Here is a 94,219-nt window from a genome sequence, read left to right as displayed (position 1 = left end):
ACCAGTTCCGGCACGGCCGCGAACAGGTCTGCCTCCAGCCCGTAGTCCGCCACCGAGAAGATCGGCGCCTCCGGGTCCTTGTTGATCGCCACGATCACCTTGCTGTCCTTCATCCCCGCCAGGTGCTGGATCGCCCCCGAGATGCCGCACGCGATGTACAGCTGCGGCGCCACGATCTTGCCCGTCTGCCCCACCTGCAGGTCGTTCGGCGCGTAGCCCGCGTCCACCGCCGCCCGGCTCGCGCCAATGGCCGCGCCCAGCTTGTCGGCCAGCGGCGTGATCACTTCCTGGAACTTCTCCGCACTGCCCAGCGCACGCCCGCCCGAGACGATGATCTTGGCCGCCGTGAGTTCGGGGCGGTCGCTCTTGGTCACTTCGCGGCCCACGAAGCTGCTCTTGCCGCTGTCGGCCGCCGCAGCCACGGTCTCCACCGCGGCGCTGCCGCCCATGGCGGGCGCGGCGTCAAAGCCGGTGCCGCGCACGGTGATGACCTTGACGGTATCTGCGCTTTGCACGGTGGCGATGGCGTTGCCGGCGTAGATGGGGCGCTCGAAGGTGTCGGGGCTCACCACCTTGGTGATGTCGCTGATCTGCGCCACGTCCAGTTTGGCCGCCACGCGCGGCGCGACGTTCTTGCCGCTGGCGGTGGCCGGGAACAGGATGTGGCTGTAGTTGCCGGCGATGGCCAGCACCTGGGCGGCGAGGTTTTCCGCCAGGCCGTCCTTCAGGGCGGCGCCGTCGGCGTGGATGACTTTGGCGACGCCGGCGATCTGCGCGGCGGCCTGGGCGGCGGCGCCGGCGCCTTCGCCGGCCACCAGCACGTGCACGTCTGCGCCGCATGCGGCGGCCGCGGTGACGGTGTTGAGGGTGGCGGCCTTGAGGCTGGCGTTGTCGTGTTCTGCAATGACGAGTGCGGTCATGTTCTGTTCTCCTTCGTGCCGTGCCTTAGATGACCTTGGCTTCGTTCTTGAGCTTGTCCACCAGGGTGGCCACGTCGGGCACCTTCACGCCGGCGCCGCGCTTGGCCGGCTCAACCACGCTCAGCGTCTTCAGCCGCGGGGCCACGTCAACGCCCAGCTCTTCGGGCTTGACGGTGTCCAGCTGCTTTTTCTTGGCCTTCATGATGTTGGGCAGCGTGACGTAGCGCGGCTCGTTCAGGCGCAGGTCGGTCGTCACCACGGCCGGCAGGGCGAGCTGCACGGTTTCCAGGCCGCCGTCGACTTCGCGGGTGACGCTGGCCTTGCCGTCCGCCACTTCGACCTTGGAGGCGAAGGTGGCCTGGGGCAGGTCTGCCAGCGCGGCCAGCATCTGGCCGGTCTGGTTGGCGTCGTCGTCGATGGCTTGCTTGCCCAGGATGATGAGGCTGGGCTGTTCCTTGTCCACCAGCGCCTTGAGCAGCTTGGCCACGGCCAGGGGCTGCAGTTCGGCATCGGTCTCCACCAGGATGCCGCGGTCCGCGCCAATGGCCATCGCCGTGCGCAGCGTCTCCTGGCACTGCGCCACGCCGCAGCTGACGGCGATGACTTCGGTGGCAATGCCCTTTTCCTTCAGGCGTACGGCCTCTTCGACGGCAATCTCGTCAAAGGGGTTCATGCTCATCTTCACGTTCGCGATGTCTACGCCCGTGTTGTCCGATTTCACTCGGACCTTCACGTTGTAGTCCACCACGCGTTTGACGGGGACCAAGACCTTCATTGCTGCGGCTCCTTCAATTGTTGATTTGCTTGACGTGTACGTAAACCAGGTCATTCTATTCCGCACCGCAGCATGCGTCGCATTGGGCAGGTCGGTAATGCGGAGAATTCAAAAAAGAACGATCGTGCTTTTCTCGAATTATAGGCCAGGCCCGCGCTCGCACGCACCCGACCTGTCACCTTTGCGCAATCACGCCCGACGAGGCGGAGGCACCTGCGCACCCGGCGTTTCGGGCGCCTGGGGCCAGTGCAGCACGCGCTGCGGATAGGGAATGTCGATGCCATGCGCACGCAGCGAGCGCAGGATGGTCAGGTTGATCTGCGAGCGCAGGCCCAGCAGGCCGTTTTCGGGGTCGTTGATCCAGAAGCCCACGGTGAACTCCAGCCCGTCGGCGCCGAAGGCCGACAGCGCCACGCTGGGCGCGGGATCGCGCAGCACGCGCGGGCTCACCAGCGCGGCCTCGGCCAGCAGGCGCATGACCAGATCCACATCGCTGTCGTAGCCCACGCTGACCACGGTGGAATGCCAGACGCGCGGATCGGCCAGCGAGAGGTTCTCGACCCGGCTCGTGATGAGCATCTCGTTGGGCACGATGGACTCGCGCCCCACGCCCGAGCGGATCACGGTGTAGCGCCCCGTGATGTCGGTGATGCGCCCCTCGAAGTTGTCCACGCGCACGTTGTCGCCAATGCGCACGCTGCGCTCGGCCAGGATCACGAAGCCGCTCACATAGTTGGCGGCCAGCTTCTGCAGGCCGAAGCCAATGCCCACGCCCACGGCACCGCCCAGCACCGACAGCGCCGTGAGGTCGATGCCCACGGCCGACAGCGCGAAGATCAACCCCAGGAACAGCAGCAGCGCGCGCGTGGCGTTGGACAGCGCCTTGCGCACCGACAGACTGCTGCCCGTGGCCGAGCGCAGCAGCCGCGACTCGATGGCCGAGGAGATCCACAGCGCCACGATGAGCACCGCGGCCGCGGTCACGAAGCCCTCGATCACGGTCCGCACCGACAGCGTGGAGCCGCCCACCTTCCAGGTGATGTCCTCCAGGTCCTTCAGCAGCAGGGGCAGCAGCCCCGTCACCCACAGCACCATGGCGGCCCAGCCCACCCAGGAGATCGTGCGTTCCAGTGGCCGCACCCAGGCCGATTGCGGAAAGGCCGCCTGCAGCACCTTGGCGCCGATGCGTATCACCACCAGGGCGATCAGCGCGGGAATGGCCACCTTGAACACGACCACCGGCAGAAAGTTCACCAGCACGGCGCGGGCTACGTAGCCCAGGCCAAGCAGGGTGAGCGGAAATAGCACCCCGTCGATCACCTTGCGCCCGAACAGGATGGAGCGCCGCTCGCCCTCGTGCAGGCGCAGGCCGCGCCGCAGGCCAAACACCATGAGCCAGGCCAGCGCAGCACAGGCGGCAAGCGCGCCCAGTTCTATGAGCACGGAGATCTGCGAGAAAGCCTCGAGCCAGTGGCCGACGTCATCGAACATCGGCTTTTCCGAACCGTTTGCCATCACGCCTTCCAGGACGGTTGGCGCTTCTCCGCGAAGGCGCGGGCGCCCTCTTGCGCAGCCGCGTCCATCATGTTGGTGGCCATGGTCTGACCAGCGAGCTGGTAGGCGGCATCCATGCCCAGCTCACGCTGCTGGTACACCAGCGCCTTGCCCATGGCCACGGCCACGCGGGGCTTTTGCAGGATGGACTGCACGAGCGACTCCACCTCGGCGTCCAGCGCCTCCGGGGCCACGACGCGGTTGACCAAGCCCTGCGCCAGCGCGGTATGCGCGTCGATGAAGTCCCCCGTGAGCAGCATCTCCATCGCCCGCTTGGCCGGCACGTTGCGCACCAGGGGCACGCTGGGCGTGGCGCAGAACAGGCCGTAGTGGATGCCGCTGGTGGCAAAGCTCGCGGCATCGCTGGCCACGGCCAGGTCGCACTGGGCCACCAGCTGGCAGCCCGCCGCCGTGGCCATGCCGTGCACGCGCGCGATCACCGGCACCGGCAGCTTGTGGATGCTGAGCATCACGCGGCTGCACTGGGCGAACAGGCGCTGGTACCAGGCCAGTTCGGGGTTGGCCGCCATGTCCTTGAGGTTGTGGCCCGCGCAAAAGGCCTTGCCCGCTCCGGCCAGCACCACCACGCGCACGCTCTCGTCGCGGGCCAGCGCGTCCAGCGTCTGCTGCAGGGCGGACAGCATCTCGTGGCCCAGCGCGTTGAAGCGCGGCGCATCGTCCAGCGTGAGCGTGACCACGCCGCGGCCGTCGCGCTCCATGCGCAGCGGCCCGCCGCCCTGGTCCTGGGAAGTGGTGGAAGTCATTGGTGTGTATCTCCTGTCGGGTTCGGTGTGCCGCGCTGCGGGGCGGCACGGAAGGCGCAGCGGATCACAGGTCGGCCAGCACGCGCACATGGGCTTCCACGCTGCGCGCCAGCGGGCTCATCATGTAGCCGCCCTCCAGGCACGAGACGATGCGCTTGTTGGAAAAGCGGCGCGCCACGTCCTTGATGCGCATGGTGATCCAGGCATAGTCCTGCTCGTTCAGGCCCAGCTGGCCCATGTCGTCCTCGCGGTGCGCGTCGAAGCCCGCGCTCACGAAGATCATCTCGGGCTTGAAGGCCTCCAGCCGGGGCATCCAGACCATCTCGACGATCTCGCGCACGTCCATGCCCTTGGTGTAGGCGGGCACCGGCACATTGAGCATGTTGGGCGCGGGCTCCTGGTCGCCGCTGAAGGGGTAGAACGGGTGCTGGAAGATGCTCACCATGAGCGCGCGCGGGTCGCCGGCCAGGATGTCCTCCGTACCGTTTCCATGATGGACATCAAAGTCCACCACCGCCACGCGCTTGAGGTTGTAGCGCTGCAGCGCGTACTTGGCGGCGATGGCCACGTTGTTGAAGAAGCAAAAGCCCATGGCCTTGGTGCGCGTGGCATGGTGGCCCGGCGGGCGCACGCTGCAAAAGGCGTTCTCGATCTCGCCGGCCATCACCGCATCGGTGGCCGCCAGGGCGGCGCCCGCGGCGCGCAGCGCGGCGGTCCAGGTGTGGCGGTTCATGGAGGTGTCCGTGTCCACCTGCACGTAGGCCGGTCCGCCCGCCGCCTCTTCCTCGATGAGCCGGTCCGACAGGCCGCGCAGCGCCGCCACATGCATGCGATCGTGGGCCAGCTCGATGTCGGCCAGCGAGGCCAGCGGCACCTCGCGGTGATCCAGTGCATCGGCCACGCCGGTCACCAGCAGACGGTCCTCGATGGCGTCCAGCCGCGCCGGACATTCGGGGTGCCCCGGTCCCATCTCATGCTTCCAGCAGTCGCGATGGGTGAAATAGCCCGTCTTGCTCACAGTCATTCCCCGTGTCTCAATTGTTTTTCGGATAACGTCGTGTCATGCACTCACAGCACAAGATCAAATCGCTTTTGGATCAGCTTAACACGGTGATCGTGGGCAAAAACGCGCGTGTACAGGACTGCGTGGCGTGCCTGCTGGCGGGCGGGCACCTGCTGATCGAGGACGTGCCGGGCGTGGGCAAGACCACGCTGGCCCATGCGCTCGCGCGCACCTTCGGCCTGCAGTTCGCGCGCGTGCAGTTCACCGCCGACCTGATGCCCAGCGATCTCACGGGCGTGTCGGTATACGAGCGCGGCAAGGAGTCCTTCGTGTTCCACCCGGGCCCCGTCTTCACTCAGGTGCTGCTGGCCGACGAGATCAACCGCGCCAGCCCCAAGACGCAGAGCGCGCTGCTCGAAGCCATGGAGGAAAAGCAGGTGTCGGTGGAGGGCGAGACCCGCTCCCTGCCCCACCCGTTCTTCGTGATCGCCACGCAGAACCCGCACGACCAGTTGGGCACCTTCGCGCTGCCCGAGAGCCAGCTCGACCGCTTCCTCATGCGCATCTCGCTGGGCTATCCCGACCGCGGCTCCGAGCGCCTGCTGCTGGCCGGCAGCGACCGCCGCGACATGCTCGACGGCCTGCTGCCCTTGCTGTCGCAGGACGAGCTGGCCGCGCTGCAGCAGCAGGTGCTGGCCGTGCACACGGCGGAGCCGCTGCTCAACTATGTGCAGGACCTGATCGCCGCCACGCGCTCGGGCCGCTGGTTCCTGCAGGGGCTGTCGCCGCGCGCCGGCATCGCCCTCATGCGCGCGGCCAAGGCCCAGGCACTGATCGAGGGGCGCGACTACGTGGCGCCGGACGACGTGCAGGCCATCCTGCCGCAGACCATTGCCCACCGCCTGGTGCCCGTGGGCGACGCGGGCCGGGGCAGCGTGGAGCAGGTGCGCGCCATGGTCGAGTCCGTTCCCCTGCCCTGACCCATGCCCCCTGCACTTGAACAGGCCGCGCCGCCTGCGGCCGCTGCCCTGCGGCGCACGCCCTGGGCCGCGCTGGCCGGGCGCTGGCACCGCTGGTGGACGGCGCGCCTGCCGCGCACCGACACGCTGGCGCTGACCCAGCGCAACGTCTACATCCTGCCCACGGGCGCGGGCTGGATGCTGGCGCTCACGCTGCTGGTGCTGCTGGTGGCGTCGATCAACTTCCAGCTCAACCTGGGCTATCTGCTCACCTTCCTGCTGGCCGGCAGCGTGACGGCGGGCGTGTACCTGTGCCATGCCACGCTGCGCGGGCTCACGCTGCACCTGGCCCCGCCCGAGCCGCAGTTCCTCGGCTCCGGCACGCTGCTGCAGGTGCAGCTGCACAACGCGCGGCGCACCACGCGCTACGGCATTGCCGTGGCCGCGCGCAGCGGCGGCCCCGCCGATTGGGCCTGGACCGATGTGCCCGCCGAGGGCAGCGCAACCGTGCAGGTGGCCTTCCAGCCCACGCGGCGCGGCCTGCAGGGCGTGCCCACGCTCACGGTGGAAACGCGCTACCCGCTGGGCACCTTCCGCGTCTGGGCGCTGTGGCGGCCCGCTGCGCAGGTGCTGGTCTATCCCCGACCCGAGATGCCCGCGCCCCCCCTGCCGCCCGGCGAACCGCGCGCGGGCGGCGGCGGCCATGCACCCGCGCGCGGCATGGGCGAGTTCGACGGCGTGCGCGCCTACCGGCGCGGCGATCCGCTCAAGCTCGTGGTGTGGAAGAAGGCCGCCAAGTCGCTGGCCACCGGCACCGACGGCCTGGTGAGCCGCGACACCCAGCAGGCCCAGCACCACGAGCTGTGGCTGGATGCCGCCGCCACCGGACTGCAGGACCCGGAGGCGCGCCTGTCGCGCCTGACCGCCTGGGTGCTGCAGGCCGACCGCCTGGGCGTGGACTACGGCCTGCGCCTGCCCGGCCGGCAGATCGCGCCGGACAGCGGCGCCGCCCACCGCCGGCGCTGCCTGGAAGCCCTGGCGCTCGGCTGAACACCAAATTTTTTAACAAAATCGGCCTGTAGACCAATGGCATCAAGCGCAAATAGCTATTTATTTAATAGCAAAACCCAACCCTGCGCGCCCTGCGCAGCCACGCCATGAACCTGGCCAGCCGGCTCACCCACCTGCCGCGCGAGGCGCGCGACACGCTGTTCCTGCTGGCCGTCGTGGCCTGCTGCATCGGGCCGCTGGTGGCGCATATCCCGCTGTGGACCGGCGCCATGGCCGGCCTGCTGCTGGCCTGGCGCGGCTGGCTGGCCTTCGGCGGGCGGGCGCTACCGGGGCGCTGGGCCACGGGCGCGCTGCTGGCGCTGGTGGTGGTGCTCACGCTGCTGACCCACCGCACCATCGTCGGGCGGGACGCGGGCGTCACCCTCATCGTGATGCTGCTGGCGCTCAAGACGCTGGAGCTGCGCGCGCGGCGCGACGCCATGGTGATCTTCTTCCTCGGCTTCTTCACGCTGCTGGCTAACTTCTTCTTCTCGCAGTCCCTGCCCACGGCGGCGGCCATGCTGCTGGCGCTGCTGGGCCTGCTCACGGCCCTGGTCAACGCCCACATGCCCGTGGGCCGGCCGCCGCTGGGCGTGGCCATGCGCACGGCCGCCCGCATGGCGCTGCTGGGCACGCCCATCATGGTGCTGCTCTTCGTGCTGTTTCCGCGCATGGCGCCGCTGTGGGGCATGCCCAACGACACGCAGACGGGGCGCAGCGGCCTGTCGGGGCAGATGAGCATCGGCAGCATGGCCTCGCTGGTGCTCGACGACAGCGTGGCCATGCGCGTGCGCTTCGACACACCGGGCGGCCAGCCGCCGCCGCAAAGCAGCCTGTACTTTCGCGGGCCCGTGCTCACGGCCTTCAACGGGCGCGACTGGTTCGCGCTGTCGCAGCCCGAGGCGCGGGACATCACCTGGGCCACGCCCACGCCGGCCAACCTGCGGGTCGAGGGCGAGCCCCTGCGCTACGAGGTCACGCTGGAGCCCAGCCGCCGCCCCTGGCTGCTCACGCTCGACGCCGCCAAGGAACGCCCGCAGCTGCCGCAGGGCACCTGGGCCCTGATGTCGTCCGAGCTGCAATGGGCCGCCAGCCGCCCCGTCAGCGGCGTGCTGCGCTATAGCGCCGAGAGCCACCTGCAGTTCACCCACGGCCCGCGCCGCCGAAGCCCGGAGATGCAGGCCTACGTGGAGCTGCCCGAGGGCCTGAACCCGCGCACGCTGGCCCTGGCGCAACAGATGCGGGCCGACCCGCAGCTCTCCGCCCAGGTGGCCGCCAGCGGCGGCCAGGCCTTCATCAACGCGGCCCTGCTGCGTCTGGCGCGGGGCGGCTACACCTACACGCTGGAGCCCGGCCTGTACGGCGAGCACACGGCCGACGATTTCTGGTTCGACCGCAAGGAAGGTTTTTGCGAGCACATCGCCTCGGCCTTCGTGGTGCTGATGCGCGCGGCGGACATGCCCGCGCGCATCGTCACCGGCTACCAGGGCGGGCAGATGAACACCATCGACGGCTACTGGACCGTGCGCCAGAGCGACGCCCACGCCTGGGCCGAGGTCTGGCTGGAGGGCCGCGGCTGGGTGCGCGTGGACCCCACGGGCGCCGTGGCGCCCAGCCGGGTGGGCATGTTCCAGCGCCTGCAGGCGCCGCGCGGCGCGTTCGGCGCGGCCATGGACGCGGTCGTCAGCCCCACGCTGGTGCAGAACCTGCGCGCCGTCTGGGAGGCCGTGAACAACGGCTGGAACCAGTGGGTGCTGAACTACACGCAGGGGCGCCAGCTCGACCTGCTCAGGTCGCTGGGCATGGAATCGCCCAGCTGGCAGGACCTGGTGCGCCTGATGGGCCTGCTGGCCGCCGCCGCGGCGCTGGCCGGCGCAGGCTGGACGCTGTGGGAACGCAGCCGCCACGACCCCTGGCAGCGCCTGCTGCAGCAGGCCCGCGAGCGCCTGGCGCGCGCCGGCCTGGCCCTGCCGCCGCACCTGCCGCCGCGCGCCATGGCCGCCCAGGCGCGCTCACGCCTGGGCGCGCCCGCCGAGGCCGCCGCACAGTGGCTGCTGCGCGTGGAGCAGGCCCGCTACGCCCCGCACCCCGCCATCGCCCTGGCCGAGCTGCAGCGCGAACTGCGCCGCCTGCCCTGGCCCGCGGCGCAGCCCCCTTCCGCACGCACACCATGACAGTACGCACCGCAAAAGCTATATTTTTAATAGCTGCCAGCGCTTTATCCATAAGCGCTACAGCCCAAAACAATCACAAGAAAGCCGTCAGCAAGCCGGCGCCCGCCTACCACTACGCCCAGCGCGACCAGGCCATGCAGTTCGCCGACGACCTGGCCGAGCGCCGCGGCCTGGACCGCGAATGGGTGCGCCAGGCCATCGGCCAGGCGCGTCTGCTGCCCCAGGTGCCGCGCCTGGTGCTGCCGCCGCCCCAGGGCACGGCCAAGAACTGGGCCGCCTACCGCGCGCGCTTCGTGGAGCCCGTGCGCATCCGCGCGGGCGTGCGCTTCTGGCAGGACAACGCCGAGGCCCTGGCCCGCGCCGAATCGCAGTACGGCGTGCCGGCCGAAATCATCGTCGGCATCATCGGCGTGGAGACCATCTACGGCCGGCACATGGGCGGCTTTCCCGTGATCGACGCGCTGGCCACGCTGGCCTTCGACTTCCCCGACGCCCACCCGCGCGCACCCGAGCGGCGCGCCTTCTTCCAGCGCGAGCTGGAGCAGTTCCTGACCCTGATGGACCGCACGGGCATCGACCCCCACACCCCGCGCGGCAGCTACGCCGGCGCCATGGGGCTGGGCCAGTTCATGCCGTCGAGCTGGATGCGCTACGCCGTGGACTTCGACGGCGATGGCCGCATCGACCTGTGGCGCAGCCCGCAGGACGCGATCGGCTCGGTAGCCAACTATTTCGTGGGCCACGGCTGGCACACCGGCATGCCCACGCATTACGAGGTGGCGTTCGACGCGGCCACGCTGCAGCTCGACACCCTGCTGGCCCCCGACATCCTGCCCACCTTCAGCCCCGCCAGCATGGCCGACAAGGGCGCGCAGGTGCTGGACGGCGGCGCGCAGCACGCCGGCCCGCTGGCCCTGGTGGAACTGCAAAACGGCGCGGCCGCGCCGAGCTACGTGGCGGGCACCGAGAACTTCTACGCCATCACGCGCTACAACTGGTCCAGCTACTACGCCATGGCGGTGATCGAGCTGGGGCGCGCAGTGGCACAGGCCCGGGCCGCGCAACCGTAGCGGCCTTCAGCCTTCAGCCTTCAGCGAACCCTCAGAATGGCTCTTCAGAATCCAGGCCTTCACAACGCTCTTTGGAGGTCATGGCATGAAAGCCCTTTCCGCACTCATCGTCACAGCCGCACTGGCCGGCTCGGCCCTGGCCCAGGGTAGCGTCGGCCCGGCCGGCAGCACCGAGGCGCCGCGCGGCGGCTTCTCGGGCCCGGTGGCCGTGGTCACCGTGGAGCAAGCCAAGGCCCTGGCGGACGATGCGCCGGTCACGCTGCGCGGCACCATCGAACGCCACCTGGGCGGCGAGCGCTACCAGTTCAAGGATGCGAGCGGCACCATGGCGGTGGACATCGACCCACGCCGGTGGCAGGAGCAGTCCGTCTCCCCCACGGACATGGTGGAAATCCACGGCGAGGTCGAGAAGAAACGGCAGTCGACCGAGATCGAGGTGAAAAGCCTGCGCCGGCTCTGAGCCCTCCGGCTCGGAAGCGCTGCCTCAGAACCGCTGCATCTGGCAGCTCGTGGGCTGCGCCGCCTTGTCTGCCGCGATCTGCCGCACCACGCGAAAGCCGTAGCCCGAGCCTTCCACGTCGAAGGGCACGCCCGGCGCACCCAGCCGGTCCATCACGCCCACCACCAGCGACTGCTGGAACTGGTGGTCCTGCGCGCGCATGGCACCCGCCTGGCCGTGCAGGCGCACGCTGGCCTGCTCCAGCGCGCGGGCCACGGGCAGCGGTTCGGTGCTGCCGGCGCGCTCCAGGGCCTGGGCCAGCGACTCCACCATGAGCTGCATGCGCATGTGCACGTAGTCGTCCTGCGGCCTGGGAAAGCGCTCGCGGAAGGAGCGGTAGAAGGCCTCGCTGCCCTGCGTGGGCAGGTTGGGCAGCCAGTCGGCCACGGCCACCACCTTGCCCACGCCGGCCTCGCCCAGCGCCGCGGGCGCGCCCAGGGCGTTGCCGTAGAAGGTGTAGAACATGCCGTCGAAGCCCACCTCGCGCGCGGCCTTGACGAGCAGCGTGAGGTCGTTGCCCCAGTTGCCGGTGATGACGGCCTGCGCGCCGCTGGCCTTGATCTTCACGGCGTAGGGCGCGAAGTCCTTCACGCGGCCCACGGGGTGCAGCTCGTCGCCCACGATGGCAACGTCGGCCCGCTGCGCACCCAACTGGCGCCGCGCCTCGCGCAGCACGGCCTGGCCGAAGCTGTAGTCCTGGCCGATCAGGTACACGCTCTTGAGCGCCTGCTCCTCGCGGATCACGTCCATGAGCGCCGCCATGCGCATGTCGGCATGGGCGTCGAAGCGGAAATGCCAGAAGCTGCACTTCTCGTTGGTCAGGATGGGATCGACCGCCGAGTAGTTGAGGAAGACCACGCGCTTGGCGGGCTCGCGCTGGTTGTGCTTGTTGATGGCCTCGATGAGCACCGCTGCCGTGGCCGACGAATTGCCCTGCATGACGAAATGCGCGCCATCGTCGATGGCCGCGCGCAGCGCGGACAGCGCCTCCTCGTTCTGGCCCTTGCTGTCGTAGCGCATCAGCACCAGCGGCCGGGCGCCGCCGCCGGCCTGCGGCAGCCGCACCCCGCCGCGCGCGTTCACGCGCTCCATGGCCCAGACGATGTTGCGAAATACCGCCTCGCCGGTGTTGGCGAAGCTGCCTGACAGGCTTTCGATGAGCGCCACCTTGATGGGGGCGCCGGCGGGGGAAACGGCGGCGGGTGAGGCGGCTGGTGAGGCGGCGGCGGGCTGCGCCAGCGCGGAGCCGGCCCCGCCCGCTACGGCGCACAGAGCCGCAATCCAGGCGCGGGTGACCTGGCGGCGTGACAACTGGGACATGGGAATGGGGATGAGAAAAAGGGTTGCGGCCTGCAGGCGTACCGGGCGTGCCCGGCGTGCCTACTGGGCCATGAGTTGCTGGATGGTGGGCGGCACGCCCTCGCCCGGCGCATCCTCGCGCGCCGCCTCGGCGTGGGGCACCGCCTCGCGCTCCTGCAGGGGCAGCTGGGCGGCGGTGGCGGGCGGCGGCGCCTGCACACCCGCCGAAACCGGCGCCGGCGCCACGTCCACATAGCGGTCGAACAGCTGGAAGAAGCGCTCGTAGAACTGCGGGTCGGTGATGGTTTCGCTGCCCACCTTCACCAGGGTGTCATCGGTGGCCGAGACCGGCAGCGACACCGAGCCTATGCCCCCCACGCCCAGCGATGCCGAATTGTTGACCTTCTTGATCACATAGCGGTCCTGCAGCGCGCTGGCAAACGCCGAGGTGCGCGCATCGCCCTGCCCCTCGGCGGCGCAGACCACGCGCATCTCCACCTCGTAGTGGATGTCGGTGTGGGGCTGGTAGTACTTGCGCGCGGCCACCGTCTCGGCGGTGGCCGTGTGCACCAGGTAGCCCTGGCTCAGCAGCGCGCGGCGCGCGGCCTCGCAGGTGCGGGCCTGGGAAGCATCGATGTGCCGCGTGTGCATGCTGGCGCTGTCGAAGTCGTTCGGCGTGAACTGCAGGCCGCGCTCCAGCCCCGGCATGGCTTCGGGGATGCGCGCGCAGCCGGCCGCCAGCAGCGCGCAGGCCACCAGGCCGAGGCGGCGGCACCAGAAAACGGACAAGGGAAAGCGTGGAAATCGGGTCACGGGAGTCGGGCGGAAATAACCGGGCAGCACGCATTGTGAAGCCTCGGCGGTGCGCGGGCCGCGTAACCCATGCCCCCGCCATGCCCACAGGCCCGGCGCTTGACGGCTCTTGAAAAGCCTGCCGCCAGACGCATGTGCTGTCCATGCGGCCCGCAGACACCGGCCGCGCCCTTTCACACCTGGAGCCATGACCATGATTTTCGCCCCCGTGATCCGCCGCCATGCCTATGCCGCCCCGCGTGCCGCCGACATGGCGCTGCAGCGCTTCCTGCACAACGCGCTGGCCACGCCCGCAACGGCCGGCGTGCAGGTGCAACAGGACGACAAGGCCGTGACCCTGCAGCTCGACGTGCCCGGCCTGTCGCGCGAGCAGCTCGGCATCGCCATCGAGGGCAACCAGGTGCGCGTGACCAGCGCCGAGGGCGCGCCACGCCGCGTGCAGCGCGCGTGGGAGCTGGCGCAGGACATCGACGCGAGCGCCAGTTCGGCCCGGCTGGAGAACGGCGTGCTCACGCTGGTGCTCGCCAAGGCCGTCCCGGCCAGCCGCGCCACCACGCTGACGATCGACTGAGCCCACAGCCGCCTGCGGCGCAAGAAAGGGTGGCCACGCGGCCACCCTTTTTGCTATATAAAACATAGCTGCAAGCGCTTACCTATAAAGCGCCACAGGCATATTTGAATCAAAAACCCCGTCACTCGTGGCGCAGCGCCTCGATGGGGTCCATCCGCGCCGCGCGCCGTGCCGGGAAGAAGCCGAACAGCACGCCGATGCCGGCCGAGAACACGAAGGACAGCAGATTCACCCCGACGTGGAACACGTACGGAATCCCCATCACCTGCGCCAGCGCGATCGATGCGCCCGTGGCCAGCACGATGCCGATGAGCCCGCCCAGGGCGGCCAGCACCACGGCCTCGATGAGGAACTGCATCAGCACCTCGCGCTCCAGCGCGCCGATGGCCAGGCGCAGGCCGATCTCGCGCGTGCGCTCGGTCACGCTCACCAGCATGATGTTCATGATGCCGATGCCGCCCACCAGCAGGCTCACGGCCGCCACGGCGCCCAGCAGCGTGGTCATGACCCGCGTGGTGCCCGAAAACGTATCGGCCAGCTGCTTGGTGTCGAGCACGTTGAAGTTGTCGTCGTCGGTGTCGGCCAGCTTGCGCCGTTCGCGCAGCAGCTCGGTCAGAGCGGCCTTCACGCGCTCGGAGTCGCTGCCGTCCTTCATAGACACCAGCAGCGTGGGCACGCGCGTGGAGCCGGTCACGCGGCGCTGCAGCGTCTTGAGGGGCAGCAGCACCAGGTCGTCTTGGTCGTTGCCGAACGCGCCCTGCCCCTTGGAGGCCAGCACGCCCACCACCTCGCACGAGAACTGGCGCACGCGCACGCGCTCGCCCAGCACGTCGCCACCGCCGCCGAACAGCTCGCGGCGCACGGTCTGCCCGATCAGGCACACGGCGGCGCCCACGCGCTGCTCGTCGGTGGTGAACTCACGCCCGCTCGCCAGCGTCCAGTTGCCCGTCTGCAGCCAGGCATTGGTGCTGCCCATGACGCTGGTGGCCCAGTTGCGCCCGTTGGCCACCACGGTGGCGCCGGTGCGCGCCTCGGGCGCCACGGCCAGGATGCCGCCGATCTGCTGGGCGATGGCGTCGGCGTCCACGTCCTTGAACGAGGGCGCGCCGCCGCTGCCGCCCGGCCCCATGCGCTGGCCCGGCCGCACCTGCAGCAAATTGGTGCCCAGGCTGGAGATCTGGGCCTGCACGGCCATCGTGGCGCCGTTGCCCAGCGTGACCATGGTGATCACCGCGCTCACGCCGATCACGATGCCCAGCACGGTGAGGAACGAGCGCAGCATGTTGCGCCGGATGGAGCGCAGCGCCTGCAGCAAAGAGTTGAGCAGCATCATGGCGCCGCCTCCTGCGCAGTCTGTTGCGCGTTCTGCGGTGCGCCCTGCTGCGCCAGCGCGCGCGGATGCGGGTTGCGCTGGTCGCTCTCGATGCGGCCGTCCACGAAGCGCACGATGCGCCGCGCGTACTGCGCCATGTCGGGCTCGTGCGTGACCATGATCACGGTGATGCCCTGCTCCACGTTCAGGCGCCACAGCAGCTCCATGATCTCGTGGCTGCGCTGCGTGTCCAGGTTGCCCGTGGGCTCGTCGGCCAGCAGCACCGTGGGCTCGGTGACGATGGCCCGCGCAATCGCCACGCGCTGCTGCTGCCCGCCCGACAGCTCGGACGGCAGGTGGTGCTCCCACCCCTGCAGGCCCACGGCCGCCAGCGCCCGGGCTGCGGCCGCGCGGCGGTCGGCCGCGGGCTCGCCGCGGTAGAGCAGCGGCAACTCGACATTCTCCTGCGCCGAGGTGCGTGCCAGCAGGTTGAAGCCCTGGAACACGAAACCCAGGAAGCGCCGCCGCAGCCGCGCGCGGTCGTCGCGCGACAGCGACTGCACGGGCATGCCGCGAAACAGGTAGGTGCCCGCGGTCGGCCGGTCCAGGCAGCCCAGCATGTTCATGGCCGTGGACTTGCCCGAGCCGCTGGGGCCCATGATGGCCACGAAGTCGCCGCTGGCGATGTCCAGGTCCACGCCCTTGAGCGCCTGAAAGGCCAGCGCCCCCTCGCCATACGCCTTGGTGACGCCGCGCAGGCGGATCAGCGGCACCGGATCGGCCGCTGTGGTCATGGCCGCGCCCCCGCCGCCAATTGGTCGGTGATGACCTGCATGCCGGGCTGCAGCCCCTCACCCTCCACCTCGGTCACGCGGCCGTCGCTGATGCCCACCTGCACGCGCATGGCCTGGGGCACGCCCTCCTGCAGCACCCAGATCTGGCGCTGCGGGCCCGCCCCCTTGGCCTCGCCCGTGCCGCGGCGCTGGCCCGAGGAACGCGGCATGCGCGGCATGAGCTGGGACATGATGCCGCCGCCCCCCGATGCCGCCGCGCCCTGGCCCGCGCCGCGCCCGCCCGCCGCTGCCTCGCCCGGGGCGCCGGCCGGCGTGAAGCGCAGCGCCGTGTTGGGCACGGTGAGCACGTCGTTGCGTTCGGTGGAGGTGATGGAGGCCGCCGCCGTCATGCCAGGGCGCAGACTCAGGTCGGCGTTGTCCACCTCCAGGTAGGTGATGTAGGTCACCACGTTGTCGGTCTTGGTAGAGCCGAAGGCCACGCGCGTGGTGCGCGCCGGGTAGCGCCGCGAGGGGTAGGCGCTGACGGTGAAGGTGGCCTTCTGCCCCGGCTGGACGGAGCCCACGTCGGCCTCGTCCACGTTCACCTCCAGGCGCAGCCGGGTCAAATCTTCGGCCAGCGTGAGCAGCGTCACGGCCTGCAGCGACGCGGCCACGGCGTTGCCCGGCTCCACCGCGCGCGACAGCACCACGCCGTCGATCGGCGAGCGGATGGAGGCCTTGGTGACATTGGTTTCGTCGGTGGCCAGGGCGGCCTTGGCGTCCTCCACGCTGGCGCGGGCGGCGGCCTCGTCGGCCTGCGCCCGCTCGTAGGCGGCGCGGCCCGCGTCCAGCTCCGCCGCCGACGGCACCTTGCCGCCGGACAGGCGCGCCACCTCTTCGAGCCGGTCCAGGCCGGCGCGCGCCTCCTTGGTGGTGGCCACCGTCTGGGCCAGCCGTGCCTGGGCCGAGGCCACGGAGGCGCGCGAACGCAGCACCTGCGAATCGAGCTTGGTGGTGTCCAGCACCACCAGCACCTGCCCCTTCTTGACCACGTCGTTCACATCCACCAGCACACGGCGCACCGTGCCCGACAGCTCGCTGCCGATGTTCACCGAGCGCGTGGGCTGCAGCGTGCCGTTGGCCGACACGGTGAGCGTGACCTGGCCGCGCTGCACCTCCTGGGTGACGTAGCGCGGCGCTGCCTGAGCGCGCTTTTGCGCCTGCCAATACCACCCGCCGCCCGCCACGGCCAGCAGCAGCAAGGCGACCAGCCACAGCGTGATGCTCTGCCACCAGCGGCGGCCCAGGCCGTCGCCCAGCAGGGCCTGCAGGTCCTGCGGCGCCGGCGCGGCGGGCGACGCGGTGGGGGATGTCTTCGGTTCTTGGTCTGTCATGGTTCGGGTCCGTGAATGCGTAGCGCCGTGGGGCTGCGGGTGCGGGTGCGGATGCGGGGCCGCTCAGGGCGCCTGCCAGCCGCCGCCCAGCGCCTTGTACAGGCGCACATGGCCGGTGCTGACGCTGGCCGCCGTGCTGGCCACGCCGTCCTGCGCCGACAGCAGCGTGCGCTGCGTGTCCAGCACCGTCTGGAAGTCCACCAGGCCGCTGGCGTACTGGTTCTGCGCCAGCAGGGCCGCGTTGCCCGCGGCCTCCGCCGCGGCGGTCAGGCGCTGCAGGCGCTCGCGGTCGCCGCGCAGCGCGACGAGGGCGTCCTCGACATCTTGGAGGGCGGTCAGCACCGCCTCCTCGTAGCCCGCGCGGGCCTGCTCCAGCGCGGCCTGCTGGGCCCGGACCTGGGCGCGCAGCGCGCCGCCGTCGAACACCGGCAGCGATACGCTGGCCAGCAGCGACGCCGCCGTGGCCCCGCCGCCCGTGAGCGCGCCCAGCGTGAGCGCGCGCAGGCCCAGCGTGCCGCCGATGCGCAGGCTGGGCAGGCGCTGGGCCTCGGCCTGCGCCACGCGCTCCCAGGCAGCGCGCACGCGCTGCTCGGCCTGGCGCACGTCGGGGCGCTGGCGCAGCGTGTCGGCCGGAAAGGCCAGGGCCAGATCGGCCGGCGGCTGCGGCACGGGCCCGCTGGCGGCCAGGGCCGCGTCCAGCGCCGCGGGCGGCTGGCCCGTGAGCACGGCCAGTGCGTGGCGCGACTGGGCCATGCCCGACTGCAGCGTGGGCAGTTGGGCCGCCGTCTGCTCCACGGCGCTGCGCGCCTGCTCCGCCGCCACGGAGCTGGTCAGCCCCGCCTGCACGCGCCACTGCGCGATCTGCGCGGTCTCGCGCTGCGTGTCCAGGTTGCGCGCGGCGATCTCCAGGCGCTGTTGCTGGCTGCGCAGGTTGACGTAGTTCACGGCCACCTCGGCCGCCAGCGCCACCTGGGCCGCGGCCAGGCCAGCCTCGGCCGCGCGCAGGTCCGCATCGCCGGCGCGCACGCCGCTGGCAATGCGGCCGAACAGGTCCGGCTCCCAGCTGGCATCCAGCCCCACCTGGAAGCTGTTGCCGGTGTTGCCGTTGCTGCGGCTGCGCTGCGCCGAGCCCGACGCGTCCACCGATGGCAGCAGGCCCGCCGCCTGCACGTCGCGCTGGGCGCGCGCGGCCTCCACGGCGGCGCGGGCGCTGCGCATGCCGGTATGGGCGCGCAGGGCCTGCTCGACCAGGCCCGTAAGCTGCGCGTCGCCCAGCTGCTGCCACCACTGTGCCAGGTCGGGCGCCGCGGCGTCCTCCGGTTGCGCCACGCCCTGCCCCGCCCAGATGGCAGGAACGGCCACTCCACTGTCCAGCGCCGGCGGCGGGTGCGTGGCGCAGCCAGCCAGCGCCAGCGCGGCCAGCAGCGCCGCCCCTGCGGGAGCGCGAAGCCGGGACGGGGGTGAGCAAAGGAGCGTTGCGGCAAACATGGCGCCAATTGTTACAGCGCTACTTGTCAGCCCCGCCTGCGCCCGATGAACTTTTGTAAAGACGGCATGGCGCATGCCCGAAAGGCGGAGCCGCAAAGCAGCGACGCGAAGCGGCCGGGCGCAAGCCGCCCCGGCGCCACTCAAAAACCATAGCTACCAGCGCTTTACGGGCAAGCGCTGGAGGTCATTTTGACCAATATCCGACTCAGGCCGCCGCGGTGATGGCGTCGAGCGGCCAGCGGGGCTTCACGTCGAAGGCGTAGTCGCGGTTGGCCTGCTGCTGTCCGGCCTGCAGGCGCATGGCGGCGGCCATGGCGATCATGGCGCCGTTGTCGGTGCACAGGTGCAGCTCCGGGTAGTGCACGCGCACCTTGGCTTGCGCGCAGGCCGCGTTGAGCTGCTCGCGCAGCAGCCGGTTGGCACCCACGCCGCCGGCCACCACCACGCGCTGCAGCCCCGTCTGCTTGAGCGCGGCCAGCGTCTTCTTCACCAGCACCTCCACGATGGCGGCCTGGGTGCTTGCGGCCAGGTCGGCCTTGCGCGTCTCCAGCTCCTCGCCCAGCTTCTTGGCCTGGGTGAGCACGGCCGTCTTCAGCCCGGCGAAGGAAAAATCCAGGTCGCCGCTGTGCAGCAGCGGCCGCGGCAGCTTGAAGGCCTTGGCGTCGCCCTGCTCGGCCAGGCGCGACAGCGCCGGCCCGCCGGGGTAGCCCAGACCCATGAGCTTGGCGGATTTGTCAAAGGCCTCGCCGGCCGCGTCGTCGATGGTCTCGCCCAGGATGGCGTACCGTCCCACGCCGTCCACGCGCATGAGCTGCGTGTGCCCGCCGGAGACCAGCAGCGCGACGAAGGGAAACTCGGGCGGGTCGCTGCTCAGGAAGGGCGACAGCAGGTGGCCCTCGAGGTGGTGCACACCCAGCACGGGCCTGTCCAGCGCCGCGCCCAGGGCGCAGGCCACGCCCGCGCCCACCAGCAGCGCACCCGCCAGACCGGGGCCGCGGGTGTAGGCCACCACGTCCACGGCATCCAGGCGCTCGCCGGCCTCGCGCAGGACCGTTTCCGTCAACGGCAGCACGCGGCGAATGTGGTCGCGGCTGGCCAGCTCGGGCACCACGCCGCCGTAGGCCTGGTGCATCTCGATCTGGCTGTGCAGCGCGTGCGCCAGCAGCGTGGGCACGGCGCCGCCCTCGGCGCGCACCAGGGCCACGCCGGTTTCGTCACAGGAAGATTCGATGCCCAGGATCAGCAGACTCATGCCCGCGAGTGTAGTGGCCGCCCCGGCGCCTTGCCGGGGCGGGGCTATCGCCAGCCTGCACTCACCAGCGGTCGGAACGCATGCGCAGTTCCCAGCTGGACTTGCGCAGCTCGTACACGCCCACGGCGCCGTAGCGCAGCTCGCCCTTGTCGTCCCAGGCCATGGTGCCGGTCACGGGCGCATAGCCGTTGATGCCGCGCAGCGCCTTGGTGATGTCCGCCGGCGCGGCGGAGCCGGCCTTCTTGATCGCCTCGCTGAGCACGTACATGGCATCGTAGGTGTAGTGGCCGCCGTAGGCCGGCGGCTTCTGGAAGGCCGCCGTGTACCGCTCCAGGAACTGCCGGCCGGTGGTGAACTCGGCCACGTCCAGCACGGGCGAGGTGGCGTAGATCTCGTCGATCAGGCCCATCCCCTTGGCCATGTCCACCGTCTTGACCAGGTCGCCGCCCAGCAGCGCCACGTCCGTGTGCCCGATCTTGCGCAGCTCCTGCGCCAGCGCCAGGGCCTGGAAGTCGTTGAGCATGCAGACGATGACGCGCACCTTGGCGTCCTTGAGCCGGGCCGCCAGCTCGGCAAAGGCCACGGTCTTGTCGTCGAAGCTCTGGCGCACGGCGATGTTCTTCTTGGCCGCCTTGAGCTGCTCGGCCGCCCCATCGGCCAGGCCCTTGCCGTAGGGCGAGCTGTCGTCCACCACGGCGTAGGCGTCGGCGTTGAGCTGCGAGGCCGCGAACGCGCCGATGGCGCGCGCCTGCAGCGAGTCGTTGGCCACGATGCGGAACGTGGTGGCCAGCCCCAGCTGGGTGATGCGGGGGTTGGTGGAGATGATGAGCTGCGGCACCTCCTTGGCCGCGTACAGCGGCGCGGTCTCGATGCTCACCCCCGAGTTCAGGTGGCCGATGACCGCCGCCACGCCGGAGTCCAGCAGCTGCTGCGCGGCCGCGCGGCCCGCCGCGGGGTCGGCGCGGTCGTCCTGCGCCACCACCTCCAGGGTCACGCGCTTGCCATCCACGTGGAAGCCCGTCTTGTTGATTTCGTCCACGGCCAGCTTCACGCCGTTGAGCAGGTCCTGCCCCAGGCCGGCCAGGGGGCCGGACAGCGGCTGCGCCACGCCGATCTTGATGGTGTCCGGCACCTTGCTGCAGCCGGTCAGCCAGCCGCTGGCCCCCAATGCCGCCAGCCCCAGCCCTGCCGAAAAACCGCGGCGGTTGATCTCATGTCCCACGCATGTCCCCTTGTCGATGATTGGTGCGCGCATGTTCGGCCATGCACCAACACCGACAACAGGGGGAATGCCCGCCCCGGGGGAAACCCGGGCGGCGCCGGCCCGCGGCTGGCCGCGTCACCGCACGCCGGTGATGTACAGCTCCATCTGCTCGATGATGAACTGCTGCTCCGAGATCACGCTCTTGACCAGGTCGCCGATGGACACCAGCCCCACCACGCGCCCGCCCTCCACCACCGGCAGGTGGCGCAGGCGGTTCTCGGTCATCAGCGCCATGCACTGCTCGCCGCTGTGCGTGGGGTGCACGAAGCGCACCGCACGCGTCATGACCTCGCTCACCGGCGTGTCGGCCGAGGCGCGGCCCATCAGCGCCACCTTGCGGGCGTAGTCGCGCTCGGTGAAGATGCCCGCGATCTGGTCGCCCTCCATCACCAGCACCGCGCCAATGCGGTTGGCGGCCATGCACTTCAGCGCGGTGAGCACGGTGTCCGACGGCGCGATGGTGTGCACCTGTCCGTCGGCCTTGTTTCTGAGGATTTCTGCAACAGTCGTCATGGCGGCCTCCCAGGCTGTGAAGTGGAACGAAACCGAAGCTCGCCCACAGTTTCCGCCGAACCGGTGCCGGTGCGCAACCGGGGCCGGTCCTTATTGCAACAGGCCGCCGCGGCGCCCATGGGCCGGACGTGCGCAGCTATGGAATCGGAAGCCCCGGGGGACTGCCCCCCGCCCCTCAGCGCCGCCCGCCGAGCAGGCTGCCGCCAATCTTGAGCAGGTCGCCCAGGCCCACCTGGCCGTCGCCGTCCTGGTCCAGCAGGCTGCCCAGCAGATCGCCGCCAGGCGCACCCTGGCGCTGGGCGCTGGCGCGCTCCTGGCCCAGCATCTGGCCCAGGCCGCCCGCGTCCATGCCGCTGGCGTTCACGCGCTGCGCCAGGAAGGACATGACGATGGGCGCCAGCATCTGCAGCAGCTGGCCGGCATTGGCACCCAGGCCCGTGGCCTGGCCCAGGCCGGATTCGGCGCGCTCGCGGCCACCGCCGAAGATGTGACCCAGGATGGCCGCACCCGCGTCGCCGCCCGCCGGGCCCGCGGAAGATGCCCCGCCGCCGCCGAGCACGGAGCCCAGCAGGCCGCCGAGATCCAGGCCGCCCAGGCCCAGCGCCTGCTGCGGCGCGGCGGGCGCGTGGTCGCGCTGCAACGCACCGAACAGGGATTGCGCACCCTGCGCGTCCTGCGCGTTGCGGCCCATGGCGCCCAGCAGCAGCGGCAGGGCCATTTCCACGGCGCTGCGCGCCTGCGCCGGGTCGGTGCCCAGCTGCTGGGCGATCTGCTGCAGCGGCGCGCCCTGCAGCTGTTGCAGCAGCTGTTCGGCCAGCAGGGGGGAGGATGCGGAGGTGTTCATGGCAGTGTTCCTTCGGTCGATGCGGCCCACCGGGCCGCCCAGCCGCACATGGTAGGGCCGCCCATGCCGCGGCGCGTGGCAACCCATTGCCCTGCAACGGAAATTGACAATCCGGGGCAGCGGCGTGTCGGCATACAGCTACTCATTTTATAGCACTTTACGCTTGATACATAAGCTTAAACACCGTTTTTTGCCTAAAAGAATGTGACACCCCCTCTGCCCGGCCCACGGCGTGCAACGGCCATGTAAAGAAGCATGAAGAATTGCGCCGGCCAAGACAGGCCCGGCGGCGATGTGCGACAGTCCGGCGTTGCCCCGCGGCCACGCCCCGTCGCGGTGGCGCGTCCGTCGAACCTCTGCCTTCGCCCCCGGCGGCGAAGACAATGCCTGCCATCCTCAGAAATTGCGCTCCGCCCCCATGACCTCCGCGACCTGCGACCGCCCCACACCGCCGCCCCCGCACCGCCACACCCCCCTCTGCCACGCCTTCCGGCCCGGTGCCATGGCGTCCAGGCTGGCGGCCCTGGGACTGGCGCTGGGCCTGGCGGCCTGCGGCGACAGGGGCGCCCAGCCCGCCCCGCAGCAGGGGCCGGCGCAGGTCGGCGTGGTCACCCTGCAGCCGCAGCAGCAGCAACTGGACGCCACGCTGCCGGGGCGCACCCGCGCCTACCTGAGCGCCGAGGTGCGCCCGCAGGTCTCAGGCATAGTGCAGCAGCGCCTGTTCACCGAGGGTGCCACCGTCCGCAAGGGACAGGCTCTCTACCAATTGGACGACCGCTCGCTGCGCGCCACCGAGGCCAGTGCCACGGCCGTGCTGGCCAAGGCCGAGGCCAGCGCCCGCACGCTGGAGAGCACGGCACAGCGCAATGCCGAGCTGGTGAAGATCGACGCCATCAGCCGCCAGGTCCATGACGAGAGCCAGGCCGCCGCCGCCCAGGCGCGTGCCGAGGTGGGCGTGGCGCGCGCCAGCCTGGAGACGGCGCGCATCAACCTGCGCTACAGCCGCATCGAGGCACCCATCGCCGGACGCATCAGCCTGTCCAGCGTCACGCCCGGCGCGCTGGTGACGGCCAACCAGGCCAACGCGCTCACCACCATCGTGCAGCTGGACCCGATGTACGTGGACTTCACGCAGTCCAGCACCGACCTGGTGCAGCTCAAGCGGGACTGGGAAGCCGGCCGCTACCAGAAGGTGAACGGCGACCAGATGCGCGTGCGCATCCGCCTGGACGACGGCAGCGACTACGCGCACGAAGGCCGGCTGCAGTTCGCCGGCATGATTGTCAACGACACCACGGGCACCGTGACGCTGCGCGCCGTGGTGCCCAACCCCGACGGCGTGCTCATGCCCGGTATGTACGTGCAGGCGCTGCTGCCCACGGGCCTGGCCAGCGACGCCCTGCTGATCCCGCAGCAGTCGGTGAGCCGCGACCTCACGGGCCGCGCCAGCGTGCTGGTCGTGAACGCCGACGACGTGATCGAGAAGCGCCCGGTGGAGCTGGCGCGCGCGCTGGGCAGCCGCTGGCTGGTGGACAGCGGGCTGCGCGCCGGCGAGCGCATCGTGGTGGACGGCTTCCAGCGCGCCAAGCCCGGCGACAAGGTCAGCCCGCAGGCGGTGGACCTGAACGCCAGGAAGGGCGGCTCCGCCGTGCGCGCGGCCCCCGAGGACGGCATGCGACCCGCCCCCGGCCAGAGCGCGGACATCGCCGCCCCGCGGGCCGGCGCCTCCCGGTAAGCACGGGAGCAGGCACACATGGCCCAGTTCTTCATCAACCGGCCCATCTTCGCGTGGGTGCTGTCCATCATCATCATGCTGGCGGGCGGCCTGGCGATCTTCACGCTGCCGCTGGAGCAGTACCCCGACATCGCGCCGCCGCGCGTGAGCATCTCGGCCCAGTACACGGGCGCCTCGGCCGAGACGGTGGAAAACTCGGTGACGCAGATCATCGAGCAGCAGCTCAAGGGCATCGACAACATGATCTACATGAGCTCGACGTCCGACGCGTCGGGCCGCTCGGCCACCACCCTCACCTTCGCGCCCGGCACCAACATCGACGTGGCCCAGGTGCAGGTGCAAAACAAGCTGCAGTCGGCCATGAACCGCCTGCCCGAGGCCGTGAAGAGCCGCGGCGTGTTCGTCAACAAGGGCGGGCAGGACTACCTGGTCACCTACAGCTTCTTCTCCAACGACCCGAACATGACGGCGGTGGACGTGGGCGACTACCTGAACGCCAACCTGGTGGACATCATCGGCCGCCTGGACGGCGTGGGCGACATCCGCGTGTTCGGCACCTTCTATGCCATGCGCATCTGGATGGACCCGGCCCGGATGGAGAAATTCCAGCTCATGCCGTCGGACATCATCGGTGCGCTCAACACGCAGAACGCGCAGGTGTCCGCGGGCCAGCTGGGCGCGCTGCCCGCCGTGCCCGACCAGCAGCTGAACGCCACCATCACCGCACGCACCAAGCTGCAGACGGTGCAGGAGTTTGAGGACATCGTGCTCAAGACCGCCACCGACGGCTCGGTGGTCACGATCAAGGACGTGGCGCGGGTGGAACTGGGCCCCGACAACCTGTCGGTGAAGGCCAAGCTCAACGGCCGGCCCGGCGCGGGCATGGGCATCGTGCTGGCCGATGGCGCCAACGCCATGGCCGTGTCGGACGCCGTGGCGGCCAAGCTGGCCGAGCTCAAGCCCTATTTCCCCAACGAGATCGACTACTTCGTCAGCTCGGACTCCACGCCCTTCGTGCGCGCCTCGATCAAGGAGGTGGTGACCGCGCTGGGCGAGGCCATGGTGCTGGTGGTGATCGTGATGTTCATCTTCCTGCAGAACTTCCGCGCCACGCTGATCCCCGCCATCGCCGTGCCCGTGGTGCTGCTGGGCACCTTCGGCGTGCTGGCCGCGGCGGGCTATTCGATCAACACGCTGACCATGTTCGGCCTGGTGCTGGCCATCGGCCTGCTGGTGGACGACGCCATCGTCGTGGTGGAGAACGTGGAGCGCGTGATGCACGAGACCGGCCTGCCCCCGAAGGAGGCCACGCGCCAGTCCATGCGCGAGATCACGCCCGCGCTGATCGGCATCGGCGTCACGCTGTCGGCCGTGTTCGTGCCCATGGCGTTCTTCGGCGGCTCCACGGGCGTGATCTACCGCCAGTTCTCCATCACCATCGTGGCGGCCATGGCGCTGTCGGTGTTCGTGGCCCTCACGCTCACGCCGGCGCTGTGCGCCAGCATTCTCAAGGCGCCGGCCCACATGGGGCACCAGCCCCGCGTCCGCCGCGGGCTGCTGGGCCTGAGCGACCGCTTCTTCGTCGGATTCAACCGGCGCTTCGAGGCCAACACCCTGCGCTACCAAAGCGGCGTGGCCTGGATGCTGCACCGCGCCAAGCGCATGATGCTGATCTTTGCCGCCATCTGCCTGGCCGTGTGGTGGATCATCGGCCGCGTGCCCACCTCGTTCCTGCCCGAGGAGGACCAGGGCTACATCCTGGCCAGCATCAACCTGCCGGCGGGCGCCACCGACGCCCGGCTGCAGGACGCGCTGGACCAAGTAAACCAGTATTTCCGCGGCGTGCCCGAGGTCATCAGCTTCAACCAGGTCTCGGGCCTGAGCGGCGACCAAAGCTCGGCCCGAGCCTTCATCCGCCTCAAGCCCTGGGACGAGCGCCCCCTGGCCAGCCAGTCGGCGGCGGCCATCGCCCACCAGGCCACCCAGGAGCTGGCAAAGATCCGCGATGCGCGCATCTTCGTGTCACCGCCGCCCGCCGTGCGCGGCCTGGGCTCGAACGCGGGCTTCAACTTCATGCTCAAGGACATCAACGGCCTGGGCCACGACGCCCTGCTGGCCGCCAAGGACCGGTTCCTGGCCGAGGCGCGCAAGCGCCCCGAGCTGACCAGCCTGCGCAGCACCAACCTGGACGACGCCACCGAGCTGCGCCTGGACATCGACGACCGCAAGGCCGCCGCGCTGGGGCTGAGCTACGACGCCATCAACAGCGTGCTCTCCAGCAGCATGGGCGGCACCTACGTGAACGACTTCCTCAACAACGGCCGCGTCAAGCGCGTCTACATCCAGGGCGACGCGCCGCACCGCATGCTGCCGCAGGACATCGGCAAGTGGACCGTGCGCAACAAGAACGGCGAGATGGTGCCATTCGCCGCCTTCTCCAAGGCGCACTGGGCCTATGGCTCGCCGCAGCTCATGCGCTACAACGGCGCGCCCGCCTACGAGATCGTGGGCAGCGCCGCGCCGGGCGTGAGCTCCGGCGTGGCCATGAAGATCGCCGAGGACATCCTCCAGGGCATGCCCGCCGGCATCGCCTACGAGTGGACCGGCGCCTCGCTGCAGGAGCGCCAGTCGGGCGCGCAGGCGCCGCTGCTCTACGCCATCTCCATCCTGTTCGTGTTCCTGTGCCTGGCGGCGCTGTACGAGAGCTGGACCGTGCCCGTCTCGGTGATGCTGGCCGTGCCGCTGGGCGTGCTGGGCGCGCTGCTGGCCACCTGGACGCGCGGCCTGGCCAACGACGTGTACTTTCAGGTGGGCCTGATCACCACCGTGGGCCTGGCCTCGAAAAACGCCATCCTGATCGTGGAGTTCGCGGTGCAGCTGCAGGAGCGGGGCAAGCCACTGTTCGATGCCACGCTGGAGGCCGTGCGCATGCGCCTGCGCCCCATCCTCATGACCTCGCTGGCGTTCGGCTTCGGCGTGGTGCCGCTGGCCATCGGCACGGGCGCGGGCGCGGGCGGGCGCAACGCCATCGGCACGGCCGTGCTGGGCGGCACCGTGGCCTCCACGGTGCTGGGCATCTTCATGGTGCCCGTGTTCTTCCTGCTGATCCGCAGCTGGTTCAAGAGCCGCTCGCGCCACGACGAGCCCGCGCCGCAATCGCCCCACCACCCGGAGAGCGCCGCATGAAGCGCCAGGCCCTGACATTCCCCCGCCTTCCCCACGCCTTGCGCCCCGCGCCGCTGGCCGCGCTGGCATGCGCCCTGCTGGCCGGCTGCAACCTCGCGCCGCGCTACCAGGCCCCGGCCCTGCCCGTGCCCGAGGCCGTCGCGCCCGCCCTGCCCGTGCCCGCCACCACGGGCGGCGTGCCGCTGGGTGCGGACGGCCCCATGCAGTGGCAGAGCTTCGTGCAGGAGCCGCGCCTGCGCGATCTGGTCGCGCTGGCCCTGGCCCACAACCGCGACCTGCGCGTGGCCGTGCTGGCCATCGAGAAGGCCCGCGCCCAGTACGGCGTGACCCAGGCCGACCGCTTCCCCACGGTGAACGCCACGGGCGCCGGCACGCGTAGCCGCACGGCCGACGACCTGACCACCGCGGGCCGCGCCAACACCACCGGCCAGTACAGCGCCACGCTGGGCTTCAGCAGCTACGAGATCGACTTCTTCGGCCGCGTGCGCAACCTGAACGATGCCGCGCTGCAGGAGTTTCTGCGCGTGGCCGAGAACCAGCGCAGCGTACAGCTGAGCCTGGTGGCCGAGGTCGTCGGCGCCTGGCTCACGCTCGACGCCGACGCCCAGCGCCTGCAGCTGGCGCGCGAGACGCTGCGCACCCGCCAGCAGGCGCTGGATCTCACCCGCCGCAGCCACGCGCTGGGCGCCACCTCGGGCCTGGTGCTGGCGCAGGCCCAGTCCACGGCCGACACCGCGCGCGTGGATGCGGCCGCCTTTGCCGCGCAGGTGGCGCGCAGCCGCCATGCGCTGGCCCTGCTGGCCGGCGCCCCGGTGCCCGACGCCTTGCTGCCGGCCAATGCGGCGGCCGCCGCCACGCCGGGCGCGCAGGCGCAGCCCACCGCCCCGGCCCCGGCCACGGCGCTGCTCGCCCTGCCCGCAGACCTGCCCTCTTCCGTGCTGCTGCGCCGGCCGGACGTGCGCGCGGCCGAGCATGCGCTGCAGGGCAGCCATGCCAACATCGGCGCGGCCCGCGCGGCCTTCTTTCCGTCGATCACGCTCACGGCCTCGGTGGGCACGGCCAGCCAGGCGCTGTCGGGCCTGTTCGATGCCGGCAACGGCACCTGGGCCTTCGCGCCGCAAATCCGCCTGCCGCTCTTTGACGCCGGCCGCAACCAGGCCCAGCTGCGCGTGGCCGAGACCACGCGCGACACCGCCGTCGCCCAGTACGAGAAGGCCATCCAGTCCGCCTTCCGCGAGGTGGCGGACGCGCTGGCCGAGCGCGCCACGCTGGACGAGCGCCTGGCCGCGCAGCGCTCGCTGGTCGATGCCAGCCAGCGCATGCTGGAGCTGTCGGACGCGCGCTTTCGCCTGGGCGCCGACAGCTACCTCGCCGTGCTGGATGCGCAGCGCTCGCTCTACGCGGCGCAGCAGGCGCAGATCGCGCTGCAACTGGCCGAGCAGGTGAACCGCGTCACGCTCTACAAGGTGCTGGGCGGCCAGTGGGCGGATGGCGCAGCAGGCCCCGGCGCATGATGTAATGCTATTATTTTAATAGCTATTTGCGCTTGATACACGGACGTTAGAGCCATTTTGGCACCCATCCGGGGCGCCGCGATGTGCGCCCGGTCGTCAGGCTGCGGTCAATGCGGGCCGCAGGCGCGCCGCCTGTGTCTTCATGGCGCGGCGCAGCGCCACCGCATCGGGCGCGGCGGCGGCCTGCGACGCGCCCTGGAGGCGGAACACCTGCACGGTTTCGGCCACGGTCTGGGCCTGGGCCTGCAAGGCCATGGCCGAGGCCGCGTTCTGCTCCACCAGCGCCGCGTTCTGCTGCGTGATGGTGTCCAGGTGCGCCACGGCCGCGTTGACCTGCGAGATGCCGCTGAGCTGTTCGTTCGAGGCGCTGTGGATCTCGCCGATCAGCATGTTCACGCGGCGCACCAGGCCCAGCGATTCGGCCATGGTCTTTTGCGCCATGTCGGTTTTCTGGTTGCCCTCGTGCACCTTCGCGGCCGAATCGTCGATGAGCTGGCGAATCTCCTTGGCCGCCGCCAGCGTGCGGTGCGAAAGGCTGCGCACCTCGGCCGCCACCACGGCGAAGCCGCGCCCCTGGTCACCCGCCCGCGCCGCCTCCACGGCCGCGTTGAGCGCGAGGATGTTGGTCTGGAAGGCAATGCTGTCGATGAGCTGCGTGATCTCGCCGATGCGGCCCGAGGCCGCCTGGATCTGCTTCATGGTGTCGGCCACTCCGTCCACCGCGTCGCTGCTGCGCTCGGCCACGTGGGTGGCCTGCGTGGCCAGTTCGGTGGCCTGGCGCGCCGAGTCCGCCGTCTGCTTGACGGTGCCGGTGATCTGCTCCATCGACGCGGCGGTCTGCTCTAGGTTGCTGGCCTGGGTCTCGGTACGCTCGGACAGGTCCTGGTTACCCTGGGCAATCTCGCGCGTGGAGACGCGCATCTTGTCGCTCTCGTCGCGCGCGTCGCGCACGATGGACAGCAGGTTCACGTTGAGCTGGGCCAGGGCCTTCTCCAGGTCGCCCACCACCCCCTGGCGCGTGACCTGGATGGTCTGCGTCAGGTCGCCCGCCGCGAGCCGGTTGGCCGTGCGCACCATTTGCGTGAGCGGGGCCACCGTGAGCCCGTAGGCATAGCCCACGGCCAGCGCGGCGACCGCGCAGGCCGCCAGCCAGGCCAGGCCAGCCCACAGGCCCAGGCTCTGCCCGCCCACCGTGGCGGCCGCGAAGGCCGCCGCCAGCACCACCAGGAAGACCAGGCCCAGCTTGCCCTGCTGCCCCAGGCTCACCAGCGCGCCCACGCGGCCCCAGAGGTGGTTCTTGACCAGACGGCCCGCGCGCAGCACGTGGACCTGGCGGCCCGCCTCCTTCTCGGCGCGCATGGTCTGGTACAGGCGCTCGGCCGCCTGGATCTGCTCGCGCGTGGCCTCGGTGCGCACCGACATGTAGCCCGAGGGCTGGTCGTCCTCCATGAGCGGGGTGACGTTGGCCATCACCCAGTAGTAGTCGCCGTTCTGGCGCCGATTCTTCACGGGCGCGGACCAGGGCAGCCCGCTGGAGATGGTCTGCCACATGTCGCGGAAGGCCTCCTCGGGCATGTCGGGGTGCCGGATCATGTTGTGGGGCTGGCCCAGCAGGTCCTCTCGTTCGTAACCGCTGACCTCGATGAACATCGGGTTGCAGTAGAGGATGCGGCCCTTGAGGTCCGTGGTGGACACCAGGGTCTGGCCCTTGGGGAACTGGTATTCGCGCGTACTGACAGGCAGATTCACTCGCATGGCGATCCCTCCAGAAGAGTCCCAGCGCCTCTCAGCAGTCAACCGCTGCGAGCCGCGTACGTGACCTGGCTCGCATATTAGGCGCGTTTTTCACTATTGTTAACATTTTTTGTGACGGAGATACATTCCTCTGCGTACCGCCCGCCGAAGCAGCCAGAGCCTTGGCGCCGGCGATGTGACGCGGCACTCCGTACGGCACACATATATAACGGACAGTTATCAAGCATGCCGGAGAATATGCACAGCCAGTTTTCCAACCCAGCCACGTCATCATGGGCATCAGCCAGTACATCAAGGAAATCGGCCGCGGCGCACGCGGCGCCAAGGCGCTGGACCGCGCGCAGGCGGCCGATCTGTTCGGCCAGGTGCTCGATGGGCGGGTGACCGACCTGGAGATCGGCGCCTTCTGCGTGGCCATGCGCATCAAGGGCGAGACGGCCGAGGAGATGTGCGGCTTTCTGGACGCGGTGCACGCGCGCATCGCCGCCTTTCCCGCCTGCGCGGGCGGCCGGCCGCTCATCGTGCTGCCCAGCTACAACGGCGCGCGCAAACTGCCGGTGCTCACGCCGCTGCTGGCGCTGCTGCTGGCGCGCGAAGGCCTGCCCGTGCTGCTGCACGGCATGCGCACCGAGGCGCGCCGCATATTGGCATCAGAAGTGCTTGAAGCGCTTTATATACAAGCGCTAGCAGCTCCTCAAACAATAGCAACCGGCAGCATTGCCCATGTGTGCACCAAGGTGTTGCACCCCGGCCTTGCGCGCCTGCTTGCGGTGCGCGAGACCATTGGCCTGCGCAACCCCGGCCACAGCGTCGCCAAGCTGCTGAACCCCTGCACCGGCCCGGCACTGGTGGTGACGAGCTACACCCACCCCGAATACTTCGACATGCTGTGCACCACCTTCACCGCCATGGGCATGCACGCGCTGCTGTCACGCGGGCTGGAGGGCGAGGTGGCCACCGACCCGCGCCGCACGCCACGCTATGACGGCTTCGTGGCCGGCGCGCACCGGCTGCTGGAAGAGCAGCAGCCCGGCACGGCCAGCGAGGTGCCCGGCCTGCCGGAGCAGATCGACGTGGCCGGCACCGCCGCATACACCCGCCGGGTGCTGGCGGGTGATGCGCCCGTGCCCGCGGCCCTGCAGCGGCAGGTGGAACATATCTTGCGCTTGAGCCGTCAGATCACTGCGGAGGCCACGCCATGACCGGACCGACCACTCCTTCCCACACCGGCAGCTGCACCCTGGTGGGCGCCGGCCCGGGCGACCCGGACCTGCTCACCCTCAAGGCCATGAAGGCGATCCAGGCGGCCACCGTGCTGCTGGTGGACGACCTGGTGAGCGACGCCATCGTGGCCCTGGCCCCGGCCAGCGCGCGCGTGGTGCACGTGGGCAAGCGCGGCGGCTGCAAGAGCACGCCGCAGGCCTTCATCGAAAAGCTCATGGTCATGGCCGTGCACGAGGGCGAGAACGTGGTGCGCCTCAAGGGCGGCGACCCCTTCATCTTCGGCCGCGGCGGCGAAGAGGTGGAGCATCTGCGCGCCGCCGGCATCGACGTGCAGGTGGTCAACGGCATCACGGCGGGCCTGGCCGGCATGACGCTGCTGGGCGCGCCACTCACGCACCGCGAACATGCCCACGGCGTGGTCTTCATCACCGGGCACAACAAGCCCGAGGACACGGGCACCGACTGGCGCCAGCTCGCCGCCACGGCGCGCGACGCGCGCCTCACGCTCGTGATCTACATGGGCATGGCGAGTTGCGCCCACATCCAGCGGGAGCTGATGACCGGCCTGCCCGCACACACCCCGGTGGCGGTGATCCAGCATGTGAGCCTGCCGCAGCAACGCCATGCGCTCACCACGCTGGGGGCGCTGCAGGACACCATCGAGCGCGAGCGGCTCGGCAGCCCCTCGGTGATCGTGATCGGCGACGTGGTGCGCGGCATCGGCGCCGTAGCGCAAGCCCAGGGCGGCGCCCTGCCCGCGCCCGCCAGACGCGAGGCGGGCGGGCGGTAAGCCGCGCCCAATGCAGAGGCCTCAGGCCGCCATGCACAAGGGCTGCAAGGCCTCGCGCAGCCGCTGCGGCAGGGGCCTGGGCCGCCGGTCATCCCGCCCCACATACACATGCACGAAATGGCCGCAGGCCGCGCTCATGGCCTCGCCCTGCGCGAACAGGCCCACCTCGTAGCGCACGCTGCTCTCGCCCAGCCGCGCCACGCGTAGGCCCGCGTCAATGGTCTGCGGAAAGGCCAGCGGGGCGAAATAGTTGCACTGCGTCTCGATCACCAGGCCGATGGTGTCGCTTTGGTGGATGTCCAGCGCGCCCCGCTCGATCAGATAGGCATTCACGGCCGTGTCGAACCAGCTGTAGTACACGACATTGTTCACATGGCCATAGATGTCGTTGTCCATCCAGCGCGTGCCGATGAGGCGAAAGGCGCGGTACGCCGCCCTGGGCTGCGGCACGGGGCGCGGCGGCGCAGGAGCGGCGGCAGGGCGCGTGGAGGCATGGGGTGCATTCATGGGCCTGGGATTTTGCCAGCGCAGACCTGCGCGCATGAAGGCCAGGCGCACGCCATCCTCGCCACGCCCTGCCCAAGGCCTTCGCCCATGGCGGCCATCCGTAACCAATGGAACATTGGGGTAGCGACTCTAAAAATGCTGCAATGCAACAAAAACGCTTGCATCCATGGGCAGGACTCATAGAATTCGACTCATGCTGCACTGCAACATGACGAGAGAGGTCAGTCAGGGCAGAGGTCTCAACCCGCCCCGCAAGGGCTTTATTTGGAGATATGACATGTCCCTGACCCCTGAACAAATCCTCGCCGCCCACAAGGCCAACATCGAAACCCTGTTCGGCCTCACGAACAAGGCCTTCGAAGGCGTGGAAAAGATCGTCGAACTGAATGTGACGGCCTCCCGCGCCGCTCTGTCGGAAGTCGCCAGCCACACCCAGGCCGTGTTGTCCGTCAAGGACGCACAGGAACTGCTGACGCTGCAAGCCAGCCTGTTCCAGCCCCTGGCCGAAAAGACCTTGGCCTACAGCCGCCACCTGTACGAGATCGCCTCGGGCACCGGCGCCGAGTTTGGCAAGGCCGCCGAAGCCCAGGCTGCCGAAGTGCAGCGCAACTTCAGCAACTTGGTGGACACCGCCGCCAAGAATGCTCCCGCAGGTTCTGAGACCACAGTGGCCGTGTTCAAGAGCGCCGTTTCTGCCGCCAACAACGCCTTCGAATCCGTGCAAAAGGCCGTGAAGCAAGCCAGCGACGCCGCTGAAGCCAACTTCAACGCCGTGGCCAGCTCGGCCGCCAACGCCGCCAAAACGGCTGCCGCCGCCGCTCCCCGCAAGCGCTGATGCCCTTTCGGCTGGCACCGTAGGTAGGTGTCAGCACAAACTAGGGTTTCCACTTATAATTTGAACCTCTGCCTTGTTCTCGAGAAGACAGCAAGGCACTCCAGTTGTCTCCTTGGATCCTCTCGAAACTCCGCGTTTCATGGATCCCTTCAAAGCCCAGTCCCAGACTGGGCTTTTTTTTGACTGCGGCGCAGTAATTACATGCTGCGCACCCCGGTCTGCCCTCGCCCTGGAACTCAGCCCCTGGAGTTTCTGCCAAGGCTCATATCCCCGGCTGCATTGCCCCGAGGGGCTGCTGCGGGCCGGGAAACGTCAGCGCCAATCGCGGTGGTGACCGCGATGACCACGATGATGGTGCCCATGCCCGCGGTAGTAACCCCAGGGAGGCGGGGCCACGACCACCGGAGGCGCGTAGTACACGGGCCGCGGTGCGCGGTACACCGGCGGTGCGTAGTACACCGGCGGGGGCGGTGCGTAATACACCGGCGGCGGGGGCGCGTAGTACATGGGAGCGGCATTGCCCACCCCCACAGCCACACCGGGAGCACCCACTCCGACGGACCAATACACATCACTGCGCGCCTGCGCGGCACCGGTGCCCGCCAACAGGGCCAGTGCCACGCCAGCCATGGCGGCAGCGGCAAACCAAGAGCGATGTTGGGTCATGAAAATCTCCTTTGACTGCGGGCCAGCCCATCTGCCCCTGCGGATGGCGCTCCCGCTGATACTGGGCACGACGGTGCCACGCCCTTAACGCACCAGACAGGCGAAAGGATGGCATGAACATGCGTTCATGTTGTTTCTGGAAGTACCGCGCGTCGTGTCAATGCGTAACCCGTGGCATTCACAAGCCCCCGCTGACGGGGCTTCCGGCGCCCGCCCCGGAAATGCCCGGCGGGCGCGGCCTAAAATCACCGACATGAGCACCCCTGCCCACCACGACACCCCTTCAGACGCTGTCAAACCCAGCAACTTCCTGCGCCAGATCATCGAGGCCGACCTGGCACAAGGCACCCATGCACGCAACCAATGGGCAGGCAGCCCTGGCGATGCGGCGCACCAGGCTGCAGGTACGCAAGACCCTGCCAAGATCCGCACCCGCTTTCCGCCCGAGCCCAACGGCTACCTGCATGTGGGCCATGCCAAGAGCATCTGCCTGAACTTCGGACTGGCGCGCGACTACGCAGGCGTGTGCCATCTGCGCTTCGACGACACCAACCCGGAGAAGGAAGACCAGGAGTACGTGGACAGCATCATCGACGCCGTTCACTGGCTGGGCTTCGACTGGAAGGATCCGGACGGCCACGAGAACCTGTACTACGCCAGCAACTACTTCGGCTTCATGTACCGCGCTGCCGAGTACCTCATCGAGTCCGGCAACGCCTACGTGGACGAGCAGACTCCCGAGGAAATGCGCGCCAACCGCGGCGACTTCGGCAAGCCCGGCGTGGACAGCCCATACCGCAGCCGCACCCCGGCCGAGAACCTGGCGCGCTTTCGCGAGATGAAGGACGGCAAGCTGCCCGACGGCGCAGCCGTTCTGCGCGCCAAGATCGACATGGCCAGCCCCAACATCAATCTACGCGACCCGGCCATCTACCGCATCAAACACGCGGAGCACCACAACACCGGCAACCAGTGGTGCGTCTACCCCATGTACACCTTCGCGCACCCGATCGAGGACGCGCTGGAGTGCATCACCCACAGCATCTGCACGCTGGAATTCGAGGACCAGCGCCCGTTCTACGACTGGCTGCTGGACCACCTGGCCGCCGGCGGCCTGATCGCCAAGCCCCAGCCCCGTCAGTACGAGTTCGCACGCCTGAATCTCACCTATGTGATCACCAGCAAGCGCAAGCTCAAGCACCTGGTGGACAACGGCATCGTGAGCGGCTGGGACGACCCACGCATGCCCACCATCGTGGGCCTGCGCCGGCGCGGCTACACCCCAGCGTCCATCCAGATGTTCTGCGAGCGCATCGGCGTGACCAAGGATTACAGCTGGATCGACTACGGCACGCTGGAGGGCTGCCTGCGCGAAGACCTGGAGGCCAAGGCCCACCGCGCCATGGTGGTGCTCGACCCGCTCAAGCTGGAGCTGACCAACTGGGCCGAGGTGTTCGGCAGCGCCGGCCACCTGGAGGCCTGCAGCCTGCCCGCCCTGCCGCACGGGCAAGGCGTGCCCGCCGAAGAAGCAGCGGTGCCCGAGCGCCATTTCACCCTGGGCCGCGAGGTGTGGATCGAGCGCGAGGACTTCGCCGAAGTGCCGCCCAAGGGCTACAAGCGGCTGTTCCCCGGCAACAAGGTGCGCCTCAAGGGCGGCTACGTGATCGAATGCACGGGCTGCGAAAAGGATGCCGACGGCAACGTGACCAAGGTGCTGGCCACCGTGGTGGCGGATACCAAGAGCGGCACGCCCGGCGCCGACAGCGTGAAGGTCAAGGCGGCCATCACCTGGGTCGGCGTGCAGGACGGCGTGCAGGCCGAAGTTCGCCTGTACGACCGCTTGTTCACCGACGCGCAGCCCGACGCTGGCGGCAAGGACTTCCTGACGCTGCTCAACCCCGACAGCCTGAAGGTGGTGACCGCCTTCGTGGAGCCCTCGCTGGGCGCGGCCCAGCCGGACGACAAGTTCCAGTTCGAGCGCTTCGGCTACTTCGTGGCCGACCGCAAAGACCACACAGCCACCCGCCCCGTTTTCAACAAGATCACCGGGCTGAAGGACAACTGGGCCAAGTAAGGGCCGCAGCCAAAACCGAAAGCAAAAGGCTGCCCGCGGGCAGCCTTTTTCATTGCACGATTCAGATTTGCCTCGACAAGATAATGAGCGGCAAGCCAGGAATATAGTCTGGAATGCAGTGCATTACCCTGTACCCTCGCGCAATATAGATATGTGCCGTCTTCAAGGAAAGTGACTCGATGCGGCATTGAAGGCACCCCTGACCTGCGGCAGCATCTTCGGCCATCTTCAGCAGATGAGAGCCTATGCCATGGCAACGATGACTCTCGTCAACCCATAGATAATCAACATACAGGCAGCGCAACTCCACATGACCACAGATACCGCCTATGAGCGCTCCATCGCAGCGTGCGCCAAAGCCGATTGATCTAGGCGCACCAGCCCCAATGGAGGCGCGATCATGCAAAATGACCTTATGGATAAGGCTATCCTTTTCACCCACACCCAGCCGATTCGAGTAATCTATTTGCATATTTTTCACATCAACCCTTAACAACATAGCAGCAAGATCAACGGAAATTTCGACTCATAATCCATCCAGAAAAAATAGGACGGCTGACAAATAATCAAACCTCTGGTAGTTGCATTTGCATATCCCGCCAGCCGTCCCAAACAGAGGTCACTTACCCCCAGAACCCCGCAGCACCAATTCAGAGAATCAGACCAAGCCCAATTAATGAGTTCAATTCTTAAATAACTGCCTCACCTCATATGGACTCTGGCAAATGTGCAACGCCCTTCTGAATTCATCATCCGAGAAAAGCGCTACGACATGGGCCAGAACATCCAGATGCTCTTGCACTGCAGGCGCGGGGACCAGCAACACGACGACGTCGGAGATCGGCCGGCCATCCGCCGCATACGATGCCATTGGTGGCACAGGCCGCACGTAGAGCATCCGAATTTCATTGAGCCCGATCACCCGTGCATGGGGAATGGCCACGCCACAGCCCAAAGCGGTCGACGCGGCGAGTTCCCGCCGCTGCAAAGCGGCTGCGACGGATTCGCCGGGGATGCCATGGACCTTCTCCATATGGCGCCCGATGGCCTCGAACAGGACTTTCTTGTTCCCGGCCTCCATATGGAGAAGAATGTCTTCGGTCGCAAGATAAGCATTCAGCGGACTCATACGCCCCCTCTCTGACCGCACAGCAGCTTTCATTTGTTGAGAACCTCTCAGATCGATTGAGGGATCCAATCTCCAGCCGCATGTGCGATTCAATGAGCAGCCGTCAGAAAGACGCCTGCAGCGCAAACTCGACGCGCGAGCCTGCCATTTCTGGAAACAACCGCTTGGCCGCGGAATCCGTTCCATGCAGCGTCAGCCTCACCTCGAAAGGTGCCTGGAAGGCCCACACCGCACCGATGGAGCCATGCGTGTAGCTGTCCGCATAGGCGCTGTCGAGGAAATAGCGTGCCAGCGTGCCCTCCACTCGCCACTTGTCGTTGAGCGGATAGCGCGCACCCAGCAGCGCATAAGTGCCCGCCGTCTTGCTGGCCATCGCGTTGCTGGAGTGGCCGACCGACAGCCAGTAGTTGTCGCGCCAGGTCACTGCAGCATTGACCTCATTCCAGTTCAGCGGGACATCCGAGGCGGGGTATTGGTAGCGCAGGTAATAGACATCGAGTGCCCAGTCCTGCGCCAGCTTGCCGTTCCAGCCCAGCGCAATGTCGAACTCGCTGCTGGCGCCATTGTCTGGCTTGAACTTGACGTTGGAGCCCCAGACCGAGGCATAGAGACCAGAGCCGTGGGCGTACTTGAGCCCCCCCTGAACCGCCGGCTTCTCCCGGGTCTGCGATGAGCCACGCCAAACGTAGTCGGACGTCAAACTGCCATTGCCTGTCAGTTGCGCCACAGCCATGGAAGGCAGCATCGACAGAATGACGCCGCCAAGCGCCGCTGCGTAGCCGAGAGAGATAGAGGTCTTGTACATATCTGGTTTTATCGATCGGCAAAATTGCCATCCGCCAGTATTTATAGACCTCGTATAAATTTTTTGTTTAAAAACACCCTATCTGCATCAATTTTTCGCAACCTCACAATTTCCCATATGGAAAATTGACGAAAAATTTACAACCCGAATAGACATTCCATGTATTGTCACCCCATCTATTTCTACAGAAAAATGGGAATGTCACAGGTATTTCAGGACATCACTTTCATCGCGATAGTCGTTATAGGTCTTGTTTGCGTCTTCAGGGCAACAGTCCTGGCATCGGAGTGGCTGGGGAGCCACTTTCTCAACGACAAAACATCGCACAACGAACCAGGCCCGACCAGGAAATGAAAGAATTTGATGTCCGATGGGCCTTACAAACAGATGTTGCGGATATTTTTGCCCTGGAGCAAGAGGCCTTTGCAACGGATCGAATCAGCCTGCGCAGCTGGCGCAGGTTGATGGACAGCGCATCTGCCGCAGTAATCGTCGCCACCTCCGGCAATCAGATCATCGGGTCAGCCGTCATTCTCTCCCGCAAGAAATCTCTTGTGTCCCGTATCTACTCGATCGCTGTCAAGGCAGGTTTTCAAAGGGCTGGCGTTGGGCGATGCTTGATCACCCACGCCTGCCTGATCGCGCACAGGCGCAGGCATCGCGAAGTCCGGCTTGAGAGTCGCATCAACAACCTGAAGGCCCATGGGCTCTTTCACTCCCTGGGATTTATTCCATGGGGCAACCCCGTCAACGGCTATTACGCGGATGGCAGCGCCGCATGCCGTTTCCGGCTCACGCTGCCAACCGCCGCATAGACCTCCACCGGCATTTCCCCTGGGCTGAGCTTGAACATGGATTTTGATGAGCTTCGCCACCCCGTCATTGAAAAGCAGCATGAATCCATACCGATTCATGGGTGCGCACAGGAGAGTTTCTTGAATTCAGACCACCTCATCATCGTGGAAAAACCCGCGGACTTCCGCTGGAGCATCCCGGACATCGAAGTCATCACTGCAGAGCAATATCTTGCAGATGGCCCGCGAATACGAAGTCGTCCACGCAAAGTCATCAATTTGTGCCGCAGCTACAGCTACTTGAGCGTGGGGTACTACTGCTCGCTTCTGGCGGAGGCTCGTGGCGACCGGGTGACGCCCAGCGTTGAAACAATCCTCGAACTGGCACGGCGCAAGCCACAGGCCGCCATGCTGCCGACGCTCGGCGCGCTTGTCGGCCCCCTGAAGGACGTGCCGCGCTCTGTACGCAGCCTGACGCTGCATGTGTTCTTCGGCGAAATCGAGGACCCGCAGCTGGCCACGCTGGCGCGCAAGAGCTTCGAGATGTTCCATTGCCCCCTGCTAGAGATCTCGGTCGAGCGTGCGGGCAAATCCCATGTGTGGGAGGTATCGGCCGTGCATCCCCTGAAGCCGGCCGATGTCAGCCCGGAGCAGGACCAAGTCCTGCTGCGTGGCCTGGCGCGATTCACGCGGCGTGCCTGGAATCCCGCTCCGCGCCCCCGCACCTACCGAATGGCACTCGCCATCCTGCACGACCCCAAGGACCCTCTGCCGCCTTCCAGCCTGAAGACGTTGGACACCATTGCAGCAATGGGCGAGGCGATGGACATCTCGGTGGAATTGATCGAGAAGAAAGACCTGTCCCGATTGACGCAGTTCGATGCGCTCTTCATTCGGGAGACCACGGCGGTATCGCACCACACCTTTGATTTCGCCCGCAAGGCCGAGCTGGCCGGCATGCCGGTCATCGATGATCCGGCCTCCATCTTGCGCTGCGCGAACAAGGCCTACCTGGCCGAACTGCTCAAGGGCAACGACATCGCCACGCCCAAGACCTTTCTGATCAGCAAGCACAGCCTGAGCAGCATGGCCATGCTGCTGCCCTATCCCGTGGTGCTCAAGGTGCCCGATGGCGCCTTCAGTCGCAGCGTGAAGAAGGCGGACGATGCGGTCCAGCTGCACGACATCGCCCGCGAAATGCTGAAGGAGTCCGATGTCATCCTTGCCCAGGAGTTCATGTACACGGCATTTGACTGGCGCATCGGCGTGCTGGATGGGGCGCCCCTGTTTGCCGCCCGCTACCACATGTGCAAGGACCACTGGCAAATCATCAAACACGCAGGAGACGGGCGATTCCAGGAAGGGCGGGTGGAGTCCGTCCCGTTGAACGACGTCCCGGCTTCCGTGCTGGCGCTGGCCTGCGCATCGGCGAAGCTGATCGGCGATGGCCTCTACGGGATAGACATCAAATCCCACGCCGGGCAAGCGTTCGTGATCGAAGTCAACGACAACCCGAACATCGACGTCGGCATGGAAGACGCCCACGAGGGCAGCGAGATCTACCGGAAGATATTGCTGCACCTGCTGCGGCGCTTCGAGCAGCGGCACAGCATTCCAACGCAGGGCCACAGTGCCGTGGCGCCATCGGTGGCGCATGCATCACGCCAGGAGGCTCGCCACTCCTCCCCCAAGGTCCCGGCCAAGGCTGGCGCGCCCAGCCATCCAGGCGTGGCCGCGGAAATGGGGAACAGTCGCCTCCATTGAGGGTCACATGGAAACCCAGCGTGCTCCGCAACCGGCCCGCCGTCATTGGCGAACTTGTATGACACGCGCCGCGAGCGGACCGCGTTATGGTCGACGCATTCAACACCTCAAAGGAAAGCCTACATGCGACTGCATCGCACACGCCTTGCCACACTGCCAGCCCTGGCCGCCCTTGCCCTGGTGGCCGCCTGCGGCCAGGTACCCACCTCCGCGCCCGCCACCACGCCCTCGTCCCCGCCCGCAGCCGCCATGACACCAAACACCCCCGCACCGCTGCTGACAGCCTATTTCTGGGACCTGACGGCCATGCATGACGCCAGCGGCCGGCCACAGGCCACCGGGCTGCGGCCCGACCAGCCCGCGCCCCGCCTGCAATTCGAGGGCTCGCACCTGTCCCTGCAGCGGCTGTGCAACACGCTGGGCGGCGGCTACCGCGTGGACGGCGAGCGCCTGCAGGTGCAGGGCGTGATGTCCACCAAGCGCGCCTGCGTGGACCAGGCCTTGATGGCGCTGGAAAGCCGCATGGGCGCGCAGCTGCCGCAGGTGCAAAGCCATGCGCTGCGCCCCGCGCAGGCCGGCGGCGCGCCCACGCTGTCGCTGCTGTTCGCCGATGGCAGCCGCTGGGAATTCACCGGCACGCCGACGCCCGCCACGCGCTACGGCTCGGCCGGCGAACGCATGTTCCTGGAGGTGGCGCCCCAGCGCGTGCCCTGCAACCACCCGCTGATGCGCGATGCCCAGTGCCTGCAGGTGCGCGATGTGCGCTTCGGCGACAACGGCGTGAAGCAGTCCGTGGGCGAATGGCGCATCTTTCAGGGCGGGATCGATGGCTACACGCATGAGCCGGGCATCCGCAACGTGCTGCGCATCCAGCGCTACCACCGCCAGAACGTGCCGGCCGACGCTTCGGCCTATGCCTATGTGCTGGACATGGTGGTGGAGTCCGAGCGCGTGCGCTGACCCGCTGCCCGGGCCCGCCTCCAGCAAAAAAGCCGGTGCGATCGCACCGGCTTTTTTCATATCAAATCAACGTGTAGCGCCCGACCATAAAGCGCAAGCAGCTACACAATCGATAGCAAATTACATACCTGCCTTGATGGCGCCCGCCTGCGTGAGGCGCTCGGCCACCAGCAGCGACTGCATCTCGGCCTGGGTCATGATGCCCAGGTCCTCGGCCACCACGGCAATCGGCCTGCCCGTGGCGATGGCCGACTTGGCGATCGAGGCCGCCTTCTCGTAGCCGATCAGCGGGTTGAGCGCCGTCACCAGCGTCACCGACTCGGCGATGCGCTCGCCCAGCAGCGCCTGGTTGGCCTCGATGCCCTCCACGCAGTTCACCTGCAGCGTGTGGCAGGCCTTGGCCAGGTGGTGCAGGCTCTTGTGCAGCGCCCAGCCCATCAGCGGCTCGAAGGCGTTGAGCTGCAGCTGGCCGGCCTCTGCCGCCATGGTGATGGCGACGTCGTTACCGATCACCTCAAAGCACACCTGGTTCATCACCTCGGGAATCACGGGATTCACCTTGCCCGGCATGATGGACGAGCCCGCCTGGCGCGCCGGCAGCTTGATGTCGCCCACGCCGGCCTGCGGGCCGGAGGACAGCAGGCGCAGGTCGTTGCTGATCTTGGAGAGCTTGGCCGCGATGCGCTTGAGCACGCCCGAGATGTCCACGAAGGCGCCCGTGTCCGAGGTGGCGGCGATCAGGTTGGCGGCGGCCGTCACCGGCACGCCCGAGAGTTCGGCCAGCTTGGGCACGATCACGTCCACATAGCCCACGGGCGCGTTGATGCCGGTGCCGATGGCGGTGCCGCCCATGTTCACCTCGGTCATCAGGTAGGCGGATTCGCGCAGGCGGCGCTCGTCGTCCGCAATCATGGCGGCGAAGGCGGCGAACTCCTGGCCCAGCGTCATGGGCACGGCGTCCTGCAGCTGGGTGCGGCCGATCTTCAGGATGTCCTTGAATTCCTCGGCCTTGGCCTCGAACGCACCGCGCAGGGCCGACAGGGCCTTGAGCAGCGTCTCGATGCCGAAATAGGTGGCGATCTTCAGCGCCGTGGGGTAGGCATCGTTGGTGCTTTGCGATGCGTTGACGTGATCGTTCGGGTGGATCACGTCGTAGCGGCCCTTGGGCAATCCCAGGTGCTCCAGGGCACGGTTGGCGATCACCTCGTTGGCGTTCATGTTCGTGGAAGTACCGGCGCCGCCCTGGATCACGTCCACGACGAACTGGTCGTGCAACTGGCCGGCGATCAGGTCGTCGCAGGCCTGGGCAATGGCGTGGGCTTGGGTTTCGTTGATCGCGCCCAGCTGCAGATTGGCGTGGGCGGCGGCCTTCTTGACGAAGGCGAAGGCCCGGATCAACTCGGGCATGTGGGCCACGGCGTGGCCCGTGATGGGAAAGTTCTCTACGGCACGAGCGGTGTGGACACCCCAGTACGCGTCCGGAGGAATGGTCTTGATGCCGATGAAGTCATGTTCTTGACGCATGGTCGATCTGTTGTCTAGTGGGTTGAAAAAGCAAGCGAATGGAAAGGCCCAGCCCCGAGCGACGGCGCCGCCTGGGATGCAGGTGGCGCTCGGGCAAAGGAGAGTCCGACGGGGGTGCCTCGGTGCCGCCGGGCCCGCCTTGTGGGCGGCGCCGTTGCGGGGCCAAAAGTGGCAATGCCCCAACCGCCGATGCGCACCGCCAGGTGCCGCGCCGCCGCTCAGGGCATTGGGTGCGGATTATGACCCAATGCGCGCGCCGCGCATGGAAGCCATAGCTTCTTGCATAACCCTGCCCACACGGCAGGCAGGCGGACAGCCGGCCCGGCGGGCAGAGGGACGGGCAGATGGGCGGGCCGCGCCACCCTGGCCGCCACCCTAGCTGCGGTATGGCCGGGCCGCGGCGCTCTACACTGCCAGCCGTGTCCTCCATGCCCCCCCTCCCCCCTTTCTTCCCCCTGCCCGGCGTGCGGCGCCGCACGCTGCTGCAGGGCCTGGGCCTGTCGCTGCTGCCCGCCGTGCCGGCGCTGGCCCGTCCCCTTGAGCCCGACGTCTGGCCCCAGGCGCTGCAGGTGCCCGGCGGCGTGGCCCGGCTGCCCCTGGGCCCCGCACCCGCGCGACCCGTGGTGCACGCCGGCGACGTGCCCGTGCTGGTGCTCGGCGACATGATCGAATGGACGGCCCTCGTCGGCATACCGCTGGCCGCGCCCCTGGGCGAGGCCCATGTGGCGGTGCAGGCCACGGCCGAAGCGCCGGCGCGCCGCGTGGCCTACCGCGTGGCGGCCAAGCAGTACCGCGAGCAGCGCCTGCGCGTCGCGCCGCGCACCGTGGACCTGTCGCCCGACGACCTGGCCCGCCACGAACGCGAACGCGCCCACCAGCAGCAGGTGATGGCCACCTTCTCCACGCCGCTGCCCGCCGCCCACGACCTGCGCATGCGCCAGCCCGTGCCCGGCCGGCGCTCCAGCAGCTTCGGCCTGCGCCGCGTGTTCAACGGCCAGGCGCGCAACCCGCACAGCGGCATGGACATCGCGGCCGCCACCGGCACGCCCATCGTGGCGCCGCTGCCGGGCCGGGTGATCGACGTGGGCGACTATTTCTTCAACGGCGGCACCGTCTGGCTGGACCATGGCGGCGGCCTGCTCACCCTGTACTGCCACCTGAGCAGCATGGACTGCCAGGTGGGCGACACCCTGGCCGCCGGCCAGGCGTTTAGCAAGGTGGGCGCCACGGGCCGCGTGACCGGCCCGCACCTGCACTGGGGCGTGATGCTCAACCGCACCATGGTCGACCCCGCCCTGTTCCTGCCCGCATGAGCGCGCCGCCCACCCCGCCCCGCCTGCGCATCACGCTGCGCAGGCCCGCCAGTGCGGCCGCGCCCCGGCCCCAGCCCGTTCCCGCCGCGCGGCTGCTGCGCTTCAACAAGCCCTACGGCGTGCTGAGCCAGTTCACCCCCGAGGGCCGCTGGCGCGGGCTCAAGGACTTCATCGACGTGCCCGGCGTCTACGTGGCCGGGCGGCTGGACGCCGACAGCGAGGGCCTGCTGCTGCTCACCGACGACGGCGCCCTGCAGGCGCGCATCAGCGACCCGCGCCACAAGATGGAGAAGACCTACTGGGTGCAGGTGGAGGGCATCCCCGACGACGCGGCCCTGGCCGCCCTGCAGCGCGGCGTTCAGCTGAACGACGGCCCCACCCTGCCCGCGCGCGTGCGCCGGCTGGAGCCCCCGCCCGCCCTGTGGGAGCGCGACCCGCCCATCCGCGTGCGCCAGCACATTCCCGACAGCTGGATCGAGCTCATCATCCGCGAGGGCCGCAACCGCCAGGTGCGCCGCATGACGGCCGCCGTGGGCCACCCCACGCTGCGCCTGATCCGTGCGGCCATCGGCCCCTACACGCTGGACGGGCTGGCGCCCGGCACCTGGGTGGAATCCGCCGCGCCGCAACCGCACTATCAAAAGAAGAGCTGATTGCGCTTGCCTGGCGGGCGCTACAGCCTGTTTTTGCCATCAACGCCGCACGCCACCGCCCAGCGGCGACAATCGCCCGCCGGAGGACAGCACCACACCATGACCCGCAATACCCCCGGCGACAAGCTCTCGCTCGCGCCCCTCGAACCCACGGCGCCCGCCGCCGCAGAGCCGGCCCCTGCGGCCCCGGCCCGCACCTGCCCGCGCTGCCACTACACGCGCCAGCCCACCGACACCGCCCCCGCCTGGCAATGCCCGCGCTGCGAGGTGGTCTACGACAAGGCCCAGCCGCGCAGCCGCGTGCCCGATGACGACGACGAGGACGACGACCGCCCCGCGCCGCGCCGCACGCGCAAGAGCGACGGCCCGCCCTGGACGCTGATGGCCCTGGGCGGCGGTGTGCTGCTGGCCGCCGCGCTGCTCGCCTGGAAGTGGAACGACGGCCGCGCCCGCGCCGAACAGCAGGCCGCACGCGCCGCCAGCGACGCCCGCGCGGCCGAGGTGAGCCAGGCACGCGTGGGCCAGGAGGCGCGCACGCGCATCGACGCGCTGGAGCGCCAGTGGCGCATGGGCGAAGGCGCCCAGGCCCTGCCCGCGGTGCGCCAGCTGGCGAACCAGGGCGAGCCGCGCGCCATGGTGCTGCTGGCCTCCATGCTGCTGGGCGGCAGCGCCTACCGCGACGCCATCGGCCAGCCCCTGGACCCGGCCGAGGCGCGGCAGTGGCTGGAGCGCGCCGCCGGCCTGGGCGACGCCACGGCCGCCGTGCGCCTGGGCGGGCTCTACGAGCGCGGCGAGCACATGGCGCGCCAGCCCTCGCTGGCCGAGAACTGGTACCTGCGCGCCGCACGCCAGGGCGACGCGGCGGGCCTGTTCAGCCTGGGCATGCTGTATGCCCGCGGCGCCGACCCGGTGAGCCAGCGTCCCATTCCCGCCTGGATGCTGCTCACGCTGGCCGAGCGCGCCTCCCGCGCCGCGCCCGATCGCGACGAGCTGCTGCCCGAGCAGCACCGCCCGTCCAGCGCCCGTGCCGGCCTGACCCGCCTGAGGGAAAAAATGCAGCCCAGCGACATCGCCGAGGCCGAGCGCCTGGCCGACGCCTGGAAGCCCGGCCAGCCGCTGGGGCTGTAACGGCGCCGCCGGCTAACGCCGGCGCCACCACCACACCAGCCCCAGGAACACCACGCCCGTGAGCAATGGCACGGCGGACATGAGCAGCTCCACGAAGGAGTTGCGGCGCATGCCGGACCAGACCTCCAGCCGCACGCCGTCCATGCGCAGATTGCTGGCGCCCGCGAACTCCAGCACCGGCGCGAGCTTGCGGTCTTCCTTGAAGCTCACCGGCCCGGCTGCGCCGGCCAGCTGCAGCACCCGGCCGGCGCGCGTGTCCTTCGGGAAGGACGCGCCCTGCACCATGGCCAGCCGCGTGCCGTTGTCGATGGCCCAGCCGGCCATCCAGCGCGTCAGGCCCTCGCCGTCGGCCGGCGGTACGCCCTCGACGCGCACCACCAGCGTGTAGGGGTTGCCGCTGGCGGGCAGGTCCAGCTCGCGCGGCGCCACCCAGGCCACGGTGTCCGAGAAGAAGCCATTGGGCTTGTGCCCCGCCGTCTTGTCCTGGTGCTGCGCGAACCGGGCCAGGGCCTCGGCATCCAGTTCGAACGAATCCACCAGGCGCTTGCCCCAGGCCTGCTGCGCACCACCCGCCGCCGTGGCGGCCGGCAGCGCCAGCAGGCAGGCGGCGGCCGCGGCGCACACCATGGCGGCCCCGGGCCACCGGGAATGCGGGCACCGGGCCGGCGTGGGAGCGGAGATGTCTTGCATAAGGGGGGTCTTGTCTGCGTTGCCGGTCGGGCCGGATTGAAAAATTCTATAGCACCTTACGCTTGCCACATGGGCCTCAGAGGCCAATCTGGCATCAATCTTCGCGCGGCGGCGCGGGGCGGCGCAGGCGCAGCGCGCCATCCATCACCAGCACGCCCACGGCGGCGAAGATGGGGCCGTAGGTCGGCCACTGCGCGGCGCCGATGCTCTCGCCCAGCGCCAGCGCCACCAGCGCCAGCAGCACGGGCTCCACATAGCTCAGCAGGCCGAACAGGCCCAGCGGCAGCAGGCGGCTGGCGGCCATGTAGAGCGCCAGCGCCACCGCGCTCACCACGCCCAGCACCGGCACCAGGGCCCACAGGTGCCTGTGCTCGACCACCAGCGCCACCGACGAGGGCGCGCGCAGCACGAACCACAGCGCGGCCGGCATCAGCAGCAGCATGTCCAGCCAGTGCCCGCCCAGGTGGTCGGTGCGCATGCGCCGGCGCGCCACGAAGTACACCGTGTAGCCCAGTGAGACCAGCCACACCTCCCACGACAAGCCGCCCGCGCGCACCACCTCGTGCGCCACGCCGGCCGCGGCCAGCGCTGTGGCCAGCCACTGCAGGGGCGTGAGCCGCTCGCGGTACAGCAGGCGCCCGGTCAGAACCATCACCAGGGGCAGCAGAAAGTAGCCCAGCGACACCGGCAGCGCGCGCCCGTGCAGCGGCGCCCACAGAAAGATCCACAGCTGCACCCCCAGCATGGCCGCGCTGCCCAGCAGGCCCAGGGCCAGCAGCGGCTGGCGCCGCACGCGCCGCACCAGCGCCGCCACCCGCTCCCACTGCCCCATCGCCAGCAGCAGCGCCGTGGTGAAGGGCAGCGTGCACAGCACGCGCCAGCCGAAGATCTGCTCGCCGTCGAGCGGCGCCAGCGCGGGCGCCAGGTAGTACATGGCGCCGAACAGAAAGGACGCGACGACGGACGCGACAAAGCCTTGGATCACGATACAGGTGGGCAGGAAGAAGACGGTAAGTGCGCGATTGTCGCCCCCCTATCATCCGGTCTCGTGCACAAGAACCATCAAAACAGCGCACATCCCTCACCCCCTCACCGAAAGCACTGCCATGCCACAGCAGTTCCACGACTGGATTTTTTGCGATGACCTGCACACAGCCCGCTCAGGCACCGGTGAGGAAGTGCGCTTCACCCGCCAGGAGCGCGCCATGCTGGCCGAACTGCTCGCCCGGCCCGGGACCATCGTCACACGCCAACGCCTGCTTGACGCACTGCCCCGCCAGGACGGCAAACACATCGACGGCAGCGAGCGCCAGGTGGACTACCTCGTCACCCGCCTGCGCCGCCACCTGGGCGACAGCGCGCGCAACCCGCGCTTCATCGCCACGGAATACGGCAGCGGCTACCGCTGGATCGCCCCACAGCCCATGCCGCCTCCCTTGCCGGAAGGCACCTTCCTCGCCATCCAGCCGCTGCACCGCCACCTGCCCCCCGCCGCCGATGCGCTGGCGCAGGCACTGAACCAGGCTCTGGGCGACCGCATCCGCCCCCCCGACGGCGCGCTGCGCGGCACCGCCATCGCCCCTCCGCCCCCCTGGCAGCCCGATCCCGGCAGTGCCTGCGCCTTCGTACTCGAAATCAGCGCATGGGCAGACAACACCCTCCTGCACGCCGCCCTGCTGCTGCGCGACGCGCGCACCCGCCAGCCGCTGCACCCGCTGCGCGTCACCCACCCGCTGGCCCATGGCCACGGTCAACTGGCCGCGCAGGGCAACGCGGGGGCCATCGCCGACGCGCTGCTGCCGCGCATCTGGGCGCATCAGGCGCTGCAACCGGGCGAGGCCCCAACCGATCTGCCGCTGGAAATGCGCCTGCACGAAGCCACGCGCCTCTTCGGCGAGCCACTGGCCACCTGGCGCGAATCGCTCGCCTACGCCGAAACGCTGGACCAAGGCACCCACCAGCCTGCCATACGCGACATCGCCCGCGCCATGGCGCTGCTCACGCGCATCATCCTGCAGTCGCCGCGCACGCAATGCCTCAGCCCGCAGGAATGGGACGCGCACGAGGCCGAGATCGAACAGCTCATCCTCCCCCATCTGCCCGCCATCCAGGGCCAACCGCTGCTGGAGCTGGCCGCCGCGCGGCTGCTCAACACCCTGGGCGGGCGCCATGCGCACACCGCCTTCGCGCTGGCCCGCAGCGGCTTTGCCGGCACCACCGCCTTCGCCGCCGCCTGGCCCACTCTGGCGCAATGCCATGTGCACGCGGGCGACTTCAGCACCGCCCACGCGCTGTACGAGCGCAGCCTGGAGCTGGCCGAGCCCGGCTCGCAGTTCCACATCTACCTGCTCACCCTGCGTTGCCTGGCCTGCCTGGGCAGCGACGACCGCGAGGCGCTCGCCCGCTGCCGCGCCGACCTGTTCGCGGCGCACCCGCCCGCGCGGCAGGACATGGGTTTTCTGCTGCACAGCCCCGACCCCGAGCTGCCGCCCGACGTCGCCGCCGTCCTGCCCATGCTGCCCGAGGCCGTGCTGCGCCCCATGGTCTACCTGGTGCAGCGCAGGGCGCGCGGCCTGTTTGCCTCCCCCGAACACCAGGCCAACCTGCTGCGCGGCTTTGCCACCCATCTGGTACGGCACGCGGGGCCGTCCGTGCTGGACGACGACCTGCGGGCGCTGGCCGGGGCTTGATTCCCAACAATTTCCCAACAATGTTTTCCCACAATCTGCGGCACCGCCAGGATTGAGCACCGAATCAGCCTAAAGCGCTTGAATGGCAAGCGCTAGAAGCTACAAAAATCATAGCAGGCGGAGAGGAGACTCCGCCATGCCCCCATCCATTCACCTGCGTACCCTGGCCCTGGCCGCTGCATCGGCCTGTCCGGCCTTGGCTGCGTGGGCCCTTCCCTGCGACTCCACACGCACCTTGCACGTCAGCCCGCAGGGCGGCACCAGCACCACGGCGGGAAGCAGTTGGAGCGACCCGGCCTCGCTGCAGCACGCACTGGGCCAGGCCAATGGTGGCGCACTGTCCCAGTGCTACGACATCCGGCTGATGCAGGGCCATTACACGCCCACGGCGAATGCCAGCGACCGCGCCGCGCGTTTTGCCATCAACCGCCCGCTGCTGCTGCGCGGCGGCTACACCGGCAACGGCGACGAGCGCGTGGCAGGCGCCAGCAAAACCGTGCTGTCGGGCGACATCGGCGGCGATGACGCCAACAAGACGCCCGAAGGCATCACCCCCACAGCCACCGACATCGCCGGCCAGAACAGCCACCATGTGGTGGTCATCGGCGGGCTGAGCCCCACCCTGGGCAGCGGCCCCTTCCAAGCCACACCGGGCGATGCGACCTACACCCTGATCGAGCGACTGACCATCACTGGCGGCCGGGCCGAGACCTCGGCCGGCGCTGCATTTCCCTCCGGCTATGGCGGCGGCCTGGTGTGCAATGGATTGGGTCAAAGCTGCAGCCCGCAGCTGGACGATGTGCAGTTCATGGGCAACCATGCCGCCCTGGATGGGGGAGCCCTGATCAGCTGGGGCCAAGGCCAGCCGACCATCGTCCGCAGCACGTTCAGCGGCAACATGGCCCAGCGCGGCGGCGCCATCGCCGGCATCGGCATGGGCGAAGTCAACGCACCGCAGATCAGCGCCTCGCGGTTCACAAACAACCACACCATCAATGGCCAGGGCGATGGTGGAGCCATCTACCTCCTGGCCACCGGGGTGGCGAGCAGCCCCAGCATCACCGACACCCTGCTCCAGGGCAACACGGCGCGACGCGGCGGGGCCGTCTTCAATGAAAGCGCCGCCAGTGGCACGTTGAGCCCGAACTTCGACGGCAACACCTTCAACGCGAACAGCACGGGCACCAGGAGCTGGAACCTCAGCACCCCGTACCAGGGCGGTGCCATGGCCAACCTGGCACGAGGCAGCGGCAGCGTGGTCAAGCCGGCCATCACCAACAGCACCTTTGCCGACAACAGCGCCCAACAGTATGGCGGCGCGATCTACAACCAGGTGCTGCTCGGCGCACAGGTGCTTCCAGTCATCGTCCACAGCACACTCTGGAACAACAAGGCCGCTCTGGGGCAGGCAATCCTCAACCAGGCCACCAATGGCGCCATTGAGGTCAACGTGTCGGGCAGCATCCTGCGGGGCGAAGAAACCCAACTCTCTCAGACCAGCGCCGCGCCAGCCAGTGGAAGCGCCATCACCAAGGTCGGGCACAGCATCATCGTGCCCGGTGGCCATGTCGGCCAGGACAACCTCAACGCCGCCCCCCAGCTCGGCCCGCTGCAAGACAACGGCGGCCCCACGCCCACCCAACTGCCCGGCGCCAACAGCCCGGCCATCGACGCGGTGGACTGCACGGCTGGCATCGGCAACGACCAGCGCGATGTGCCACGCCCGCAGGGCGGACGCTGCGACATGGGCGCGGCAGAGCGGCAGCCCGCCCACCTGCTGACTCTGCAGGTGACGGGGAACGGCATCATCACCGGCAGCCCCAACCTGTCGTGTGGCAATGGCAACACCGGCCTGTGTACTGCGGACTACATGCCAGCCAACCCGCCCCAGGTCGTGGCACTGACTGCCGTGCCCGGCCCAGACCAGCAAGTCACCTGGAGCGGCGACTGCACCGAGGACGCCAGCGACCCGCTGCGGGCTTTCGCGACCATGGATGCCGCCAAGACCTGCCGGGCCAGCTTCGCGCCTGCCACTTACGCCATCGGCGGCACGGTCAGCCACCTGATCGGACCAGGCCTCGCGCTGCACAACAACGGCGAGACCCTGCCCATCTCCGCCAGCGGCAACTTCAGTTTCGCCACGCACGTCGCTCGCGGCGGCAGCTACGACGTGAGCGTCCATGCCCAGCCGCTCGGCCAGCGCTGCACCATCGCCAACGCCAGCGGCAGCCAGGTGACGGCTGCGGTGAACAACGTGCAAGTGGACTGCGCACCGCATTTCGAAGGCACGACCCTGCCCACCAACGGCCCTGGCGGCACGGGCAGTGCCAGCTTCACCGGCGGCGGCCCCAACTGCCGCTTCGACCTGGCCCCAACCCGCTTTGAGGCCGCGCCCACCCAGCCGCCCCTAGGGCAGGAGCTGCCTCAGGGCATGTTCCGCTTCAAGCTGGTGGGCTGCACCCCGGGCAGCGCGGTGCGCATGGCGGTGAACTGGCCCGCGCCGGTGCACGGCTACCTCAAGCACGGCAGGGACAGCCGCACGGCCACCCAAGACCGCTACTACGCCTTCGTACCCGAGCACCAACTCGCCATCAGCGGCAACACCGTCCACTTCACCGTGAAGGATGGCGCGCTGGGGGATGACGATTGGAGCGAGAACGGCGAAATCACCGACCCCGCCGGCCCCACGGTGCGGGCCGCCATGCCCATCGGAGCACACGCCATTCCTGCGCTCTCGGCCGGCGCGCTGGCCCTGCTGGGGCTTCTCGCGGCATGCCTGGGCGGTGCGGTGCTGCGCGGGCGGCACGCTTCTAGTTTGAAGCTTTTTTGACGTGCAAGCTCACACGAAAAGCGCGGAAAGCTATCAAAAGATGAGCGATATGGATCCCAAGTACCCAGCCCCCTGCGCGCCCTGGCCTGCATAACCCGCCCCTGCCGGCTGGGCCTGGCAAGGCCTTGGATCACGGGAGGTACGGAGAGGGGGGAAGAAAGACCGGCGGCGCCGCGCGCCTACGCTGCTCCCGCAGTTATGCCCACAGCCTGTGGGCGGTCCTGTGGACAACCGCCGGGACAACCCTGCGCAACCCGCGCCGGCATTGGGCCGCAGCGCATCGCCCATTTTTTGGGCAGCCGCCAGGCCCGGCCCGGCAGACCGGTTCAAGCGGGTATAGTGCGCCCCCTTTGCCTGTTCTCGCCCCGTGTCCGCCGCCCTGCTTTGCCTTGTGATCGCCATCAGTGACGGCGACTCCCTCACCGTCCGTTGCGGCGCCCCCGGCGAAAGGCGCCCCGTGCGCGTGCGCATCGCGGCCATCGACGCGCCCGAGAGCCGCCAGGCCTATGGCCAGAGCGCACGCAAGAATCTGGCGCGGCTGTGCTTTCGCCAGCAGGCGCGGCTGTACGCGCTGGGGCACGACACCTACGGCCGCATGCTGGCCGACGTGCGCTGCGGCGGGCAGAACGTGGCCACGGCCCAGGTGCGCGCGGGGCTGGCCTGGGTGTACGCACCGCGGGGCGGCAAGCCGAAGTACCCCGGCCTGGCGGCGCTGCAGGCCCAGGCCAGGCAGGCGCGCACGGGCCTGTGGTCGCAGCCACGCCCGCAGGCGCCGTGGGACTACCGGCGCCGGCACCGGCGCGACTGATACGGATTCCCCTTCAACCGTATCACGTCGTTGGTTCGCCTTGTCGTGCTACAGCACTGCCTGCGGCTTACCGCCTAGTGATCCGGCTGAATGTCCATCCGTAGGAAACGCCCGGCGCCTTACAGCAGCTCGGCGCGCAGCTCGGCCGCGCTCTTGGGCGAGAGCAGGCCGGGCGGCACGTCGAACACGGTCTTGCAGCCCACCTGGCCCGCCTGGTGCATACGGTGCACGGCGCGCGCGTAGGCCACGAGCACGCTGGAGGTGAACTCGGGGTTGCTGCCCAGCTGCAGGCTGTATTCGACGACCTGCTTGTTGCCCGCCGTGGTGTTGCCGCTGCGGATGACAAAGCCGCCGTGGGGCATGGCGGCATGGTCGCGGGCCAGTTCCTCGGCGCCGATGAAGTGCACCGTGGTGTCGTACTGGTCGAAGTAGTGCGGCATGCCGACGATGGCAGCGCGCACGGCCTCGGCATCCGCCCCCTCCTGCAGCACCACGAAGCATTCGCGGCGGTGCTTCTCGCGCGTGGACAGCTCGGGCCGCGCGCCGCTGCGCACCTTGTCCACGGCCTCGGCCACGGGGATGGTGTACTGCACGCCGCCGGCCACGCCGGGCACGCGGCGGATGGCGTCGGAATGGCCCTGGCTCAGGCCCTTGCCCCAAAAGGTATAGGTGGCGCCGTCGGGCAGCAGGGCTTCGCCCATCACGCGGTTCAGCGAGAACATGCCCGGGTCCCAGCCGGCCGAGATCAGCGCCGTGGTCTTGCCCGCCTGCGCGGCGGCATCGACGGCGGCGAAATGCTCGGGGATGCGCGCATGGGTGTCGAAGCTGTCCACCAGGTTGAAGCGCGCCGCCAGCTCGGGGCTCTGGCGCGGCAGGTCGTCCTTGGAGCCGCCGCACAGGATGAGCACGTCGATACGGTCGGCATGCTCCGCCAGGCTGTCCATGCGGTGCACCGGCACGCCAGCGCCCAGGGGCGCAAGCTGCGCCGGGTCGCGGCGGGTGTAGATGCCGGCGACGGCCATGTCCGGGTTGCGGGCGATCGCCGCCTCCACGCCCCGGCCCAGGTTGCCGTAGCCCACGATGCCGATGCGAATGGTGCCGTTGTTCTTGCGCTCCATGCGGTGAATGCCTTTCTCTGCGGAGTTGATGCGGATTGGAAAACTATTAAAAAGATAGCTGTCTGCGCTTTCTGGATAAGCGCTGTAGCCCTATTTGGCCATTATCCCGCCTGCAGGGTGCCGCCCAGCAGCTCCGGCAGGCGCGCGGCCGGCATGCGAAAGCCGCAGGCCTGGGCATGGCCGCCGCCGCCCATGCTGACGGCCAGGGGCGAACAGTCGTAGCCGCGCTGCGAGCGCAGGCCCACCTTGACCTGCCCGTCCTTGCCCACCGCCCACATCAGGGCGAAGGTGCCGCTTTGCTGCGACAGCAGCTCGCCCACCAGGCTGTGGAAGGCGCCGGGTGCGTTCACCATCAGCCCGGCCTCGCCGTTGAACACCAGCGGCTGCGCGCCGCCTGCCACGTCCTGCGCCAGGTGGCGGAACTTCTCGTCCATGGCCTGGCCGCGCGCGACGAAGGCCGCCGTCTCGGCCGGCGAAAAATCGGCGATCTGCTGCCAGCGCCCGAAGTCGAAGGGTTCCATGTCCAGCGCGGCCACGAAACCCGCCGTCTCGGCGTACTGCCAGGCCCACAGGTCGCGGTCCTCCACAAAGCGCACCAGGTCGGGCAACGGCGCGTCGGGGTGGAAGAACTCCCAGGCCAGCCGCGCGCCGGACTTGCTCATGTCGAAATGCACGGCGCCGCAGCGGCAGGCAAAGCCGGCCAACTGCTCGGCCGCGCTCTTGTGGTGGTCCAGCAGCACCAGCTTGGCCGCGCGCGCGTCGATGGCCGCCAGCAGATCGGGGGCGAAGGAAAAGTCCAGCACGTAGACGGCGCGCCCGTCCACGGGCGGCAGGTCGTCCAGCGTGGTCACCTGCCCGTGCGACAGGCCCAGGCATTCGGCCTGGCCGCCATAGAAGCGCCAGGCGGCCAGGGCCGCGGCGAAGCCGTCGGCGCAGCGGCCGTGGTACAGGATCAGGGGCTGGGGGTCGTGGGGCTGCGGCGCGGCCAGCAGGGACAGGGGCAAGAGAGTGGAGCGCGAGGACATCGTCATGGCGGCGGATTGTGCGGCAGCCGGCCGGCCGCCGGGCCCGCCGGGGCATTGCCCGCGACGTGGCGCCATCACTGTCTTTGTCTGTAACCGTCGTAACCGCCCACCGGGTCGCAAGGCCTTTGTTGCCGCGGCGCCGCGCCCGCCCTCACAATGCCCCGTCAGCCGGGCCACCGGGCCCGGCCCCTGCCGGGAGTCAGCCACATGATGGAATTCCTTCGCCAGCTTGCGCAAGAGGACCTGTTCCCCATGCCCGTGATCGACGAGGCCGACATCGACAAGCTGCGCGTGCTGCGCGCCGCCGGCATGGTGCAGGCCGACCTGCCCGGCGAACGGGGCTCCGGCCCGTCCGCGCGCCTCATTGCCATCACCGGCCTGGGCCGCGCCACACTGCGGGTGCAGACGGCGCACGAGTTCATCGCCTGGCGCCAGCAGATGCCGGGCACGCAGCCCCCGCCCCCCTGGGCCTAGCCGCCGGCACGCCGCACCACGCGGGCTGCTATCATGACTGTACAAACATCCAGCTGATTGCCCCCCACCTTCCGCCCCACCGCCACGACCACCATGGGATTCGACCAGATCGCCATCGCCCTGCTGGGCGCCACCGCCGCATGGGCTTCGCAGGCGCGCCGTGCGGCCCTGCGCCGCTGGGCCTGCATCTTCGGGCTGCTGGGGCAGCCGTTCTGGTTCTACGCCTCGTGGAAGGCCGGGCAATGGGGCATCTTTGCCGTGTCCATCCTCTACCTGTGCGCCTGGCTGCACGGCCTGTGGGTGTACTGGCTGGCACCGCAGCCGCAGCCGCAGGACTCGGGCCTGGGCACCATCCAGCTCACGCCGGGGCGCGGCTCCTGACACCCGGCGCCGGCTCCCCGCTGCACCTGCTCTGGCAGGACGAGCACATGGTGGCGGTCTACAAGCCCGCCGGCTGGCTGGTGCACCGCACGGGGCTCGACGCGGGCGAAACGCGCTTCGTGATGCAGGCCCTGCGCGACCAGATCGGCCGGCATGTCTACCCTGTGCACCGGCTCGACAAGGGCACCTGCGGCGTACTCGTCATGGCCCTGCACTCGGCGGCCGCGCGCGCCCTGGCCGATGCCTTCGCCCGGCACGCGGCGCGCAAACAGTACCTGGCCCTGGTGCGCGGCTGGGCGCCGCCGCAGGCCGAGGTGGACCACCCGCTGCGCCCCGACGACGCGCCGCCGGACGCCCCCGCCCAGCCGGCCCACACGCGCCTGTCGTGCCTGGCGCGGCTGGAGCTGCCGTACAGCAGCGACCCGCGCTTTGCCACCACGCGCGCCTCGCTGGTGCTGGCCGAGCCCACGACGGGGCGGCGCCACCAGATCCGGCGCCACCTCAAGCACCTGGCCCACCCCATCCTGGGCGACGCCACGCACGGCAAGGGCCCGTTGAACCGCTGGTGGGCACAGCAGCTGGGCCTGCACCGGCTGTGGCTGCACGCCTGGGGGCTCAGCCTGCCGCACCCGGCCGACGGGCACATGATCACGCTGCACAGCGGCCTGCCCTGGCCCCTGGACGCCGCGGCAACCGCCCCGCAGGGGCCCGAGGGCGGCGCGGAGCCGCCCTGGCGCGACTGGCAGGCGCATGCATTCGCGCTGCCGTGGCAGCCCCTGCCGCCGCACTGAAGCCGCGCGGCCACAGCCGGCCGCCGGCCCGGGACAAGAGCCCGCGGGCAAACGCGTACTGGTCTGACACACCGCCCCGCAGGGCCGGCCTTTAATGCCCCAAGGCCGGCCGGCACCCGCCGCCCGCCTTTTTCTTACAGGAGCCCATGTATGCCCCAGCACGCCACCATCAATGGCCATGTCACCTATCGCGAAGGGGAAGGAATGCCCCTCATCATTCCCGAAGGTCCCGTGGAGCTCACGCCCGCCGCCGACAGCGTCACGCTGAGCTGGCAGGACGGGCGCTGCGTCGCCGGGCTCGCCGCGATGCCGCGCGACCAATTCGACCGGTATGTCGCCGAGGGCAAGATCGTCTTGCACAACTAGCGGCTGCGCGGCCGGCGCGCTACCATGCCCCGCAGGCCACACCATGCAGACCCTACCGCCCCTCCACCCGCTTGCGTGGCCCCACACGGGCGCCACCGAAGCCGGCATGGACGGCCTGGAAGGCGATTGGCCCGACGACCCCACCCTGTGCCCCGGCGAAGCCCTGAACGCCGAGCACCTGCGCCAGCTGCTGCGGGCCGCCCTGCCCGACAAGAGCCGCCACAAGGCCGCCGGCTGGTTCGGGCAGACGGACTTCCTGCTCACCCGCAGCCATGTCGATGAAGACCTGGACGCCTACCACGACGGGCTTTTCATCACGCTCTGGAAGCGCTGGGACTTCTGGCTCGCCCTGCCGCAGGCCAGCACCGTGCCCGCCCACGCCAACCCGCTCACGCAGGCCTGGGCGCGGCTGCGCCAGCCCCCCGCGCCGCCGGTGCTCGACGGGCTGGTGCGCCAGTTCCGCGCCTATGACGCCGCCGGCCTGCCCGGCCCCTGGCAGCCGCTGGACGCCGCCCAGGCGCCGGCCGATGCGCTGCAGGCCTGCGCCGAGGCCTGGCACGGCGTGATCGCCTATTGGCGCCGGGCCGAGGGCCAGCGCCGCGCGGGCCGCCCGCTGCGCACGCGGCTGCACGCCTTGCTCACGCCCGCGCGCGTGGAGGCGCTCACGCAGCTGCCGGTGTTCACCGGCCAGCGCATCGACGGCTGGGAGGGCGAGGCCTGGGCCGGCACGCTCCAGCCCCACCCGCACGGCGGGCGCGCCCTGCGGTTGGACTGGCGCAACGGGGACGGTGCGCCCGAGGACACCCGCGCCAGCTACCAGATCGACCTGGCCGAAGGCCCCGGCACGGCCCACCCACCGGGCCTGCGCATCAGCTACCGCCAGCGCGAGGGCGACGCGCTGGAGCTGCTGCCCAACGACGCGGTGGAGCACATGGACCGCCTGCTGCGCCTGTTCGCCGCGGTGGAGCGGCAGCCGCCCGATGCGCAGACGGCCGATGGCCTGCTCCCCGCCCTGCCGCGCATGCCCCCCTTCGCGCCGCACGAGTCCGACGCCGAAGTCTTCGGCCCCGCGCTCACCGCCCTGTCGCGCGACTGGCAGGCCGCCGGCCGCGCGCACGCCGCCGTGGTGCGCGAGCACTGGGTCGCCCAGCCCGAGGACGGCCCACCGCCCCTGGCCGACCCGCGCGGCCTGCACGCCGCCGCCGTGCTGCACCTGGCGCGCACGGTGCACGGCCTGGCGGACGCAGACCTGTCAGAGCGCTTCCACCACCGCTTCGCCTTCGCGCCCGGAGCCTATGCGCGCCACGCCTTGCGCCACGGCCAGCGCGTGCACGCCCTGCACTGGCAACCCGACGACTCGCTGCTGACCTGGACGGACCGCTGCTGGCGCGTGAGCGCCGACGGCCTGCACATCACCCCGGCAGAGGGCGACCCGACCCTCCAAGACCAGCCCCCCCGCGCCGCGCTCCACGGCACCGCCGTGCACGGCGATACGCTCGGCAACCTGCTCGGCCTGGCCGAGGACGGCCGCGCGCTGTGGCACCACCACGTGGGCGGCGGCGCGGTGCTGTGCATCGCCCCCGGGCCGGGCGACATCCTGGCCGTGGGCACGGCGGGCGGCACACTGGCGCTGCTGCGCAAGGCCGGCGGGCCCGACCCCTACCAGTACGGCACCTCGCGCTACGCCGAGGCGCGGCGCATCCTGTTCTGGGTGGACGGGCCCGTGCCGCTGGCGTGGTAGCTCCTCATTCCATAGCTGCTCGCGCTTTCTGGATAAGCTCTGGAGGCCTATTTCCCCCTTCTTCCTCGAACGCCTCGACCAGGAAGTCCAGCAGCGCGCGCAGCTTGGGCGCGACATAGTGCCGCGACGGATAGACCGCGTAGAGCGTGGTCTCCACCGTGCGCCAGTCCTCCAGCGCGGCCTGCAGCCGGCCGGTGCACAAGTCGTCCTCCACGTAGGGGCGCGGGATCAGGCTGACGCCGAACCCGGCGCGCAGCGCATCGCGCACGGCCAGGCTCGACGACACCGAATACCGCGCATCCACGGTCACCCGCTCGGTGCGGCCGCCCTGGTGGAACTCCCACACGTCCGCATGGCCCGACAGGCTGAAGCGCACGCAGTCCAGTTCATTCAGGTCGGCCGGCACCGCGGGCCGGCCGCGCCGCGCAAAATACGCCGGCGCGGCGCACAACACGTGCGGCATGGTGGCCAATGGGCGAGCGACCAGCGATGAATCCTCCAGCCGGTCGCTGCCGCGAATGGCCAGGTCGAACCCCTCGCGCACGATGTCCACGCGCCGGTCGTCCAGTTGCAGGTCCAGCCTCAGGCCCGGGTGGCGTTCCAGAAAGGCGGGGATGGCGCTGGACAGCCGCGTCAGCGTGACCGTCATCGGCGCGCTCACCTTGAGCAGGCCGCTGGGCGCCGCCTTGATGGGGCACAGCGCCCTGCCCGCCTCGGCCAGCGCGTCCAGCGCGCGGGTCACGTGCTCCAGGTACAGGCGGCCCTCTTCCGTCAGGGCCATGCGCCGCGTGGTGCGGTGGATCAGGCGCGCGCCCACGTGGGCCTCCAGCTCGGCGATGTTCTTGCTGATGGCCGCGGGCGACAGGCCCAGGCTGCGGCCCGCATCGGCGAAGCTGCCGCGCTCGGCCACGCGGCGGAAGACCTGCAGGGCTGTCAGGTGGTTCATGGAACTCCCATCTGCTGGTAAACAGTTTCTTTCAATATCTGCCAATTATCAATTGGGGGTGAATTACCTACAGTCACGCCATGACGACGACACACCCCACCCTCACCCTCATCGAGCAGCGCATCTCGGCCAACCGCTTCGATGCCGCCCACACCCTGGCAGACGCCGAAATCGAACGGCTGGTGCGCCTGGCCACGCGCGCGCCCACCGCCTACAACCTGCAGAACTGGCGCTTCATCGCCGTGCGCACGCCCGCGGCCAAGGCCCGGCTGCGCGCCGTGGCGCAGGACCAGGCCAAGGTGGCGGAGGCGGCCGTCTGCTTCATCGTCTGCGGCGTGCTCGCCGACCCGCAGGCCCTGGCCGGGCGGTTGCAGCCATTCGTGGAGGCGGGCCACATGCCGGCCGAGATGGCACAAGGCTGGCAGCAGGCCGCACGCCTGCAATACGCCACGCCCCAGGCGGCGCGCGACGAGGCCGTGCGCTCGGCCGCCCTCGGCGCCATGACGCTGATGCACGCGGCGCAGGCGCTGGGCCTGGCGTCGTGTGCGCTGACGGGCTTCGATCCCGACGGCGTGGCACGCGAATTCCATTTGCCTCTCGGCGAAGTGCCCGTGATGCTCGCCACCGTGGGCCGCGCCGCGCCCGGCAACTGGCCGCAAAAGCCGCGCCGCCCGCTGGCGCAGGTGTTGGAGTTCGCATGAACCCCCGCCCGGCCGTTCCGAAGGGGGCTCGCACCGCAGTGCGCAGCGCGAAGGTTTTCCAATGACTACACACACCCGTGACCTGCTGCTGACCGCGCTGGCTCCTGCCATCTGGGGCAGCACCTACATCGTCACCACCGAGCTGCTGCCGCAGGTGCCGCCGATGACGGTGGCCCTGCTGCGCGCCCTGCCCGCAGGCCTGCTGCTGCTCCTGGCCGCGCGGCGCCTGCCGCAGGGCATCTGGTGGCTGCGCGTGTTCATCCTGGGCGCGCTCAATTTCTCTGTGTTCTGGAGCCTGCTGTTCGTCTCGGCCTACCGGCTGCCGGGCGGGGCCGCGGCCACCGTGGGCGCGGTGCAGCCGCTGGTGGTGGTGTTCCTGGCGGCGGCGGTGCTGGGCAGCGCGGTGCGGCCGGCGGCCGTGCTCGGGGCGCTGGCCGGCCTCGCGGGCGTGGCGCTGCTGGTGCTCACGCCCGGCGCGGCGCTGGACGCCACGGGCATCGCGGCGGGCCTGGCCGGCGCGGTCTCCATGGCCTGCGGCACGGTGCTCACGCGCAAATGGCGCCCGCCCGTGCCGCTGCGCACCTTCACCGCATGGCAACTCACGGCGGGTGGCCTGCTGCTGGTGCCGGTCGCGCTGCTGGCCGGCCCCCACTGGCCTGCGCCCACGGCGGGCCACCTGCTCGGTCTGGCGTGGCTGGGCCTGGCGGGCGCGGCGCTGACCTATGTGCTGTGGTTCCGCGGCATCGCACGGCTGGAGCCGGGCGTGGTGGCGTCGCTGGGGTTCCTGAGCCCGGTCACAGCCATCTTGCTCGGCTGGGCCTTCCTGGACCAGACGCTCGCCGGGCCGCAGATCGCCGGCGTGGCGCTGGTGATGGGCGGCATCTGGCTGGGGCAGCGCAATGCCTAGAATTTGATAGCTGCCTGCGTTTGACTGGCAAGCGCTGGAGGCATTTTTTACTTCAAGGACGCGCCATGGCCACTTACCACGCCGAAACCCTCTGGGAGCGCACCGCGCCGCCCGAGGACTTCCTGAAGAACCGCTACAGCCGCCGCCACCTGCTGCGCTTTGACGGCGGTGCGGAGCTGCCGGGCTCCTCGTCGCCGCATGTGGTGCCCCTGCCCTGGTCCGATGCGGCGGCCGTGGATCCCGAGGAAGCCTTCGTGGCCGCGCTGTCGAGCTGCCACATGCTGTGGTTCCTGTCGATCGCGGCGCGCCGCGGCTTTTGCGTGGACGGCTACCGCGACGCGGCCGAGGGCGTGATGGCCCGCAACGCCGAGGGCCGCCTGGCCATGACGGTGGTCACGCTGCGGCCCGCAGTGCGATTCGGCGGCGAGGCGCTGCCCACGCCCGACGAGCAGCGGGCCATGCACCACGAGGCGCACGAGGCATGCTTCATCGCCAACTCGGTGAAGACCGAGGTGCGCTGCGCGCCCGTGATCGGCTGATCAGTCCTCGCCCTGCGGCGCGATGCGCGCGCGGCGATCGTTGCGGCGCTGCTGCTCGGCCTTGCGCGCGGCGCGCTGCGCCTCCTGCACCTCGGCGGCGGCCAGCCAGTCCTCGAATTCGGTGGGGGTCTCCAGCGTCAGGCGGCCCAGGACGGCGCTGCGCAGGTCGGTGAGCACGATCTCGGCGGCCTTTTGCAGGTTCAGCCGCCCGCCGCTCATCACGGCGCCACGCTTTCTGGCGATCAGCTCCAGCAGCGCATCGTCATGGCTGGCGGCGATGGCGGCGGCGTCCAGCCCCAGCTTGTAGCGCGCATCGAGCAGCGGCGCGTAATGCTGCTTGAGGTAGGCCAGCAGCTCCAGCGCCACCTCCTCCTCGTCGTAGGCGTTGCGGCCCACGGCGCCGCTGGCGGCCAGCTTGTAGCCGCTTTCGGGCACGGTGATGCGCGGCCACAGCATGCCGGGCGTGTCCCACAGGTAGAAGTCATCGTCCAGCACGATGCGCTGCTCCTGCTTGGTGATGCCGGCCTCGTCGCCGGTCTTGGCCTCGCGCTTGGCCGACAGGGTGTTGATCAGCGTGGACTTGCCCACGTTGGGAATGCCGCAGATCAGCACCCGCATGGGCCGCGCCAGGCCGCGCCGGTTGGGCGCTAGCTGGCGGCAGGCGTCGATGAGCCGGCGCGCGGGGGCCGCGTCGGACGAGTCCAGCGCGATGGCGCTGGTGCCGGGCCGCGCGTTGTACCAGGCCAGCCACGCGGGCGTGCGCTCGGGGTCGGCCACGTCCTGCTTGTTGAGCACCTTCAGCGTGGGCTTGTGGCCCGTCAGCTCGGCCAGCAGCGGGTTGCTGCTGGAGCCCGGCAGGCGGGCGTCCAGCAGTTCGATCACCACGTCGATGTCCTTGATGCGCTCGCCGATCGCCTTGCGCGTCAGGTGCATGTGACCGGGAAACCACTGGATGGCCATGGACTGTGTACTTTCACGAATGAGGGCTGGGAAGGGTGCCAAGGATAAACGCCGCCGCAGCCTTCTCGCCCGTGTGCGTGTACTGCCCGCGCCCCTCCATGGGCGGCGCCTGGCCGCGCCCTGGCGGCGAAGCGCTCAGCCGCGGGGGCGCAGCGCCGCCGCTTCGCGCGCCAGGCGCTCGATGGCGGCCCAGTCGCCCTGTGCCAGCGCGCGCTCCGGCGTGAGCCACGATCCGCCCACGCAGGCCACGTTGGGCAGCGCCAGGAAATCCGCCGCATTGCCCGCATGGATGCCGCCCGTGGGGCAGAACCGCACGTCGCCAAAGGGGCCGTGCCAGGCCTTGAGCAGCGGCACGCCGCCGGCCGCCATGGCGGGGAAGAACTTGAGCACGTCGAACCCGTCCTCGCAGGCGGCCATGATCTCGCTGGCCGTGGCCACGCCGGGCAGCAGCGCCAGGCCCTCGTCGCGGCAGCATTGACCCAGGGCCCGACCGTAGCCGGGACTGACGATGAAGCGCGCACCGGCCCGCGCCGCGGCCTGCACATCGGCCGGCCGGCGTGCGGTGCCGGCGCCGACCACCGCCTGCGGCACTTCGCGGGCAATCGCCGCAATGGCGGCCAGCGCGGCCGGCGTGCGCAGCGTCACCTCCAGCATGCGGATGCCGCCGGCCACCAGCGCCCGGGCCATGGGCACGGCCTGCGCGGCATCGTCCAGCACGATGACGGGAATGACGGCGGCACTGTCCACCACGTCCGTCGCGGTCAGAGGGGTCGAGCCCTGTTGCATGGCAAGTTCTCCTTGTGTCCGGGTGGCAGCGGGCAGTCTATGCACCCACCACGCAGCCCGCGGGCAGCCGGCCGTCCAGCACGGCCAGCAGGTTGTCGGTGGCCAGGCGCGCCATGGCATGGCGCGTCTCATGGGTGGCCGAGCCCACATGCGGCAGCGGCACCACCTGGGGGTGGGTGCGCAGCGGCGAGTCCAGCGGCAGCGGCTCGACCTGGAACACGTCGAGACCAGCGGCGCGCAGACGGCCGCTGTCCAGCGCGGCCAGCAGCGCGGCTTCGTCGACGATGCCGCCGCGCGAGCCATTGATGAAGATGGCGCCCTGCTTCATGGCAGCAAAGGCGGCTGCGTCCATGCTGGCGCGCGTGTCGTCCGTGAGCGGCAGCATGGACACCACGAAGTCCGACTGCGCCAGCACCTCGGCGCGCGTGGCGTGGCGCACCAGCGGCGCCAGCGCGCCCAGTTGCTGCGCGGGCACGGGGCGGCGGCTGTGGTACAGCACGGGCATGCCGAAGCCCAGCGCCGCACGGCGCGCCAGCGCCTGGCCGATGCGCCCCATGCCCAGAATGCCCAGGGTCTTGCCATGCACGTCATGGCCGAACAGCTCGGTGCCGATGTTGCGCGACCACTGCCCGCTGCGCACGAGCATGGCCAGGTCCACGATGCGCCGGCTGGTGGCCAGCAGCAGGGCGAAGACGGTGTCCGCCGTGGTCTCCGTCAGCACGTCCGGCGTGTGGCACAGCGTGATGCCGCGCCGGGCAAGGTAGTCGAGCGGGTAGTTGTCCACCCCCACCGAGATGCTGGAGATGACGCGCAGCGCGGGCGCCTGGTCCAGTTGCTGCGGCGTGAGGGCGAAGCTGGAGCCGATCAGGCCGTGCGCCGTGGGCAGCGCGGCGTCAAAGGCGGCGCGCTGCGCCGCCTGGCGCGGGTTGGCCACCGTCACGCGGTGCCGGGCCGCGATGCGGGCCAGTTGGTCCTCGGGCAGTTCCCGGAAGACCAGGACGTTGCTGGTGGCTGCCGTTTCCTGCCGGGCCGGCGGCGTGTGCGCCATGCTCAGTAGCCCGCGGCCTGCAGCTCGGCCCGCGTGGGCAGGCCTTCGGAGTCGCCCAGCACCTGCACCTGGCGCGCGCCCAGCCAGCAGCCGCGGCGTACGGCCTGCGCCACCGGCAGGCCGTCCAGCAGAGCGCTGACCACGCCCACGGCAAAGGCATCGCCGGCGCCCACGGTATCGACCACCTGCTCCACCGGGCAGGCCGGCACATAGCCCGTGCCGGCCTGGGCGTCGTCGAAGTAAGCCCCCTCCTCGCCCAGCTTGACGGCCACCAGCTTCGCGCCCCGGGCGCGGTAGAACGCGGCGATGGCCTCGGGCGTGCCCTCGCCGGTGAGCAGCCGGCCTTCCGCCAGGCCCGGCAGCACCCAGTCGGCCCCCGCGGCCAGCGCGTTGATCTCGCGGCGCATGACGTCCTCGCTGGGCCACAGCGTGGGGCGCAGGTTGGGGTCGAAGGAAATGGTGCTGCCCGCGCTGCGCGCCAGCTCCAGCGTGCGCCGCGCGGTCTCCAGCGCGTTGGGCGAAATGGCGGCGAACACGCCCGTGGCGTGCAGGTGGCGTGCGGCGCGCAGCCATGGCTCGTCGATGTCGGCTGGCTGCATCAGGCTGGCGGCGGAGCCCTTGCGGTGGTATTCGATCTCCGGGTCGCTGCCGTCGGTCACGCGGCCCTTGAACTGAAAGCCCGTTTTCTGCGACGCATCCATGACCACATGGTTGCAGTCCACCCCTTCGCCGCGCATCTGCCGCACCAGGTAGCGGCCCATGGAATCCGCGCCCAACCGGCTGGCCCAGTGCACGGAAAAGCCCAGCCGCGCCAGGCCCGTGGCCACGTTGATCTCGGCGCCCGCGATGCGCTTGGTAAAGCCTTCGGCCTGCTCCAGCGGCCCGGGGCGGTCGGCGATCAGCAGCAGCATGGCTTCGCCAAAGGTGGCGACGTCGTAGGTCTTGGCATTCATGGCAGGCACCCTTGAGGACGGATGGAAACGATCAAACGCATGTGGCGCTGCGCAGGGCCTGCAGCTCGTCGCGGGTGCAGGCCAGCAGGTCGTCGCTCACGAGCGGGTATTCGATGGCGCGCGGCGCCGCCGGGGGCAGCGCATCCAGCAGCGTGCGCCAGGCCGCGCCGGACTGCGCCAGCGGCACGGCCACCCATTTGGTATCGCGGCGCTGCACGCCCTTGGCATGCACGTAGCCCACGCGTGCGGCAAACACCCGCGCGGCCTCGTGCGGGCATTCGCCCACGTAGTGCCAGTTGCCCATGTCGAAGGTCATGGGCAGGGCCAGCCCCGCGGCATCGGCGGCCTCGAAGAAGCGCCGCAGCGCGCGGATGCTGCCCGCGCCCGGCGTCTGGTCGTTTTCGATCAGCAGCGTGAGTCCCGCGCGGCCCACGGCCGCCGCCAGGGCGGCGAAGTCCTGGGCAGCAGCCTCGGCCGAAGGCGGCGCGAAGCGGCCAATGGACATCTTCAGCCACGGTGCGCCCAGCACACCCGCGGCCCCGATGGCATGTGCAAGCGCCGCGCCGTCCAGCCGGCCATCCTGCGCGAACAGGGGCTGGGGGCAGGAATACACGCTGCGCAGCCGCGTCGTGCCCAGCCAGGCCGCCAGGGCGGGCAGTTCGGTGGACGCATTCACCAGCAGCTCCTCGCGCACCTCGACGCCCTGGGCGCCGGCTTGCTCGCACAGCTCGGCGAACCACAGCTGGCCATGGCGGCGCACTTCCGCGGCGCCAAAAGAGGTGAGCGAGACCAGTGCATCGGGCAGCGCGTCGTTGAAGGGCATGGCAATCGGACCTGGAAAGATGGAACGGGGCGCAGGCACGCAAGCCGCTGTGCGGGCGGCCGCATGTGCGTCAATGTCAATGGTTGCTGAGGATCTGCCCCAGGAAGGCCTGCGTCTTGGGGTTCTGGGGATTGGTGAAGAACGCCTCGGGCGCGCCCTGCTCGACGATGCGCCCGTCGGCCATGAAGATGACGCGGTCGGCCACGCTGCGGGCAAAGCCCATTTCGTGGGTCACGCACAGCATGGTCATGCCGTCCTCGGCCAGGCCGATCATGGTGTCCAGCACCTCCTTGACCATTTCCGGGTCCAGCGCGGAGGTGGGCTCGTCGAACAGCATGATCTTGGGCGTCATGCACAGCGCGCGGGCGATCGCCACGCGCTGCTGCTGGCCGCCCGACAGCTGGCTGGGGTACTTGTGCGCCTGCTCGGGAATGCGCACGCGGGTGAGGTACTTCATGGCCCGCTCCTCGGCCTCGGCCTTGGACAGGCCGCGCGAGCGCATGGGCGCCAGCGTGCAGTTCTCCAGGATGGTCAGGTGCGGGAACAGGTTGAACTGCTGGAACACCATGCCCACTTCCTGGCGCACGTTGTCCACGTTGGGCCCGCCGGCGGTGAGGTCGATGCCGTCCACGACGATGCGGCCCTTTTGCACGCTCTCCAGCCGGTTGATGCAGCGGATCATGGTGGACTTGCCCGAGCCCGACGGGCCGCAGATCACGATGCGTTCGCCCGGCCGAACGTCCAGGTGGATGTCGGTGAGCACCTGGAATTGGCCATACCACTTCTCCACGCCTTGCAGCTGGATGATGGGTTGCTCGGTGGGGGTCATGCAAAAAACTCCGTGGACCTGGTGGTGAAGGGAAGCCGGCGCGCGCCGCGCCGGCCATGTTCCCGCGCGAATCAGCTCAGCTTGGGCAGGTCGGCGCCCAGCCACTTCTGGTAGAGCTTGTTGAACTCGCCGCTGGCCAGGTGCTTGTCGATGGCGGCATTGATGGCGGCGGCCAGCGCATCCTGGCCCGGGCGCAGGGCCACGGCCATGTTCTGCTGCAGCAGCGGGAACTTGTTCTCGAAGCGGCCTGCGGGCGCGCGCTTGGCGATCTGCGCCGCCACGGTGACGGAGCAGCCGATCGCATCCACCTGCCCCGACAGCAGCGCCTGCATGGCCGACGCGTCGTCGTCGAAGCGGCGGATCTGCGCGCCTTCGGGTGCGATCTTGGTCACGGCCACGTCCTGGGTCGAGGCGCGCGCCACGCCCACCCGCAGCCCCTTGAGGTCCGCGGGGGCCGCGATCTTGGTCTTGGCGTCGCCGTACAGCACGATGGAGGCGGCCGAGTACGGCTTGGAGAACAGCACCTGCTTGGCGCGCTCGGGCGTGATGGCCAGGGATGCCACCAGCGCATCGACCTTGTTGGTCAGCAGGAACGGGATGCGGTTGGGGCCCGTCACGGGCACGATCTCGGCCTCCACGCCCAGCTCCTTGGCCAGCAGGCGCGCCACCTCGGCGTCGTAGCCGTCGGGCTGGTTCTTGTCGTTCAGGACGCCGTAGGGCGGAAAGTCCACCAGCATGCCGATGACGAGCTTGCCCTTCTTGCGGATGTCCTCCACCGTCTGGGCCGACGCGCCCAGGGGCAGCAGGCTGGCGCTGGCCATGGCGGCGGCAGCGGCGGTGAATTGGCGGCGGGTGAATGCCATGGTGGGTCTCCTTGGGGGTTGGTTGAACGACGGGTGCGGCGAAACGGCCTCAGCGCGCGGTGGCGCTGGCTTGCCGCCTTTCCAGCCGGCCTGCCCACAGCGACAGCGGCCAGCACAGGATGAAGTACAGCGCGCCCACCACACCGAAGACGATCAGCGGCTGGAAGGTGGCGTTGTTGATGATCTGGCCCGCGCGGGTGATCTCGGTGAAGCCGATGATGGCCGCCAGCGACGTGCCCTTCACGATCTGCACCAGATAACCCACCGTGGGCGCGACGGCGATGCGCATGGCCTGCGGCAAGATGATGCCGCGCATGCGCCAGTAGTAGTTCAGGCTCAGCGCCTGGGCCGCCTCCCATTGCCCGCGCGGCACGGCCTCGATGCAGCCGCGCCAGATCTCGCCGAGGAAGGCCCCGCTGTTGAGCGTGAGCGCCACCGCGGCCGCGATCCATGGGTTGACCTCCAGCCCCAGCACGGGCGCGCCAAAGAACACCAGGAACAGCTGCAGCAGCAGCGGCGTACCCTGGAAGATGCGGGTGAACAGCGTGGCGACGAAGCGCGCGGCCGCGTTGCCGGACGTGCGGGCCAGGGCCACGAGCAACCCCACCACGGAGCCGCCCGCAAACGCCATGACCGACAGGGCGATCGTCCACCGCGCGGCCTCGACGATGAACAGCAGTTCGGACCAGCCGAAAGTACGCATGGTTCAGATTCCTTTCAGCGGCGGTCGGGGTAGTTCAGCCAGCGCTGGTACACCAGCCTGAACAGCCCGGAAAACAGCAGCGACAGCAGCAGATAGATGACCGCGACGACGATGTACACCTCGAAGCTGCGGAAGGTTTCGGACTGGATGTTGGCCGCCACGGAGGTCAGGTCGTCCGCCGAGATCACCGACACCACGGCCGAACTCAGCATGAGCAGGATGAACTGGCTGGTGAGCGCCGGGTAGATGGTCTTGAGCGCCGGCTTGAGCACCACGAAGCGGAAGATCTCCCAGTGTTTGAGGTTCAGCGCCTGCGCCGCCTCGATCTGCCCGCGCGGAATGGCCTCGATGCCGGCGCGGATGATCTCCGTGGCATACGCCCCCAGGTTCACCACCATGGCCACCAGCGCCGCCGTATAAGGCGACCAGCGCAGCCCCACGGCCGGCAGCGCAAAGAAGAAAAAGAACAACTGCACCAGAAAGGGCGTGTTGCGGATCAGCTCGATGTAGGCGTTGATGAACCAGCGCAGCGGCGCCGGCCCCGAGGTCTTGCCCCAGGCGCCAAACACGGCCACCACCAGCCCCAGCACGGTCGCCGTGAGCGACAGCTGGATCGTCACCCACGTGCCGTGCAGCAGCGTGGGCCAGGCGGCAAAGACGGGGTCGAACTGAAACTGATAGGTCATGTTGACGGGCAATGAAACCGGTTTCATGATTCTAAGCCCGATCACAGCGCCTAGCGAGTACGGGATTGCCCGGATGCCGGCACAACGGTGCCCGGCCTGTGCTGCCGCACCCCATATCGCGCCCTTACCGGCAGCGCCCCACGGCCGCCCCAAGCGGCTACATTGCAAAGCCCACCCCACTCGCACACCGCCCGCAGCCACTTTTGCCCCCATGTCCCAGCCCCTGCCGCCCCGCCCGCCCACACGCCAGCGCGCCACCATCAACGACGTGGCGCGCGCCGCCGGCGTGTCCAAGGCCACCGTCTCGCGCTACGTGAACGGGGGCGACACCCTGCTGGCAGCGGACACCGCCGCGCGCGTCGCCCAGGCGATGGAGCAGCTCGGCTACCACCCCAGCCCCATGGCGCAGTCGCTCAAGCATGGCCGCACGCGCCTCATCGGCCTGGCCGTGGCCGACATCACCAACCCCTTCTCGGTCGCGGTGATGCAGGGCGCCGAACGCGCCTGCCAGGAGGCCGGCTACCTGCTGGTGCTGTTCAACCTGGGCAACGAGGCCGAGCGCGAACGCGGCGTGCTGCATGCGCTGCAGACCTCGCAGCTCGACGGCCTGATCCTCAACCGCGCCACCACCACCGGGCGGCTGCGCCAGCACGCGTTGGACGCGGGCAAACCCATCGTGCTGGTGGACCGCCGCCAGGAGGGGCTGGAGGCCGACTTCATCAGCGTGGATAACCGCGGCGCCATGAACCTGCTGCTGGACCACCTGGCCAGCCACGGCTGGCGCCAGTTTCTGCTGGTGAGCGAGCCCACGGCGGACATCAGCTCGCGCATGGCGCGCCGCCAGGCGTTCTACGACTGGCTGGGACGGCAGCCACCGGGGCCAGAGCGCTGCACAGGCACGCACATCGAAATGCACCGCGAGGCCGACGCCATCTGCCGCGAACAGCTGGCGCACTGGCACCAGCAAGTACGCCAGCACGGCGGCGCGCCCGCCCTGGTGGCCGGCAACGCCGTCGCCACCCTGTTTGCCGCCAGCGCCGCGCGCGAATACGGCTGGGAGCTGGGGCGCGACATGGGCTTTGCCGCCATTGACGAGACCGAGTGGACCGCCCTCATCGGCCCGGGCCTGACCACGGTGGCACAGCCCACGGACCAGCTCGGGCGCGAGGCCGTGCGCTGCCTGCTGGAACGGCTGTCGGGCAACGACGAACCCGCCAGGCAGATCGAGCTGCCAGGGCAGCTCATCGTGCGCGGCTCATCAATCCACGGGCCAAAACATCAAAAATAATAGCGCTTTGCGCAATCCACATATGGCCTAAACGCCAAAAACACCCAAAAAACAGCCACCAAGCCCACGCACTGCACCTGCACAGGCCAGCCGACCACGGCCAGTGCCCATCGCCCCCCCAAGCCGCCCCCCCCGCCACTAAAGCCGGCAAAGCCACCGGGGATAATGGCCGCCATGCCCTCCCCCAACGAATCGTCCCGGCGCAAACAGGAATCCGAACTGCTGCTCAAGGGCGCCATCTGCGCGCTCATCGGCGCCATCATCCTGCTGGCCCCCTACGTGGCCCGCTCGCCCGACGTGCGCGACATCATGCGCCAGGCCTACCTGCCCGGCTGGTTCGCGCTGGTGCTGGGCTGCGCCTTCCTGGCGCGCTACGGCCTCGCCCGCTGGCGCAGCCGGCGCTGAAACACGCGCCCCCATGCTTGAAGCCACCCGCCAACGCTTCGCCACCCTGCAGGCCGAAGCCGACCGCGTGGGCATGGCCCTGCGCCCACCTCCACCCGAACCCACGAGTTGCTGCGGTCGGGGGTGTAACGGATGCGTGTGGGAAGGGTTCTATGCGGCTGCGCAGTGGTGGTGCGAGGACGCACAAGAGGCGCTGAACGGCGCGCTGGCCGACAAGGCCTGAAAGACGCCACCCAGGCGTCACCGCTGGGCTGGCTCCATGGAAAAGCGCCAAAGGCCGCCAGCCGCGCCATTGCACACCCCCGCGGCACGAAGAACCGCTCAGGGCGCAGCAGACCCAAGCGCCTGCCTCAGTTTCAATCACCACCCTGATCCGGCAACCGAGCAGCGCGACGCTGGCAGGCGGCTGGAATGGCTGCCGATGCGCGCATTCGGAAGACCTTCCATCCGCAAAATTTTAGGTTTGGCTAAATGGTGACGGGATGGCGCTTTCCAGTAGATGTGACAGGTCGTATTGCACTATCCGACATTCCTCCCTACGATGCGCGTCGTCTAATCCTAGTTAGAACAAGAACATGAGAAACGCATTTGGATACTTGCTGCTAGGCGTGGCCTTGGTCGTCATAGCCATGAATTGGCTGTGCGTTTTGGCGACCATCAAAAACAGAAAAAATGGCTTGACCAAAAATCACTCACAGGTTCCTCTGGTTCCAGAAACACTAATCGCTCTTGCTGCATTTATGCCTTTACCATTCAATAAATGGTATTTATTACTTCCGTTGGCAATACACTGCGGAACTTGGATTCTTCCTCAAAGCCTTTTCTATCTATTTCGAGAAATATTTTATGGAGAGCGTACGAAATGAATTATTCTTCTAACTCATCATTCCAGCGGACTGCCTTCGGCAGCCGCTGAACTCAAACGTTAGCTTTCACGGAGTCGACCAGTCAGATGAGCTGCATTCTTCGAATATCAGGCGAATCATTGGACGTAGATGCGTTGCTCTCTGAAGTGCCCTTAGTTCCGCATCGGAAGTGGAAGAAGGGCGAGGCCCGAGTATTTAAAAATCAGGTACAGCTCGACAGCGGAGCGAACTTCGTAGTGAGCGAAGCCGATATGGATGAGTTTCCTCGCCAGGAGAGCGATGCCACTGAATTCCTGGAATTGAACAGCAACTTGGTAGCCAAAATAGCAAGGTTTCCTGGCGTCAAAGAGGTGGTTTTCGATTTCGGCGTTTCATTACGCGAAGGAAACATAGCTCAGTTCTGCCGCTTGTCGCCAAGGCTCATTCAGCTTGCCGCATCCGCTCGCATAGGGCTTGAGATTTCCCACTACGCGGTTAGCGACAATGATGAAAGCTAACCCATCCTTCAAGCGGACGCCTAACGGCGCCGCTTAAGTCAAACGTTAGGCCTCTCTTGCCGACGCTGGTTGCTGCTTACCTGGCGATGTACATCGCCTTCTGCGTGTGGGCACACAGTGAGGAACTGCGGTCTCCGCATTCCATGTCCGTCGTTGCCATCGCAGAGCTTTGCGGCGAGATCGCGATCCTCATCGCCGCGTTGTCCTACTGGTTCCCGTCGCTACGTGAGCTACCAGTGGCATTGCTGCTAGCCCTGTATGTCGGTGGTTGCGCTTCCTTTGTTACTCACGCCGTCCTGTCGGGCCGCAAGAACATCAGCGATCCAGCTCTGTCCTCTAAGGGCAAGCTATTTGTCATCCTCTCCGGTGCAACTCTGGGCATAGTCATCACCGCGCCACTTCTATACTGGGGTTGGCAATCCGTTTTGCGGTCAACGTATGCCGAGGCCTAACCATTCGCTGCACCCGAAGCGCTACAGCGGGCTTCGCCCGCTTCCGCACTCGGGTGAGCTCAAACGTTAGCACCACTGAAAACCAATTTATTTAGCCCATGTTTATTCAAACGGCATTCAATTTCTCAAGCGTTGGGCAGCGCTGGGTTTGCCGTTTCTCCGGGCTTCGCCTGCTGGCATTGCGTCGTTTTCCAGCCATTTTGGCTTCCAGCCCTTGCGTAGCAAGCGCAAGCAGCTATTGTTTTGGTAGTACTGCGCAGCCTCGGTGGCGCAGTGCTTTTTCGCAGTTCGTGCCCGTCGCCAAACCATGGCTACCCGTTTTGGCTTCTGGCTCTAACATTTCGGTCAAGCCGACCCGCCTTCGGCGGTCGGCTTACCTCGCCCGTTAGCTACCTTTTTGCGCAACGCTTTTGGCTTCGAGAATATGAAAAAAGAAACAAAGAAAGTGAAAGTAACGAGAAATGTCTATGAACATGGTTACCTTGCCTCGATAGCCATCAATCAACTGAATAACGCAAAAAAAGAACAAGATGGCCATAAGTTCAGATGGATTATTCCCTCAATGGCATTTTCCGTATTTCGTGTGGAAGCCTTGTGCAACATCTATGGCAGCCATCTTTTTCCCCACTGGGATCATTTTGAGTCAACATCTTTTATTGGCAAAATCGCAATGATCTCGGAGTTCCTAAAGGTCAAGGTGGATTTTTCTATTGAACCTTGGCAAACACTCAACAAAATGAAAAGCTTCAGAAACACGCTCGCACACGCCAAGCCTCAAAAAGCAACTGCAACGCATGAGGTTCCTGAAGATTACCCTGAAAGACTTTTGCCATTTCCGGAAGAGAAAAAAACAATACTATCTTACTCATCAATCAAAAATTCTGAACGGTTTGATGAAGTGGCTGATGAATTGGAAATGATATGGATGAATAATTCGCGAGTACTTGGGTTTAGTGTAGATACTTCCGGGCGCCCGGAATATGAAGTAGTCGCTAAAGAACCGAAGTAGCTAACAGCTCATCCCAGCGGACGCGCTAAAGCGCGCCGCTGAATTCAAACGTTAGAGTTCAGGTCATCATGGGACTTCGCCAAGAATTTCGCTTCAAATTCCAGTCGCCGGATGAGGTGCGGGAGTTTCTTCACGGGCTAGGTGGTGTCACGCCGCTGGAGAAGCGTACGGACGACTTCTTCGTGTTTTCGCAGTCTTCCGGTAGGCCAGAGTTCACGTTCGACTGTGAACTCACAACTGATGGACTTCGATCCGACAGGGTAGGCGAGTACTTCGCCTTTCTCGGTATCTTCGTTGAGTCATTGTCGGGCCACTTTGGCGCCGTTACGGTAGTGGACGCATGAGGTCTAACCCGTCGCTCAAGTGGACGTGCCTTCGGCACGCCGCTTACCTTCAACGTTAGAGGCCCTTGGGAAAGAAAGTGATGGAGCGTGTATTTTATTCTTGGCAGTCGGACAGCCCGGGCAACACAAATAGGAACTTAATATCTGCAGCCCTTGAAAAAGCTGCCGAAGAACTGAGAAACGACGAAACAATCACAATTGAGCCTGTAATTGATCGAGACACATTGGGTTTGGGCGGCTCGCCCGATATTACTCAGGCTATTTTTTCTAAAATCGACTCCGCTTCAGTCTTCGTGTGCGACGTATCAATAATTGACCCGACGGCAAAGAAGCCAGCCCCCAACCCGAATGTTCTTTTAGAGCTTGGTTACGCAATCAAAACTCTTGGCTGGGAGCGTATTGTAATGGTCATGAATACGGAGTTTGGAGGGCCGGCCGAGCTTCCATTCGACCTCCGGTCACGCCGGATCACAACTTACGCAGTTGCAGAAGATGCAGAAGAAAAAGCCCCAGCAAGGAATTCCTTGAAGAAAACTTTAGTTGCAGCTCTCAAGCTAATTCACGAGGGCCACAATTTTCAATCTCGCAGATCAGTCGTTACGGATTCATCAGGCATATGCGCCCTAGATCTGAAGCTATTTGAAGATTTTAAGAAGACCTTACCATCTAATGGAAGCATCCGATTCATAGATGAGCAAAATATGGCTGGCTTTTCTTGGCCGTTAGAAAAAATCAGGGATCTTGAAAGTTTCTACCAAGAATGGGGTGATGCTGAGCACGAATTCATTGACAACGAACTAGAGCAAATCAGAAGCGATCTTTACAGGTTAGTTGGTGACTATTTGGGCCAAATCGCCACCAATACTTTTCCCGCCAATAACCCAGATAGGCAAACGGTTCCGCCTGAGTGGGAGGAGATAAACCCCAAAAAATTCTTCGAGGTCGTAAACAAACTTCATGAAACCGCTGGCGCTATCGTTAAATTGCATCAAGATCTGGTTCGCGTAGGCCGGAGAAAGCTCAGCGCAGCGGGCCTCTAACAAGTCAATGCAGCGGACGCCGTACCCGCGCCGCTGATTTCCCACGTTAGGTTGAAAATTTGAGAATTTCTTTTTTATGAAAAAAATAGGTCCAAAAGACAATGAGTCAAACCAAGTCAATCCAAACAAAGGAACTGACGGGACAAATAAACAATATGACCAAGTTCATGGAAACAGGGGGAAGCAGTTGAATCCAAACAACAAACCCTCTTGCTCAACCTGCGGAAGTACAGAACTTCGCGATGGTTCATATTCTGGCTACAGCTGCGTCAAGTGCTACACAGCATTTAGCTAAATTCCCATCTAACCCGTCGCTCAAGCCGACCCGCATACTGCGGGCGGCTTACCTAGTCCGTTAGGCTTTTTCGGAGTTCACACGTGAAATTTAGAGAATACGCAGACGATAAGCATCAACAGCAAGCCAAAGAATTCATCATGGAGCTTGGCAAGTTCGTACTTGCATTTGAGCGCGTTTGTGATGCGATGAGGTTCTTAATCATGTTTATGCTGCGCTCCCAGGGCCTGAAGAACCAGGGTATGGAGCAGGTCATCGTTGGAGACAAAGCCTCGGCGGATCTACAGGTCCTTCTTGGAGCAATCTATTGCGAACTACCCAACCAAGACGAAAAGGACAGAAAAGGTGTGAAGGACGTTCTTAAAGAGTTCAAAGAAATCACGGAAAAAAGAAACGTTCTTCTTCATTCATCTTGGAACGTTGGCAACGAGGCTGCTGACCAGGAACTTTTTGCTGCGACAGTCCGATTCCGGGCCAAGCAAAACCAGGGGGCCGGCACAGAAGTTCATGGCATTTCAGCCTCCGAGGTTCGCGCCCTTTCCGATAAATTGAAGCGTGTACAGGTTTTACTTCAACGCCTGCAGTACTGCGTTATGCAAAATGGCTTCAAGGTTGAGGTTGAGTTATCAAAGCCAATATGAGGACTGCTCATTGCATGGCTACCCGTTTTAGCTTCTGGCTCTAACATTTCGGTCAAGCCGACCCGCATTCTGCGGTCGGCTTACCTCGCCCGTTAGAAATTATGATTCGCACCTGTGATTGCAAATTAATCGACAAGCGCTGTTTTCCAGTGATATTTCTGCGTTTTACTGCTTAATCCCATTACCACCAAACGACATTACCGGCTGGTGCAATAACAAAGACAACCCGCATACTGCAGCCAGCCTACCTACCTAACCCCTAAATTGCGATGACACCAGCAGAACGAGAGCAGTGGCATTTAAAGAAAACTGCGGAGTTTCGCATCGGATTGCGATTCTTCATTTTACTTATACTCCCGTTTTTCTTCATTTTTTTAGGGATTGTCTCTGTCGCGCCGTCCTATCTTTGGCTCTATGGCATTGCGTTGGGTTTAGGAGCCCTTGTCTTTTCTACTGCCCGATTGATTCGAACGCCACCGGGCACGTTAATGCCTCAGGACACAAATCGCGCCAGCCGCCCATCGGTTCGACAGCACTACGTGGTGTGCATCATTGGCAGCATTTTCATCGTGCTCATCTGCGCATGGTCTGGCTATGTTGCGCTCTAGCCAGTCGTTCCGGCGGATCACATTCGGCGACTGCTGAAATCAACCGATAGACGACCCTATCAAAGAACGTTGGCGGATAACAAATTCGCATCCTTTCCATAAGCGGCCATATGATCGCCCGGGATGCTGCAGTTAAACCAAGTACCAAAAACAATGTCGATTCCAGAAAAACACCTCCCCTACTGGAAGGCATTCACTCAGGCCACTGGCGAGCCGGACGATTCCCGCTTCTGCGAGGCCTTTGCCTTTGGCGACAGCCCGGAGCTGGCAAGCGAGCTGGCAGACCTTGTTCTCCGCGGCATCAAGCACGCAACAGCGACCTCGCTGTGGACGTTTGAAGCACAGGGAACGCCGCTGTCACAACCGGGCGACCTTTGCATCGTCACCGACTGGGAAGGGGCCCCACTTTGCGTTATCGAGACCCAGGAAGTCGCCGTGGTACCGTTCTCCCAGGTAAGCCCCGAGTTTGCAGCCGCCGAGGGCGAGGGCGATGGCTCCCTGGCCTTCTGGCGGGAGGGTCACACGCAGTATTTCAACAGGGAGTGCGCACGCCTGGGCACGACCTTCACGGAGTCGATGCCCGTCGTCTGCGAGCGGTTCCGTGTGCTTTACACGGGCGGTGCGGCCTCACCAGCCAATCCCGCGTCATTCTGAATCCCGCCAATCACCGCCAATACCTGCGGTGCAAAACAGGACATCTCATGACTGAAAGATTGAATCTCGGAAAGTCCACGCCGGCCTTGTATCAGGCCGTCATTGAAATGGACCGGCTTGCCTCGGACGCCTTGACCCATGCAGGTATTGCCATCGGCTTTTCGCATCTCTTGCGCCTGCGCGCATCCCAGATCAATCAATGCGCCTTCTGCGTCAGACTGCATGCCCGCGATGCACTTGCCACCGGGGAGTCTGCCGATCGCGTGGCCGTTCTTTCTGCATGGAAAGAGACGGAATACTTCAGCGCCAAAGAGCGTGCCGCGCTGGAGCTTGTGGAGGCCATCACACTGATCGCTGACGGCCAAGTGCCTGATGCGGTCTACGCGCAGGCCTCAGCCAGCCTTTCCAAAGAAGAACTGTCGGCCGTTGAATGGCTTGCCATTGTCATCAACACATGGAACCGCATCGCCATCTCCAGCCGCTATCCCGTCAAGGCATAGGCGTGATCAGAGAATCGCTCGATCCGCTGCAGCCTAGCGGCACAGATTGATCCAGACACGGGTCGTACGCGGGGAGTTTGGGCTATGCCTACCCAGAGCGCCATTGACCATTTCACGGAACGCCTTTGCAAACCCGCCAATAACCCGTCGGGCTACTACAGCCAATCCCTCTCACCGCCCGAGGCCATTCCATGCGCACGGGCGGGCGCCTCACCGCTTTTCGAGCAGCGACTTCTCCACAGCCCCATGGCCTTCACCTTCCACGCCTTTTCCGACATTCCCACCGCCAGCTGGATGGCGTTGCTCAACCACCCGGACGTGGTGCGCCACATGCCGCTGACCGAAGGGCGCTGGACAGAGGCCGCCATTGCCCGCTGGGCCCAGGCCAAGGACGCGCAGTGGTCGGAGGCGGGCTATGGCCCGTGGGCCATCCGCATCGATGGCCGGTTTGCCGGCTGGGGCGGGTTCCAGAAGGAAGGCGATGAGGCCGACCTGGCCTTGGTGCTGCTGCCGGAGTTCTGGGGGCACGGGGCCGGGATTGTTCGCGGCCTGATGGCCCGCAGGGCCGAACTGGGCATTGGCCCGGTCAGCCTTCTGCTGCCGCCCAGCCGCTCCCGCACCCGTGGCCTGGCCAGACTGGGCTTCGCCCCTGCGGGCGAGCTGGATTACGAAGGCCGGCGCTTTCTGAAGTTCCGCCGGGCCGCGTGAGCACGCGGCACGCCCGGCACGCCTGTCGCCCCTGCGCCGGGCGCCCGCGCAGCGCACCCCGTCAGAGCGGATGACCGGCAGCCGCCCGCGGCCCGGCCACTTCCTGCATCCACTGCCGGAACGCCTTGACCCCGGCGGCCTCGGCCCGCGCCAGCGGCACCACCAGGTAGTACGCGTCGGTGCTGGTCAGCACCCCACCGGGCAGTTCCACCAGGGCGCCGCTGGCCAGCTCCTGCTCCATCAAGAAGCGCGGCAGCAGGGCCACGCCCAGGCCGGAGATGGCGGCCTGGGCGATCATGGCGAACTGCTCGAAGCGCGGGCCGCGCAGGGCCTGGGGCGCGGGCACGCCCTCCTGCTCGAACCAGTCGGCCCACAGCATGGGGCGGGTGGTCTGGTGCAGCAGGGTCAGGCGGGCCACGTCAGCGGCGGTTTCGATGCTGTGGCGGGTGCGCAGCGCGGGGCTGCACACGGGCACCACCTCCTCGTGCATGAGGTAGTCGCACACGGCGCCGGCCCAGTGGGGCGCGCCGTAGTGGATGGCGGCGTCAAAGGGCTCCTGGGCAAAGTCGAAGGGCTCGCCCCGGGCGGAAAGGTTCACCGTGAGCTGCGGGTGCAGCGCGGCGAAGGCAGGCAGGCGCGGCACCAGCCAGCGCGCGCCCAGCGTGGGCAGCACGGCCAGGTGCAGCAGGCCACCGCCGTCGGCCAGGGCCATGGCCTTTTGCGTGGCGGCGCCCAGCTGCTGCAGCACGGCGCGCACGTCGGCGGCGTAGAGGCGCCCGGCGTCGGTCAGCACCACGCGCTGGCGTACGCGGGTGAACAGGGCTTGGCCCAGCTGCGCCTCCAGCTGGCGCACCTGGCGCGAGACGGCGCTTTGCGTGAGGTGCAACTCTTCCGCCGCGCGCGAGATGCTGGCGTGGCGCGCGGCGGCCTCGAAGGCCAGCAGGTCGGCCACGGGGGGCAGAAAGAGTTTGCGAAACATGGCGTCAATTCATGCAATAGGGGAATGAACCTGCGGACAAGGTATTGCAAGGCACCTGGCCCTGGCGCTTATGCACAGCGCGTCAGCGGCATGCAGCCCTTGCGCGCATCTTGCCACTTGATGCGTACAGCGCAACAAGTCGTTCCGCTTTTTTGCTATGCAAGCGCGCCCGGCTGGGCGATATTTGCGGTTTCGCCCCTCTTTCCCCGACCGCCATGCCGCACACCACAGCCCCGACCGCCGCCGCCACCCGCACGGGCGGGCAGGTTCTTGTCCAGCAACTCATCGTGCACGGGGTGCAGCAGCTGTTTTGCGTGCCGGGCGAGAGCTATCTGGCCGTGCTGGACGCGCTGCACGACGCCAACATCACCGTGACCGTGTGCCGCCAGGAGGGCGGCGCGGCCATGATGGCCGAGGCGCAGGGCAAGCTCACCGGCCGGCCCGGCATCTGCTTCGTCACGCGCGGCCCGGGCATCACCAACGCGGCGGCCGGCATCCACATCGCGCACCAGGACTCCACGCCGCTCATCGTCTTCGTGGGCCAGGTGGCGCGCGGCGCGCTGGGGCGCGAGGCGTTCCAGGAGATCGACTACGGCGCCGTCTTCGGCACCATGGCCAAGTGGGTGGTGCAGATCGATGACGCGCGGCGCGTGCCCGAGCTGGTCTCGCGCGCGTTCCACGTCGCCACCTCGGGCCGCCCCGGCCCGGTGGTGGTGGCCCTGCCCGAGGACATGCTGACCGACGCCGTGCAGGTGGCGGACGCCCTGCCCTACACCGTGCCCGAGACCTTCCCCGGCGCGCCCGCACTGCAGCAGCTGGCCCAGCGCCTGCAGGCGGCGCGGCAGCCCGTGGTCATCCTGGGCGGCAGCCGCTGGTCCGAGCAGGCGGTGCGCGACATACAGGCCTTTGCCAGCACCTGGCAGCTGCCGGTGTACTGCTCGTTCCGGCGCCAGATGCTGTTTTCGGCCGACCACGCCAGCTACGCGGGCGACCTGGGCCTGGGCGTCAACCCCAAACTGCTGGCACGCATTCGCGCGAGCGACCTGGTGCTGGTGCTGGGCGGGCGGCTGTCGGAGATTCCCTCGCAGGGCTACGAGCTGTTCGGCATTCCCGTGCCCGCCCAGCCCCTGGTGCATGTGCATGCCGACGCCGACGAGCTGGGCCGCCTGTACCGCCCGGCGCAGGCCATCCACGCCACGCCGCAGGCCATGGCCGCCGCGCTGGCCAGCCTGCGGCCCACGGCCGAAGTGCCCTGGGCCGCGCACACGCAGGCGGCGCGCGCCGAATACCTGGCCTGGAGCGACCCGGCACCCATCCGCATTCCCGGCAACCTGCAGATGGGCGCGGTGATGCAGCACCTGCGCGCGGTGCTGCCGGCCGACACCATCTTCTGCAACGGCGCGGGCAACTTCGCCACCTGGGTGCACCGCTTCTGGCCGTTCACCAGTTACGCCAGCCAGCTCGCGCCCACCAGCGGCTCCATGGGCTACGGCCTGCCGGCCGGCGTGGGCGCCAAACGCCTGTGGCCGCAGCGCGAGGTGGTGGTGTTTGCGGGCGATGGCGACTTTCTGATGCACGGCCAGGAGTTCGCCACCGCCGTGCAGTACGGCCTGCCCCTGGTCGTGGTGCTGCTGGACAACGCCATGTACGGCACCATCCGCATGCACCAGGAGCGCGAATACCCCGGCCGCATCAGCGCCACGCAACTCAAGAACCCGGACTTCTGCGCCTACGCCCGGGCCTTCGGCGGCCACGGCGAGCGCGTGGAGCGCACCGAGGACTTCGCCCCCGCCCTGGCCCGCGCCCGCGCCAGCGGCCTGCCCGCCGTGCTGCACTGCCTGATCGACCCGCAGGCCATCACGCCGACGGGCACGCTGGACGGCATCCGCAGCGCGGCGCTGACACGGCTGGCCGCCGCCTGAGCGCGGTGCGGCAACCGGCGCGCCCGGTCGCGCGCGCCCGATTCACATCAAAAATGAGAGCTGTTTGCGCAATACCATCAAGCGCTGCAGCCCTAAAACACCCTAAACCTCAGCCCAACTGCTCCACGGCCATGAAGCGCTCGCGCCAGGCCTCGAACGGCAGGGTGTCCGCCGCCTCGATGGCCTTTTGCTCGGCCAGGGACTGCGCGGCCAGCGCCTGGTAGCGCGCCTGCTGCGCCTCGCTCCAGGGGCGCGCCATCAGCACGTCGCGGGCCGAGCGGGAATGCGCCAGCGCGAAGGCGGTGAAGTCGTTGCCCCACTGCTGCTGCAGCTCGGCCAGCACGCGCGCCGACGGCGTGGTCTGCGGCGCCGCCAGCGTGGCGCGCGCGTGGGCCAGCGCCTGGGCATAGGCATCGCCGCCATGGGCCGCGTCCAGCGCGGCGGCGATGGGCGCGCACTCGGCCAGCACCTCGCCGCCCCATTCGGTGAGCGGCACACTCTGGCCGCGGCGCATCAGGCGCAGGCCGGCCTCGCGGCCGCGCTCGGCCGCCAGGTGCTGGTTGTCCTTCAATTCGGCGATCTCGGCCGGCGTGTCGGGCGGGCTGTCGGACAGCAGGCAGTGCAGCAGGAACACGTCGAGCAGGCGCATGGTCTCGGCCGTGATGCCCACGGGCACGAACGGGTCCAGGTCCATGAGGCGCACCTCGACATATTCCACGCCGCGCTCGCGCAGCGCGTGCAGCGGGCGTTCGCCGCTGTGCACGGTGCGCTTGGGGCGGATGGTGCCGTAGAACTCGTTTTCGATCTGCAGCAGGCTGGTGCCCAGCTGGTTGTACTCGCCACCGAGGTTGCGCACGCCGATGGCCTCGTAGGCCGGATACGGGCGCGTCAGTGCCTCATAGAGCGAATCGGCATAGCCCTGCAGGCCGTTGTAGCTCACGGCCAGGGTGGCCTGCGCGTCGCTCTGGTAGCCCAGACGGCCCATGCGCAGCGAGGTGGCGTGCGGCAGGTACAGCGCATGCTTGCCATCGCCCAGCGGCTGCAGGCTGTGCTGGCGCCCCTCCACGAAGCAGGGGCACAGCGCGGGCGAGGCGCCGAACAGGTACAGCAGCACGAAGGCATGCCGGCGGAAGTTGCGGATCAGCGCAAAGTACTCGTCGCTGCCCACGCCGGGCAGCGACCAGTTGTAGTGGATGCCCGAGATGGTCTGCATGCGCCGCCCGTAGCGGTGGCCCAGGCCCATGCGGTACACGCTCTTGGCGCGGCCGGAGTTGGACGAGCCGTAACGCCCCAGCGGAATGGTCTCGTCCGTGGGCAGCATGCAGGGCATGCTGGACACCCAGAGCATCTCGCCGCCCGGCTGCTGCTGCAGCACGCGGTGCACGAACTGGTGGATCTCGGTCAGCTCGTCCTGGCAACCCTGCACCGTGCCCTGGGCACTGGTGATGAGCTCGATCTGCGACTCGCTGTAGTCCGTGGTGATGGAGGGGTGCGTGAGGGCCGCGCCCAGCGCCACCGGATGGGGGGTGAGCGCCAGCCCGCCCGTGGGCAGGACGCGCAGCCCTTCCTTCTCGATGCCGCGGCGCATGCCCGTCAGCCGCTCTGCCTGCAGTGCAGCGACTCGCTGTTGCAATGTGCTCATTGTGGTTCCAACTTTTCGGTGGGGGCGGAACTTAGCATGCCCCGCTGCCGGCTGCCTGACGCCAGGTCAAGCGCCAGCGGCACGCCAGGGAACTGTGTCCCCGGGCGCCGCCGGCTCGCCGCTTGCGTTATGCGCGGGCGGCCGCCATGGCCTTGCCCACCTCGTGCGTGCCCTGGGCGGCGCCGCTGTGCGGCACCTGCTCGCCCGCGCGGTCCAGCACCTCGGCCAGGCGCGCGGCCAGCTGCTCGGGCACGTCGACGCCGCTACCCAGGTGGATGCCCTGGGTCAGCGTGATGTGCGCCGCCTCGAACGCGCCCGCGCCCGCGCACAGGATGGCGCGCGTGGGCGCGCTCTCGTGCGCCAGCACCAGCATGGCGGGCACCACGGCCTCGGGCTTGAGGGCGTCGAGCACTTCCTGCGGCATCAGGCCTTCGGTCATGCGCGTGGCGGCCGTGGGCGCCAGCGCGTTCACGTGGATGCCGTGCTTGGCGCCCTCGATGGCCAGCGTCTGCATCAGCCCCACCTGGGCCAGCTTGGCCGCGCCGTAGTTGGCCTGGCCGAAGTTGCCGTACAGGCCCGTGGACGAGGTGGTCATGACGATGCGGCCGTAGTTCTGGGCCTGCATGTGCGGCCACACGGCCTTGCAGCAGTAGGCCGCGCCCATCAGGTGCACCTGCACCACCAGGGCGAAGTCCGCCATGTCCATCTTGGCGAAGGACTTGTCGCGCAGGATGCCGGCGTTGTTCACCAGAATGTCCACGCGGCCCCAGGCCTCCACGGCCTGCTGCACCATGGCCTGCACGACGGCGAAGTCGGTCACCGAGGCGCCGTTGGCCAGCGCCTCGCCGCCCGCGGCGCGGATCTCGTCCACCACCGCCTGCGCGGCCGTCACGGAGCCGCCGCTGCCGTCCACCGCGCCCCCCAGGTCGTTGACCAGCACCTTGGCGCCGCGCGCGGCCAGCGCCAGCGCATGCTGGCGGCCCAGGCCGCCGCCCGCACCCGTCACGATGGCCACGCGGCCTTGGAAGTCGAGGGACATGGGGTGAATCTCCTGTGGTGTGAATCGTTGGAACATGGCGCGGGCAGCACTGGCACCCCGCAAAAACAATAGCTGCCCGCGCTCGCGCATCAGGCGCTGGCGGCCCATTTTGCTCGAAATCCAGCCAGCCCCGCCCTGCAATGCACCTGCACGGCCCGGCACCCATGCTGGGAGCAGCGGCACGCGGGTTGGCAGCGGGTTATCCCGGCCAGCACTGGACAAACATGTGGACAACCTGGAACAAGCCCTGTATGACAATGCCAAGTGATTGATTCATAAAGACTTTCGTTGTCGCGCTGATTTTTTAGGCAGAAAAAGCACGGGTTATCCCGGATCGCACTGGACAAACATGTGGATAACCCTGAACAAGCCCTGTATGACAGCGCCAAGTAATTGATTCACAAGGATTTACCTTGTGCTGATGCTTTTTTAGGCAGCGTGCGAACGGCTTATCCCGCCCGGCATTGGACAATCATGGGGATAACTTTGGACAAATGCTGTATGACTGTCCTAAGTGCTTGATTTGCAAGGAATCGCCCTGCGCTGCCTTTTTTTTAGGCAACCCCGCCTTCCGGCGTCTACTATCAATTCAATAGCTATATGCGCTTGATGGACAAGCGCCAAGGCCTTATTTCACTGAAACCGACATGAACGCATCCAGCCCCCCACCCTTCTTCATCGCCCGCGTGGGCGACGACGGCACGCAATGCGATGCCTGGCCCGAGCAGCCGCTGCTGCTGTCGCTGGAGCAAGGCGGCATCGACTGGCCCAGCTCCTGCCGCAACGGCACCTGCCGCACCTGCATCGGCATGCTGGCCGAGGGCGAGGTGCGCTACGCCGTGGACTGGCCCGGCCTCTCGCCCGAGGAACGGGCCGAGGGCTGCGTGCTGCCCTGCGTGGCCTATCCGCTGGGCGACGTGAAGCTGGAGGCGCCGGGCATCTGAGCCCGCCCCACCCACGGGCGAGGCGGCCAAGCACCGCCCAGCGGAAAACGCAAACCCGGCGCCGCTTTTCCCCACCCCCGGCGAATCTTCGGGCGCCGGCGCAGACAGGGCCTGCCCGCTCGACTAAAATTCGCCGCTTCGGGACCGCGCGTCCCTCACCCGTGCGGCCCGGCCGCATCGCCTGTTCTTTGGGGGCATGTCCCATGCCCGCCCGCCGGGGAACGCGCGCTGCCCCGGGCGCATGGCCTACCCGAAAGCCCTGCATGACCTCCCCCCTCACGCCTGCGCCGATCTCGCCCGTCCAGGACATCGTGGCCGAGTTGCGCGCCGGTCGCATCGTGATCCTCGTCGATGAGGAGGACCGCGAGAACGAAGGCGACCTGGTGATCGCCGCCGATCATGTAACGCCCGAATCCATCAACTTCATGGCGCGCTTCGGCCGCGGCCTGATCTGCCTGACCCTGTCGCGCGAGCGCTGCGAACGCCTGCAGCTGCCCCCCATGGTGGCGCGCAACGGCACCAAGATGGGCACGGCCTTCACCGTCTCCATCGAGGCGGCCGAGGGCGTGACCACCGGCATCTCGGCCGGCGACCGCGCCCGCACCGTGCAGGCCGCCGTGGCGCCCAACGCCCAGGCCAGCGACCTGGTGCAGCCCGGCCACATCTTCCCGCTGCAGGCCGTGGACGGCGGCGTGCTCATGCGCGCGGGCCACACCGAGGCCGGCTGCGACCTGGCCGCCATGGCCGGCTGCAGCCCCGCCGCCGTGATCTGCGAGGTGATGAAGGACGACGGCACCATGGCCCGCCTGCCCGACCTGCAGCTCTTCGCGGCCGAGCACGGCCTGAAGATCGGCACCATCGCCGACCTCATCGAATACCGCAGCCGCACCGAGTCGCTGGTGCAAAAGGTGGGCACGCGCACACTGCAGACCGCGTTCGGCGAATTCACCGCCCACGCCTTCCGCGACGAGCCCAGCCAGGCCGTGCACCTGGCGCTGGTCAAGGGCGCGTGGAGCGCTTCGGACAGCGTGCCGGTGCGCGTGCACGAGCCGCTGTCGGTGCTGGACCTGCTGGAAGTGAACCGCTCCATGCACTCGTGGAGCCTGGACGCCAGCCTGCAATACATCGACCGCCACGGCCAGGGCGTGGCGGTGCTGCTCAACTGCGGCGAATCGGCCTCCCAGCTGCTGGAGCAGTTCGAGGGCAAGGCCCGCGCGGCCCAGGCCCCCGAGCGCGGCCGCATGGACCTGCGCACCTACGGCGTGGGCGCCCAGATCCTGCGCGAAGTGGGCGTGGCCCGCATGCAGCTCATGGGCCAGCCGCGCCGCATGCCCAGCATGGTGGGCTACGGACTCGAAATCACCGGATACATCTCCAAGGACTAAGACATGTTTGGCGCAGACAAGGGAACGGCGGACAAGCTCGACGGCAGGAAGCTGCACATCGGCATCGTGCAGGCCCGCTTCAACGAAAACATCACCAACACCCTCGCGGCCGCCTGCCGCGCCGAGCTGCTCCAGCTCGGCGTGCAGGACAAGCACATCCACCATGTGCTCGTGCCCGGCGCCCTGGAAGTGCCCGTGGCGCTGCAGGCCATGGCCGAGCGCGACGAGTTCGACGCGCTGATCGCGCTGGGCTGCATCATCCGCGGCGAGACCTACCACTTCGAGCTGGTGGCCAACGAATCGGGCGCCGGCGTCACGCGCATCGCGCTGGACTACCAGGTGCCGATCGCCAACGCCATCATCACCACCGAGGACCTGGACCAAGCCATCGCCCGCCAGACCGAAAAGGGCGTGGACGCTGCCCGCGTGGCCGTGGAAATGGCCAACCTGCTGGAGGAACTGTCTTGAGCGAATCCCCCACGCCCAGCCAGCCGCCGCGCCCGCCCCGCCAGGCGCGCACCGGCACCACCAGCACCGGCGCGCGCAAGGCCGGCTCCAAGTCGGGCCGCAGCCGCGCGCGCGAGTTCGCGCTGCAGGCGCTGTACCAGCACCTGGTGGGCGGCAACGACCCGACCGCCATCGACCTGTTCACGCGCGACCTGTCGGGCTTTCACAAGGCCGACGCCGCCCACTACGACGCGCTGCTGCATGGCTGCATCACCACGGCCCAGTACATGGACGAGCTGATCGCGCCGCAGCTGGACCGCAAGATGGGCGAGATCTCGCCCATCGAGCATGCGGTGATGTGGATCGGCGTGTACGAGTTCCAGCACTGCCAGGACGTGCCCTGGCGCGTGGTCATCAACGAGTGCATCGAACTGGCCAAGGAGTTCGGCGGCACCGACGGCCACAAGTACGTCAACGGCGTGCTCAACGGCCTGGCACCGCATCTGCGCGCCGACGAAGTGGCGGCCGACAAGACCGCCCGCACCCCCGACGGCGCAGGCGGCTGACGCCGCCCTCCCCCGTGCTGCGCGTGCGGCCCGCCCGCCCGCCAGCACCCACCGCAAGGCCCGCCCCGGCGGGCCGGCAAGTACCCGGACACCCCCCATGAAGTTCTCCACCCGCGCCGAGCGCATCGAACCCTTTTATGTGATGGAAGTGGCCAAGGCCGCCCAGGCCATGGCGCGCGAGGTGGCCGGCAGCCGCGAGCCGATGATCTTCCTGAACATCGGCGAGCCCGACTTCACCGCCCCGCCCCTGGTGCAGGAGGCGGCCGACCGCGCCGTGCGCGGCGGCATCACGCAGTACACCAACGCCCTGGGACTGGAGGCGCTGCGCGAGCGCATCAGCGGCTGGTACGCGACGCGCTTTGGCGTCGACGTGCCGGCGCGGCGCATCGTGGTCACGGCCGGCGCCTCGGCCGCGCTGCAGCTGGCCTGCCTGGCGCTGATCGACACCGGCGACGAGATCCTGATGCCCGACCCCAGCTACCCCTGCAACCGCCACTTCGTGAGCGCTGCCGAGGGCAAGGCCGTGCTGATTCCCACCACCGCCGAGGAGCGCTTCCAGCTCAGCGCCGCCAAGGTGGAGGCCGCCTGGGGCGCCAAGACGCGCGGCGTGCTGCTGGCATCGCCGTCCAACCCCACGGGCACGTCGATCGCGCCCGAGGAGCTGCGCCGCATCCACCAGGTGGTGCAGGCCCGCGGCGGCCTCACCATCATCGACGAGATCTACCTGGGCCTGTCGTATGACGATGCCTTCGGCCAGACGGCGCTGGCGATCGACGACAACGTCATCAGCATCAACAGCTTCAGCAAGTACTTCAACATGACGGGCTGGCGCCTAGGCTGGATGGTGGTGCCCGACGCCATGGTGCCCGTGGTCGAGCGCCTGGCGCAGAACCTGTTCATCTGCGCCAGCACGGTGTCGCAGCACGCGGCGCTGGCCTGCTTCGAGGCCGAGAGCATCGCCGAGTACGAGCGCCGCCGCGCGGAGTTCAAGGCGCGGCGCGATTACTTCATCCCCGCGCTGGAGGCGCTGGGCCTCTCGGTGCCGGTGCGGCCCGACGGCGCGTTCTACGCCTGGGCCGACTGCACGCAGGCGGCCGAGCGGCTCGGTGTGACGGGCAGCTGGGACTTCGCGTTCGAGCTGATGCGCCGCGCGCACCTGGCCATCACGCCAGGGCGCGACTTCGGCACCTTTGATACGCAGCGCTTCGTGCGCTTTTCCACCGCCAACTCGATGGCGCAGCTGCAGGAGTCGGTGGCGCGCCTGCAGCGCCTGATCGGCTGAGGCGCGGCGCATGGCTTTCGAGTGGCCCCTGCGCATCTACTGGGAGGACACGGATGCCGGCGGCATCGTGTTCTACGCCAACTACCTCAAGTTCTTCGAGCGCGCCCGCACCGAGTGGCTGCGCTCGCTGGACCTGGGTCAGCAGCGGCTGCGGGAACTCACGGGCGGCATGTTTGTCGTAACCGATGCGCGCCTGCGCTACCTGCGCCCCGCACGGCTGGACGATGCACTGATTGTTACCGCCACGCTGCGTGAAGCGGGGCGGGCATCGCTGACAATCGACCAGCAGGCGCTCCTGAAACCAGAGCAGATGACCCCCGCTTCTCTTCCCGCACTGCTGTGCGAAGGCACCATCCGCATCGGTTGGGTGGATGCCGCCACCATGCGCCCTGCCCGCATTCCGGCCTCTCTTTTGGAACGACTCTCCTCATCATGAATTCCCAAGACATGTCCATCATGAGCCTGGTGCTCAATGCCAGCTGGGTGGTGCAGCTGGTCATGCTGCTGCTGCTCGGCGTCTCCGTGGCCAGCTGGGCGGCCATCTTTCGCAAGCTGTTCGCCCTGAAGCGCGTGAAGGCCCTCAACGAGGACTTCGAGCGCGACTTCTGGTCGGGCACCAGCCTGAACGACCTGTACGCCAGCGCCACGCACAACGCCAAGAGCGCCGGCCCCATGGAACGCATCTTCGCCAGCGGCATGCGCGAATACCAGAAGCTGCGCGAGCGCCGCATCAGCGACCCCGGCACCCTGCTCGACGGCGCGCGCCGCGCCATGCGCGCCAGCTTCCAGCGCGAGATGGACGTGGTCGAGTCCAGCCTGTCGTTCCTCGGCTCGGTGGCCTCGGTGTCGCCCTACGTGGGCCTGTTCGGCACGGTGTGGGGCATCATGCACGCCTTCACGGGCTTCGCCGGCATGGAGCAGGTCACGCTGGCCAACGTGGCGCCGGGCATCGCCGAGGCGCTGGTGGCCACCGCCATCGGCCTGTTCGCGGCCATTCCCGCCGTGATCGCCTACAACCGCTTCGCGCGCGACATCGACCGCGTGGCCATTCACCAGGAGACCTTCATCGAGGAGTTCTCCAACATCCTGCAGCGCAACCTGGGCACGCAGCCCGGCTCCGCGTCGGGCCTTTGAGCCGAAGGGAGGCAGCCTATGCCAGCCATGGCCTCGCGCGGCGGATCGCGCCGCCGCTCCATGAACGAAATCAACATGGTGCCCTTCATCGACGTGATGCTGGTGCTGCTCATCATTTTCATGGTGACGGCCCCCATGCTCACGCCCAGCTCGGTGAACGTGCCCTCCGTCGGCAAGGGCACCAAGGTGCCCAAGACGCGCGCCGACGTCATCGTCGACAAGGATGGCAGCGTGCGCTTCAAGGCCGACGGCAATGAGCGCACCGTGCCCCTGGAGCAGCTGGGCGCCACGGCCAGGAACTGGCTCAAGGACCAGCCGGAGGACACCCCCGTGCTCATCAGCGCGGACAAGAACGTCTCTTACGACTCCGTGATGAAAGCCATGTCCGCGCTGCAGGGCGCCGGCGTCGCGCGGGTTGCCCTGGCCGTGAAGAGCGGCAGCTGACGACAAGGAACCCCCTCCCGCATGCACGCGACCAACGACCGCGACCAGTTTGCCCCTCCCCGCCCGCCCGGACGCCTGCGGGCCATCGCCCTGGCGGTGCTCGCGCACGCCGTGCTCGTCGGCGCCCTGACCTGGGGCGTGCAATGGAAGAGCAGCTCCGACCAGCCCGCGGTCGAGGCCGAACTCTGGTCCGCCGTGCCCCAGCAGGCCGCGCCGCGCGCCGTGGAGCCGCCGCCACCACCACCCCCTCCCGCGCCGGAGCCGAAGCCCGCCCCCGCGCCGCCGCCTCCCCCACCACCGCCACGCCAGGTGCAGCCCGACACGCGCGAGGCCGACATCGCCCTGGAACGCGAGAAAAAGCGCCTGGAAGAGCAGAAGAAGAAGCGCGAACTGCAGCTGGCGCAGGAAAAGCGCGAACGCGAGCGCAAGGAAGAGGAACGCCGCGAGCGGCTGGAGCAGGAAAAGAAGGAACGCCTGGCCCAGCAGCAAAAGGAAAAGGCCGAACGCGAGAAAGCCGAGAAGGAAAAGGCCGCCAAGGCCGAGCAGGAAAAGGCCAAGAAGCTCGCCGAGGACAAGCGCCGCAAGGCCGAGGAGGCCCGCGAGGCCAAGGAAGCCAAGGAGCGGCACGAGGCGAATGTGCGCCGCATGCAGGGCCTGGCCGGCGCCACGGGCGGCGAGACGGCCACCGGCACCGCGCTGCGCAGCTCCGGCCCGTCGGGCAGCTATGGCGGCAAGGTGGCGGCCAAGGTGCGCCCGAACATCGTCTACCCCGACGTGGTGACGGGCAACCCGCGGGCCGAGGTCGAGGTGCGCGCCGCGCCCGACGGCACCATCGTCGGCGCGCGCATCACCCAGTCCAGCGGCAACAAGGCCTGGGACGACGCCGTGGTCCGCGCGCTGCAGCGCACCGAGACCCTGCCGCGCGACGTGGACGGCCGCGTGCCCTCGTCGCTGGTCATCGGCTTCCGCCCCAGGGACTGAAGCAAAAAAGAGAGCTGCCCGCGCTTGCCCCATATGGCTTTCAGGCTACTTATTTTCTGAAAGCCTTTGTGGACAAGCGTGAGCAGCTATCAAGTTTGCACGACACCCTGGCCGCGCGACCGGCCCGGCGTCAGCTGCGCTGCTCAATCATGCGGTTGATGCGCAGCGCGCCCAGCGTGCACACCACGCCCGACAGCAGATACAGCGTCACCGCACCCAGGCCGAAGCGCGCCGACAGGCCCAGCGCCACCAGCGGCGCGAAGGCCGCGCCGATGAGCCAGGCCAGGTCGGACGAAAGCGCGGCGCCCGTGTAGCGGTAATGCGCGGAGAAGTTGGCCGTCACCGTGCCCGACGCCTGCCCGTAGGACAGCCCCAGCAGGATGAAGCCCAGCAGCAGGAAGACATTGCCGCCCAGGTCCCCGCCGCCCAGCAGCCAGGGCGTGGCCAGGCTGAAGACGCCGATCAGCGCGGCCATGGAGCCCAGCAGGTTGCGCCGGCCCACGCGGTCGGCCAGCCGGCCCGACACCGCGACCGCGCCCACCGCCAGGAAGGCGCCGAGGATCTGCACGCACAGCACCTCGGTCATGGAGCGCTCGGAGTACAGCGAGATCCACGACAGCGGGAACACCGTCACCACATGGAACAGCGCGAAGCTGGCCAGCGCGGCAAAGGCGCCCAGCACCACGTTGCCGCCCTCGTCGCGCATCACGCGGGCCACGCCCACGGGCGCCAACTCTTTTTCCTCCAGCAGCTCGGCGTAGGACTGGCCCACCACCAGCCGCAGGCGGGCGAACAGCGCCACGACGTTGATGGCGAAGGCCACGCAGAACGGGTAGCGCCAGCCCCAGTCCAGGAACTCGGTGGTGGACAGGCTGCCGTACAGGTATGCGAACAGGCTGGCCGCCAGCACGAAGCCCAGCGGCGCGCCCAGCTGGCCGATCATGGCGTACCAGCCGCGGCGGTCCGGCGGCGCCGCCATGGCCAGCAGCGACGGCAGGCCGTCCCAGGAACCGCCCAGCGCCAGGCCCTGGCCGAAGCGCAGCACCGCCAGGGCCACGATGGCGGCCACGCCGGCCGCCTGGTAGCTGGGCAGGAAGGCCATGCCCACCGTACAGACGCCCAGCACGAACAGCGCCAGCGTGAGCTTGGTTCCGCGCCCCCAGCGCCGCTGCACCGCCATCGAGATGGCCGTGCCGAAGGGCCGCGCGACGAAGGCGATGGCGAAGACGGCGAAGGCCGCCAGGGTGCCGTTCAGGGGCGACAGGAACGGGAACAGCAGTGAGGGAAAGACCAGCACGCAGGCGATTCCGAACACGAAGAAGTCGAAATACTCGGATGAGCGCCCGATGATCACGCCCACGGCGATCTCGCCGGGGGTGACATCCTCGTCCGTATGGGCGCGCGACAGGGAGGCCGCATCCTCATGGCCATAAACGGGGAATGCGATGGAACCGCTACTCATATCCGTGCTCCTTGGCTTAGCTGACACAAGCTCGTTCTACACTCAAGCCCTGCCGTCAACAAGTGCGCTTTCACTGAGGATGGAGAGGGGAAAACCCTGCCGCCGCATCGGCCATCGCCGCAGCCGCCCCACGGCGCGCAACCCGCGCCCGAAGCGCCGCCAAGGCCATTGTTTGACCATGGACAAAATGTCCAATCGACAAACGCGCTAGGCGTATTACATTTGCCCCCGTCCAGTAATTCACGTTTACACCTAAGGTGACGCCGCGTGCGCGCGGCGCCGCCGTGAACGTTTTTGTCACGCCCCTAGCATGCTCAAAATGAAGAAACTCCGCGGGCCCGCCTGGCTCGCCGCGGCACTCGCCGCAGCCAGCCTGGCTG

98 protein-coding genes (1 of these 98 running past the window's edge) are annotated in these 94,219 nt (G+C 68.2%); 58 read left to right on the top strand and 40 right to left on the bottom strand.

Annotated elements, in window-relative coordinates; all coding sequences use genetic code 11:
• The 5 genes from BP68_RS13910 to BP68_RS13890 form a co-directional block, all read right to left on the bottom strand.
• Positions 1-920, bottom strand: a 920-nt coding sequence (locus BP68_RS13910; protein WP_496372740.1) for an electron transfer flavoprotein subunit alpha/FixB family protein, incomplete at its 3' end; no start/stop codon positions are given.
• Positions 921-945: 25 nt separating this feature from the next.
• Positions 946-1,695, bottom strand: coding sequence for an electron transfer flavoprotein subunit beta/FixA family protein (locus BP68_RS13905; RefSeq protein WP_496372738.1), 750 nt, complete (start codon positions 1,693-1,695; stop codon positions 946-948).
• A gap of 189 nt (positions 1,696-1,884) precedes the next feature.
• Positions 1,885-3,186: a mechanosensitive ion channel family protein gene (locus tag BP68_RS13900; protein WP_496372736.1), complete on the bottom strand. Its 1,302-nt coding sequence runs from the start codon at positions 3,184-3,186 to the stop codon at positions 1,885-1,887.
• Between the two features lie 23 nt (positions 3,187-3,209).
• Positions 3,210-4,013 (bottom strand): enoyl-CoA hydratase, encoded by an 804-nt coding sequence (locus BP68_RS13895; protein ID WP_496372734.1) that lies wholly within the window; start codon positions 4,011-4,013, stop codon positions 3,210-3,212.
• A 64-nt stretch (positions 4,014-4,077) separates the two neighbouring features.
• Positions 4,078-5,037, bottom strand: a complete 960-nt coding sequence (locus tag BP68_RS13890) for a histone deacetylase family protein (RefSeq protein WP_496372732.1) — start codon at positions 5,035-5,037, stop codon at positions 4,078-4,080.
• Between the two features lie 38 nt (positions 5,038-5,075).
• On the opposite strand from BP68_RS13890, the gene BP68_RS13885 reads away from it, so the two are divergent.
• The 5 genes from BP68_RS13885 (at position 5,076) to BP68_RS13865 (ending at position 10,729) form a co-directional block, all read left to right on the top strand.
• Entirely contained in the window at positions 5,076-5,996 is a 921-nt protein-coding gene (locus BP68_RS13885; RefSeq protein ID WP_496372730.1) for an AAA family ATPase, read from the top strand.
• Positions 5,997-5,999: 3 nt separating this feature from the next.
• The gene (locus BP68_RS13880; RefSeq protein ID WP_496372728.1) at positions 6,000-7,025 is read left to right on the top strand and encodes a DUF58 domain-containing protein; all 1,026 of its coding nucleotides are present in this window, start codon (positions 6,000-6,002) and stop codon (positions 7,023-7,025) included.
• Between the two features lie 107 nt (positions 7,026-7,132).
• On the top strand, positions 7,133-9,199 hold the full coding sequence (locus BP68_RS13875) for a transglutaminase TgpA family protein (protein WP_496372726.1): 2,067 nt from the start codon (positions 7,133-7,135) through the stop codon (positions 9,197-9,199).
• Positions 9,196-10,269 (top strand): lytic murein transglycosylase B, encoded by a 1,074-nt coding sequence (gene mltB, locus BP68_RS13870; RefSeq protein ID WP_496372724.1) that lies wholly within the window; start codon positions 9,196-9,198, stop codon positions 10,267-10,269. Before BP68_RS13875 ends, mltB begins: the two co-directional genes overlap by 4 nt.
• An 85-nt stretch (positions 10,270-10,354) precedes the next feature.
• Positions 10,355-10,729: a YgiW/YdeI family stress tolerance OB fold protein gene (locus BP68_RS13865; protein WP_496372722.1), complete on the top strand. Its 375-nt coding sequence runs from the start codon at positions 10,355-10,357 to the stop codon at positions 10,727-10,729.
• A 24-nt stretch (positions 10,730-10,753) separates the two neighbouring features.
• Here BP68_RS13865 and BP68_RS13860 read toward each other — a convergent pair whose 3' ends face one another.
• Both BP68_RS13860 and BP68_RS13855 read right to left on the bottom strand, forming a co-directional pair.
• Complete coding sequence (locus tag BP68_RS13860) at positions 10,754-12,088, bottom strand: branched-chain amino acid ABC transporter substrate-binding protein (RefSeq protein ID WP_496372720.1); 1,335 nt, start codon at positions 12,086-12,088, stop codon at positions 10,754-10,756.
• Between the two features lie 60 nt (positions 12,089-12,148).
• Positions 12,149-12,880, bottom strand: a complete 732-nt coding sequence (locus BP68_RS13855; protein ID WP_496372718.1) for a DUF2242 domain-containing protein — start codon at positions 12,878-12,880, stop codon at positions 12,149-12,151.
• 193 nt (positions 12,881-13,073) lie between these two features.
• On the opposite strand from BP68_RS13855, the gene BP68_RS13850 reads away from it, so the two are divergent.
• Entirely contained in the window at positions 13,074-13,451 is a 378-nt protein-coding gene (locus BP68_RS13850; protein ID WP_496372754.1) for an Hsp20/alpha crystallin family protein, read from the top strand.
• Positions 13,452-13,572: 121 nt separating this feature from the next.
• Here BP68_RS13850 and BP68_RS13845 read toward each other — a convergent pair whose 3' ends face one another.
• From BP68_RS13845 to BP68_RS13810, 8 genes are all read right to left on the bottom strand, one after another.
• Positions 13,573-14,781 (bottom strand): ABC transporter permease, encoded by a 1,209-nt coding sequence (locus BP68_RS13845; protein ID WP_496372752.1) that lies wholly within the window; start codon positions 14,779-14,781, stop codon positions 13,573-13,575.
• Positions 14,781-15,557, bottom strand: a complete 777-nt coding sequence (locus tag BP68_RS13840) for an ABC transporter ATP-binding protein (RefSeq protein ID WP_496372716.1) — start codon at positions 15,555-15,557, stop codon at positions 14,781-14,783. Before BP68_RS13840 ends, BP68_RS13845 begins: the two co-directional genes overlap by 1 nt.
• Positions 15,554-16,930, bottom strand: coding sequence for an efflux RND transporter periplasmic adaptor subunit (locus BP68_RS13835; protein ID WP_496372714.1), 1,377 nt, complete (start codon positions 16,928-16,930; stop codon positions 15,554-15,556). Before BP68_RS13835 ends, BP68_RS13840 begins: the two co-directional genes overlap by 4 nt.
• Before the next feature lie 63 nt (positions 16,931-16,993).
• Positions 16,994-18,418: an efflux transporter outer membrane subunit gene (locus BP68_RS13830; protein ID WP_496372712.1), complete on the bottom strand. Its 1,425-nt coding sequence runs from the start codon at positions 18,416-18,418 to the stop codon at positions 16,994-16,996.
• 205 nt (positions 18,419-18,623) lie between these two features.
• Positions 18,624-19,670, bottom strand: a complete 1,047-nt coding sequence (tsaD, locus tag BP68_RS13825) for a tRNA (adenosine(37)-N6)-threonylcarbamoyltransferase complex transferase subunit TsaD (protein WP_496372710.1) — start codon at positions 19,668-19,670, stop codon at positions 18,624-18,626.
• Between the two features lie 61 nt (positions 19,671-19,731).
• Complete coding sequence (locus BP68_RS13820) at positions 19,732-20,925, bottom strand: branched-chain amino acid ABC transporter substrate-binding protein (protein ID WP_496372708.1); 1,194 nt, start codon at positions 20,923-20,925, stop codon at positions 19,732-19,734.
• Between the two features lie 84 nt (positions 20,926-21,009).
• A complete protein-coding gene (locus BP68_RS13815; protein WP_496372706.1) occupies positions 21,010-21,447 on the bottom strand; it encodes a CBS domain-containing protein in 438 nt (145 codons plus the stop codon).
• A 175-nt stretch (positions 21,448-21,622) separates the two neighbouring features.
• Positions 21,623-22,291, bottom strand: coding sequence for a DUF937 domain-containing protein (locus BP68_RS13810; RefSeq protein WP_496372704.1), 669 nt, complete (start codon positions 22,289-22,291; stop codon positions 21,623-21,625).
• A gap of 418 nt (positions 22,292-22,709) precedes the next feature.
• Here BP68_RS13810 and BP68_RS13805 point away from each other — a divergent pair, with 418 nt between their 5' ends.
• From BP68_RS13805 to BP68_RS13795, 3 genes are read left to right on the top strand one after another with little or no spacing between them, the layout of a single operon-like run.
• Positions 22,710-24,026: an efflux RND transporter periplasmic adaptor subunit gene (locus BP68_RS13805; RefSeq protein WP_496372702.1), complete on the top strand. Its 1,317-nt coding sequence runs from the start codon at positions 22,710-22,712 to the stop codon at positions 24,024-24,026.
• A gap of 18 nt (positions 24,027-24,044) precedes the next feature.
• On the top strand, positions 24,045-27,212 hold the full coding sequence (locus BP68_RS13800; protein WP_496372700.1) for an efflux RND transporter permease subunit: 3,168 nt from the start codon (positions 24,045-24,047) through the stop codon (positions 27,210-27,212).
• Positions 27,209-28,726: an efflux transporter outer membrane subunit gene (locus BP68_RS13795; protein WP_496372698.1), complete on the top strand. Its 1,518-nt coding sequence runs from the start codon at positions 27,209-27,211 to the stop codon at positions 28,724-28,726. Before BP68_RS13800 ends, BP68_RS13795 begins: the two co-directional genes overlap by 4 nt.
• A gap of 96 nt (positions 28,727-28,822) precedes the next feature.
• Here BP68_RS13795 and BP68_RS13790 read toward each other — a convergent pair whose 3' ends face one another.
• Entirely contained in the window at positions 28,823-30,481 is a 1,659-nt protein-coding gene (locus BP68_RS13790) for a methyl-accepting chemotaxis protein (RefSeq protein ID WP_496372696.1), read from the bottom strand.
• Positions 30,482-30,753: 272 nt separating this feature from the next.
• Between BP68_RS13790 and ybiB the strand changes: the two genes are divergently transcribed.
• Together ybiB and cobA are read left to right on the top strand one after the other, a co-directional pair.
• Complete coding sequence (ybiB, locus tag BP68_RS13785; protein WP_496372694.1) at positions 30,754-31,683, top strand: DNA-binding protein YbiB; 930 nt, start codon at positions 30,754-30,756, stop codon at positions 31,681-31,683.
• Positions 31,680-32,495 (top strand): uroporphyrinogen-III C-methyltransferase, encoded by an 816-nt coding sequence (cobA, locus tag BP68_RS13780; protein ID WP_496372692.1) that lies wholly within the window; start codon positions 31,680-31,682, stop codon positions 32,493-32,495. Before ybiB ends, cobA begins: the two co-directional genes overlap by 4 nt.
• A gap of 21 nt (positions 32,496-32,516) precedes the next feature.
• Here the strand turns inward: cobA and BP68_RS13775 are convergent, their stop codons facing one another.
• Positions 32,517-33,002 (bottom strand): acyl-CoA thioesterase, encoded by a 486-nt coding sequence (locus BP68_RS13775; protein ID WP_496372690.1) that lies wholly within the window; start codon positions 33,000-33,002, stop codon positions 32,517-32,519.
• A gap of 277 nt (positions 33,003-33,279) precedes the next feature.
• On the opposite strand from BP68_RS13775, the gene BP68_RS13770 reads away from it, so the two are divergent.
• Positions 33,280-33,837, top strand: a complete 558-nt coding sequence (locus BP68_RS13770; RefSeq protein WP_496372688.1) for a phasin family protein — start codon at positions 33,280-33,282, stop codon at positions 33,835-33,837.
• A 312-nt stretch (positions 33,838-34,149) separates the two neighbouring features.
• On the opposite strand, the gene BP68_RS13765 is transcribed toward BP68_RS13770, so the two are convergent.
• Positions 34,150-34,503: a hypothetical protein gene (locus BP68_RS13765; RefSeq protein WP_496372686.1), complete on the bottom strand. Its 354-nt coding sequence runs from the start codon at positions 34,501-34,503 to the stop codon at positions 34,150-34,152.
• Positions 34,504-34,756: 253 nt separating this feature from the next.
• On the opposite strand from BP68_RS13765, the gene BP68_RS13760 reads away from it, so the two are divergent.
• Positions 34,757-36,577 carry a glutamine--tRNA ligase/YqeY domain fusion protein gene (locus tag BP68_RS13760; RefSeq protein ID WP_496372684.1) on the top strand — a complete coding sequence of 607 codons (1,821 nt, stop codon included), beginning with the start codon at positions 34,757-34,759 and terminating at the stop codon, positions 36,575-36,577.
• 61 nt (positions 36,578-36,638) lie between these two features.
• Here the strand turns inward: BP68_RS13760 and BP68_RS13755 are convergent, their stop codons facing one another.
• The 3 genes from BP68_RS13755 to BP68_RS13745 form a co-directional block, all read right to left on the bottom strand.
• Positions 36,639-37,049 carry a GNAT family N-acetyltransferase gene (locus BP68_RS13755; RefSeq protein ID WP_496372750.1) on the bottom strand — a complete coding sequence of 137 codons (411 nt, stop codon included), beginning with the start codon at positions 37,047-37,049 and terminating at the stop codon, positions 36,639-36,641.
• A gap of 210 nt (positions 37,050-37,259) precedes the next feature.
• Positions 37,260-37,706, bottom strand: coding sequence for a PTS sugar transporter subunit IIA (locus BP68_RS13750; RefSeq protein WP_496372682.1), 447 nt, complete (start codon positions 37,704-37,706; stop codon positions 37,260-37,262).
• 103 nt (positions 37,707-37,809) lie between these two features.
• Complete coding sequence (locus BP68_RS13745) at positions 37,810-38,511, bottom strand: TorF family putative porin (RefSeq protein ID WP_496372680.1); 702 nt, start codon at positions 38,509-38,511, stop codon at positions 37,810-37,812.
• Positions 38,512-38,861: 350 nt separating this feature from the next.
• Between BP68_RS13745 and BP68_RS13740 the strand changes: the two genes are divergently transcribed.
• The 3 genes from BP68_RS13740 (at position 38,862) to BP68_RS13730 (ending at position 42,029) form a co-directional block, all read left to right on the top strand.
• Positions 38,862-39,326 (top strand): GNAT family N-acetyltransferase, encoded by a 465-nt coding sequence (locus tag BP68_RS13740; RefSeq protein ID WP_496372678.1) that lies wholly within the window; start codon positions 38,862-38,864, stop codon positions 39,324-39,326.
• A gap of 36 nt (positions 39,327-39,362) precedes the next feature.
• Entirely contained in the window at positions 39,363-41,069 is a 1,707-nt protein-coding gene (locus BP68_RS13735; RefSeq protein ID WP_496372676.1) for a RimK family ATP-grasp domain-containing protein, read from the top strand.
• Positions 41,070-41,192: 123 nt separating this feature from the next.
• A complete protein-coding gene (locus BP68_RS13730; protein WP_496372674.1) occupies positions 41,193-42,029 on the top strand; it encodes a DUF4377 domain-containing protein in 837 nt (278 codons plus the stop codon).
• A 120-nt stretch (positions 42,030-42,149) separates the two neighbouring features.
• On the opposite strand, the gene BP68_RS13725 is transcribed toward BP68_RS13730, so the two are convergent.
• Entirely contained in the window at positions 42,150-43,553 is a 1,404-nt protein-coding gene (locus BP68_RS13725; protein ID WP_496372672.1) for an aspartate ammonia-lyase, read from the bottom strand.
• A gap of 428 nt (positions 43,554-43,981) precedes the next feature.
• Between BP68_RS13725 and BP68_RS13720 the strand changes: the two genes are divergently transcribed.
• The 3 genes from BP68_RS13720 to BP68_RS13710 all read left to right on the top strand — a co-directional run bounded on the left by BP68_RS13720 (position 43,982) and on the right by BP68_RS13710 (position 46,647).
• The gene (locus tag BP68_RS13720) at positions 43,982-44,866 is read left to right on the top strand and encodes a peptidoglycan DD-metalloendopeptidase family protein (protein ID WP_496372670.1); all 885 of its coding nucleotides are present in this window, start codon (positions 43,982-43,984) and stop codon (positions 44,864-44,866) included.
• Positions 44,863-45,519, top strand: a complete 657-nt coding sequence (locus tag BP68_RS13715; RefSeq protein WP_496372668.1) for a pseudouridine synthase — start codon at positions 44,863-44,865, stop codon at positions 45,517-45,519. The genes BP68_RS13720 and BP68_RS13715 overlap by 4 nt, the downstream gene beginning before the upstream one ends.
• 99 nt (positions 45,520-45,618) lie before the next feature.
• Positions 45,619-46,647, top strand: a complete 1,029-nt coding sequence (locus tag BP68_RS13710; RefSeq protein WP_496372666.1) for a tetratricopeptide repeat protein — start codon at positions 45,619-45,621, stop codon at positions 46,645-46,647.
• Positions 46,648-46,659: 12 nt separating this feature from the next.
• Here the strand turns inward: BP68_RS13710 and BP68_RS13705 are convergent, their stop codons facing one another.
• Together BP68_RS13705 and rarD are read right to left on the bottom strand one after the other, a co-directional pair.
• Positions 46,660-47,337 carry a hypothetical protein gene (locus BP68_RS13705; protein WP_496372664.1) on the bottom strand — a complete coding sequence of 226 codons (678 nt, stop codon included), beginning with the start codon at positions 47,335-47,337 and terminating at the stop codon, positions 46,660-46,662.
• A gap of 94 nt (positions 47,338-47,431) precedes the next feature.
• On the bottom strand, positions 47,432-48,322 hold the full coding sequence (gene rarD, locus BP68_RS13700; RefSeq protein WP_496372662.1) for an EamA family transporter RarD: 891 nt from the start codon (positions 48,320-48,322) through the stop codon (positions 47,432-47,434).
• 121 nt (positions 48,323-48,443) lie between these two features.
• On the opposite strand from rarD, the gene BP68_RS13695 reads away from it, so the two are divergent.
• The 3 genes from BP68_RS13695 to BP68_RS13685 all read left to right on the top strand — a co-directional run bounded on the left by BP68_RS13695 (position 48,444) and on the right by BP68_RS13685 (position 53,665).
• A complete protein-coding gene (locus tag BP68_RS13695; RefSeq protein WP_496372660.1) occupies positions 48,444-50,027 on the top strand; it encodes a winged helix-turn-helix domain-containing protein in 1,584 nt (527 codons plus the stop codon).
• 136 nt (positions 50,028-50,163) lie between these two features.
• On the top strand, positions 50,164-52,857 hold the full coding sequence (locus BP68_RS13690) for a choice-of-anchor Q domain-containing protein (RefSeq protein WP_496372658.1): 2,694 nt from the start codon (positions 50,164-50,166) through the stop codon (positions 52,855-52,857).
• Positions 52,858-53,224: 367 nt separating this feature from the next.
• The gene (locus tag BP68_RS13685; protein WP_496372656.1) at positions 53,225-53,665 is read left to right on the top strand and encodes a thermonuclease family protein; all 441 of its coding nucleotides are present in this window, start codon (positions 53,225-53,227) and stop codon (positions 53,663-53,665) included.
• A 119-nt stretch (positions 53,666-53,784) separates the two neighbouring features.
• Here the strand turns inward: BP68_RS13685 and BP68_RS13680 are convergent, their stop codons facing one another.
• Complete coding sequence (locus tag BP68_RS13680) at positions 53,785-54,783, bottom strand: diaminopimelate dehydrogenase (protein WP_496372654.1); 999 nt, start codon at positions 54,781-54,783, stop codon at positions 53,785-53,787.
• 101 nt (positions 54,784-54,884) lie between these two features.
• The gene (locus tag BP68_RS13675) at positions 54,885-55,814 is read right to left on the bottom strand and encodes a DHH family phosphoesterase (protein ID WP_496372652.1); all 930 of its coding nucleotides are present in this window, start codon (positions 55,812-55,814) and stop codon (positions 54,885-54,887) included.
• 201 nt (positions 55,815-56,015) lie between these two features.
• On the opposite strand from BP68_RS13675, the gene BP68_RS13670 reads away from it, so the two are divergent.
• The 5 genes from BP68_RS13670 (at position 56,016) to BP68_RS13650 (ending at position 59,561) form a co-directional block, all read left to right on the top strand.
• Positions 56,016-56,282, top strand: a complete 267-nt coding sequence (locus BP68_RS13670; protein ID WP_496372650.1) for a hypothetical protein — start codon at positions 56,016-56,018, stop codon at positions 56,280-56,282.
• 93 nt (positions 56,283-56,375) lie between these two features.
• A complete protein-coding gene (locus tag BP68_RS13665) occupies positions 56,376-56,663 on the top strand; it encodes a hypothetical protein (RefSeq protein ID WP_496372748.1) in 288 nt (95 codons plus the stop codon).
• Between the two features lie 47 nt (positions 56,664-56,710).
• Positions 56,711-57,454 (top strand): pseudouridine synthase, encoded by a 744-nt coding sequence (locus BP68_RS13660; RefSeq protein WP_496372648.1) that lies wholly within the window; start codon positions 56,711-56,713, stop codon positions 57,452-57,454.
• 150 nt (positions 57,455-57,604) lie between these two features.
• Positions 57,605-57,820 (top strand): hypothetical protein, encoded by a 216-nt coding sequence (locus BP68_RS13655; protein ID WP_496372646.1) that lies wholly within the window; start codon positions 57,605-57,607, stop codon positions 57,818-57,820.
• A gap of 43 nt (positions 57,821-57,863) precedes the next feature.
• Positions 57,864-59,561 carry a hypothetical protein gene (locus BP68_RS13650; RefSeq protein WP_496372644.1) on the top strand — a complete coding sequence of 566 codons (1,698 nt, stop codon included), beginning with the start codon at positions 57,864-57,866 and terminating at the stop codon, positions 59,559-59,561.
• A gap of 4 nt (positions 59,562-59,565) precedes the next feature.
• On the opposite strand, the gene BP68_RS13645 is transcribed toward BP68_RS13650, so the two are convergent.
• Complete coding sequence (locus BP68_RS13645) at positions 59,566-60,507, bottom strand: LysR family transcriptional regulator (RefSeq protein ID WP_496372642.1); 942 nt, start codon at positions 60,505-60,507, stop codon at positions 59,566-59,568.
• 80 nt (positions 60,508-60,587) lie between these two features.
• Here BP68_RS13645 and BP68_RS13640 point away from each other — a divergent pair, with 80 nt between their 5' ends.
• From BP68_RS13640 to BP68_RS13630, 3 genes are all read left to right on the top strand, one after another.
• A complete protein-coding gene (locus BP68_RS13640) occupies positions 60,588-61,208 on the top strand; it encodes a nitroreductase family protein (RefSeq protein ID WP_496372640.1) in 621 nt (206 codons plus the stop codon).
• Between the two features lie 61 nt (positions 61,209-61,269).
• Positions 61,270-62,115 carry an EamA family transporter gene (locus BP68_RS13635; RefSeq protein ID WP_496372638.1) on the top strand — a complete coding sequence of 282 codons (846 nt, stop codon included), beginning with the start codon at positions 61,270-61,272 and terminating at the stop codon, positions 62,113-62,115.
• 65 nt (positions 62,116-62,180) lie between these two features.
• Positions 62,181-62,654: an OsmC family protein gene (locus tag BP68_RS13630; RefSeq protein WP_496372636.1), complete on the top strand. Its 474-nt coding sequence runs from the start codon at positions 62,181-62,183 to the stop codon at positions 62,652-62,654.
• On the opposite strand, the gene ylqF is transcribed toward BP68_RS13630, so the two are convergent.
• The 9 genes from ylqF to BP68_RS13585 all read right to left on the bottom strand — a co-directional run bounded on the left by ylqF (position 62,655) and on the right by BP68_RS13585 (position 70,305).
• Entirely contained in the window at positions 62,655-63,614 is a 960-nt protein-coding gene (ylqF, locus tag BP68_RS13625; RefSeq protein ID WP_496372634.1) for a ribosome biogenesis GTPase YlqF, read from the bottom strand. It abuts the gene before it with no gap.
• Positions 63,615-63,749: 135 nt separating this feature from the next.
• A complete protein-coding gene (gene eda, locus BP68_RS13620) occupies positions 63,750-64,400 on the bottom strand; it encodes a bifunctional 4-hydroxy-2-oxoglutarate aldolase/2-dehydro-3-deoxy-phosphogluconate aldolase (RefSeq protein ID WP_496372632.1) in 651 nt (216 codons plus the stop codon).
• A 37-nt stretch (positions 64,401-64,437) separates the two neighbouring features.
• Positions 64,438-65,448, bottom strand: coding sequence for a 2-hydroxyacid dehydrogenase (locus tag BP68_RS13615; protein ID WP_496372630.1), 1,011 nt, complete (start codon positions 65,446-65,448; stop codon positions 64,438-64,440).
• Between the two features lie 2 nt (positions 65,449-65,450).
• Positions 65,451-66,401 (bottom strand): sugar kinase, encoded by a 951-nt coding sequence (locus tag BP68_RS13610; protein ID WP_496372628.1) that lies wholly within the window; start codon positions 66,399-66,401, stop codon positions 65,451-65,453.
• Positions 66,402-66,432: 31 nt separating this feature from the next.
• A complete protein-coding gene (locus BP68_RS13605; RefSeq protein ID WP_496372626.1) occupies positions 66,433-67,224 on the bottom strand; it encodes a sugar phosphate isomerase/epimerase family protein in 792 nt (263 codons plus the stop codon).
• Positions 67,225-67,300: 76 nt separating this feature from the next.
• Complete coding sequence (locus BP68_RS13600) at positions 67,301-68,053, bottom strand: amino acid ABC transporter ATP-binding protein (RefSeq protein WP_496372624.1); 753 nt, start codon at positions 68,051-68,053, stop codon at positions 67,301-67,303.
• Between the two features lie 71 nt (positions 68,054-68,124).
• Complete coding sequence (locus BP68_RS13595; RefSeq protein WP_496372622.1) at positions 68,125-68,916, bottom strand: transporter substrate-binding domain-containing protein; 792 nt, start codon at positions 68,914-68,916, stop codon at positions 68,125-68,127.
• 49 nt (positions 68,917-68,965) lie between these two features.
• Positions 68,966-69,619, bottom strand: coding sequence for an amino acid ABC transporter permease (locus tag BP68_RS13590; RefSeq protein ID WP_496372620.1), 654 nt, complete (start codon positions 69,617-69,619; stop codon positions 68,966-68,968).
• A gap of 14 nt (positions 69,620-69,633) precedes the next feature.
• Positions 69,634-70,305 (bottom strand): amino acid ABC transporter permease, encoded by a 672-nt coding sequence (locus BP68_RS13585; protein WP_496372618.1) that lies wholly within the window; start codon positions 70,303-70,305, stop codon positions 69,634-69,636.
• A gap of 211 nt (positions 70,306-70,516) precedes the next feature.
• Between BP68_RS13585 and BP68_RS13580 the strand changes: the two genes are divergently transcribed.
• The 17 genes from BP68_RS13580 to BP68_RS13500 all read left to right on the top strand — a co-directional run bounded on the left by BP68_RS13580 (position 70,517) and on the right by BP68_RS13500 (position 79,612).
• On the top strand, positions 70,517-71,593 hold the full coding sequence (locus BP68_RS13580) for a LacI family DNA-binding transcriptional regulator (protein ID WP_496372616.1): 1,077 nt from the start codon (positions 70,517-70,519) through the stop codon (positions 71,591-71,593).
• Between the two features lie 165 nt (positions 71,594-71,758).
• Entirely contained in the window at positions 71,759-71,998 is a 240-nt protein-coding gene (locus BP68_RS13575; protein ID WP_496372614.1) for a hypothetical protein, read from the top strand.
• 13 nt (positions 71,999-72,011) lie between these two features.
• The gene (locus BP68_RS13570; RefSeq protein WP_496372612.1) at positions 72,012-72,221 is read left to right on the top strand and encodes an oxidoreductase-like domain-containing protein; all 210 of its coding nucleotides are present in this window, start codon (positions 72,012-72,014) and stop codon (positions 72,219-72,221) included.
• 352 nt (positions 72,222-72,573) lie between these two features.
• Complete coding sequence (locus BP68_RS13565) at positions 72,574-72,864, top strand: hypothetical protein (RefSeq protein ID WP_496372610.1); 291 nt, start codon at positions 72,574-72,576, stop codon at positions 72,862-72,864.
• Between the two features lie 86 nt (positions 72,865-72,950).
• Complete coding sequence (locus tag BP68_RS13560; protein ID WP_496372608.1) at positions 72,951-73,361, top strand: hypothetical protein; 411 nt, start codon at positions 72,951-72,953, stop codon at positions 73,359-73,361.
• A gap of 143 nt (positions 73,362-73,504) precedes the next feature.
• Positions 73,505-73,813, top strand: a complete 309-nt coding sequence (locus BP68_RS13555) for a hypothetical protein (RefSeq protein ID WP_496372606.1) — start codon at positions 73,505-73,507, stop codon at positions 73,811-73,813.
• 98 nt (positions 73,814-73,911) lie between these two features.
• On the top strand, positions 73,912-74,202 hold the full coding sequence (locus BP68_RS13550) for a DUF1010 domain-containing protein (protein WP_496372604.1): 291 nt from the start codon (positions 73,912-73,914) through the stop codon (positions 74,200-74,202).
• Between the two features lie 35 nt (positions 74,203-74,237).
• Positions 74,238-74,822 (top strand): hypothetical protein, encoded by a 585-nt coding sequence (locus BP68_RS13545; RefSeq protein ID WP_496372602.1) that lies wholly within the window; start codon positions 74,238-74,240, stop codon positions 74,820-74,822.
• A gap of 68 nt (positions 74,823-74,890) precedes the next feature.
• The gene (locus BP68_RS13540) at positions 74,891-75,166 is read left to right on the top strand and encodes a hypothetical protein (RefSeq protein WP_496372600.1); all 276 of its coding nucleotides are present in this window, start codon (positions 74,891-74,893) and stop codon (positions 75,164-75,166) included.
• 80 nt (positions 75,167-75,246) lie between these two features.
• On the top strand, positions 75,247-76,206 hold the full coding sequence (locus tag BP68_RS13535) for a hypothetical protein (protein ID WP_496372598.1): 960 nt from the start codon (positions 75,247-75,249) through the stop codon (positions 76,204-76,206).
• Positions 76,207-76,448: 242 nt separating this feature from the next.
• Entirely contained in the window at positions 76,449-76,565 is a 117-nt protein-coding gene (locus tag BP68_RS13530) for a DUF1010 domain-containing protein (protein WP_496372596.1), read from the top strand.
• A 19-nt stretch (positions 76,566-76,584) separates the two neighbouring features.
• Positions 76,585-77,142 carry a hypothetical protein gene (locus tag BP68_RS13525; RefSeq protein WP_496372594.1) on the top strand — a complete coding sequence of 186 codons (558 nt, stop codon included), beginning with the start codon at positions 76,585-76,587 and terminating at the stop codon, positions 77,140-77,142.
• Positions 77,143-77,145: 3 nt separating this feature from the next.
• Positions 77,146-77,238, top strand: coding sequence for a DUF1010 domain-containing protein (locus BP68_RS13520; RefSeq protein ID WP_496372746.1), 93 nt, complete (start codon positions 77,146-77,148; stop codon positions 77,236-77,238).
• Positions 77,239-77,411: 173 nt separating this feature from the next.
• Positions 77,412-77,750 (top strand): hypothetical protein, encoded by a 339-nt coding sequence (locus BP68_RS13515; protein ID WP_496372592.1) that lies wholly within the window; start codon positions 77,412-77,414, stop codon positions 77,748-77,750.
• Positions 77,751-77,903: 153 nt separating this feature from the next.
• Positions 77,904-78,404 (top strand): ASCH domain-containing protein, encoded by a 501-nt coding sequence (locus BP68_RS13510; RefSeq protein ID WP_496372590.1) that lies wholly within the window; start codon positions 77,904-77,906, stop codon positions 78,402-78,404.
• A 47-nt stretch (positions 78,405-78,451) separates the two neighbouring features.
• The gene (locus BP68_RS13505; RefSeq protein WP_496372588.1) at positions 78,452-78,904 is read left to right on the top strand and encodes a carboxymuconolactone decarboxylase family protein; all 453 of its coding nucleotides are present in this window, start codon (positions 78,452-78,454) and stop codon (positions 78,902-78,904) included.
• 246 nt (positions 78,905-79,150) lie between these two features.
• Positions 79,151-79,612 carry a GNAT family N-acetyltransferase gene (locus BP68_RS13500; RefSeq protein ID WP_496372586.1) on the top strand — a complete coding sequence of 154 codons (462 nt, stop codon included), beginning with the start codon at positions 79,151-79,153 and terminating at the stop codon, positions 79,610-79,612.
• A 61-nt stretch (positions 79,613-79,673) separates the two neighbouring features.
• On the opposite strand, the gene BP68_RS13495 is transcribed toward BP68_RS13500, so the two are convergent.
• Positions 79,674-80,591: a LysR family transcriptional regulator gene (locus BP68_RS13495; protein WP_496372584.1), complete on the bottom strand. Its 918-nt coding sequence runs from the start codon at positions 80,589-80,591 to the stop codon at positions 79,674-79,676.
• Between the two features lie 215 nt (positions 80,592-80,806).
• Between BP68_RS13495 and BP68_RS13490 the strand changes: the two genes are divergently transcribed.
• Positions 80,807-82,513, top strand: a complete 1,707-nt coding sequence (locus tag BP68_RS13490) for a thiamine pyrophosphate-binding protein (protein ID WP_496372582.1) — start codon at positions 80,807-80,809, stop codon at positions 82,511-82,513.
• Between the two features lie 109 nt (positions 82,514-82,622).
• Here BP68_RS13490 and gshA read toward each other — a convergent pair whose 3' ends face one another.
• Positions 82,623-84,155, bottom strand: coding sequence for a glutamate--cysteine ligase (gene gshA / locus BP68_RS13485; protein ID WP_496372580.1), 1,533 nt, complete (start codon positions 84,153-84,155; stop codon positions 82,623-82,625).
• A gap of 127 nt (positions 84,156-84,282) precedes the next feature.
• Positions 84,283-85,194: an SDR family NAD(P)-dependent oxidoreductase gene (locus BP68_RS13480; RefSeq protein ID WP_496372578.1), complete on the bottom strand. Its 912-nt coding sequence runs from the start codon at positions 85,192-85,194 to the stop codon at positions 84,283-84,285.
• A gap of 647 nt (positions 85,195-85,841) precedes the next feature.
• Between BP68_RS13480 and BP68_RS13475 the strand changes: the two genes are divergently transcribed.
• The 9 genes from BP68_RS13475 to tolA all read left to right on the top strand — a co-directional run bounded on the left by BP68_RS13475 (position 85,842) and on the right by tolA (position 92,377).
• On the top strand, positions 85,842-86,138 hold the full coding sequence (locus BP68_RS13475) for a 2Fe-2S iron-sulfur cluster-binding protein (RefSeq protein WP_496372576.1): 297 nt from the start codon (positions 85,842-85,844) through the stop codon (positions 86,136-86,138).
• Between the two features lie 263 nt (positions 86,139-86,401).
• Positions 86,402-87,523 (top strand): bifunctional 3,4-dihydroxy-2-butanone-4-phosphate synthase/GTP cyclohydrolase II, encoded by a 1,122-nt coding sequence (gene ribBA, locus BP68_RS13470; RefSeq protein ID WP_496372574.1) that lies wholly within the window; start codon positions 86,402-86,404, stop codon positions 87,521-87,523.
• Between the two features lie 3 nt (positions 87,524-87,526).
• Positions 87,527-87,991: a 6,7-dimethyl-8-ribityllumazine synthase gene (gene ribH, locus BP68_RS13465; protein ID WP_496372572.1), complete on the top strand. Its 465-nt coding sequence runs from the start codon at positions 87,527-87,529 to the stop codon at positions 87,989-87,991.
• The gene (gene nusB / locus BP68_RS13460; RefSeq protein WP_496372570.1) at positions 87,988-88,536 is read left to right on the top strand and encodes a transcription antitermination factor NusB; all 549 of its coding nucleotides are present in this window, start codon (positions 87,988-87,990) and stop codon (positions 88,534-88,536) included. Before ribH ends, nusB begins: the two co-directional genes overlap by 4 nt.
• A 97-nt stretch (positions 88,537-88,633) precedes the next feature.
• Complete coding sequence (locus tag BP68_RS13455; RefSeq protein WP_496372568.1) at positions 88,634-89,818, top strand: pyridoxal phosphate-dependent aminotransferase; 1,185 nt, start codon at positions 88,634-88,636, stop codon at positions 89,816-89,818.
• 10 nt (positions 89,819-89,828) lie between these two features.
• Positions 89,829-90,254, top strand: a complete 426-nt coding sequence (locus BP68_RS13450; protein WP_496372566.1) for a YbgC/FadM family acyl-CoA thioesterase — start codon at positions 89,829-89,831, stop codon at positions 90,252-90,254.
• Positions 90,251-90,952: a protein TolQ gene (gene tolQ / locus BP68_RS13445; RefSeq protein WP_496372564.1), complete on the top strand. Its 702-nt coding sequence runs from the start codon at positions 90,251-90,253 to the stop codon at positions 90,950-90,952. Before BP68_RS13450 ends, tolQ begins: the two co-directional genes overlap by 4 nt.
• Before the next feature lie 18 nt (positions 90,953-90,970).
• A complete protein-coding gene (locus BP68_RS13440; RefSeq protein ID WP_496372562.1) occupies positions 90,971-91,396 on the top strand; it encodes an ExbD/TolR family protein in 426 nt (141 codons plus the stop codon).
• Positions 91,397-91,417: 21 nt separating this feature from the next.
• Complete coding sequence (gene tolA / locus BP68_RS13435; protein ID WP_496372560.1) at positions 91,418-92,377, top strand: cell envelope integrity protein TolA; 960 nt, start codon at positions 91,418-91,420, stop codon at positions 92,375-92,377.
• A 130-nt stretch (positions 92,378-92,507) separates the two neighbouring features.
• Here tolA and BP68_RS13430 read toward each other — a convergent pair whose 3' ends face one another.
• The gene (locus tag BP68_RS13430) at positions 92,508-93,839 is read right to left on the bottom strand and encodes an MFS transporter (protein WP_496372558.1); all 1,332 of its coding nucleotides are present in this window, start codon (positions 93,837-93,839) and stop codon (positions 92,508-92,510) included.
• A gap of 310 nt (positions 93,840-94,149) precedes the next feature.
• Between BP68_RS13430 and cyoA the strand changes: the two genes are divergently transcribed.
• Positions 94,150-94,219, top strand: partial view of a ubiquinol oxidase subunit II gene (cyoA, locus tag BP68_RS13425; RefSeq protein ID WP_496372556.1) — the start only. The gene runs 977 nt beyond the window's last position; 70 of the gene's 1,047 nt are visible here — the first part of the coding sequence; the start codon lies at positions 94,150-94,152; its stop codon lies off the right edge, out of view.

It is taken from the genome of Diaphorobacter oryzae DSM 22780, from assembly GCF_059568935.1.
This window is presented reverse-complemented; position numbering and strand designations above follow the sequence as displayed.

What these genes read in the sequence shown, in the direction of transcription:
- BP68_RS13730 (WP_496372674.1), top strand. Translation starts at nt 41,193, where the DNA reads ATGCGACTGCATCGCACACGCCTTGCCACACTGCCAGCCCTGGCCGCC.
- BP68_RS13805 (WP_496372702.1), top strand. Translation starts at nt 22,710, where the DNA reads ATGACCTCCGCGACCTGCGACCGCCCCACACCGCCGCCCCCGCACCGC.
- BP68_RS13865 (WP_496372722.1), top strand. Translation starts at nt 10,355, where the DNA reads ATGAAAGCCCTTTCCGCACTCATCGTCACAGCCGCACTGGCCGGCTCG.
- BP68_RS13695 (WP_496372660.1), top strand. Translation starts at nt 48,444, where the DNA reads ATGCCACAGCAGTTCCACGACTGGATTTTTTGCGATGACCTGCACACA.
- BP68_RS13675 (WP_496372652.1), bottom strand. Translation starts at nt 55,814, where the DNA reads ATGACGATGTCCTCGCGCTCCACTCTCTTGCCCCTGTCCCTGCTGGCC.
- BP68_RS13535 (WP_496372598.1), top strand. Translation starts at nt 75,247, where the DNA reads ATGGAGCGTGTATTTTATTCTTGGCAGTCGGACAGCCCGGGCAACACA.
- BP68_RS13905 (WP_496372738.1), bottom strand. Translation starts at nt 1,695, where the DNA reads ATGAAGGTCTTGGTCCCCGTCAAACGCGTGGTGGACTACAACGTGAAG.
- BP68_RS13590 (WP_496372620.1), bottom strand. Translation starts at nt 69,619, where the DNA reads ATGCGTACTTTCGGCTGGTCCGAACTGCTGTTCATCGTCGAGGCCGCG.
- mltB (WP_496372724.1), top strand. Translation starts at nt 9,196, where the DNA reads ATGACAGTACGCACCGCAAAAGCTATATTTTTAATAGCTGCCAGCGCT.
- BP68_RS13900 (WP_496372736.1), bottom strand. Translation starts at nt 3,186, where the DNA reads ATGTTCGATGACGTCGGCCACTGGCTCGAGGCTTTCTCGCAGATCTCC.
- BP68_RS13450 (WP_496372566.1), top strand. Translation starts at nt 89,829, where the DNA reads ATGGCTTTCGAGTGGCCCCTGCGCATCTACTGGGAGGACACGGATGCC.
- BP68_RS13670 (WP_496372650.1), top strand. Translation starts at nt 56,016, where the DNA reads ATGATGGAATTCCTTCGCCAGCTTGCGCAAGAGGACCTGTTCCCCATG.
- BP68_RS13720 (WP_496372670.1), top strand. Translation starts at nt 43,982, where the DNA reads ATGCCCCCCCTCCCCCCTTTCTTCCCCCTGCCCGGCGTGCGGCGCCGC.
- BP68_RS13650 (WP_496372644.1), top strand. Translation starts at nt 57,864, where the DNA reads ATGCAGACCCTACCGCCCCTCCACCCGCTTGCGTGGCCCCACACGGGC.
- gshA (WP_496372580.1), bottom strand. Translation starts at nt 84,155, where the DNA reads ATGAGCACATTGCAACAGCGAGTCGCTGCACTGCAGGCAGAGCGGCTG.
- BP68_RS13750 (WP_496372682.1), bottom strand. Translation starts at nt 37,706, where the DNA reads ATGAGTCCGCTGAATGCTTATCTTGCGACCGAAGACATTCTTCTCCAT.
- BP68_RS13605 (WP_496372626.1), bottom strand. Translation starts at nt 67,224, where the DNA reads ATGCCCTTCAACGACGCGCTGCCCGATGCACTGGTCTCGCTCACCTCT.
- BP68_RS13540 (WP_496372600.1), top strand. Translation starts at nt 74,891, where the DNA reads ATGGGACTTCGCCAAGAATTTCGCTTCAAATTCCAGTCGCCGGATGAG.
- BP68_RS13795 (WP_496372698.1), top strand. Translation starts at nt 27,209, where the DNA reads ATGAAGCGCCAGGCCCTGACATTCCCCCGCCTTCCCCACGCCTTGCGC.
- tolA (WP_496372560.1), top strand. Translation starts at nt 91,418, where the DNA reads ATGCACGCGACCAACGACCGCGACCAGTTTGCCCCTCCCCGCCCGCCC.
- BP68_RS13555 (WP_496372606.1), top strand. Translation starts at nt 73,505, where the DNA reads ATGTCCGTCGTTGCCATCGCAGAGCTTTGCGGCGAGATCGCGATCCTC.
- BP68_RS13495 (WP_496372584.1), bottom strand. Translation starts at nt 80,591, where the DNA reads ATGTTTCGCAAACTCTTTCTGCCCCCCGTGGCCGACCTGCTGGCCTTC.
- BP68_RS13475 (WP_496372576.1), top strand. Translation starts at nt 85,842, where the DNA reads ATGAACGCATCCAGCCCCCCACCCTTCTTCATCGCCCGCGTGGGCGAC.
- BP68_RS13735 (WP_496372676.1), top strand. Translation starts at nt 39,363, where the DNA reads ATGGATTTTGATGAGCTTCGCCACCCCGTCATTGAAAAGCAGCATGAA.
- BP68_RS13490 (WP_496372582.1), top strand. Translation starts at nt 80,807, where the DNA reads ATGCCGCACACCACAGCCCCGACCGCCGCCGCCACCCGCACGGGCGGG.
- BP68_RS13740 (WP_496372678.1), top strand. Translation starts at nt 38,862, where the DNA reads ATGAAAGAATTTGATGTCCGATGGGCCTTACAAACAGATGTTGCGGAT.
- BP68_RS13645 (WP_496372642.1), bottom strand. Translation starts at nt 60,507, where the DNA reads ATGAACCACCTGACAGCCCTGCAGGTCTTCCGCCGCGTGGCCGAGCGC.
- ylqF (WP_496372634.1), bottom strand. Translation starts at nt 63,614, where the DNA reads ATGGCCATCCAGTGGTTTCCCGGTCACATGCACCTGACGCGCAAGGCG.
- BP68_RS13755 (WP_496372750.1), bottom strand. Translation starts at nt 37,049, where the DNA reads ATGCAAATAGATTACTCGAATCGGCTGGGTGTGGGTGAAAAGGATAGC.
- BP68_RS13655 (WP_496372646.1), top strand. Translation starts at nt 57,605, where the DNA reads ATGCCCCAGCACGCCACCATCAATGGCCATGTCACCTATCGCGAAGGG.
- BP68_RS13895 (WP_496372734.1), bottom strand. Translation starts at nt 4,013, where the DNA reads ATGACTTCCACCACTTCCCAGGACCAGGGCGGCGGGCCGCTGCGCATG.
- BP68_RS13630 (WP_496372636.1), top strand. Translation starts at nt 62,181, where the DNA reads ATGGCCACTTACCACGCCGAAACCCTCTGGGAGCGCACCGCGCCGCCC.
- BP68_RS13815 (WP_496372706.1), bottom strand. Translation starts at nt 21,447, where the DNA reads ATGACGACTGTTGCAGAAATCCTCAGAAACAAGGCCGACGGACAGGTG.
- BP68_RS13810 (WP_496372704.1), bottom strand. Translation starts at nt 22,291, where the DNA reads ATGAACACCTCCGCATCCTCCCCCCTGCTGGCCGAACAGCTGCTGCAA.
- BP68_RS13545 (WP_496372602.1), top strand. Translation starts at nt 74,238, where the DNA reads ATGAAAAAAGAAACAAAGAAAGTGAAAGTAACGAGAAATGTCTATGAA.
- BP68_RS13875 (WP_496372726.1), top strand. Translation starts at nt 7,133, where the DNA reads ATGAACCTGGCCAGCCGGCTCACCCACCTGCCGCGCGAGGCGCGCGAC.
- BP68_RS13610 (WP_496372628.1), bottom strand. Translation starts at nt 66,401, where the DNA reads ATGAATGCCAAGACCTACGACGTCGCCACCTTTGGCGAAGCCATGCTG.
- BP68_RS13790 (WP_496372696.1), bottom strand. Translation starts at nt 30,481, where the DNA reads ATGCGAGTGAATCTGCCTGTCAGTACGCGCGAATACCAGTTCCCCAAG.
- BP68_RS13615 (WP_496372630.1), bottom strand. Translation starts at nt 65,448, where the DNA reads ATGGCGCACACGCCGCCGGCCCGGCAGGAAACGGCAGCCACCAGCAAC.
- BP68_RS13440 (WP_496372562.1), top strand. Translation starts at nt 90,971, where the DNA reads ATGCCAGCCATGGCCTCGCGCGGCGGATCGCGCCGCCGCTCCATGAAC.
- BP68_RS13705 (WP_496372664.1), bottom strand. Translation starts at nt 47,337, where the DNA reads ATGCAAGACATCTCCGCTCCCACGCCGGCCCGGTGCCCGCATTCCCGG.
- BP68_RS13530 (WP_496372596.1), top strand. Translation starts at nt 76,449, where the DNA reads ATGGTTCATATTCTGGCTACAGCTGCGTCAAGTGCTACACAGCATTTA.
- BP68_RS13715 (WP_496372668.1), top strand. Translation starts at nt 44,863, where the DNA reads ATGAGCGCGCCGCCCACCCCGCCCCGCCTGCGCATCACGCTGCGCAGG.
- BP68_RS13570 (WP_496372612.1), top strand. Translation starts at nt 72,012, where the DNA reads ATGCTTGAAGCCACCCGCCAACGCTTCGCCACCCTGCAGGCCGAAGCC.
- BP68_RS13890 (WP_496372732.1), bottom strand. Translation starts at nt 5,037, where the DNA reads ATGACTGTGAGCAAGACGGGCTATTTCACCCATCGCGACTGCTGGAAG.
- BP68_RS13840 (WP_496372716.1), bottom strand. Translation starts at nt 15,557, where the DNA reads ATGACCACAGCGGCCGATCCGGTGCCGCTGATCCGCCTGCGCGGCGTC.
- BP68_RS13600 (WP_496372624.1), bottom strand. Translation starts at nt 68,053, where the DNA reads ATGACCCCCACCGAGCAACCCATCATCCAGCTGCAAGGCGTGGAGAAG.
- BP68_RS13635 (WP_496372638.1), top strand. Translation starts at nt 61,270, where the DNA reads ATGACTACACACACCCGTGACCTGCTGCTGACCGCGCTGGCTCCTGCC.
- BP68_RS13665 (WP_496372748.1), top strand. Translation starts at nt 56,376, where the DNA reads ATGGGATTCGACCAGATCGCCATCGCCCTGCTGGGCGCCACCGCCGCA.
- BP68_RS13505 (WP_496372588.1), top strand. Translation starts at nt 78,452, where the DNA reads ATGACTGAAAGATTGAATCTCGGAAAGTCCACGCCGGCCTTGTATCAG.
- BP68_RS13640 (WP_496372640.1), top strand. Translation starts at nt 60,588, where the DNA reads ATGACGACGACACACCCCACCCTCACCCTCATCGAGCAGCGCATCTCG.
- BP68_RS13885 (WP_496372730.1), top strand. Translation starts at nt 5,076, where the DNA reads ATGCACTCACAGCACAAGATCAAATCGCTTTTGGATCAGCTTAACACG.
- BP68_RS13690 (WP_496372658.1), top strand. Translation starts at nt 50,164, where the DNA reads ATGCCCCCATCCATTCACCTGCGTACCCTGGCCCTGGCCGCTGCATCG.
- BP68_RS13850 (WP_496372754.1), top strand. Translation starts at nt 13,074, where the DNA reads ATGATTTTCGCCCCCGTGATCCGCCGCCATGCCTATGCCGCCCCGCGT.
- eda (WP_496372632.1), bottom strand. Translation starts at nt 64,400, where the DNA reads ATGCAACAGGGCTCGACCCCTCTGACCGCGACGGACGTGGTGGACAGT.
- BP68_RS13710 (WP_496372666.1), top strand. Translation starts at nt 45,619, where the DNA reads ATGACCCGCAATACCCCCGGCGACAAGCTCTCGCTCGCGCCCCTCGAA.
- BP68_RS13580 (WP_496372616.1), top strand. Translation starts at nt 70,517, where the DNA reads ATGTCCCAGCCCCTGCCGCCCCGCCCGCCCACACGCCAGCGCGCCACC.
- BP68_RS13745 (WP_496372680.1), bottom strand. Translation starts at nt 38,511, where the DNA reads ATGTACAAGACCTCTATCTCTCTCGGCTACGCAGCGGCGCTTGGCGGC.
- ribH (WP_496372572.1), top strand. Translation starts at nt 87,527, where the DNA reads ATGTTTGGCGCAGACAAGGGAACGGCGGACAAGCTCGACGGCAGGAAG.
- BP68_RS13680 (WP_496372654.1), bottom strand. Translation starts at nt 54,783, where the DNA reads ATGGAGCGCAAGAACAACGGCACCATTCGCATCGGCATCGTGGGCTAC.
- BP68_RS13760 (WP_496372684.1), top strand. Translation starts at nt 34,757, where the DNA reads ATGAGCACCCCTGCCCACCACGACACCCCTTCAGACGCTGTCAAACCC.
- tolQ (WP_496372564.1), top strand. Translation starts at nt 90,251, where the DNA reads ATGAATTCCCAAGACATGTCCATCATGAGCCTGGTGCTCAATGCCAGC.
- BP68_RS13835 (WP_496372714.1), bottom strand. Translation starts at nt 16,930, where the DNA reads ATGACAGACCAAGAACCGAAGACATCCCCCACCGCGTCGCCCGCCGCG.
- BP68_RS13765 (WP_496372686.1), bottom strand. Translation starts at nt 34,503, where the DNA reads ATGACCCAACATCGCTCTTGGTTTGCCGCTGCCGCCATGGCTGGCGTG.
- BP68_RS13830 (WP_496372712.1), bottom strand. Translation starts at nt 18,418, where the DNA reads ATGTTTGCCGCAACGCTCCTTTGCTCACCCCCGTCCCGGCTTCGCGCT.
- BP68_RS13880 (WP_496372728.1), top strand. Translation starts at nt 6,000, where the DNA reads ATGCCCCCTGCACTTGAACAGGCCGCGCCGCCTGCGGCCGCTGCCCTG.
- BP68_RS13585 (WP_496372618.1), bottom strand. Translation starts at nt 70,305, where the DNA reads ATGACCTATCAGTTTCAGTTCGACCCCGTCTTTGCCGCCTGGCCCACG.
- BP68_RS13515 (WP_496372592.1), top strand. Translation starts at nt 77,412, where the DNA reads ATGACACCAGCAGAACGAGAGCAGTGGCATTTAAAGAAAACTGCGGAG.
- BP68_RS13455 (WP_496372568.1), top strand. Translation starts at nt 88,634, where the DNA reads ATGAAGTTCTCCACCCGCGCCGAGCGCATCGAACCCTTTTATGTGATG.
- BP68_RS13595 (WP_496372622.1), bottom strand. Translation starts at nt 68,916, where the DNA reads ATGGCATTCACCCGCCGCCAATTCACCGCCGCTGCCGCCGCCATGGCC.
- cobA (WP_496372692.1), top strand. Translation starts at nt 31,680, where the DNA reads ATGACCGGACCGACCACTCCTTCCCACACCGGCAGCTGCACCCTGGTG.
- BP68_RS13480 (WP_496372578.1), bottom strand. Translation starts at nt 85,194, where the DNA reads ATGTCCCTCGACTTCCAAGGCCGCGTGGCCATCGTGACGGGTGCGGGC.
- BP68_RS13500 (WP_496372586.1), top strand. Translation starts at nt 79,151, where the DNA reads ATGGCCTTCACCTTCCACGCCTTTTCCGACATTCCCACCGCCAGCTGG.
- tsaD (WP_496372710.1), bottom strand. Translation starts at nt 19,670, where the DNA reads ATGAGTCTGCTGATCCTGGGCATCGAATCTTCCTGTGACGAAACCGGC.
- BP68_RS13510 (WP_496372590.1), top strand. Translation starts at nt 77,904, where the DNA reads ATGTCGATTCCAGAAAAACACCTCCCCTACTGGAAGGCATTCACTCAG.
- BP68_RS13860 (WP_496372720.1), bottom strand. Translation starts at nt 12,088, where the DNA reads ATGTCCCAGTTGTCACGCCGCCAGGTCACCCGCGCCTGGATTGCGGCT.
- ribBA (WP_496372574.1), top strand. Translation starts at nt 86,402, where the DNA reads ATGACCTCCCCCCTCACGCCTGCGCCGATCTCGCCCGTCCAGGACATC.
- ybiB (WP_496372694.1), top strand. Translation starts at nt 30,754, where the DNA reads ATGGGCATCAGCCAGTACATCAAGGAAATCGGCCGCGGCGCACGCGGC.
- BP68_RS13660 (WP_496372648.1), top strand. Translation starts at nt 56,711, where the DNA reads ATGGTGGCGGTCTACAAGCCCGCCGGCTGGCTGGTGCACCGCACGGGG.
- BP68_RS13770 (WP_496372688.1), top strand. Translation starts at nt 33,280, where the DNA reads ATGTCCCTGACCCCTGAACAAATCCTCGCCGCCCACAAGGCCAACATC.
- BP68_RS13565 (WP_496372610.1), top strand. Translation starts at nt 72,574, where the DNA reads ATGAGAAACGCATTTGGATACTTGCTGCTAGGCGTGGCCTTGGTCGTC.
- BP68_RS13775 (WP_496372690.1), bottom strand. Translation starts at nt 33,002, where the DNA reads ATGAATGCACCCCATGCCTCCACGCGCCCTGCCGCCGCTCCTGCGCCG.
- BP68_RS13725 (WP_496372672.1), bottom strand. Translation starts at nt 43,553, where the DNA reads ATGCGTCAAGAACATGACTTCATCGGCATCAAGACCATTCCTCCGGAC.
- BP68_RS13820 (WP_496372708.1), bottom strand. Translation starts at nt 20,925, where the DNA reads ATGCGCGCACCAATCATCGACAAGGGGACATGCGTGGGACATGAGATC.
- BP68_RS13800 (WP_496372700.1), top strand. Translation starts at nt 24,045, where the DNA reads ATGGCCCAGTTCTTCATCAACCGGCCCATCTTCGCGTGGGTGCTGTCC.
- BP68_RS13560 (WP_496372608.1), top strand. Translation starts at nt 72,951, where the DNA reads ATGAGCTGCATTCTTCGAATATCAGGCGAATCATTGGACGTAGATGCG.
- BP68_RS13575 (WP_496372614.1), top strand. Translation starts at nt 71,759, where the DNA reads ATGGCCGCCATGCCCTCCCCCAACGAATCGTCCCGGCGCAAACAGGAA.
- BP68_RS13550 (WP_496372604.1), top strand. Translation starts at nt 73,912, where the DNA reads ATGTTTATTCAAACGGCATTCAATTTCTCAAGCGTTGGGCAGCGCTGG.
- BP68_RS13430 (WP_496372558.1), bottom strand. Translation starts at nt 93,839, where the DNA reads ATGAGTAGCGGTTCCATCGCATTCCCCGTTTATGGCCATGAGGATGCG.
- BP68_RS13845 (WP_496372752.1), bottom strand. Translation starts at nt 14,781, where the DNA reads ATGCTGCTCAACTCTTTGCTGCAGGCGCTGCGCTCCATCCGGCGCAAC.